This is a genomic window from Streptomyces sp. Y309, from assembly GCF_056712025.1.
Window position 1 is genome coordinate 57,672 of the sequence record NZ_CM160048.1, and the last position, 115,343, is coordinate 173,014.

The following is a 115,343-nucleotide window of genomic DNA, read 5'->3' on the forward strand; positions in this document are numbered from 1 at the left end:
GTAGAAGGGGGCCAGTTCGGGGCGGGCGGTCAGGACGCCTTCGACGACGACCACCCCGCCGGGCGCGAGGTGGCGTGACTCGCCGCGCCGCGTGGCGTCCGCACCGGCCCGGTACGGCGCATAGCGTGCCGCCATGCCGTCCGCGAGCGGTGCGAGGACCTCGTCACGCAGCTCCTGCCAGGCGAAGTAGCTGCCGTACGCCTCCACCGTGTCCATGGACAGGCGCTGTTGGACGGGCCTGGGCAGAAAGAAGTCGTCGCCGTTCACGACGACAGCCCGCCCCGGCCCGCCCAGCTGCTCTGCCAGGGCGGCGGCCAGTGTCGTCTTGCCGGCCCCCGCACGGCCGTCGAGCGCCACCAAGGTGCAGCCGTCGGTCGCGCGGCCCGCGAGCGCCGCGGTGATCTGCTGGGCTTGCTGACGCGACATCTGCTGGAACATCGTCATGCGCAGCCCTCTACCCCGTCGTGCGCCCGATCGGGGGGCGGGAACGCGTCAGGCTGGTTTCTGTGCGGTCTGGGGCCGGCGGTGCCGGGTACCGCTCCCGCATGCAGCACGTGCGCACCGTCACCGGCCCTCTCCCGGCTGCCGCCGTCCGCGGGCCGGTCCTCGCTCACGAGCACCTGGCCCTGGACCTGCGCCGGGCCTCCGATCCGGACGCCGCTCTGCTCACCCACACGTCCCACACTCACGCTGCCGCCGAACTCATGGCTCTGCGGGCCGAGTTCGGGCTCAGTCTCGTCGTCGAGCTGACCTGCCGGGGCATGGGCCGTGACCCGCGTGCTCTGGCCACGATCTCCCGTCGATCAGGAGTAGCGGTGGTCGCCGCCACCGGCTGGTACTACGAGCCCTTCCACCCGCCCGAAGTCAGCGGTGCCGACCCCGACCACCTCACGAAGACGCTGATCCACGAGATTGAGCACGGCATCACGGACACCGCGATCCGCCCCGGGGTCATCGGCGAGATCGGCAGCCACGGCGAACGCCCCAGTCCCGCCGAGAGACGTGTCCTCGTCGCCGCCGCTCACGCGGCCACCGCCACGTGCCTGTCTGTCGCCACGCACACCCACCTCGGTGTCGGCGGACCGGCCCAGCTCGATGTGCTCACCGCTGCCGGACTGCCTGCCCACCGCGTCAGCATCGGTCACCAGGACCTCCTCCACGACCGCGCCGTCCATCGCGAACTGGCCGCCGCCGGCGCCTACGTGGCCTTCGACACCATCGGCAAGGAGCACTACGCCGACGACACCACCCGGCTGCGCCTGCTGCTCGCACTCCTGGAAGCGGGACACGCCGACCGGGTACTGCTCAGCGGTGACATCTCCCGGCACACGTACCTGCGGGCCGAGGGCGGGCAGGGATACGGACACCTCTTCCACTCGTTCCTGCCCCGGCTGCGAGCGGCGGGCGCCGACGACGACCTGATCGACCTGATGACGCGCCGCAACCCTGTCCGTTTCCTCACCGGCTGACACAACGATGTCCGCCCGACCCCTTGGCCGTCGTCCGCGAGATTCGGCCACGGCGTGGGAGCCTGCGCAGCCCGTCAGGCGGCGAATCCCACGTTGGGGACGTACTCGTACTGCCCCCACTGGGACCCCAGGTCGACGATCTGCTCCACCCACGCCTCGTCCAGCGCCCGGTCGTCGTCGGCCGCCCAGGCCTCGACCACCCGGTCCCGGTGGTGGCGCACATTCAGGCTCCGGTACTCCACGACCCGCTGACGCGGCCTGGGAACCTGGGACTGGTTCAGCGGATGGATCTCGACTCGCGTGCCGCGGCCTTCGGCGTTGAGGCGGCCGCCCGAAGTCGCAGTTCCTCTCCGACACCTGTGCCCTCCACTGTTGACGGGACTTCACGGACTTGCACTGCGGCGCCAGTCAAGATCACTGGATTTCGGGGTGGGGACATTCTGTCGTCTCCGGTTCACACCAGACCGGCAGGCGACGCGCCGCCAAACGGGCCCTGAACGGCACATGCATGCTCTGCCACCCCTACAACCAGGGACGGCCCTCCGCGTGTCGAATCCTGCGTCGGCATCGCCGGCAGGACTGATCACGACAGCAACGGAGTTCACGTGCAGATGCGTTTACGTATGCCGATTGCCCGGCTGACCGCGACCGCGGCACTCGCCCTGGCCACCGTCGCGGTCGGCATGGTGCCCGCCCACGGATCGGACAGCGAGGCCGCGCCGGGCGACCCGCCGCCGGCCGACTTCACCGTGACCCTCTCCAGCAGCGCCACGGCCACCGACTTCGACAACCGCACGGTCGACCTCGCCGGCACCGTGACCCGCGCCGACGGCACCCCCGTGGCGGACGCGCCGGTCCGGCTCGGCAAGACCGTGCTCTACAAGACCTGGAACCCCTGGGGCGACCCCATCGACCCGACCGAGCGGGAGCACCTGAGCCTGGGCACCGTCCGCACGGACGGCAAGGGGCAGTTCACGCTGTCGGGCGTCCGGGCGGACCGCTGGCAGGACAAGGGCAGCGACTTCCTGTTCCCCCGCCACCAGGTGGAGTTCCAGGCCTCGTACGACCCGGGCGACCCCGACGACATCCACTTCTTCTTCGCCGACACCAGGGTCGATGTCCGGCCCGTCGCGAGCACCCTCACGTACAAGGTCAACAAGACCAAGGTGCGCGCCGGCGACACCCTCGTCGTGACGGGCAAGGTCGCCTGGCCCGCCGGGCACGGCCCGGTCGCGGGCACCCGGGTCCTGCTGCGCACCTACTTCGAGTCCGCGTACAACGCGCAGACCACCACCGACGCCCGGGGCAACTTCACCGTCCGCGCCAAGATCCGCGACTACGACAACGAGTTCGTGCTCTTCTCCGCGCCGAAGGACTACTACATCGCGGGCGCGAGCAAGGATCTGCCGGTCAAGAACGTCACCACTCCCTGACCCGCCGACCGGGGCCACGGCCACCTGGAGCCCGCCGCCTCCGCACGGCGGCGGGCTCGCGGCCCGCCCTCCCTCACACCTTCCGCCAGCGCGCACTGGCCCAGGAGAAGATGCCGAACGCCACGAGCGCCAGCGCCACCGCGACGAGGAGCCACGGTCCGGCCGGGGTGTCGCGGAAGGAGCGCAGGACGTCGTCCATGCCCTTGGCCTCGCCGGGTTTGTGCCGTACGGCGGCCACGAGGACGAAGGCCCCGGCCACGGCGAAGAGACAGCCGCGGCCGATGCCGCCCACCACCCCGAGCACGTCCACGGTGCGGCGCACCGGGGCGGGCATCTCGCCCATCCGCAGGTGCTCGCGGTACTTGCGCCGCATCGCCCGTCCGGCGATCCAGAGTCCGGCCACCACCACGACCGCGCCCACGGCGCCGACGATCCACTGTCCCGAGGGCCAGTCGAGCGCGGTCGCTGTGACGTCGTCGCTCTTCCGGTCCGAGGAGCCGCTGCCGCTCCCCTTGTCCCCCGCCACGTACGCAAGGACCGTGAAGGCGACCACTCCGTAGAAGACGAACCGGCCCGCCGACGCCAGGCGCTTGCGGGCCTTGCGGCCGTCCGGGCCCGCCTGGCCGAACAGTGCCTCGGAGAGCCGCCACAGGGCCATCCCCGCGAGGGCGATGCCGAGGAGCCACAGCAGGGCGTTCCCGAAGGGCTTGTCGGCGATCTCCGTCAACGCGCCGCCGCGGTCGGCCTGTTGGCCGTCGTCGCCGGACAGCGCGATGCGCAGGGCGAGAACCCCGACGAGCGCGTACAGCACGCCCCGGGCGACGAAGCCCGCTCGTGCCGCCGTCTCGACGACACGTCCCTTGGCCACCCGCCGGGCCTGCCTCGTCCCGCTGCGCATCGCCCCATCAAAACCCATGGGTCCGCGAATGCCCCGATTCCCCTTGGCGATGCGCGTGGCGTGCCCTTTCGCGGCGGGGCCTTGAAGCGCCCCGAGGGGGTAACCGGACTGGACAGCAGGTTCCGCAAAGGCAGCGGGCGGACTACGCACACCATGTGAGAGCGCGTCATGTCGGATCATTCGGTACGGGTGGTACGGGCCGTCGGCTGGGCTCACTCCTTCCCCGTCTCCCGAGGGGTCAGGGCCGGGCGCGAGTGGGCCCGCGCCCACATGGAGAACCTCGGGTGGACGGAGACAGATCCCGACGCCGTCGACTCCGTCGTCCTCGCGGTCTCCGAGCTGGTCACCAATGCCCATCATCACGCGCACACCAGCGCCCAGGTCGTGTTGACCTGGGACGGGCGGGCGCTGCACCTGAGCGTGCACGACTCCGGACCGGGGGCACCGGCGCCGCGGGAATCGGACGACAGCAGCGTCGGCGGCCGCGGCCTCGCCATCGTGGACGCCCTCGCGGACACCTGGAGCATCCACCCCACGCCCGACGGCAAGACCATCACCGCCTGCTTCAAGGCACCCGGTGCCGCTCCTTGCCCGCAGAGCGAACACTGATCCGGCCGACGAACGACGACCAGGGTGTACGTACGTGCGCTCCCCCGCGAGCAGAGGACGGCGGCGGTGGGTCGGCTCAGCCGTGGTGCAGGTCTGGACTTGACCGCACGGTCTCTCTACGTTCTGCCGCACCACTGCTGAGAGCGCTCTCAGCAACAGCAACTCTGGTCCACCACACCCTTGTTGGAACGACGAGAGGTCCCCCTGTGAGACGCAAGACCGGAGCACGTCTCGGCCTGTCCGCTCTGTCCGCCTTACTGCTGACGGCCACCTGTGCCGGCACCGGGCTCGCCCCCACCGCTGCCGCCGCCCCGAGGCCCCAACCGCCCGCCTCCACCGCCCTGTTGGACGCCATGCAGCGCGACCTCGGCCTGACGCCCGCCGAGGCACGCGCGCGGCTCGCCGACGAGCGGCATGCCGTCAAGACCGAGCGCACGGCACGGAAGGCGGCCGGTTCCGCGTACGGCGGCGCCTGGTTCGACGCCGGCCGCGGCCGGCTCACCGTCGCCGTCACGCAGCGGCAGGCCGCCGCGGACGTACGCGGGACCGGCGCCGACGTACGGCTCGTCAAGCACAGCGCCGCCGCACTGGACGCGGCGAAGGCACGCGTCGACAAGCTCGACGCGCCCGCCGATGTGGCCAGTTGGCGCGTCGACCCGAAGGCCAATCGCGTCGTCGTCGACGTCGTCGCCGGACACCTCGCCGACAACGATGTCAGCGCCTTCCTGCGGAGCGCGCGGGCCACCGCGCCCGTGCGCGTGTCGACGGTTCCCGAGGGGCCGCGGACCTTCGCCGCGGGGACCGTGGGCGGCGACCCGTACTACACCGGCAACGTCCGCTGTTCCATCGGCTTCTCGGTGCACGGCGGCTTCGTCACGGCCGGGCACTGCGGGCGCGCGGGCGCGACGGTGCGCGGCTGGGACGGCTCCGCCATGGGCACGTTCCAGGGCTCCTCGTTCCCCGGCGACGACTACGCGTACGTCTCCATCGGGCACGGCTGGTGGACCGTGCCGGTCGTGCTCGGCTGGGGCACCGTTCCCGACCAGTTGGTGCGCGGCTCGGCCGAAGCGCCGGTCGGGGCGTCGATCTGCCGTTCCGGGTCCACCACGAAGTGGCACTGCGGCCGGCTCCTGGCCAAGAACGAGACCGTCAACTACTCGGACGGCACCGTCGTGCACCAGTTGACCAAGACCAGCGTGTGCGCCGAAGGCGGTGACTCGGGCGGCTCGTTCATCAGCGGTGACCAGGCCCAGGGCGTTACCTCCGGCGGCTGGGGGAATTGCGGCAGCGGCGGCGAGACGTGGTACCAGCCGGTGAACGAGATCCTCGGGCGCTACGGGCTGACCTTGCACACCGCCTGATCCGCGCCGCGTGTCGACGACACCCGGGTTCGCGGACCCGCGTCGCGGGGTGCCGGCGGTCTTGCGTCGGCTGCCGGCACCCGTGGCGCGTTCCGGTCAGTCCTCCAAGGCGTCCATGACGTCGTCGAGGCGGAGGAACTTGAAGCCCGTGGCCTCGCGCCCGGACTCCTGCGGGGTCTCCTCGCCGTCCTGGACGACGAGGAGGCCGTGCGGGTACTCGGGGCCGAGCGGGGCGTTGAGCGCGGCGGCCCCGTCGCACTCCTGTGAGCCGTCGAGCGTCGCGGAGGCGGCGGTGACGCGGAAGCCGCCCTCGTACTCGTTGGCGTCCCCGCGTTCGCGGTCGTACGCGGCGAAGGTGTCGTCGCCCTGGCTGGAGGCGAGGACATAGCCGTCGCCGTCGGGCTCGGTGACCAGCGTGAGTCCCTCGACGTCGGCGGCGAGCCGCTTGCCTCCGAAGCCGGGGTCGGCGCCCGGGACGCACTCCTCCGTTTCCTCGTCGTACGTCCCCGGCACCCCGTACTCACGCACCTTGTCGATCAGGGCGGGCGTCCCGGTGAGGTCGGCGTTCAGCCGCCAGATGCCGACGTCCTCCTGACCCGCGTACAGCGTGCCGTCGGCCGGGTCCACGACCATGCCCTCGATCTGGGGCAGTTGGCCCGGTTCCCCGCACGGCGTCCACGAGGAACCGTTGGGCAGCCGGAAGGACGACGGCAGGTCGAGGGTGCGGATCTTGCGGTAGCCGACGGTGCCGGAGCGGCCGGGCAGCAGTTCGAGGAGGGCGATGCGGGTCCGCTCGCGCTGACTGACGACGGCGTACGAGCGGCCGGTTTCCCGGTCGGTCCAGGTGGCCAGGCCGTAGGCGGTGCGCTGGTCGTTGATCTCGTCCTGGCCCGCGGAGAAGACGGGTGCGGCGGACGGTTCGGTGACGTCGGCGAGCGGGCCGCCGGGACGCTCGCGGTCGATGCGGTAGAAGCGCAGCCGGTCGTTCCCGCGGTCACTGGTCACGGCCAGGTCGGCGCGGCCGGCGGACAGCTTGAATCCCTGCACCAGGTCGACGTTGTTGAAGCGGCCCGGGGCATCGCCGGGCGCCGGTCCCGCGGGCGCGGGCAAGGACTGCACCTGACGTGCGGCGAGGTCGTACACCCGCAGTCCGCCCTCCTTGGCGGTGGCGACGACCAGGCTGCGGCCAGGATCGGCGGCGTTACGCCAGATCGCCGGGTCGTCGGCGTCGGCGTTGCCGCCCGCCTCGTCGTCGTACAGCGGCGGCGTCTCGGCCCGGGGCGTGAGCGCGGGCAGCGCGCCGGGCGCCTGCGCCTGTGCGGGGGCCGTCACGGCGAGCACGGCCAGCGCGGCCGCGACGGCGAGGACGCTCGGTCGCCGGATACGGGACTGGGGCACGGAAGGGCTCCTTCGGTTCATGACGGAAGCGGTGCGCGGCCTCCGCGTGACGGGACGCGCGCAGGGTCTTACGTGCTCATGAAGAGTTACGAGCGGGCGTACGCATCCGGAAGGGGGCGCGGCATGTGCATTACATGCGCGGGCGGGGCGGCGCTTCGTACATGCGCCGGCGCGAGTGGGATGTCGCGTTCTACGTGCGCGGGCGGGATGCCGCGCCTGTCTGTGAGCTGAAGCCCCCCAAGTTCGGGACGACGTCGGCACCTCACTCGGCCAGTTGCGTCAACGCTTCCTTGAAGCCGTCCCACGCTGATTGCGTGTCGGGGGTCTCTTCGTGCGGCGCGCGGAACCACTGCACGAATTCGGCCACGTCCAGCAGGCTCCACCGCAGCCGGTAGAGCGCCAGGGCGGCCGCATCCGGGGCCCGGCCGGTCAGCTCGGCGTAGTGGGTCAGGGCCGCCGGATCGTCCGCGAGCAGCGACAAGTCCCGCTCGGGGACGGCGAGTCCGACGGTGTCCCAGTCCACGAGCAGGTAACCGTCCTCGCTGCGGATGAGGTTGCCGGGGTGCGGTTCGCCGTGGGTGACGACGAGCGGCGCACCACGGCGGCGCACCTGTGCGGCGAGCGCGTCGAAGTCTGCCAACCGGGCGCGGAGTGTCGTGGCGTGTTCGGCGAGCAGGTGGTGGGCCGGTTCGGAGTAGGGGCCCCCGAGCCAGGTGTCGGCGAGGTCGTTCAACGCGGCGTGCACGCCGGTCAGTCCGGCGGGTTCCAGGGTGGTCGTCGGCGTGCTGCCGGGCGGGATCCGGCCGTGGAGTCGGGCGAGCAGGCCGAGGACGCGGTCGCGCTCGTCGTCACTCAGCTTCTGGCCGAACTCGCCTGCGCGGCCTTCGACATGGGGGAAGACCGCGAGCGCGTACCGCGCGTCCAGCGGGACGACCGAGCTGCCGTCGGTCGCGACGACGGGGGCGACCACGAACCGCAGCCCGTCGCGCTCCCGCAGCGCCACCGCCGTGTCCATGGCCTGCCGCAGCCCCGTGAGCGCCGCCTGGGCGCCCGCCCCGCAGTACTCCTTGTGGTCCAGGTCGGAGACGGTGACGAACCAGCCGCGCCCGTCGTCGCCGGTGACGTTCCAGTGGTAGTCGCCGAAGCCGACGGGCGCGTACGTCACGGCGGTCGGCGTGATGCCGTATCCCGCCAAACCCCGCAGTAGGGTCTCATCTCGCAGATTGTCGGGAAGTGCCTTCATGCGGTTCACGCTAACAACTGGCTTGGGGTGGTGGTCAGTTGTTTTGGCCGCCGCCGCTCAGGAGTCCAGTGTCCGCCGGAGCACCGCGTCCACCGGGCCGACGGCGTCCTCGGTGGCAAGCCGGGCCGCCAGCGTACCGGCGCGTTCCCGGTACGAGGGGTCGCTCGTGGCGCGGACGAGGGCGTCGGCGAGGCGGGCGGCGGTGAGCCTGCGCAGGGGCAGCGCGCACGGTGCCGTGCCCAGGGCGGTGAGGCGGGCGGCCCAGAACGTCTCGTCGAACTGGACCGGGACCGGCACCGTGGGCACGCCCGCGCGCAGACCGGCGGCGGTCGTGCCCGCTCCGGCGTGGTGGACCACGGCGGCCATACGGGGGAACAGGCGACTGTGGGGCACGTCGCCGATGGTGAGGATGTCGTCTCCGGTGGCCGTGAGGCCGGCCCAGCCCTGCTGGATCACTCCGCGCAGGCCCGCCGTGCGCAGCGCGCGGACGATCTGTTCGCTGAACCGCCCGGGGTCCGGGACGGTGGCGCTGCCCAGGCCGACGAAGACCGGTGCGGGTCCGGCGTCGAGGAAGTCCTCCAGTTGTGCGGGCAGTCCGCCGGTCTCGTGCGGCCACCAGTAGCCCACGACGTCGAGGCCGGGCCGCCAGTCGGCGGGGCGGGGCACGATGTGCGGGCTGAATCCGTGCAGGACCGGCCACCGTTGGCGTTCGCGGGCGCGGCGGGTGGCCGCGAGGCTGCGGGGCGGCAGGCCGAGCTGTGCCCGGATGTCACGGGCGGCGTCGGTGAAGATCTGCTCGATGACCGCGTGGACCGCGTGCCCGGCCAGCCGGTTGCCGGTGGGGCCGAGGGAGCCGAGCCCGGCCATGGGGGGCGCGAACTCCCGGGTGGGGTGGACGGGTTGAAGGTTGACGCCGACGCTCGGCAGCCCGAGGCCCTCGGCGATGGTGCAGCCCAGCGGGGCGACCGCGCCGGACAGCACGAGCACGTCGCTGCCCTGCGCCGCCTCGACGAGACCGGGCGTCAACTGCCCTGCCACCGACTTGGCCAGCGCCATGACGCGCACCAGCTTGCCGATGCCGGTGCCGCTGCGGTGCAGCCCGCGGCCCCGCTCCGAGTGCGACTCCGCCTGCGGGTCGACCGGCAGGGCGTGGAAGCGGACACCGGAGCCGTCCGTCAGGTGGGCGAACAGCCCGTGGGTCACCAGGGTCACGTCGTGCCCGGCGCCCGCGAGAGCGGCGCCCAGGCCGGTGAAGGGAGCCACGTCGCCCCGTGAACCTGCCGTCATGATCGCAACACGCACAGACAGCAGTATGGCCAGCAGAGGGACCTGGTCGGGTGGGAAACGCGCGATGGGCCGGTATCCGTCGCGCAGGTCCCCTCGGTCAGGAACGGGTCTCCGCCCTGACCTGTTCCGGGAGCCGGGCACGGATGACCGTGCCGGTGGCGGCCGCGGGGCCGATGCCGTTCCGGGCCGTACGGCTCGTGATGGTGAGCTCGCCGCCCACCGCCTCGGTGCGGTCGCGCATGCCGGTGAGGCCGGAGCCGTGGGTGGTGGCGGTGGGGAAGCCCACGCCGTCGTCGGCCACTTCCACCTGGAGCCGGCCGCCGTCGCGGGTGATGTGTACGGTGACGTGCTTGGCGTCGGCGTGTTTGAGGACGTTGGTCAGCGCCTCGGAGACCAGGTAGAAGGCGGACTCCTCGATGTCGAGGGCGAAGCGCACCCCGCTCAGCGAAGGCTGGCTCCGCACGGTGACGGGGATGGGCATCCGGCGGGCGCAGGACGTCACCGCGGCGACGAGACCTTGGTCCGTGAGGACGGGCGGGTGGATGCCGTGGGCGAGTTCGCGGAGCTCGTCGATGACGCGGTAGGCGTCGTCCTGCAGGTCGGTCAGCGCGGCGTCGATGTCACCGCCGCGGTGCAGCCGGTTCCGCGCGAGGGCCAGCTGGGCGACGAGGGCGACGAGTTCCTGCTGGATGCCGTCGTGCAGGCGGCGTTCGATGCGGCGCCGCTCGGTGTCCTGGGCGTGCACGATCCGGGCCCGCGACGCGGTCAGCTCGGCGGCCTGCCGCTGCACTTCGTCGACGCGGGCGCTCAGTTCGGCGGCGAGACGGACGTTGTGCACGGCGAGGGCGGCGGACCGGGCGAGGGTCCTGCCGATGTCGTGGTCCTCCGGGGTGCGGCGGCCGTCGGCCTTGGGGCCGTACTCGATGAGGCCGAGGGCGTCCTGCCCGTAGAGCAGCGGGAACTCCTCGCTGGGCCGTGCTCCGGGGGGCGGTTCGCCGGCCTCGGCGACGTACAGGGGCAGGCCGTCGCCGCCGAGCCGGACCCGCACCCAGCGCAGCCGGAGGCCTTCGCGCAGGGCGGTCGCGAGCCGCGGGGCGAGCCGGTCGAGGTCGTAGGCGTGTTCCAGGGTGGTGCTGAACTGCACGAGGAGCTCGAACCTGCTCAGGCGCTTGCCGAAGACGCGCTGCTCGACGAGGGCGTTGAGCCGGTCGCGCAGGGGCCGGAACAGCGCGGTGGCGACGACGGCGATCAGCAGGGACAGGCCGACGGGGAGGTACTGGCCGGCAGTGAGCCCCAGGGTCAGGGCCATGCCCAGATACCAACTGTTGATGATGAGCCAGAGGGAGCCGTAGACCGCGGAGGGGCGGAGCACGATGTCGACGCCGAGGAGCCGGTGGCGGAAGGTGGCGTAGACGAGGGTGACGGCGATCGACACATAGGGCAGGGCGCCGAGGAGAGCCCCGGTGAAGAAGAGGATGCCCTGCTCGCCCTGCCAGGCGCGGAACAGCCGGGAGGAGGCGCGGGCCAGCAGCACGGCGGCGCCGAGGGAGGCGAAGGGCAGCAGGGCCGCGATGTCGGGCCGGCCTGCGGACCGGGCGCGCAGGCAGCGCAGGACCAGGAGGGCGGCCCCGAGACCGGGCAGCCAGGCCTCGGGGTAGTAGAAGAGGACGCGGTCGACGACGACCGTCGGCAGCCCGGTCAGGGGCAGCAGCGGCGGCAGGGCGAGCAGGCCCCACAGGGCACCCAGGACGCGGCGTTCGTAGCGGAAGGCGAAGCGGCCGTCGGGCAGCAGGGCGAGCAGCCGTACGACGAGGATGCTCACCGTCAGATCGCACGTGCGGACGAGGATCCGCAGGCCGACGTCGAGGGGCAGCGGCACGCCCGCGGGTTCGATGCGCAGGTCCCACTCCCAGTCGCGGACCATCAGCGCGGAGGTGTTCCGGACTGCGATGGCGATCGACAGCCAGGTGCCGGTCAGCAGCAGTCGGCGGGCGACGGGGCTCGACGGGGCGTGCCACCAGGTGAACAACCCGGCGAAATAGCACGGGAGTACGGAACCGAGGATCCACGGAAGAATGTAGCCGTCCCGCAGCTGGGTGGTTCCGATAAGCGTTGCCCAAAGCATGCACATTCCGCCGCACACGGCGACGAGGCACATCCCCCTGCTTCTGGCTGCCACGGACGTCATTATCGGAGGTCACTGCGGTCAGCGTCCACAAAATGGTCCGCCGTAGTAAAGAGTTACCCGTCGTGCGCGACGGAAAGGCACTCTGCGGTTTCCCGTCCTTTTTCCGGCCAATTCCCGCCCCAGGCGTGGCTGAATCCCGCCCGGCTCCCGCCCTATTCCGCCGGGGTTCTCTCCCGATTCTCCGGCATTCCTTTCCGACTGGAGGGAACGGTTGAAGGGCGAGCCGAGCGCCATCGTGGGGGCGGCCTTATGGTCGTCATGGGCCCCATGGCCTCGACGACATCGCCTGCGCCCCGCGCCAGGCGCCCGCCCCCGACTCGCCGCCCACGGAAGGGAGTCCGACGACGTGACCGCCCCCGCGCAGCCCGCCCCGGACGAAAGCCCGGCAGCCATGGCCGCCCGCGTCACCGGGCGCGCGGCGGTCGAGGTGCGTCCGCTGTCCGGGGCCCTCACCGAAGTCGTCCTCGACGGCGGGCAGTCGGTCGTCGTCAAGCGTGCCGAGACACCGGGTGCGGCGCGGGCCGAGGCGGCCGGGCTGCGCTGGCTGGCCGACTCCGGCACCGTGCGCGTCCCGGCCGTCCACGGGCAGGACCGGCGCCTTCTGGTGAGCGACCGCGTCCCGCCGGGGCGGCCGAGCGCCCGGGCCGCCGTGCGGTTCGGCCGCGAACTGGCCGCCCTGCACGCCTCCGGCGCCCCCGCGTTCGGCGCCCCGCCGCCCGGCGGCACCGAGGACGCGTACATCGGGCTCGCCCCCATGCGCAACGTCACCGGCGACGACTGGCCCCGCTGGTACGCCGAGCACCGCGTGCTCCCCTACCTGCGGCGTGCCGTCGACGACGGAACGGTGCGTTCCGACGAGGCGTCCGTGATCGAGCGCGTCTGCGAGCGGCTGCCCGAACTCGCGGGGCCCGCGGAGCCGCCCGCCCGGCTGCACGGCGATCTGTGGAACGGCAATGTGCTGTGGGGCGCCGACGGGCACGCGTGGCTCATCGACCCGGCCGCGCACGGCGGCCACCGCGAGACCGACCTGGCGATGCTGCACCTGTTCGGCTGCCCGCACCTCGACGACGTACTGGACGGCTACGAGCAGGCGGCGCCGCTCGCCGACGGCCGGCGGGACCGTGTCGGCGTGCACCAGCTCTTCCCGCTGCTGGTGCACGCCGTGCTGTTCGGCCGGGGTTACGCCGAGCAGGCCGTCACGGCGGCGCGGGCGGCGCTCACGCGGTGACCTCGGGCACCCGCTGTGCCGGGCCCGCCTCGGGGTGGGCTTCGCCGGACCGGGTTCCCGCCCTACCCTCGACGGCATGAGCAAGCCCCTCGTCGCCCTTCTCAGCGGAGCCGGCATCTCCACGGACTCCGGGATCCCGGACTACCGCGGGCCCAACGGGCTGTGGCGGCGCGACCCCGAGGCCGAGAAGCTCGTGACGTACGAGTACTACATGGGCGACCCGGAGATCCGCCGCCGGTCGTGGCAGATGCGGCGCAAGAACCGGACGCTCCAGGCGCAGCCCAACGCGGCACACCACGCGGTGGCCGCGCTGGAACGCTCCGGCGTGCCCGTGCGGGTGATCACGCAGAACGTCGACGGCCTGCACCAACTGGCCGGGATGCCGGACCGCAAGGTCCTCGAACTGCACGGCACCGCCCGGACGGTGGTGTGCACGGCGTGCCACGCGCGGGGTCCGATGACGGACGCGCTGGCCCGCGTCGAGGCGGGCGAGGCGGATCCGCCGTGCCTGGACTGCGGCGGCATCCTGAAGTCGGCGACGGTGATGTTCGGGGAACGTCTCGACCCGGAGGTGCTCGGCGAGGCCATGGCCATCGCCAAGGCCTGCGACGTGTTCATCGCGGTCGGCACCAGCCTCCAGGTCCAGCCCGCGGCCGGTCTCGCGGGCCTCGCCGCCGACCACGGCGCCCGGCTGACCATCGTCAACGCCGAGCCGACTCCGTACGACGACCGGGCCGCCGAACTCGTCCGCGAACCGATCGGGACGGCGCTGCCCGCGCTGCTCGAGCAGTTCGGCGGCGGCCGGGACCTGTCCGGCGGGTCCGAGTCCTGAGGAAGGGGCCGAGCCCTGAGGAAGGGGCCGAGTCCTGAGGGAGGGTCCGGGTCCTGAGGGAGGTGAGGGTTCAGGCCGCCGACGGCTGTGTGTCGGCGCCCAGCAGGGCGAGGAAGGCAGCGGCTGCGGGTGACGGGGTGAACCGGCTCCAGACGAGGCGCTCCACCCGTACCGGCCCGTTGGTGATGGGCACACACCGCAGGCCGTGCAGTTCGGCGGCGAACGTCGCGGGCAGCAGGGCGATGCCGAGGCCGTGGCGGACCATGCGGGCCATGAGCTCGACTCCGGACACCTCGAAGGCGACCTCGCGCCGCACCCCGGCCGCCGCGAACGCCTGGTCCGACTGGGCGCGGGCGGCGCTGCCGTCGGCGAAGTCCACGAACACCTCCTCGGCGAGGAGGCGGAGGTCCACCTCGTGCCGGGTGGCCAGCGGGTGACCCGGATCGACCACGGCGACGTGCTGCCCGTGGGCGAGTTCCCGGTCGTGGACGCCCTGTGGCCGGAATCCGGACGGCACGCCGAGGAACGCCGCGTCCAGCGTGCCCTCGCGCACCAGCTCGACGAGCCGCTCGCTGGAACCGGCCCGCAGGCTGATCCGCACCTGGGGGTAGCGCAGGCGGTAGTCGCGCAGCACCGCCGGGAGATCCACGGCCGCCACGGTGGGGATCGATCCGACGGTCAGCTTGCCCCGTATCTCGCCGGTGGCCGCCGCCACTTCCGCACGGGCCCGCTCGGCCGCTTCCAGGGCCTGGCGGGCGGCGGGCAGGAACGCCTCTCCGGCGGCGGTCAGCCGCACCCGGCGGCTGGTCCGCTCGAACAGCCGGGCGCCCAGTTCCTTCTCGAGGCGGGCCACTTGGTGGCTGAGCGCGGACTGGACGACGTGGCACCGCTCGGCGGCACGCGTGAAGCTCGCCGTCTCGGCCACGGCGACGACGTAGCGCATCTGCTGGAGATCCATTGATTCATCATCAAACGCGATGGATACCGATGACAAGCATGTGTTGGACCGATGGACGCCCGCCGGGTGATGCTGAAGTCAACGGCGGATCCTGGCAGTCGCGGATCCCGGCAGTCGCAGACCCTGGCAGTCGCGGATCCTGGCAGTCGGCGACCAGCCACCGATCCGGACCGGCGAGGTCCGGTCCGGGACCGCCGCACCTGACACACCACCGCCGGCGCCCCGGCGCCCCGACCCCGCGGAGACACCCATGCGCGTGATCGCCTTCGACCACCTCGTCCTGAACGTCGCCGACATCGAGCGTTCGCTCGCCTTCTACACCGGCCCGCTGGGGCTGGACCCGGTGCGGGTGGAGGAGTGGCGGGCCGGCAAGGTCCCCTTCCCGTCCGTGCGGGTGAGCCCCACCACCATCATCGACCTCATCGAGGCGTCCGACGAGCGGCCGCAGGGCTCCAACGTCGACCACATCTGCCTGGTGGTCGAGCCGCTCGACTGGCAGCAGGTCATCGACTCCGGCGTCTTCACGGTCCTCGACGGTCCCGGCGAGCGCTTCGGCGCGCGGGGCACCGCGGTCTCCCTCTATGTGCAGGACCCGGACGGCAACACCGTGGAACTGCGCTGGTACCCGCAGGACGCCTGAGAGCCGTCTTCGCGGCCGATGCCGGGTTCGGTCCCGTCCCATGCGTTCACCGGCGCAGTGTCACGGCCTTGTAGCGGGTGCGGTGGAGAGCACCTCCGGCCTCCGTGTCATGCGCGAGTCTGGTCCGGACGGGGTACGCGTCCGACCGGGAGCACGGCGAGAACGTGCGCCCGGGCGGTCAGCCGAATACGAGGAGTCCGCGATGCCGATCACGTTCCGCAAGTCGTACCGGATCCTTCCGGGGGTCCGGCTCAACATCAGTCGCCGCTCGTGGTCGATCACGCTGGGCGGCAGGCACGGGCCGCGGCACACCGTCAGCTCCACCGGGCGGCGTACGTCGTCGATGGATCTGCCCGGGCCGTTCGGCATGCGGCGGAATCACCGGCGCCGATGACGGCGACGGCTCAGTCGTGGCCGGCGGCGGCGCCCGGCCGCACCCTCACCTCCACCTCGGCTCCGCCGCCCGCCCACACCCGCACCTGTCGCGCCCGCCCGGGCGGCACGCTCCGCGCGCCGGCTCGCGCCGCGCGGCCCGACACCTCGATCCGCCAGCCGGTGGTGCTCGGCGGGAGGGACAGCACGGTGGTGCCGGGGAGGTGCGCCGCGCGATAGGCGAGGCGGTACGTGCCGCGGGCCGCGTCGTGGGTGTCGGCGCGTACGGTTCCCGCGACGGCGGGGGCGTACGGCGTGGCGGTGCGTTCCTTGTTCGTACGGAAGCGGCCGTCGCGGTCGAGGGCGCAGTAGCCGCCTCCGTAGCACCAGACGTAGGCCGCCCACCCCGATGAGTAGCGGGTGAAGGAGGCGAGCGCGTCGTCGTGGAAGCGGCGCATGTTCGGCAGGCCGCTGTTCAGCGGGCCCCACTCCCCCACCACGACCGGGATCCGCTGTTCGCGGGGGTAGGCGGTGACGGCGTTCTCGTACGTCGTGATCCAGCCGTCGGCCGGGTCGTAGTCGGCGCCCGCCTCCATCGCGGTGTTGTAGAAGTGCGGGGCGTACACGACCCGTTGGTCGTCCACGCGGCCGAGGCCGGTGGGCACGCCTTCGCCGACGATCGGGGTCGGCTCGACGAACAGCAGGTTCGAGCGGTCCCGGGTGCGGATCGCGTCCGCCAGACGGTTGTACATCGGGGTGAGCTGCGTCGCCTCGATGCGGCGTGCGGCCGCCGCCAGGTCCTCGCCCGCGCGCAGCTCGCCCATCGGCTCGTTGATCAAGTCGTAGCCGAGAACGGCCGGATGCCGGCCGAAGCGGTCCGCGAGCAGCCGCCAGACGCGGGCCTGGGCGCGCCGCAGGTCCGCGTCCTCGTAGAGGTGGGTGAAGGCGCGCTGGACGGCGGGCTCGAAGTACTCGGCGAACCAGTCGTCGGGGTGCGGTGTGAACGGCAGGCCGTCGGTCCGCGTCGCCCACGCGGGGATTCCGCGATGCCCGAACGCGGGCCCGAACACGTCCTGGTGGGCGTCGATGACGACATGGATGCCGTGCTGGTGCGCCCAGTCGAGGATCCGCCGGATCTTGCGCAGGTACGACGCGCTGTACTGGCCCCGCCGGGGCTCCAGGTCGTCCCAGAAGACCAGCAGCCGGGCGAAGTTGAAGCCGTGGGCGCGCAGGTCGGCGAAGTGCCGCTCGGTGATCGCGCTGAGCGCTTCGGCGCCGTGGTGCGTCTTGTCCTCCACGTTCCAGCCGCGGAGGGTGAGGGTGCGGCCCCGGTCGTCGGTGAGGCGGGGGATGCCGTCGGCGGCGGTCCCGGTCGCCCCCGTCGGCGAGGCCGGAGCCAAGCCCGCGCCCAGCAACGCGGTGACGATCGACGCGATCACGGCTGCCAGGCCGAGGCGGTGCGGACGGCGGGCGCGCATGGCGGACCTCCGGGGCTCGACGGACCGCCCGAGCCTACGTCCCGCACCGCAGCGACGGCCCGCCCCGATCCAGCCGCTCGTACGACACCTCACGGCCGCACGGCAACAAGCTCCACTGGCCCATCCGCGACTGGCCCATCCGGGACGCCCCCGCCACCCGCTCCTCGCTTACCGGGCATGGGGCACCCCGGAGCGTCGATTCACTCATGACACGATATGCCCTTATTGCCACGTTTCGCTCGTTGTGTGAGGCTCGCTCTTGGTACGTCACGCGTACGTCGCGTGAGGACGGCGCGCCCGCGCGTCGGTACGTCGCGTCCGTACGTCGTGTCATTCGCAGGGCCTGAGGAGGCACCAGTCATGGCAGTGCGCACACCGGAGACGAGCACGGCACCAGATACGGCCGAGCGGGGGCCGGGGCCGGTGAAGGTACGGCTCGGCGTCAACGGCGCCGAGCGGCAGGTGGAGATCGAGCCGCGCGTCAGCCTGCTGCAGGCGCTGCGCGAGGAGCTCCACCTGACCGGCGCCAAGCGCGGCTGCGACCAGGGGACCTGCGGGGCGTGCACCGTCCAGGTCGACGGCAGGCGGGTGCTCGCGTGCCTGACGCTCGCCATCACCTGCGAGGACGCCGAGGTCACCACGGTGGAGGGCCTGGCGCGGCCCGACGGCGGCGGGGACGGTCAACTCCACCCGATGCAGGAGGAGTTCATCCGCCACGACGCCTTCCAGTGCGGCTACTGCACGCCGGGGCAGATCGTGTCGGCGGTGGGCTGCGTCCAGGAGGGGCACGCCACGGACGACGCCGAGATCAAGGAGTGGATGAGCGGCAACATCTGCCGCTGCGCCGCGTACCCGAACATCAGGGCCGCCATCCGCGCGGCCCGCGAACGCGTCTGAGGAGCCGACCGGACATGCGACCCATCAGCTATCTGCGCGCCGAGGGCACCGACGGCATCGACAGCGCGCTGCGCGCCGTCGGCGGCGACCCCGGCAGCGACTTCCTCGCGGGCGGCACCACCGAGGTGGACCTGCTGCGCCAGAACGTACTCACCCCCCGCCGCCTGGTGGACATCAACCGGCTGCCGCTGGCCGGCATCGAGGAGACGCCGGACGGCGGCCTGCGGATCGGCGCGCTGGCCCGGATGAGCGACGTGGCCTCCGCACCCGCCGTCCAGGAACGCTTCCCGCTGATCTCGCGGGCACTGGTGCTCGGCGCCTCCGCGCAGCTGCGCCACATGGCGTCCATGGGCGGCAACATGATGCAGAAGGTGCGCTGCGGCTACTACCGGGACGGCGAGTCCCCGTGCAACAAGCGGGAGCCTGGCACGGGCTGCGCCGCGCTGGCCGGAGTCAGCCGCACCCACGCCGTGCTCGGCACCAGCGAGCACTGCATCGCCACCCACCCCTCCGACGTGGCGGTCCCGCTGGTCGCCCTCGACGCCCGGATCCGCACCCGCACCCTCGAGGGCGAGCACACGTACGCCATCGACGACTTCTTCTTGGAGCCCGGCGACACCCCCGAGCGCGAACATCCGCTGATGCACGGTGAGTTGATCACTGCCATCGAGGTGCCCGCGCTGCCGATGGCCCGTCGCTCGCTGTACCTCAAGGTCCGCGACCGCGAGTCGTACGAGTTCGCCCTGGTGTCGGTCGCCGCGGCGATCGAGGTGGACGACGGCAAGATCAGCGGGGTGCGGCTCGCGCTGGGCGGGGTCGGCACCCGGCCTTGGCGGGCCCGCCGCGCGGAGGACGCGCTGGTCGGTGCCCCGGCCACCGCCGAGAGCTTCGACCTCGCCGCGCGCGCGGAGCTCGCCGGCGCCCGCACCACCCCCATGAACGCCTTCAAGCCCGAGCTGGGCCGCCGCACCCTGGTCCGGGCGCTCGACCTCCTCACGCGCGACGGGAGCCGGTGATGAGCACAAGCACCCTGACGGAAGGGCCCATCGGCCGCCCCCTGGACCGTGTCGACGGCCACGCCAAGGTCACCGGCACCGCCCGGTACGCGGCCGAGGTGCCGCTGCCCGGCATGACGTACGCCGTCCTCGTCGGCGCCCGAATCGCCCGCGGCCGCATCACGTCCATCGACAGCACCGAGGCGGAGCTGGCCGACGGGGTGCTGGCCGTGCTGACCCACGGGAACATCGGGAAGATCGCGGCGCAGCCGCCGCTGCTTCCGTCGCTGGCCGGTTCGGTCGCGCCCGGCGAGACGTTCTTCCCGATGCAGAGCGACGAGATCCACTACGCCGGGCAGCATGTGGCGCTGGTCGTCGCCGACACGTACGAGCGCGCGCTGCACGCCTCGCGGCTCGTGCGGATCACGTACGCCGAGGAGCCGTCCGTCACCGTCATCGACCAGGGCCGCGACCAGGCGTACGAGCCCGAGGCGATCTTCGCGGGCTTCATTCCGGGCCGCAGCGAACGCGGTGACGTGGAGGCGGCGCTCGGCGCGGCGGACGTCACGGTGGACCACACCTTCACCTTCGCTGCCAACCACCACAACCCCATCGAGACGTCGGCCGCGACCGCGTACTGGGAGGGCGACCGGCTCACCCTGCACGACACCACGCAGGGCGTCACCGCGACCCAGCACACGGTGGCCGCGCTGCTCGGGATCCCGCACACCCGCATCCGCGTGATCGGCCACTTCACCGGCGGCAGTTTCGGCGCCAAGGCGATGGTCTGGCACCATCCGACGCTCGCCGCGCTCGCGTCCCGCAAGGTCGGGCGCCCGGTGCGGCTCGCCCTCACCCGGGAGCAGATGTTCGTGGCCTGCGGGCACCGCGAGGAGCAGGAGCAGCGGCTCACGCTCGGTGCCGGCAAGGACGGCCGTCTGGTGGCGCTGCGGCACCACAAGCTGTCGCCGACCTCGCCGTTCGACCACTGGGCCGAGCCGTCCCTTGGCGTGGCGGGGCAGATGTACGCGTGCCCGAACTACGAGGGCGTGTACCGGCTGATCCGCGCCAACACGACGACGCCGACGTTCATGCGCTGCCCGGGCGAGGCGACCGGCCTGTTCGCGCTGGAGACGGCCATGGACGAGCTCGCCGAGCGGGTCGACCTCGATCCGCTGGAGCTGCGCCTGCGCAACTGCAGCGAGAACGATCCGGCGTCCGGGCGCCCCTGGAGCAGCAGCGGGCTGCGCGAGTGCCTGGAGCGCGGCGCGGAACGCATCGGCTGGGAGCGCCGGGCCGCGCCCCCGGCCCGTGACGGCGACTGGGTGATCGGTCTCGGCATGGCCGCGTGCGCGTATCCCGTGTACGGGCCGAACAATCCGCAGCGGGCGCGTGCCCGGCTGTACGCGGACGGCACCGCCGTCGTGCAGGCCGCGGTCACGGACATCGGCACCGGCATCCTCACCGTGATGACGCAGGTCGCGGCCGAGGCGCTGGGGCTGCCGGTGGAACGGTGCCGGTTCGAGGGCGGGGACACCGACCTGCCGAACGTGGCCGCCGCCGTCGGGTCCTCCGGCGCGGGCATGGTCAGCGCGACGGTGCACGCCGCCGCGAGCGCGCTGCGCGAGCAACTCGTCGCCCGGGCCGTCGCGGACGAGGGATCGCCGCTGCACGGCGCCGACCCCGCCGACGTCGACGTGCGCGACGGCCGGATGGTGCTGCGCGCCGCGCCCGGCACCGGCGAGGACTACGCCGAGCTGCTGCGGCGCAACTTCCTGCCGGACGTGGAGGCCACCGGATCCTGGGGGCCGCCGCCGCACGACGCGCCGTTCGCGTCGATGACGTTCGGCGCGCAGTTCGCCGAGGTGGCCGTCGACCCGGTGCTCGGTCTTGTCCGTGTGCGCCGCCTGGCCGGGGCGTTCGTGCCCGGTCGCGTCCTCAACGCCAAGACCGCCCGCAGCCAGCTCATGGGCGGCATGATCTGGGGGCTGAGCCAGGCGCTCCTGGAGGCGACCCACATGGAGCCGGGCACCGGCCGCTGGGCGAACGCGAGCCTCGGTGAGTATCTGGTGCCGGTCAACGCCGACGCGCCCGACGTCGACGTGGACTTCGTCGAGGTGCGGGACGCCGTCGTCAATCCGCTGGGCGTGAAGGGTGTCGGCGAGGTCGGCCAGGCGGGGGTGGCTCCGGCCATCGCCAACGCCATCCACCACGCCACCGGACGGCGCCTGCGCAAGCTGCCGATCACCATCGAGGACATCGTCGCCGGCACTGACGGGGCGTCCGGGTAGCGGGACCGGGCCGAGCCGCGCCGGGCCCGCGGGCGTCACGCCCCGCTCCAGGGTGCCGGCTCAGTCGGTCAGGAGCGCGGCCAGCCTGTCCAGGAACACCCGCTGGCCGGCCACGAGCTTGTCGCCCGCTTGGTCCAGCGGGAGCCAGGCCACCCGGTCGAGCTCGGGGAACTCCTGGACGCGGCCCGAGCCGCGCGGCCACTCCATGCGGAAGGTGCCCGGCACGACCGTCCGCGGGTCGAGGTCGGCTTCGACGGCCCAGACGGTCACCGTCTTGCCGCCCGCCTGCCGCACGTCGCCCAACGGCAGGTAGGGGCCCGCGGGGGCCGGTTGTCCGAGTTCCTCCTCGAACTCGCGGAGCGCGGCGGCCAGTGGTTCCTCCTCGTCGCCGTGCTCGCCCTTGGGAATGGACCAGGCCGCCTGGTCACGGCGCGACCAGAACGGTCCGCCCATGTGGCCGATGAGCACTTCGGGCGCCGGGCCGGGGGCGCGGAAGAGGAGCAGTCCGGCGCTGCGGCGGCCGGTCATGACACCGAGGGATGTGAGGGCTGCATGCCGCCGGACCTTACGCCCGTGTCGGCGACGGGGAACGGGACGCGCCCGCAACAGGCGCGTCCCGCCGGGGCCCACAGGGGCCATTCAGAGGCCTACAGCGGCCGTATCGAGATGTTCCGGTACCGGACCGCGTTGGCGTGGTCCTGCAGCCGGATCGCGCCGGCCGTCGGGCCCTCGGCCTCCCCCGCTCCCGTCGGCCCGTCGATCGCCACGTCGTCATGGACCTTGACGCCGTTCCACACCAGCGTGACGCGGGCGTCCTCCGTCTTCGCGCCGCTGTCGTCGAAGCGGGCCGCGCGGAAGGAGATGTCGTACGTCTGCCAAGTTCCGGGCGGTTTCGCCGCGTTGACGTCGGGTGCCTTCTTCTTGTAGATCGCACCGGCCTCGTCGTTCGCCGGGGAGTCGTCGCCGTACGAGTCCAGGATCTGGATCTCGTACCGCTCCTGCAGATACACGCCGCTGTTCGCGCGGTCCTGGCCGGTCACGTCCGGCGGCAGCTTCGGCAGCCAGAACTCGACGTGCAGCGTGAAGTCCTGGAACGCCTGCTTGGTGCGGATGTCGCCGCAACAGACCTCCATCGCGCGGTCGTCGACCAGCGGCCACTGGGGGGTGCGACCATCGGTGTGCTGCCACCGCGAGCGGTCGGCGCCGTCGAAGAGGCTGTTCGTGCTGCCCTGCGGGTGGACGGCGAGCAGGTCTAGGTTCACGTGGCCGGAGTCGCCGTCGTCGTGGCTGTACGTGATGGTGTTGGCGCCCGCCCGCAGCTTCAGCCGCTCGGTGTGCGTGGACCACTTGTCCCAGGTGCCGGTGCTCAACAGCTTTGCCTGCCGCACCTTTTGGCCGTTGACGTGGACGCTCAGCGTCTTGGTCCCGGCGGCCGGATGCGGGCCGTTGGCGTAGCGGAGACCGACGTCATAGGTGCCGGCCTTCTTCGTACGGACGTCGAAGGTGGTGGTGGCGCCCTTGGTGCCGTAGCCGTCGACGAAGCCGCGGCCCGAGTACGCCGAGTGGTTGTCGTTGGTGGTGGCGCCGCCGCCGAGCCGGGCCTCCTCCGCCTCGTGGAGCGACTGCGGGGCGGGCTTCGCGCCGGGGACACGGTTCAGCGTGTACCACGCCTCGGTGCTCCACAGCTCCGTGCCGCCCTCGGCCTTGAAGGGGCGGGGCGAGCGCACGTGGACGACGTGGCCGGGCTTCAGGCCCGGGATCTCCAGAGTGACCTTCGTGCGGTCGGAGGAGAGCGTCGCCGAGCGCACCGGCAGCGTCTCCTCGTCCACCTTGGGACCGCCGTAGGCCGCGGTCGGCACGTAGCGCCACTGCGCGACCTGGTAGCGGGCGGCGAGCTTGTCGGCCGTCGCCTGGGAGACCGGCTGGGTGTACTCCAGCTCGAAACCGGTCCGCGTGGCGCGCATCGTCTTGATGTCGAAGGCGTCGTTGCCCTGCGGCGTCAGCTTCTGGAGGCCGTGCTTCAGCTTGCCCGGCTGGCCCCAGTTGCCGCCCGCGCCCAGTCCCCCGGCGTACAGGGCGCCGTCGGGGCCCGTACTGATCCGGTTGACGCCGGCCTCGAGCCCCTGGGTGAAGCGGAAGACCGCGCCCTGGTACTCGCCGCCGACCTTCTCCAGGGACGCCCGCTGGACGCCGCCGTAGGTCACGTCGCCGATGAGCATCTGGCCGGCGAAGGTTCCTTCCTTCACGAGGATCGGGGTGCTCGGCGAGTTGCCGATCTCGTTCTGCGGCAGCCACAGCACGGGCTGGGTGACGGGCCTGTCGTCGAACGGCCCGTCGGGGTTGGTGTGATGGTTGAAGAAGCGGCCCTGCTTGACGTGCAGGAGTTTCGACGAGGGCAGCCAGCCGCCCTGGTTGTCGGTGGCGAACAGCTCGCCGTCGGGCCCCCAGCCGATGCCGTTGGGGGTGCGCAGGCCGCCCGCGACGTAGGAGACCTCGCCGGTCTCGCGGTTGACCTTGATGCTGGTGCCGCGGTTCTTCGCGGGCTGCGGGTCCGTGGTGGCGCCGCCGTAGTTGATGGCGACGGACAGGTTCAGATAGAAGAAGCCGTCCCGGTACAGCAGGCCGAAGGCGAACTCGTGGAAGTTCTTGCCGAACGGCCACGTGGCGACGGTCTCGTACGCGTCCGTGACGTCGTCCCCGTCGGCGTCCTTCAGCCGGGTCAGCTCGTGCTTCTGGGAGACGTACAGCGAGCCGTCGACGTACTTGAGGCCCATCGGCTCCTTCAGGCCCTCGGCGACCTTCTTGGTGGTCACCTTCTCGGGTCCGGTGCTGCCGGTGACGTGGTCCAGGAGGTAGACCTCGCCCTTGGAGTTGTCGGTGCCGCCCCAGGTGGCCACGGCGAGCCGGCCGTCGGGCAGCCAGTCCATCGCGGAGACCTGCGGCTCGAAGCCCTTCGGCCTGAGGTCGGTGAGCCGGTAGTCGGGGTGGACGCCGTTCAGCGGCAGGCCGTCGCCCGGTGTCTCCGTGGAGTTGGCGCACTCCTTGCGGCCCGGCGCCGTGACGCGCACGACGCCCGCGTCGGTGCTCAGGACCGAGTCCGGTACGACGGCGAAGTCGCTCGCGCCCGGCGGCTTCCAGGCGAGGGTGACCTGCTGCTCTCCGCCCGCCTCGAAGTGCTCGATCAGCAGGGCGTGGTAGCCGGCCGTCAGCTCGACGGTGCCGTCCTTGGGGGTCGGCCCGTGCAGGCCGTCGTGGTCGATGACCCGCTGATTGTCGATCAGCAACCGGGAGCCGTCGTCACTGGTGAGGCGGAAGGTGTACGTGCCGTCCTGGGGGACGTTGAGGTTGGCGATGGTGTGCGAGACGAAATTGTCGGCGAGGCCGCCGAAGTCCCCGGCGTCCTTCCAGTCGACGACCGGCTTCAGCTCGTCGACGTTCGGCGTCTGCCCGGCCTTGAGCTCGCACAGCTTCTGCAGCGGTTGCTGCATGTCGTACACGCGCTGGGTCACGCCGGGCTCCTGGGGCGGGAGTTCGACGAAGGGGCTCGGGTCCTCCTCGGCTGCGGCGGGGGCACCTCCCGCCGCCCAGGCGGCTCCGGCCAGGAGGGACCCGACGACCAAGTGGCTGAGGCGGGTGCGGAATCTTCGGCTTCGGCTTCTTCGGTACGACCGTGCGCTCATTGCTGCTCCCGGCAGGTGATGAGGCGAGGGAATCGGAGCGGGTGCGTCGGAGCGAGTGCATCGGAGCGGGTGAGTTGGGGCGGGACGCTAGTCAGCTTTCCTCTGAGCGGGAAGTCCTTGCGCGACAAAGAACCGGACTTTTTCTCCAGGCAGGACAAAGGGTCGTTCAAGGGGGCGGGGCCGGAGCGTCTCGGACGCGCGGGACCGCCTCTTCACGCTCTTCACCGGGAGGAGCTGCCCCTCGGCCCCGGAACCCTCTAGACCGTCACCAGCGACACGCCCGCCTCGGTGAACCGCGCGGCCATCTCCTCGTCAACGGCCGTGTCCGTCACGAGCGTGTTCACCTGCTTCGTCGCGCAGATGCGTGCGAACGCGCGGCGGCCGAGCTTGGTCGCGTCGGCCGCGACGACGACCCGCGTGGCGCGCTCGCACAGCAGCCGGTTGATCGCCGCCTCGTCCTCGTCGTGCGCGGTCGCCCCGTGCACGACGTCGAACGCGCCGACGCCGAGCACCGCGACGTCCAGCGTGATCTGATCGAGCACCCCGTCCGCGAGCGGCCCCGTGAGCTCGTACGACTGCGGGCGGGCCACCCCGCCGGTCACAACGATCTTGAACTGGGGCCGTACGGCCAGCTCGTTGGCGATGTTGAGGGCGTTGGTCACGATCGTCAACGCCGGTGATCCCGTGGCCAGTTCGGGCCGCACCGCGAGCGCGCGGGCGACCTCGGTGGTCGTGGTGCCGCCGGTCAGACCGACGACTTCGCCCGGGGCGATCAGGTCCGCCACCGCCTTGGCGATCCGCTGCTTCTCCGAGGCCTGCCGGGCGGTCTTGTAGCGCAGCGGCAGTTCGTACGAGACGCCGTGGACGACCGCGCCACCCCGGGTGCGCACGAGCATCTGCTGCTCGGCGAGCTGGTCGAAGTCCCGGCGGATCGTGGCGGCCGAGACGCCCAGCGCCGTGGCCGCTTCCTCGACGTCCAGGCGGCCCCGCTCGACGAGCAGTTCAAGGAGCGCCTGCCAGCGGGCATCGCGCGACATCCGCACCCTCCACTCAGTTCCCGCACTCACGGTCCGTGATGACCCTATCCCACAAGCGAATGCTTGATTGTGATTGAAACACCGCTATAGATTGCAGAAACAAGCACCCGGTGGAGTGGTGCGTCGGACTCACAGGGTGGGAGCCCGCCATGAGCCATGCCGAGAACGAACTGATCAGCCAGCCGGAGTGCTGGGCGCGCGCCGCCGATCTGGCGGCGCGGCACAAGGACGCGCTGCCCTCGCGCGGCGAGCGCGTGGCCGTGGTGGGCTGCGGGACCTCCTTCTTCATGGCGCAGGCCGTCGCCGCCCTCCGCGAGGACGCGGGGCTCGGTGAGACCGACGCCTTCGCCGCCTCCGAGTTCCCCGCTGCACGCTCGTACGACCGGGTCGTCGCCCTGACCCGCTCCGGCACCACGACCGAGGTGCTCGACCTGCTGGCGCTGGTGCGCGGGCGCCTCCGCACCACCGCGATCACGGGCGACCCGGACACCCCGGTGCGGGAGGCTGCGGACGACCTCGTGGTCCTCGACTTCGCCGACGAGCAGTCGGTCGTCCAGACCCGCTTCGCCACCACCGCCCTGACGCTGCTCCGCGCCCACCTCGGTCTGCACACGGAACAGGCCGTCACCGACGCCCGCACCGCGCTCGCCGAGCCGCTGCCCGAAGGGCTCGTGGGGTGCTCCCAGTTCACCTTCCTCGGCCGGGGCTGGACCACCGGGCTCGCCCAAGAGGCCGCGCTGAAGATGCGCGAGGCGTCGCTGTCCTGGACCGAGGCGTACCCGGCCATGGAGTACCGGCACGGCCCCATCAGCATCTCCACCGACACCACCGCGACCTGGATGTTCGGCCCGGCACCCAAGGGACTTGCCGAGGAGGTCCGGGCGACCGGCGCGCTGTGGGTCGAGGGCGCCCTGGACCCGCTGGCCGAGCTGGTGCGCGCCCAGCGCCTGGCCCTCGCGGTCGCCGCGCTGCGGGGCCTCGACCCGGACCGGCCGCGCCATCTGACCCGCTCGGTCGTCCTCGACGCCGACTGACCGGGACGGGAGGAACCTGATGTCGCTCGCACAGACCGGTGCCCTCGTCGCCGAGGCCGCCGCCAAGCGCCGGGCCGTCGCGGCCTTCAACATCATCACCCTGGAACACGCCGAGGCCGTCGTCGCCGGCGCCGAGGCCGCCAAGTCCCCGGTGATCCTCCAGGTCAGCGAGAACGCGGTGACGTACCGCTACGGGCGCGTCCTGCCGATCGCCCGGGCCGCCCTCGCCCTCGCCGAGGCCGCGGCCGTGCCGGTCGCCCTGCACCTCGACCACGTCAAGCAGGACGCCCTGCTGCGGCAGGCCGCCGACGCCGGTTTCAGTTCCGTGATGTACGACGCGTCCCACCTGCCCTACCGGCAGAACTTGGCCGCGACCCGCGCCGCCGCCGACTGGGCGCACACCCAAGGCCTCTGGGTCGAGGCGGAGTTGGGCCAGGTCGGCGGCAAGGACGGCAAGCCGCCGCTGGACGCGCACGCCCCCGGCGCGCGCACCGGCCCCCACGAGGCGTGCCAGTTCGCCGCCGAGACCGACATCGACGCGCTCGCCGTCGCCATCGGCAGCTCACACGCCATGACCACGCGGACGGCGGCCCTCGACCACGCCCTGCTCGCCCGTCTCGCCGAGGCGCTGCGAGTCCCGCTCGTCCTGCACGGCTCCTCCGGCGTCCCGGACGACGAGCTGGCCCGGGCGGTCTCGGGCGGCATCGCCAAGGTCAACATCGGCACGGCCCTGAACATCGCCATGACCAACGCGATCCGCGCCTATCTCGCCGACCACCCGAAAGCCGTGGACACCCGCAGCTATCTGACCGTGGGCCGCCGCGCCATGACCACGACCGTCACTCACATGATCGGGGTCCTCGGCGCGGGGGCGTGACGGCATGACTCACCGTGCGTGCACCGCGTCCAACTCGGCCACGGACGCGAAGGTGTTGGACGAGCCGTGCTCGCTCACGACGCGGAGCGCGACATGCCGGGCGGTCGTGGCCGGGAACGGCACGGTGAACTCGGTGGGGTCGGCCGGGAAGCGGCCCGAGGCGACCGTCCGCCACGTGTCGCCGTCGCCCGAGACCAGCACGGCGTAGTCCTTCACCCGGCCGTTGATCCCACCGTCCTGGCGCGGCATGTACCGCACTCCGGCGATCCGCCGCTCGGCGCCGAGGTCGGTGGAGAGCTGCTGCGGCAGAGCGGCGCCGTAGGCGCTGTGCCAGTGGGTGTAGGGGTCGTTGTCGACGGCCCGTCGGACCTGGCCGGGCTCGGCGGCGGTCTCCTCGCTCGTCGCCGTCGCCGCCCAGCCGTCCTGGCCGAGCATGCCGGGGTTGGCGCCGATCTGCGACTCCAGGTCGGCGGGGTCGGCCTTGCCCAGCGGGAGCGCGTCGCCCACCTGGTCGTAGCGGTCGAGGAAGGGCCCCACCGGTGAGCCGGCGGGCGTCGCCCAGGTGCGGTCGGCGACCACGGCCAGCGGTCGGCGGGCGAAGTAGTCCACCCGGCCGACGGGATCCGTCTGCGTGCGGTCCGACCAACGGGCCATGCGGTAACCGCTGATGCCCGGCCGCGCGGTGAAGGGGTAGTCGCGGTAGGTGGTGCGGACGTCGAAGAAGCCGTAGTCCCCGGGCTTGGTGCTGAGGCCGGGGCTGACGTAGAGCGGGCCGTCCTGGACGCCGACGGTGAGGTACCCCTCGGCCGCCCGGCCTTCCGGGGACGAGAGCCACTCGTTGACGACGACACGCTTGTCCGGGTCGATGCTGGTGGGCTGTTGGAAGTCCCACCACTGCCAGATCTGGGTGGTCTTGCCCTGCGCGCGGATCGTGCGGTCGAGGTCGTTGATGAACTCCACCAGTACGTCGCCGGGGTACGGGTAGCCCTTCTCCTTCTGGTAGGCGACGAGTTCGGGGCACGCTTCCTGCGCGGGCCGCAACGGCACCTCGTCGCTGCCGATGTGGACGTAGGGGCTGTCGAAGATCTCCGCGACCTCGGTGACGAGATCGCGGGCGAACTCCCGGGTGGCGGGCTTGGTGTAGTCGAGTGTCCAGTGGCCGCGGTCGGAGCCCTCCCAGCTGTTGTCGGGCCGGGACATCGACTCGCACGAGAAGGCGAGGTCGGGGCGGGCACTGCCGATGGCGGCCGCGTGGCCCGGCAGGTCGATCTCCGGGACGATGGTGACGCCGTAGCGGGCGGCGTAGCCCTCCAGGTCCCGCAACTCCTTCTTCGTGTAGTGCTGTTCGGAGACGATCTCCGGGTGGCGGTCGCTCTCGATCCGGTAGCCGTTCCAGTCCGACAGATGCAGGTGGAAGGTGTTGAGCTTGTACCAGGCCAACTGCCGTATCTGCCGCTTGAGGTAACGCACCGGGAAGTACTTGCGGCCCACGTCGAGCATCTGCCCGCGCTGGGCCTGCGTGGGGTGATCGCGCACCGTGCCGCGCGCCACCGCGTGCGCCTCGGCGCCGGTGCGCAGCGCCTGCAGCAGCGTACGGGTGCCGTACAGCACCCCCCGGCGATCGGGCGCGGTGATCCGCGCGGCGTCGGCGAGGCGCAGCTCGTATCCCTCCGGCGCGGGGGCGGAGCCGCCGAGGGCGAGCGCGATGTCGCCTCGGGCGGGACTGCCGGTGGTGATACGCGGGCGCGTTCCTTCCTGGGCGGCGAACTCGCCGGCGAGCAGCGCCGCTGTCGGTTCGAGGGCGTCGGCGTCCGCCTCGGGGAGAACGATGCGGCTGCGCCGCGTCAGCTCCCAGGTGCCCTGGCCGCCTTCCCAGGAGCGCACCGAAGGCACGGTGACCGGCGCCGGGTTGGGCTCGGCGGCCTGGGCCGTCGGCACGGTGAGCAGGGTGGAGAGCAGTGTCGCGACGGAGGCCGCGACCCACGGGACCCGTGTCCGGCTGCGGGGCGGGCGGAGGGCGGGCCGCGGGGGCGGGGCCCCTTCCCGCCCGGTGGCGCGGCACGTACGACGGAAACCCCTCATGGGCACCACTCCAGAGTCCGGAAGCCGGAGACGGGCAGAGAGCTCGGATGACGGACAGTGCAGCGCAGCACCCTGCACACGTCAAGATGTGCGCGAAACTCGGCCCAATCGAGCATGTTCATGCACGAGTTCGGGCCCTGACCGCGAGGGGCGGGCTGCTCACCGCACGGCCGTGGCCATCCGGTGGACCGCCTCGGTGATCAGCTCCGGCGAGGTGGCGAGGTTCATGCGGACGAATCCCGCCCCGCCGGTACCGAAGTGCGTGCCGCAGTTCAGGGCGACGCGCCCGCGGTGGAGGAAGACGGCGGCCGGCTCGTCGCCGAGGCCGAGCTCCCGGCAGTCCAGCCAGGCCAGGTAGGTGCCCTCGGCGGGTTCGTAGCGGACGGCGGGCAGGTGCTCGGACAGCAGCCGGGCCAACAGCCTCCGGTTGTCGTCGAGGCCGGACAGCACGGCGTCGAGCCAGTCGCCACCGTCCCGCAGTGCCGCGGTGTGGGCGATGATGCCGACGTGGCTGGGCCCGTGGCTCACCTCTTCCGGCAGGCGGGCCAGGTCGTCGGCCGCGTCCGGCCCGGCGATCGCGAGGGCCGCCTTGAGACCGGCCAGGTTCCATGCCTTCGACGCCGACATCAGCGACAGCCCGTTCTCCCCGCCGGGCACGCCCAGGTACGGCACGAAGGACGCGCCCGCGGCCATGACGGGGGCGTGGATCTCGTCGGCCACGACACGAACGTCGTACGTCCGCGCCAGTCGCGCGATGTCCGTCAGCTCCTCGGCGGTGTGCACGGCCCCGGTCGGGTTGTGCGGGCTGCACAGCAAGTACACCGGCCTTCCCGCGCCTTGAGTCCCGACCTGCCGGAACGCGGCTTCCAGGGCGGTGAGGTCGATCCGTCCGTCGGCGCCCAAGGGGGCCTCGACGATGGGCCGGCCCATGTTCCCGACGAACTGGTAGAAGGGCGGATACACAGGGCAGTTGACGACGACGGGGTCGCCAGGACCGGAGACCAGCTTGAGCATTTCGACGATGCCCAGCATCACATCGGGCACGATCGCCGTGCGCTCCACGGCGATCCCGTCCCAGCCCCACCGTCTGCGCGCGAAGTCGGCCAGCGCCTCGGCGTACGCCGTGCCCGCCGGGTAGCCCGTGTCACCGAGCGCCACCGCGTCGGTGACCGCCCGCGCGACCGGCTCGGCCAGCGGCACGTCCATCTCGGCCACCCACAGCGGCAGCACGTCCTCGGGATACGCGCGCCACTTCATGCTCGTACGCCGCCGCAACTGCTCCAGGGAGAGCTGACGCAACGGGTTGGCGCCGTGGGGTGCGGGAAACTCACGCGTCGTGTCAGTCATGGTCAGAATGTAGTTGTCCGCAACCGGCGATCAGTGGTCTCCCTCGGACACCGGTGGCGGGGAGGAGGGCGTCCGCGTCACGGCCGCGCCCGCTCGGTGCGCGGCACGGGCGAAGGCCGTGGCGTCGTGGACGGCGGCGCCGCCCGGGTCGTTGTTGAAGTACACGAAGACGTCCTCGGCGGACCACGTTCCCGTCACCCGTTGGGCCCAGGAGGCGAGCGCCTTCCTGCCATAGCGGGGCCACGGCCGGGCGCGCCCCGCGTGCAGCCGCACATAGCCCCAGTCGGCGGTGCGCCAGAGCGGCGTGACGGGCCGTGACCCCACGTCCGCCCAGCACAGGGCGGCGCCCCGATCCTCGAGAAGCTCGCGGATCTCGGGGGTCCACCACGACTCGTGGCGCGGTTCGACCGCGACCCGTGTGCCGGTGGGGAAACAGCGCAGGCAGCTGTCGAGCAGGGCCGGATCGGCCTGAAGGGTGGGCGGCAGCTGCAGGAGGACGGGCCCGAGCCGGTCACCGAGGCCAACGGCGTGGTCCATCAGACGCCGCACGGGTTCCTCGGGCTCGCGGAGCCGTTTGATGTGCGTCAGGAACCGGCTCGCCTTGACGGCGACGACAAAGCCCTCCGGGGTGCGGTCGCGCCAGGCGGCGAAATTCTCCCTGGTGGGCAGCCGATAGAAGGCGTTGTTGCTCTCGACGGTCGCGAACGCCTGTGCGTACTCCTCCAGCCAGAGCCGCTGCGGCACCCGCTCGGGGTAGAGCACGCCACGCCAGTCCTTGTACTGCCACCCGGAGGTGCCGACGTAAAGCGTCATACCGCCATCGAAACACGCGGCCTCGCCGGGGATCTGGAGGGACATCCGGCTACCTGGTGTCCGTCAGGGGGCGATGCCCACCCCCGGGACGCGGCTCCACGCCCGCTCCTGTGCCGCCGTCATCACGGGCCAGGTGTGACCGCCCGGCCGCGGGCGCACACGCGAGGCGTACTCCCCCGGTACGAAGCCTGGGTCGTAGAAGCAGCCCGTGCGGTACGTCGCGTCGAAGGCGGGACACGACGCGGCGACGGAAGCCGACGTGGGCTTCTTGCCCTTGCGCACCCATGTGTCCAGTGCGGCAAGGGAGTTGGCGTACTCGGCCGCGCTCAGCCCGCTGTGCTCCTTCTCCCGTGTGAACGTCTGCACCAGGTGCCGGTCCCGGCCCGCTCCGCGCAGCGTGGCGCGGTAGGCCGCCTCGTGCTCCACGAAGGCGGTCGGGTCGTCGATGGCGTGGAGGGTGAGCACGGGGATCGACACCTTGCCGGTGAGGTCGCTGTCGTACGACAGGTCGCGCACCGCGGTGGGGTCGGCCGAGAAGCGTTCCACTCCGGCGTCGAGGGCCTTGTCGTCGTGGGAGCCGGTGTAGCGAACTCCCTGGTTGCTGAAGGGATTACGCCCGCCCAGCCGTTCGTGGACGATGTCGCGGAAGGTGAAGGTCGCGAACTTCAGGTGGGATTCCAGGGTGCGTTCCGGGATCCGGGTGACGGCGAGGATGTCGTCGAGGTTGCGCTGCTGCGGGGCTGTGCGGTCCTGGGGCGCGGAGGCGAGGCCGGTGCACTCCTGGAGCCTGGCTTCGAGGTCGGCGGCGGTCATCGTCGAGCCCTTCGGCAGCCCGCTCCACAGGGGGTAGCGGGGCTCGGCCTGCCTGGGGTGGTTCCGGCAGTAGTACTGGTAGACGACGCGCAGGTCCACGCGGTGGTCGTAGCCGCGCGAGCCGCCGCCGAGCACGCCGTTGGTGAGCAGCGCGCCGTCGTACGGCCGCCCGGAGCCCGCGCCGTACGCCTCGACGGCCTTGGCGGCGACGTCGCCGCCCCAGGACTGGCCGTGCAAGTAGGTCCTCTTCGGCGTGCGGAACTCGCGCGTGAACAGCTTGCGCAGGCTCTCGGTGTCCGCGGCGGCCATGCGTGTTCCGTAGCCGCCGCGGCGGTACGACGAGCCCGCCCACGCGTATCCCTGGTCCACCATCACCGACCAGCGGCCGAGGTCCTCGACGCTGCGCCGCGGATCGGATGCCGCGCCGAGGTCGGGGCCGCCGTGCGCGTGCACGACGAGCGAGCCGTTCCACTTCTTGGGGACAGCGATCGCGTAGTACGCGCCGCTCGCGTCCCGGCCGGTGTAGCAGTCGGCCTTCGTCCCCACGCTCACCGGGCAGTCCGCGGGCGTGGGCCGTGGCCCTTCCCTGTTCGCCGGGGCTGCCGACGCGGGCCCCATGAGCCCTGCCGCGACGGCCATGGCGAGGCCACCCGCGAGCGCGGCGGCGCGGCCGTGCCCGCCGAACGTGCGTGCACGGCGCGGTCGTCGTGCGCTCAGCCGGTCGCCCATGAGTCGTCCTTCCCCGGGCCCTCCAAGCGCGGCCCTCGCGCGGAGGGCTCGATGCTAGGCACCGGGGAAGCGACATTCGACAGCTCGGCGATTGCGTTCATATTGATCAGGACGACGCCCTCTCGTCGCTCAGCGCGCTGCCGTGCCCACCCCTGCCAGGCGCTCCGCCAGATACCGCTGGAACTGCCACAGCGGACGCTCCAGATGGGAGAAGCGGCCGCCCGACGGGGCGGGGTCGGTGGCGAGGCCGCGCTGCACGCCGCGGATCGCGATCAGGTCCTCCGTCTGGATCTCCTTGAACTGCTCCTTCGAGGCCGCCACATACGCGTCGAACCCGGGCCGCTGCCTGGTCGCGGGCGGGACCAGCGACGTGACGAGCACGTCGTGCGTGGCCGGGCCGGTCGGCACCCAGCGCACGAAGGTCACGCTGTCGGGCAGCAGCGCCAGGACCATGTTCGGGAACACGCCGGCGACGGTCAGCCCGGAGAGCTGCCGCATGCCGAGTCCGGGGATGAGGGTGCCGAGCGCGTCCACGCCGTCCGGTCCCTGCGGGATCTCCATGTCCGGGGCGAAGGGGGTGTACATGCTGAACCCGCGCCCCTCGCACTCGTCCACCACGGTGCCCTTGCCGGGCAGGATCTTGTCGAGGGTGTTCGCGTGCGAACCCATGTGGTGGTAGTTCTCCGAGCCGTTCTCGAACGCCACCTTCCAGTTCGCCGGGACACCGTCCCAGCGCTCCGTGTACGCGACGACCAGATCCGCGAGGCCGTAGGGCGCCAGCACGGCGTCCAGGCCCGCCAGCTGCGGGCCGAGCGGCGGCGCGTCGGGGTCGGCGCACACCATGATCAGGCCGTGCCACACCTCGAGCCGGTGCCGCGGCAGACGGCAGGCCGCGCGGTCGAACTCGACCTTGTTCATCAGCGGGGCGCCGGCCAACTGGCCGACGAACTCGCCGTTCAGCCGGTACGTCCAGGTGTGGTAAGGGCAGGTCAGCCGCTTGAGTGAGCCCTGGTCCGGGGTCGTCTCGGGCGGCAGGACGTCCATGAAGCGGTGCCGGCACACCCGGGACAGCGCGTGCAGTTCGCCGTTCTCGTCGCGGGTGATGACGAGGGGGGCGCCGAGGACGTCCGTGCGCAGATAGTCGCCGGGCCGGGCGACCTGGTCGACATGGCCGACGCACACCCAGTCGCTGCCGAAGACGCGGTCCCTTTCCAGCCGATGGAAGTCCTCGCTGGTGTAGGCGCGGGCGGGGAGGGTCTCGCCGCGTTCCAGGGGCAGCGCGGCGATCCGGGCCAGTTCGCCGAGCAGGGAGGCAAGCCCGTCGTCCGGGGAGCGAAACCCGTCGTGCGGGGAGGAGACGCCGTCGCGTGGGGAGGAAAGTCCGTCGTGCAACATCGTGGCACCGCCTTGAGTCCGGGATCTCTTTTCATGCTCGGCCGCGGGCGGCGGCGAAGGATCGACACCCTGGACGACATACGGGTACATCCTTCGGATGAGGCGGCAATCCGGATGGCCGATGCACGGGTTCCGCGTGCGGCGGCCACGACGGAGGACGGACGCGGATCCGGCCAACGACGCCCCCGCCGTCGCCGCGAACACCCTTCTCGTACAGGACAATTGAGTACACATCCCACCACAGTGACTCCTTGACGTCGTTGATTGGTATAGGCCAATATCCACTTCGTTCGCACCGCTTTCGCCGCGGTCGACCGATCCGCCGAACCACACCCCGCTCTACCGGAGGTCCCTCATGGCAAGCGACAGCCACCCGCGCCTCACCCGGCTGGCCAACTCCGTGCTCCAACCGGGGTTCGTGGGCACCACCGCGCCGGACTGGGTGCGCCGCAGGATCGCCGACGGGCTCGCCTCCGTCGTCCTCTTCGGGCGCAACATCGAGAGCCCCGAGCAGGTCGCCGCGCTCACCACGGCCCTGCGCGCCGAGAACCCGGACCTGATCGTCGCCATCGACGAAGAGGCCGGCGACGTGACCCGCATCGGCGCCCGCACCGGCGCCTCCTGGCCGGGCAACCTCGCGCTCGGAGCCATCGACGACACCGACCTCACCGAGCGCGTCGCCCGCGACATCGGCCTCCAGCTGCGGGCCATCGGCGTCTCGTTGGACTTCGCGCCCAGCGCCGACGTGAACTCCAACGCGATGAACCCGGTCATCGGGGTACGTTCCTTCGGGGAGCACACCGACGTCGTCGGGCGCCACACCGCCGCCTGGATCCGCGGGCTGCAGTCCGCCGGGGTCGCGGCCTGCGCCAAGCACTTCCCCGGTCACGGCGACACCGACGTCGACTCCCACCACGGACTGCCCCGGTTCACGGCCGACGCCGCCGAGATCGCCCGCACCGCCCTGCCGCCGTTCGCCGCCGCGATGGACGCGGGCGTCCGCGCCGTCATGACGGCGCACATGCTCGTGCCCGCCCACGACAGCGAGCTGCCCGCGACCCTCAGTCACCCCATCATCAACGGCCTGCTGCGCGAGGAGCTCGGCTTCACCGGCCTGGTCGTCACCGACGGCATCGAGATGGGCGCCGTCAGCGGCCCGTACGGCATCACCGGAGCCACCGTGCGGGCGGTCGCCGCCGGAGTGGACGCGGTGTGCGTCGGGGGCGAGAGCGCCGAGGAGTCCACGACCGTCGACCTCGCCGACGCCCTGGTGCGCGCCGTGCTCGACGGCACGCTGCCCGAGGAGCGCCTCACCGAGGCCGCCGCCCGCGTGGGCGAGTTCGCCGCCTGGTCGGCCGCCCTCGGCCGACAGGCCGGCCCCGACGCGGACCCGTCCGATATCGGCCTGGTCGCGGCCCGGCGCGCCGTCCGCGTCCATCGCGGCGGCAACGGCGCGGACCTCCCGCTCACGGCCGACCCGCACGTCGTCGAGCTCTCCCCCACCATGAGCCTCGCCGTCGACGGTGCGACGCCGTGGGGCGTCGGCGAGCCGCTGCGCGCGCTGCGCCCGGGCACGACGTCCGTGCGCATCTGCGAGGCCGAACTGACCGGCCAGGACGACCTGTTGGACCGCCTCGCCCTCACGCCCGCGACCGGCCGGGACCTGGTCGTCGTCGTGCGCGACGCGGCCCGGCACCCGTGGATGTCCGAGGCGCTCGCGGGCCTGGTGCGGCGCCGCCCGGACGCCCTGGTGGTGGAGATGGGCGTTCCCGCGGGCGAACAGGTCGGCGCGGTCCATCTGACGACGTACGGCGCCACGCGAGTGTCCGGTATCGCCGTCGCCGAGGTGCTGGCCGGCGCGTCCTGAGCGACCGGGCGACGCCTCCCGCACGACCGGGACGGCCCCCTCCGAACGCCCCGGGCGACCCCGTCGGCGGGGCCGCCCGCACCCGCCGGAATCGCCCGGCGACGGACCGTATCCGTGGACGTGGACACCCCAACGCGCCCGCACCGGGCGGGGGTTGACTTCAGTCTTGGTCTAGTCCATCTTGGTTGAAACCGAATCTGGTCTAGTCCACTGAGGATCACGGTCAAGCACCCGAGCACCGCGATCCGTTGCCCCGATCCGCACGTGCCCCGATCCGCACGCCAACCACCCGCACGCACTCCGACCTCGGACAGACCGGGGCACGTCGTACGCGACGCCCCCGCGACCGGACCGACCCGTCCGGCGCGGCGAGTGGCGCCCCGGTCCCCCTGCCGGCCCGGCGGGCAGTGATGCTCCCGGACCGCGACGACGGCAGCGCCCACGCCGTTCTCGTCGCCGCCTCCCCCGCGGAGGCCTCCCCCCACGCGCGGAACGTGCGAAGCCGCGGTCCGTCCTGCCCACACCGCGCCCACCCGTACCCCTGCACCGCGTCACACCAGCCTTTGAGGACCCCGCATGTCCACACCTCACGAGTTTCTGCACCGCGCCGCGTCCGACCGCCCGTACTTCAGCTCGGACGGCGAGACGTACCTGGCACAGTTCCCGCTCAAGGAGATAGCGAAGACGCAGCCGCTGCGTGTCCTGACCGAGGAGCAGTTCGCCTCCTGGCAGACCTACGGCCATGTGGTCGTGGAGGAGGCGATCCCCGCCGCGGCCGCCAAGAAGCTCCTCGACTTCACCTGGGACTTCCAGGGGCTCGACCCGTCCCGCCCCGACACCTGGTACGAGGAGCGGGAGTTCCGCACGGACCTGGAGCGGGACCTGTACATCTACGGCTTCGTGGAGGCGTACCACCACCAGCTCATCTGGGACAGCCGGCAGACGCAGCGGGTCTACGACGCGTTCGTCGACGTGTGGGACTGCGAAGAGCTGTGGGTGACCCTCGACCGGCTCAACCTCAACCCGCCGAACGTCAAGAACCGCGACCGCGCGCTGATCGCGCCCACGGACGAGGGCTTCGACATCGAGCTGCACTGGGACGTCGACTCCACGCGCGAGGTGCTGCCGCAGCGCGTGCAGGGCATCATCGCGCTCCACGACACGCAGCCCGAGCTCGGCGGGTTCCAGTGCTCGCCCGAGCTGTTCCGGCAGTTCGACCGGTGGAAGCTGGACCAGCCCGCCGACCGCGACCCGGTGCGGCCCAACACCGACCGGTCCGAATTCCCCGTGTTGCGGCCCGAGTTGAAGGCGGGCGACCTGCTGATCTGGAACGGCATGCTGGCGCACGGCGTCGCCCCCAACACCTCTGACAACGGTGTCCGAGCGGTGCAGTACCTCTCCATGATGCCCGCCCTCGAATCCCACCACGTGCTGCGCAAGTCCCGCGTCGAGTCCTGGCGCAACCTCTCGACGCCCGACTGGAACGCGACGCTCGTCGGCGACGCCACGCAGCACGAGTCGGAGCGCTACGGCACGGCCACACTCACCGACCTGGGCGAGAAACTCCTCGGCCTCAGCTCCTGGCACGCCGACAACGCCTAGTGGTGAACCGGAGAACCGCCATGCGCAAGATCTGCCTGACCCTGCCCACCAACAGGGCGTGCGCCCCGATGGTTTCCGCCCTCCTCCAGGAGGCGGAGTACGCGGCCCGGACCTTCGACGTCGACGTGCACGTGCTGATCCTGGACTCCTCCGACCCCGCGACCTTCGCCGAGCACGCCCGCGCCGCGCGGGCGGCGCACGGCGCGCCGCGGATCGTGGTGCACCACCTCGGCGAGGACGAACAGCGGTCCTTCCTGCGGGAGGTCGTCCACCACTCCGGCTCCCTCAAGCCGGACCTGCTGCTCGACCTCATGCTGCCCGACGCCGTGTCGTACGGCGCCTGCACCAACCGGGCCTTCCTCATCGCCGCCGCGCTCGGCTGCGCGTCGGTGCACCGCAGGGACTCGGACAGCACCTATCAAGTCCTGGACGGCGAGCCCGTCTTCCCCGTCCACCACGAGCTGATGTCCCTCGGCAAGCGCGCGGCCGACGCCGCCGACGGCGTCACCGACACCGTCCTCGACGCGGCGCACGCCGACAAGCCGGTGGTGCTCGTGGGCTCCTCGTTCATCGGCGAACTGTCCGTGGACATCGGGGAAATGCTCGATCTCGACCGCGAGGTGTACTACGACGTCGTCAGCCTCTGGGCTCCGGCCGACTCGACCGACGACGAGAAGCGCGAGCTGGTCGACGAGTCCTTCCGCGGCGCCGGCCTCGACCCGTTCACGCGGGACGAGGCGCTCCTCACCCTCGTCGACCCCATGCGCGTCGACATGTGCAACGTCAGCTTCCACCGGGTGCACGAACAGGTGCCGCTGCCCCCGGCGACCGACACCATCGGCAGCGACTACTTCCTGCTGCACCTCGTGTACGACGCCACGCTCCCCGGTGTCGTACACAACCGCAACATCGTGAACTTCTACACGGGCGAGCGGCGCACCCCGTCCGGATTCGTCGCCTACCAGAACCGGTTCGTGAAGTTCTTCCTGTCGATGCTGTATCTGAACTTCGTCTACCGCGAGATGACGGAAGCCGGGTCGTCGCTGCTCGACGAGCGGCACGAGGTGCGCGTGTCGCGCGTCGCCGAACTCGTCCGGCGGAGCACCGAGCTGGACACGGCGGAGAACGCGGAGCGGCTGCGCGTCCTCGACCGCTCCTACCGCAAGCTCGGCGGCAAGTACGCGGCGTTCGCCGACACCCTGGTCCCGCGGCGCGAGCGGCTGCTCGACGAGGCGCGGCAGGACATGGAGGACTTCGCGCTGCTCATCGAGCACTGGGCGGCGCTGGTCCGGGCGAGCGGGTCCACGAGCCTCAGCCGGCTGCACGCGTAGCGGAACAGGGCATCCACCATGTACGACACGACCAACCTGCGGGCGGCCCTGGCGGCCGCCACGGAGGACCAGATCGTCTACGACCTCCCCGGCATCGCCGAGCGCCACGACTCGCTGGCGCGTGAACTGCCGGGCGTGTCCGTCCGGTTCGCGATGAAGGCCTGTCCGGTGGACGAGGTGCTGTCCTGCCTGGCGGGGCGGGGCGCCGGCTTCGACGCGGCGAGCCCGCACGAGATCGCGCAGGCCCTCGCGACCGGCACCCCGGCCGACCGGATCCACTACGGGAACACCATCAAGTCCGACCGGCACATCGCCGAGGCCCACCGCATGGGCATCCGGGACTTCGCGACGGACAGCGTGGAGGACGTGCGCGCGATCGCCGAACTCGCCCCCGGCGCCCGGGTGTTCTGCCGTCTCGCCACCGACGGGGAGGGGGCCCTGTGGGGCCTCAGCCACAAGTTCGGCTGCTCCCCCGCCGACGCCCTGCGCGTCCTTTCGACGGCGCGGGCGGCGGGCCTGACGCCGTCGGGCCTGTCCGTGCACGTCGGCTCGCAGCAGATGACGGCCGAGGCCTGGCGGGCCGCGTTCGACCGCATGGCCGACGTGCTGGCGGCCCTGGAGCGGCGCGGGATCCTCCTGGACCACATCAACCTGGGCGGCGGGCTGCCCGCCCTCGGCTACCGCGACCGGCACGGCAGGCCCCTCGACCCGCCCCTGGACAAGATCTTCGCCGTGATCCGGGAGGGCATGCAGCGCCTGCGGGCGGTGGCCGGGGCCCCGCTGGACTTCGTCATCGAGCCCGGCCGCTACCTGGTCGCCGACCACGGCGCCGTGCGCGCCCACGTGTCCCGTCTCTCCGCGCGCCAGCAGATCACGGGGGAACGCCAGCACTGGCTGTACCTGAGCTGCGGCAAGTTCAACGGCCTGTACGAGATGGACGCGCTCCAGTACACGCTGGTCTTCCCCGAGTACCGGGGCAGCGACTACGTACCCGCCGTCGTCGCGGGCCCCACCTGCGACAGCGACGACGCGTACAGCCACGAGGGCAGCCTGGTCCACGTGCCCCGGACGGCCGCGTCGGGCGACCCCGTCTGGATCCTCTCCTCCGGTGCCTACGCGACGAGTTACACCACCCAGGGCTTCAACGGCTTCGGTCCGCTGCCGTACACGTGGATACGCGACGAGCGCGACGCCCGGCCCGCCACCGCCCCGGGAGGGCCGCGCTAGATGACCCACGACGTACGCGTTCCGCACATCGACGTCCGCATACGGCACATCGCCGACGAGGACTGGAGCGGCATCGCGGAGCTGGAGGCCGAGGTCTACACGGAGCTCGGCCTCTCGGAGGGGCGCGCGGCGCTGGAGTCGCGGGCGCGGGCATCGCCGAGCACGTGCTTCGTGCTCGACTCGGCCTCGGCATCCGACTCCGCCTCCGCGGGTCCCGCGGGATACCTGCTCGCGCTGCCCTACCCGTCGTACCAGTCACCGGACTTGGCACGCCCGGAGGTGACCGCCTCCTCCTCGATCCCCTTGGGCCCCTCGGGGAATCTGCACCTGCACGACCTCGTCGTCGCCGAGGGCTTCCGGGGGCGCGGGCTCGCCCGGCGCCTGCTGCGCCATCTGACGACGACCGCGCGGGCGCAGGCGTACGAGCGGATCTCCCTGGTCGCCGTCGCCGGGAGCGAGACCTTCTGGGCGGCGCAGGGCTACCGGGCGCACCGGGAGATCCCCCTCCCGGGCAGTTACGGCACGGACGCGGTGTACATGTCCGCGGCGGTGCCGGAAGGACGAAGAGGCTGAAGAGGCTGATGCACATGTTGCTCGTTCGCGACGAGTTCCGCCGCGCACAACTGGCCATCGCGGCCCTGTTCTGCGTCCTGGGCTTCCAGTACGCCACGTGGGCGGCGCGGCTGCCCGCGCTGAAGTCCCGGCTCGACCTGACCGAGGCCGAGCTGGGGCTGCTCCTGATGGCGTGCGGCGTCGGCGCGGCGGCGTCCTTCCCGCTGGTCGCCGCCCTCAGCAGGCGCTGGGGTTCACGGCGTCTCGCGCTCCTGTCGGCGCTGTTCCTCGGCGTGCTGCTTCTCGCCCTGGCCGCCGCGCCCAACTACCCGGTCGCCCTGGCCGTGATGTGCGCCGACGGCCTGGGCGTCGGGTGCCTGAACGTCGCGATGAACGCGCAGGGCGCCGCGCTGGAGTCCCGGCACGGGCGCACCGCCATGTCACAGTTGCACGCGACGTTCAGCGCCGGGTCGCTGGGCGCCGCGCTCCTCGCCTCCGGCATGAGCGCGCTCAGTTCGTCGGTGGCACTGCACTTCGGCGTCGCCACCGTGCTCATTCTGCTCCTGACGCTGTACGCGCAGCCGACGCTCCTGCCGGACGAACGACCCGCCGGTCGGTCGGCCGACGCCCCGGCGGAGAAGAAGCGGCGCACCTGGACCATCCCGTCTCGGGTGACCCTGTGGATGGGCGGCGCCATGGTGTTCGGCACCGTGGCGGAGGGCGCCATGAACGACTGGTCGGCGCTGTACATGAAGGAGGTCGCCGAGGCCTCGGCACGCCTGGCGCCCCTGGGCATCGCCGTCGTGTCGGTCATGATGGTCCTCGCCCGCCTCTTCGCCGACGGCTGGCGGACCAAGTGGGGCGACGGCCGCGTCGTACGCGTCGGCAGCGTCCTGGCCGCCGCGGGCCTGGCGTTCGCCCTCCTGGCCGGCGGCGTCGTACCGGCCCTGATCGGCTTCGCCTGCATGGGCCTCGGCATCGCGGCGGTGACCCCCTGCGTGTACGTGGCGGCGGCGCGGCAGGGCTCGGACGCCCTGGCCCTGGTGGCCGCCATGGGCACGACGGGCCTCCTCGCGGGACCGCCGGTCATCGGTTTCATCGCGGCCGGCAGCAGCCTGGTCTGGGGCATGGCGGCGGTGGCGGTCTCGGCGTGCCTGGTGTCGGTGTGCGCGGTGCGGATCCGTTGGACGGGGGCCGCGCAGGGGGTGGCGACGGCAGAGGTGTGAGCAATGATGCGGCGATGAGTTCGGGGCGTCCGTCTGGTCTGTCTGTGTAGCCGGTGCTTTCGCGCCGGCACGCAGAGCGAAGGAGCTCCAGATGTTCGACCTCGAACCGCAACAGGCCGCCGGCAAGGTCCTCTTTCACTTCAGCGTGTCGCTGGACGGGTTCGTGGCGGGCCCGCACCATGCCATGGACTGGCTGACCGGGGTCACCGGCCGCGACGGCGTGGAAGAGGAGTACATCGAGACCACCGGCGCGGTCCTGGGCGGGCGGAACGGCTGGGACCGCGCCCCGGGCGCCCGGCCCTACAGCGAGGACTGGAAGGGCCGGATCTTCGTCCTCACCCACCACCCTGAAGACGCCACGCCCGCCGACGGCGTCACGTTCCTGAACTGCGACGTGGCCGAGGCGGTACGCATCGGCCTGGAGGCCGCCGACGGCAAGAACCTCGAAGTCCTCTCCCCAACAATCGGCCGCCAACTGCTCAAGCGCGGCCTGATCGATGAAATCAACCTGCACATTGCCCCCGTCCTGCTTGGTGACGGCATCCGGCTCTTCGACAATCCCGGCGGCCGGCCGATCCGGCTGCGGCATGCCCACGGCTCACAGCCCTTTGCCGAGGTCGATGTGCGCTACCACCCCGCTGCAGAAGCGTAGGAACCGCGACGGCCCCGACCGGGCCGTTCAGGTCACGATCACTCCGCTGATCTGGGGTTTTTGCGCTGGTTGGCGTTGAAGCGCGCCTTCTTCTGACGATTCCCGCACGTGTTCATGTCGCACCATTTGCGGGTGCGGCTTTGACTGGTGTCGAAGAAGGCGGCTCGACAGGTCGGCGATGCACACAGGGCCAGTTTTCCGTCGCGTTGGCCTGCGATGACGCTGATCGCGTCGGCGGCGATCACGCTGAGGGCGTCTTCCACGCTGGAAGCCGAGCTGAGCCGCCATCGCCGCCTGCCCTCGGGCGTCAGGATCGCCGCGGCCCGGCCCTGAGCGCTGCAGTCATTGATGACTTGGACGGCAGAGGCAGGGAGAGCGTCCTGGAGCGCGGCCGCTGTGGCGGCGGCGTGGATCGACTCCCTCAGTTCCCGGGCGAGGTCGAGCTGGGCAGTGGTGCAGGAGTCCACGGCGAGGCCGTTCACTGCCAGCCAGTCGACGAGTCGGTGCGGCGCGGGAATGCGCTCTACAGCGTTGCCGTGACGCTCCGACAGCGTCCCCGTGAAGCTGGTCGCCAGCACGTTGCCGAGGCGGAAGTCCGGGAACCGAGCATGCATAGAACCACCTTAGCCGGTTGCACGTCGGCACGGAGGCCTGCTAGAACCGTCTAAGCCGGTTCGCGATGGGTCGTAGCCGGTTCCACGACGGTCAGGAGGTCTCATGCCCCGTCCAACCAGCGACGTGCAAGCATTTGAAGCCCACGCAACTGACGCCGACCTCGACGATCTGCGCGCGCGACTGGCCGCGGCGCGGCTACCGGAGGCCGAGACGGTCTGTCGCGCCGCGTCCGACCCTCGCCGATGGGAACAGGGCGTTCCGCTCGCCGACCTCGTCGATGTCGTGAACTACTGGCGCACCGGGTACAACTGGCGGTCGTTCGAGGACCGCCTCAATCAAATCGGCCAGTTCCGTACGACCATTGATGATCTGGGAATCCACTTCCTGCACCGCCGATCCGCGCGCGCGGATGCCACTCCTCTGATCTTGACGCACGGCTGGCCGGACAGCGTTGTTCGGTTCATCGATGTAGTGGACGAGCTGGCGGATCCGAAAGACGCGGACGCGCCGGCGTTCCACGTCGTGGTCCCGTCGCTGCCCGGCTTCGGTTACAGCGACAAGCCGGCCACCACCGGGTGGGGAACCGAAAAGATCGCGGCCGCATGGGTGGAGCTGATGGGAAAGCTCGGCTACAGCAAGTTCCTGGCCCACGGCGGCGACTGGGGAGGCAATATCACCACGGTCCTCGGCGGCAGGTTCCCGGCGCACGTTCTCGGGATCCACACCACGTTCGCGGAGGGACCGCCCGGGCTGACAACGGACGGGCTTACGGCTGTCGAGCGCGAGTGGGCCGAGGAAACCCGCGATTTCTGGCGCCACCGCGCGGCGTACGCGAAGCAGCAGGCGACCCGACCGCAGACCATCGGCTACTCGCTCGTCGACTCACCGGTCGGGCTTCTTGCCTGGATCCTTGACAAGTTCGCCGAGTGGTCGGACACGGAAGACAGCCCGTTCGAGACGATTTCCATGGACAGGATTCTTGACGACGTCACCCTGTACTGGCTGACGCGGACGGGCGCATCGGCGGCCCGCATCTACTACGAAAGCCACAACTCGCTTGACCCCGAACTTCGGGTCGACGTCCCGTCAGCACTCACCATGTATCCCCGCGACGTCGAGAAGTGTCCGCGCCCCTGGGCACAGGAGCGGTACCGGCAGATCGTCCGATGGAGGACGCCCGAAAAGGGAGGACATTTCCCGGCGCTGGAGGTTCCCGAGTATTTCGTCAAGGACCTGCAAGAGGGCCTCGCGGCCGTGCTGGCCGCTCATCGGTGAGCTGCCGGGAAGAAGGGCATCAGAGCAGCTGTGATGGCTACGTCGCTGCGTGCGTCATAGCGGCCTTACCGTCTGAGCCTGCGGCCCCTTTTGCCCTCGGCCGATCTCGAACTCGACCCTCTGGTTCTCTTCCAGGGTTCGGTAGCCGTTGCTCTGGATCTCGCTGTAGTGCACGAAGACGTCTGCGCCTCCGTTGTCAGGGGAGATGAATCCGAACCCCTTCTCGGCGTTGTACCACTTCACCGTTCCTTGAACAGCCATCGGCTCGCTCCGTCGCATCCGATGCCCGCTGCCTCGCTCGGCACGTCTTGCGAGCCGAGTACCGCGGACAAGACTGCGATCAGGAATTCCCTGCCTGATTGTCAGGGAATCCGCCTGAATGAGTGAGCTGCGCTGCGGACGTGAGCCAGGGTGTCCTGGTCCTGGTCCTGATGGCGTCCAGGCCCGCGCGCGCCGCGGCTTGGAGCGCACAAGAGGGCGAGGGCCGCGACGCCCGCCGTGAGGAGGAACGCGGCGCGCAGACCATGAAGTTCGGCGTAGGCGCCAAGCAGCGCAGGTCCCGCGATGGTGCCGAGCCCCAGGAAGAAGACGGTGACGCTGAAGCCGGCGGAGGGCCGCTCGGGAAAGACGCGGTAACTCCACACCGCGAGCATCCCGGATCCCGCCATGAAGCACGGGCCGTAGAGCAGGGCGGAGAAGGCGACGGCGGGGAGCGAGCCGGGAGCGAGGCCGAGGAGGGCGACCGCGACGGTGATGCCGACGAAGAGCCCGGTGTGGACGCGGTGCAGCCCGTACCGCGCGATGGCGTGGCCGGTCAGCGCGCCCGCCGTGCCGGCCGCGCCCATCAGGGACCAGAACAGGGGCGCGGTTGCGGAACCGGTACCCGCCGCGTCGGTGATCGCTTCGACGGCGAAGGACCAGTAGACGGCGCCGACGAGGCCGTAGACGGCAGCGGTGAGCAGGAGCGGCAGTGCGCTGCGGCGGTACGTCGGCCGTCCGCCGCTGCGCTGTATCCGTCGGCCCGAACCCCCGGGCAACACACGGGCGTTGTACGCGGCCGATGCCAGCGCCGCCAGTGCGAAGGCCAGCCAGACGTACCGCCATCCCCCGCCATGGGCGAACAGCGCCAGCGGGCCCGCGACCACGACGGCGAAGGCGGTGCCGCTGGCGATGGTGCCCAGGACGTGCTCGCGCCGCCCGGCCGGCACCATCCGGTCGACCGCGTCGGAGTAGGGGGCCCAGGCCCAGCCGGAGCTCGTACCGGCGAGCGTCAGCCCGGTGATCAGCAGCCCCGGCCCCTGAGCGAGCGCCACGAGCCCCATTCCGACGGCGGCGGAGAGCCCGCCGGCGAGGACGAGCGGGCGCGGCCCGAAGCGCGCGACGAGGGCACCGACCATCAGCAGCGCGGCCAGATATCCGACGTAGGTGGCGCTGCCGATCAGCCCGACGAGGGAGACGGAGAGCCCGAACTCCTCGCGCAGCTCGGGGAGGAAGAGCCCGTATCCGTATCGCGCGAAACCGAAGGTCACGCCGATCGCCGAGATCCCGGCGAGGGCCAGCCTGTGGCCGGGCGCGGTCTGTGAGTTCGGCGAGTTCGGTGAGTTCCATGCCATGGGCCCACCATCCGATCAGCGTCTGCACCAAGCCATTGGCGAAAACGTCAGGTTCCCCTAGATTTACGCCATGACGCTTCGTGTCGTGGTGACCCTGTTGGAGGAGACCTCGCTGTTCGAGCTGGCCGTGCCGTGCGCGGTGTTCGCGGGCGAGGGGTACGAGCTGACGCTGTGCGCCACCGCCCCGGGAGGCGCACAGCGCGCCCCTGGCGGTCTGCGCCTGGAGGCCGAGCACGGCCTCGAGTCGCTGCGCGAGGCGGATCTGATCGTGGTCCCGGCCTGCGTGATGGACGGCTACGAACCGCCGGCCGCCCTGCTCGACGCGTTGCGCGAGGCGCATGCCCGCGGGGCGCGGATCGCCTCCCTCTGCTCGGGGGCGTTCGTGCTGGCCGCGGCCGGACTCCTTGACGGGCGTCCGGCGGCGACCCACTGGATGTACGCGGAGGAGTTGCGCCGCCGCCATCCGTACGTACGCGTCGACGACCGTTCTCTGTACGTCGACGACGGCTCGATCCTCACGAGCGCGGGCACGGCCGCGGCCATCGATCTGTGCCTGCACATCGTGCGCGGCGACTACGGCACGGCAGCGGCGGCGGAGGTCGGCCGCCGGATGGTCGTGGCGCCGCACCGGGAGGGCGACCAGACCCAGTACGCACTGCCGCCGGCCCCTGTCCCACCGCAGGCGGAGGGCCTCGGGCCGGTGCTGGACTGGGCGTTGACCCGGCTCCACCGGCCGCTGACGATCGCCGAGTTGGCGTCCCGGGCAGGGATGAGCACGCGGACGTTCGGCCGCCGCTTCGCGGCGGAGGTGGGCGCCACCCCGCTGAAGTGGCTCAACCTGCAGCGTCTTGCGCGTGCGCGGGAGTTGCTGGAGACGACGGACCTGGGAGTGGACACGGTGGCGGAGCGGAGCGGTCTTGGCAGCGCGGACAGCCTGCGCCAGCACTTTCACCGGGCACTGGCGACGACCCCGGCGGCGTACCGGCGCACCTTCCGGGCCGGCACCCCGCAGAGGCTGTCGAGCAGTTGAGCACGAGACGGCCACCTCTGAAACGCCCTACGGCCACGCCTGAAACGCCCTGTGAAGCGCGTGAGGCTAGAACGCCGTGTGGGCCAGCCAGTGGTCCAGCAGCGTGCGGTCGCCCGTCACCGTCACCCAGGCGCCCTCCGGCGGGAGACGGCGGGAGATCACCAGCATGAGGTCCGCCACCGCCCCGGACACCACCACGTCGGCCTCGACCGGCCCGCGCTCCCACTCCAACCCCTCGGGCGTCATGGTGACCACCCAACCCTCCATGGACCTCGGCTGGAACCCGAGCCGCTCCCCCCCGGCCGCGCAGCTCGGCCAGCCCGGCCTGAGCGCCTCCGCGGCCGGCGAGGACATCAAGTCCCTGTTCTCGCTGATCACCTCGGCCGCAAGGTCGTCGGCGATCGCGAACGCGGTGGCCGTGGCGACCGCCGCGTCGTAGTGGTGGACGCACGTGTCGCCCAGCATCCTGCGCAGCCAGAAGACCGCCGGCAGCGGGCCGTTCAAGTGCCTTTGCTCGATGAGACGTTGGGGATCGGGGACCTGGCGCGGCTGACCGGCGTGTCGGTGCGGACCATTCGCTTCTACTGCGACGAGGGCATCCTCGACTCGGTGCGCAGCACGGGCGGGCACCGCAGGTTCGACCCCACGGCCGTGGAGCGGCTCGGCCTGGTCAGACGGCTGCGCCGGCTGGGGCTTGGCTGCCCTCCATCAGACACGTACTCGCGGGCGAGAGTTCCGTGGCCGAGGCCGTTGCCGCCGAGCGGGCCGCGATCGACGTGCAGCTCGCGGGCCTGGCCTGGCGGCGGGCCTCGTTGCGCGCGGTCGAGGAGGCCGGACCGGCTCACCGGGCCGCCCGGCTGGAGCTGCTGGTCGCCCTGGCCGGCGACCGGTCGCTGACGCGCGGCCTCCTCGCCAGGGCGCGCACCAACGTCGAGGCGATCGCCGACGAGGACAAGTTGATGAACGGCATCGTCGAGGCGTGCGTGCTCGCCGAGCCCATGGTGCGGGCGGGCGAGCCGCCCCGCGTGGGCCTCGAGCTCGATCGGTTCGTAGCGGCACACGCCTCGGTGCGCGGCGGCGGCGACACCCCGGAGTTCAGGCGCCGACTGCTGGCCGACGTGGCCCCCGACCGCGACCCCCGGATGCGCCGCTACTGGCGGCTCGTGACCGAGGCCAGCGGCGACCCGGTCAGGCTCGGCGCCTCCCACCTGTGGCTGACCGACGCTCTCGAACGCTCCGTAGTGTCTTGAGGTGCGCTCAGCAGACTGAGGGGCCCGCCCCGCCCGGCAAGCGACGCCGCGGAGACGCACCGCACCTTCCGGCTCCGCCAACAGGCGCTTGAGCAGGGGGACCTCACCCCACCCAACCTCCCGCGAGGTGGATCCAGACCGCCGCTTCCCCATCTTGCTTCCATACCCTCCTGGGGTATGTTAACTTCCTCGTCGTCATACCCCGCGGGGGTATATCGAGAGGGAGGGAAACCTCATGTCAACCGTCAACCCACGGCGCTGGTGGGCGCTGCTCGTGCTCGCCACCGCCCAGTTCATGGTGATCATGGACACGTCGATCATCGGCGTGGCCCTGCCCGAGATGCAGCGCGACCTCGGTTTCTCCCAGGGCGATCTGCAGTGGGTGTTCAACGCGTACGTCATCGCCTTCGGCGGCCTGCTCCTGCTCGGTGGGCGGCTCTCGGACCTGCTCGGCGCCCGGCGGATCTTCGTGAGCGGCTGGGCCGTGCTGATCGGCGGTTCGGTGGTGGCCGCGGCCGCGACGACCGCATGGGTGGAAGTCGTGGGCCGCGCCGTGCAGGGCGTGGGCGGCGCGCTCATCGCGCCTGCCTCCATGACCCTGCTGATGATGCTCTTCAGCCACGACCCGAAGGAACTCGGCAAGGCGCTCGCGCTCTACGGCGCGGCCGCACCGGCCGGCGGCACGGCGGGCGTCTTCCTGGGCGGCGTCTTCACCGAATGGGCCAGCTGGCCCTGGGTGTTCATCATCTACATCCCGATCGGGATCGCCACGCTGCTGGCCACGGGACTGCTGCCGGCGGTCGCGGGCCGGCGCGGCTCGATCGACGTTCTCGGCGCGGCGGCCGTCACCGCCGGTCTCGCCCTCGCGGTGTTCGCCACCGTCCGCGCCCCCGAGGTGGGCTGGGGCACCACGCAGACCGTCCTGGAACTGCTCGGCGCCGCCCTGCTCCTCGGACTCTTCCTGGCCGTCCAGCGCTCGGCCAAGGCGCCGCTCATGCCCCTCGGCGTGTGGCGTACGCCGGGCCTCGCGCCGTCGAACCTGGCGATGACGCTGCTCGGCGCGGCCTGGATCCCGATGTGGTACTTCCTCAACCTCTATCTGCAGCAGGTGCTCGGGTACGGGGCGTTCGCCAGCGGCGCCGCACTGCTGCCGATGACCGGCCTCCTGATGCTGTTCATGACGACCGTCACCGCACGGCTGCTCGGCCGCTTCGGCCCCAAGCCGCTGATCGTGGGCGGCCTGCTCGTCCTCGCCGCGGGCCTGCTGTGGCTGGCGGCCGTGGAACCCACGGGCACGTTCGTGGTCGACGTCCTGCCGGCCTCGCTGGTGGCCGCGGTCGGCATGTCGCTGGCGTACATCCCGGCGATGATGGCCGCCATGTCGGGCGTACCCCAGGAGCAGGCGGGTCTGGCCTCCGGCATCGTCAACACCACCTATCAGGTGGGCTCGGCCCTCGGACTGGCCGCGCTCACCGCGCTCGCCACGTCGCAGGGCGCTGGCGAAATCGGCGACCTGCCCGCCCTCACCGACGGATTCAGCGCGGCGTTCCTGGGTGCGGCTGCCGCCGCGGCCGCCGGTGCCCTGCTGACCGCACTGCTGATGCGCGGCGCCACACCCTCGAACAGCCAGGGCGCCGAAGAGCCCACCTCTCAGCCGCAGGACGAAACCGTCACCACGTAGGAGCCCTATGGAGCGGTGTCATCCCCCCTCGCGAAGAGGCGAGGCGGCGGACACCGCTTCCTCGGGCGTCAGCGCGTGGCCACGCCGGTACGCGGCTCCGTACGTCTCCTCGTCCAGGCGGGCGCGTACGGCCGTGATGATGCGGTCGACGTCCGCGCGCTCGGCGGGTGGGAGCGGCATGCGGACGGACTGCCTGGCGCGGTGCGCCGCTCCGAGGAGGAGGGCGGCGCAGCCGGGGCGGTCCGCGAGGGTGTGGGCTCCGGCCAGGCCTTCCAGGGCGAATGCCTGGGCGCGGGCGTCGCCGGTGTTGCGGGCCGCCGCCCAGCCCTCCTGGTGGAGCCGCATGGCCTCGGCCGCGTCGCCGCGCTGTTCCGCGATGAAGCCGAGTTCGGTCAGGACCAGCGCGCGCCCCGGTTCGAAGGCCATCCGGGAGAGCCACTGGAGCACATGGCGCAAGTGGGTCTCGGCGGCGTCGAGTCGGCCCTCGCGGCGCGCGCCGAGACCGAGGCCGACTTCGGCGCGGATCACGCCCGGCTTGAAGCTGTGTTCCGCGGCGAGGCGCATGGCCCGCTCGTGGAACTCGCGCGCCGCTCCGTGGTCGCCGGTGAGCGTGGCGGTGCTGCCGAGGCCGCTGAGCTGTTCGGCGGCCTCGGGCCACAGCCCCAGTTCCTCCGCCATCCGCAGACCGTCCTCGTGCAGCCGCGCGGCCCGTGCGTAGTCGCCGGTCATCTGGGCGAGCCCGGCGAGGGGTTCGACGGTCAGCAACTGGCCCCAGGCGTCCCCGAGTTCCGCGAAGAGCGCGGCACTCCGGCGCCCGTCGCGTTCGAGCGCGTCGAGGTCGCCGCGTACGTGGGCCTGGTTGGCGCGCACGCAGAGCGCCGCGGCCAGGCCCCACTGGTCGTCGAGGACACGGAAGCCGTCGAGGGCGTGCCGGATCAGTTCCTCGCTCGCCACCTGGTCGCCCACGCCGAACAGGGCGAAGCCGAGGAACCACTGGGCCCGGGCGCCGTCGCGCCGGTCCGTGATGTCCTTGGAGAGTTCGACGGCGCCCCGGTTCCGCTCCGCGGCGTCGGAATCGGCGTGAGCAGAGGCATCGGCATCCGCATCGGCTTGAGCATGAGGGGCTGATGCGCCGTCACCTACGAGCACGGCGAAACCCGCCTGCCAGGCCCGGGCCTGGGCCCGTGCCGAGACGACGGGCTCCGGCATCGCGGCGGTCGACCCTGCCTCGCGTGCCACGGCGAGCGCCGCCTCCAGCGACCTCACGGCTTCCCTGAGCCGGCCGCGCAGGAACCAGTACCAGGCCAGCGCGTTCACCAGCCGCAGCGCGTCATGGGCGGCGCCGTCGCGCACCGCGTCGTCCAGCGCCCGGCGGCAGTTGGCGGCTTCCGCGTCCAGGATGCGCAGATGGCGCCGCTGGTCGTGCCCGCGCAGGTGCGGTGCGACGCGTTCGGCGAGGGCGAGGTAGTGGTCGCGGTGCCGACGGCGCACCCGATGCGTCTCCCCGGCCTCGTGCAGCCGGGACGTACCGTACTCCGCGACCGATTCGAGGAGCCGGTACCGAAGCCCGCCGCCGCGGTCGGCGTTGCCGGTCGCGACGACCAGTGACCGGTCCACCAGGCGTGCGAGCAGCTCCAGGACCTCCTCGCGCCGCAGCCCCTCCCCCGCGCACACCTCCTCTGCCGCGCGCAGCGTGCAGCCGTCGCTGTGCACGGCGAGCCTGCGGAGCACGACCTGCTCGGGCGGGGTCAGCAGCTCCCAGCTCCAGTCGATCATCGCGCGCAGCGTCTGCTGCCGGGGTGGCGCGCCCCGGTACCCGGTGGCGAGCAGCCGGAACCGGTCGTCGAGGCGCGCGACCAACTCCCTTACGCCCAGGGCGCGCACCCGGGTGGCGGCCAGTTCCAGCGCCAGTGGAATCCCGTCGAGCCGACGGCACACCGTCGCGACGTCCCGGGCGTTGTTCGCGTCGAGGACGAAGCCGGGGGCCGCGGCGGCGGCCCGCGCGAGGAACAGCCGCACGGCGCCGGCGCGGGCCACGTCCTCGGGGTCGGCCTCGTCACCCGGGTCGGGGACGTCGAGCGGCGGCACGGGCCGGATCACCTCGCCGGGGATGCCGAGGGGTTCCTGGCTGGTGACCAGGAGGCGCAGGCCCGCGGCGCGGCGCAGCAGCGCGGTGGCCAGCTCGGCGACCGCGTCGATCACGTGCTCGCAGTTGTCGAGCACCAGCAGCATCCGCTTGTCGCTCAGCGCCTCGGCAAGCCGGTCGGCGGGTGTGGGGCCGACTCCAGCGGTGGTGGAGCCGACTCCAGTGGTGGTGGACGGAAAAGAGGGGGTGACGGTCTCGGGGGCGGTCTCCTCGCGGATGGCGGTCTCCTCGCGGATGGCTGTCTCCTCGCGAATGCCGAGCGCCGTCATCACCGCCTCCGCCACCGCGTGCGGCGCGTCCGCCGGTTCCGTACGTCCCCGGGCCGCGAGCTCGACGAGCCAGGCACCGTCGGGGAAGTCGCCCGCGAGCTGCGCGGCCGCCTCCAGCGCGAGCCGCGTCTTGCCCACGCCACCGGCCCCGGTCAGGGTCAGCTCCCGCGCCGTGTCGAACAGCGACTTCACCTCGGCCAACGCGCTTTCCCTGCCGATGAGTTCAGTAAGGGGCGCGGGCAGGTTCGTACGCGGGTGAGGGGAGGGAGGCGGCGGTGTCGCGAGCAGCGGCTCCGGCGGCAACGGGTCGTGTGGCGCCGAGCGGCGGCCCAGGGACACCGGCGGGATCGGTGCGGCGGTGCCGAGACCCGGATCCTGTTCCAGGACCGCCTGGTGCAGAGCGACGAGCTCCGGGCCGGGGTCGAGGCCCAGTTCGTCCGCGAGGCGCCGTCTCAGTTCGCGGTACGAGGCCAGCGCGTCGCTCGCTCTCCCCGCCCCGTAGAGGGCGCGCATGTGCACGGCGCGCAGCCGCTCGCGCAGCGGATGCTCCGCGACGAGCGCGCCCAACTCGCCCGCGACTTCACGGTATGCGCCGAGTTCGACCCGCGTCTCGGCGTGCTCCTCGACTGCGGTGATGCGGTCTTCCTCCAGGCGCCCGGCGACGGGCCGCGCGAAGGGGGCGTCTTCGAAGCCCTCGTACGCCCGGCCCCGCCAGAGCGCCAGGGCGTCGGCCAGGAGCCCGGCGCGGACGCGAGGGTCGCCGGCCGCCCGGGCCCGGGCCGTCAGCGCCCGGAACTGCCCGGCGTCGACGCCCTCCCTCTCCGTACGCAGCACATAGCCGCTCTCCTGGAACGTCACCAGCTCGCGGCCCCCGGGCTCGGCGTCTTCGAACGCGCGCCGCAACTGCCACACCTTGGTCTGCAGAGCCGCCGCGGGCTTGCCGGGAAGCTCCTCCTCGCCCCAGAGGTCGTCGGTCAGCCGGTCCACGGACACGGGACGCCCGTCGCGGGCCAGGAGAGCGGCAAGCAGGGCGCGGGTCTTGGGACCGGGGACGGTGACCGCGCCGCCGTCCGCCGTCCACACGGCCAGTGGCCCGAGCACCCCGAATCGCATGGCGCCACGGTAACTCAGCGCTGTGACCAGCCGGATGTGGGCCGTGAGTGCGCGGAGAGCGGCCTGTGAGCGGAGTACCGCACGCTGGCATCCGCCTGGGGCGCCACGAGATCCCTCACCCCCCGGCGCGGCCCCGAATCACGCCGTCACTCAGTCAATCCGTCACTCCGTCACTCCGTCACTCCGTCACTCCGAAAGGCGCTCTCCATGGCTACGAAGACCGACGCCCGGCCCGAGGCAGGACTACGGGCGGGACCAAGGGAATGGCTCGGCCTCTTCGTGCTGACGCTGCCCACGATTCTGCTGGCCCTCGACGCGACCGTACTGAATCTGGCCGTGCCCGCCATCAGCGCCGATCTGGGGCCCAGCAGCACGGAGTTGCTGTGGGCGGTCGACATCTACGGATTCATGATCGCCGGGTTCCTGGTGACCATGGGCACCTTGGGCGACCGGGTCGGCCGCCGCAGGCTGCTGATGGCCGGGGCCCTGGGGTTCGGCGTCGCGTCGGTCCTGGCCGCGAAGTCCACCAGCCCCGAGATGCTGATCACCGCCCGCGCGCTCCTCGGCATCACGGGCGCCACGCTCATGCCGTCCACGCTGGCCCTGATCAGCAACATGTTCAAGGATCCGCGGCAGCGCGGGGTCGCCATCAGCGTGTGGGTCACCTGCTTCTCGGTGGGGATCGCCGTCGGGCCCGTCCTCGGCGGTGCGCTCCTGGAGTGGTTCTGGTGGGGTTCGGTGTTCCTGCTGGGTGTGCCGGTCATGGTCGTCCTGCTGGTGGCCGCGCCGCTGCTGCTGCCGGAGTACCGGGATCCGGCGGCGGGCCGCATCGACGCGGCGAGCGTCGTGCTGTCCCTGGTCACGGTCCTGCCGGGCATCTACGGCCTCAAACGCCTGGCCGAGCACGGCTTCGACGCCCTGTCGGCCGCGGCGCTGCTGACCGGCGCGGTCTTCGGCGCGCTCTTCGTGCTCCGGCAGCGTGCGCTGGCCGATCCGCTGCTGGACCTGCGGCTGTTCAGGAACCGCGCGTTCAGCGCCGCGCTGCTGGTCCTGCTGCTCGGCCTGGGTGTCATGGGCGGGCTCTATCTGTTCATCACGCAGTACCTGCAACTCGTCGCGGGCCTCTCGCCGTTCGAGGCGGGTCTGTGGCTGCTGCCCGCGGCGGCCGCGCTGATCGTCGCCTCGTCGCTGACGCCCGCGCTCACCCGTCGCGTACGCCCCGGCCGGGTCGTCGGCGGCGCGCTGCTCGTCTCGGTCGCCGGATATGCCCTGATCACGCAGGTGGACAGCGCCGACGGGCTGCCCCTGCTCGTGACCGGCTTCGTACTCGTCTATACGGGCATCAGCCCGATGATGGTCCTCGGCACGGACCTGGTCGTCGGTGCGGCGCCCCCGGAGAAGGCCGGTTCGGCGGCGGCGATGTCGGAGACGGGCATGGAGTTCGGCATCGCCCTGGGCATCGCGGGCCTGGGCAGCGTGGTCACGGCCGTGTACCGCGACGAGACCGCCGACACCCTCCCCCAGGGCCTCCCGGACGACGCCGCGCACGCGGCCCGCGACACCCTCGCCAACGCGGACGCCGCCGCCCGCGAACTCCCCGGCTCCCTGGGCCCGGAGCTCCTGGAGCCCGCGCGGGAGGCGTTCACCGGCGGTCTCAACGTCGCCGCGGGGGTGGCGGGCGCGATCGTGACGGTGCTGGCCGTGGGCGCGATGGTGCTGCTGCGGGAGGTGCGGACGGGCTTCGACGAGGGGGACGGCGCGGCGGCCGAGCGAGAGTAGTCCGCTCGGCCGCCGCCCACGGCACCGTACGCCGACGACTACCGCTCCCCGAGACCGAGGTGGAACCGCGTGTAGTCCGCGAACTCCGCCACCGGCTCGAAGCCCAGGCGTGCGAGCAGCGCCACGCTCCGGTCGTTGCCCCGCGTGACCCCGGCGTAGATGTCCGTCGCTTCGAGCTCGCGGGCCGCGTATGCGTAGAGGGCGGCGCACGCGGCCGTGGCGCGGCCGGCGCCCACGTGGGCCTCGTCCAGCCAGTAGCCGGTGCCGTAGCGCGGCGGGTCCACGGCGATCAGGTCGACCCGGCCGATCAGTCGGCCGCCGAGACGGATGCCGTAGCGCAGGCCGCCGGGGTCCTCGTCCAGGTGCTCGCGCACCCATGCGGGGGTGGCGCGGCTCTCCGCCTGATAGTCGCCCAGGCGGCTCAGATGCTGCCGGTTGCGGTCGAGCAACGCGTAGTACGCGTCGGCGTCTTCGGCCGTCAGCTCCCGCAGGACCAGGTCCGGAAGGTCGGTGGGGAGGTCGGGTGCCGTGCCCGGGGGCGGTGGAGCCTTGTCCCCGGGGGTCGGCGTTTCGTGCGGGGGTGTTGCGGATTCCGTCACGGCCCGAACGTACGGGGGCGCCGTCACCGCGCTCAACACATTTAGCGCGCTCGACACCTTGAGAGGGCCGGGCGGCCGTCCGCTTAGAGGGCCGGGCGGCCGTCCGCGCGCCGCACCCGCCAGATCCAGCCCAGCGGGGCGAGGCCCAAGGCGCGGGCGACCGACTGGGAGGCGTGGTTGGCGGCGGTCGTGCTGTAGAACAGCACGTCCTTGGTGTGGCGTTCGCGTTCGGACCAGGCCGCGACACAGGCGGTGGCGATGCCGCGGCCGCGGAAGTCCGGGCGGGTCCAGACGCCCGCTTCCGCGGCGACGCCGTTGGAGGCGGGGGTGTGGCAGATCGACACCGGCTCCCGGCCGTACACGGCCATGGCCCACTCCCCCAGGGCTCCGCCGATCAGCTCGGCCCACTCGCCGGGCTCCCAGGTGGCGGGACGGTCAAGGCGCCGCGCGACCGCCCGCCCCTCCGTGGTGGAGACCAGGACGGGCAGGGGGCTCGGGACGGAGACCGCGAGGCGAGCCGGGAACAGCCAGCACGGTCCGCCCTCGACGGCCCCCGCCCGGCCCCCGAGGGCCGCGGCGAGGCGGGCGACGGTGCCGGGGACGTGCCCCGGGCGGTACGTCTCCGAGTCGTCGTCGGGGCGGCCCGGGCACACGACGCCCGGGCCGAGCGCGAGGAGCCGCGCCCGCGGTGACCACGCCCAGACGGCCAGCACCGCCTCGTCCCGCAGGGCCGGCGGATCTCCCGAGTCCGGTACGAGCCCGTGGATCGCGTCGACCTCCAGCGCCAGCAGCCGTTCCTCGTCCCAGACAACCATCCCGTGAGGCTAACTCCCCGTCTTCGGACCGTGCGTTCCGCCCCTCGAGGCAAGGATCTTCAGCGCCCGGTCGAACGCCGAGTCCCGGTTCTTCTCGAACTCCTCCTCCGTGAAGACCGGTTCGGTCACGTGCGGCGGAATCCCCGGGCCGTCGAAGGTGGTTCCCGACCGCGTCAGGTACTCCTCGTTCGGCAGCCACGCCGCCATGCCGTTGGGCAGCGCGCGCACCAGGACGTCCGAGAAGACGCCCTGCGTGTGCTGCCCGACGCGCACGGCCCCGCCGGGCCGGTCGATCAGCGCCTGGGTGAACGTCTCGCCCGCGCTCACCGTCGAGCCGCCGGTCAGCAGGGCCACCGGACCGGTGTAGCGGGGCGCGTCGGCGGGCGTGACGCGGATGGGCTGGGGGTGCGTGTGCTGCGTGGGGTCGGCGGGGTCGTTGCGGGCGCGCTTGGAGTACGCGACGTAGCCGGTGTCGGTGAGGCGCCCCGCGATGCGTACCCCGAGCGCGTCCGAACCGCCGCCGTTGATCCGCAGGTCGATGACCAGACCCTTCAGGCTCCGGGTGCGCTCCTTGGTGAAGACGGTGTCGAGCGCCCGGTCGAGCTCGGCGAGGTGCGCGCTGTACGGGGCGCCGTCGCCCGCGTAGCCGCTGAAGCCGGAGACCCGCAGATAGCCCTGCCCGCCGGGCAGATCGGCATACGTGATCCGCCCCTTGGCGAAGTCCTGTACGTTCTGGGCGCCCTTCAGGTCGCGCGCCACGACGAACTTCTTGACCCGGGCGTCCAGTTCCGGGCCCGGCATCACGGTGCCCGGCCGGACACGGAAGAAGAAGCGGTCGCCGTCCTGCACGGCGACATGCGCGTCCCCGAGCGGTTCGACCATCTTCGAGAACAGCGCGAACAGTTCCTTGCGCGTGGTGTCCGCGTGCACCTTGGGCCGGTACTCGTCGCGCACCGCGTGCCAGTCGACGCCCTTGGCGGCGAAGAATGGATAGTTCTCCTCGAACGACTGCCAGAACGTGTCAAAGGCGTCGACCGGGCCTTGGGGCGCGGGCCGGGTGCAGGCGGCGGGCAGCGCCCGGACGCGCCGCAGGTCCTGGTGGCCCACGGAGCTGTCCGCGCTCAGTGACGCGTGGTTGCGGCCGTGCGTCGCCCGCACGGTCAGCACGGTGCCGTCCTTCGTGGTGTACCGGCCGGCGCCCGTCCGCTTCGCGGCGGTGCCCTTCAGGCAGCTCACGGAGGTGGTCTGGTACTCCTGCAGCATTTCGCCACGAATCGACCAGACCGTGCCGTATCCGTCCGCACGCCATAAACCGCGCACGGTCGATTCGGTGGTGGGCCCGGCGGTGGCCGTGCTCGGTGTCGGTGCGGGCTTCGCGGGCGTCACCGCCGTCGCCGCCCCCGCAGTGAGGGCCGTCCCCGCGGTGAGGGTCAGGGCCGTCGCCACGGCCGTCGCCATTCTCATGTGCTTGCCTCCCCTGTCGGCGGTCCGCGCCCACCAGCCGGGTCGTGCGCACCGCACCCCCACGATCCCGGAGGCGGCACCCCACCGCCCATCCGGCTGCCCCGAACCCCGCAGGTGGGGACAGCCCCAGCGGCGGCGCACCTCGCACGCTAGCGGCGCCGCGCGCGGGTGGGCAGGACCGAATCGGCCCCCTCCGGCACCATCAGCCTCTCCCGACTCTCACAGCTCTCCTCACTCTCCCGGCGCTCCCTGCACTCTCCGCTCTCTCAGCCCTCCCGAAAAACGTGACCCGGCTCTCAAACCAATCTCCCGGCTTTCTGTTATCCCGCTCCAGCGCGCAGGATCTCCCAGTCAGCGGGGTCACACAGGAACCAGGACAGGAGAAGCGTTGTGGAGCACGATCAGCGGAAGCGCAAGCAGGTCGACGGCGCCGAGCTGACCGCTCTGGTCACCGCCGCGCGGGCCGGAGACCCGCAGGCACAGCACGAGCTGGCCGCCTCCTGCCTGCCGCTGGTGTACAACATCGTCGGCCGGGCCCTCCGCGGTCACGCCGACGTCGACGACATCGTGCAGGAAGCCATGGTGCGGATGCTCCGCGGCCTTCCCGGCCTGCGCGATCCCGCTTCCTTCCGGTCCTGGCTGGTGGCCATCGCGATGAACGAGACGCGCCGCCACCAGCGCCCCGCCCCCGCCCCCGTCGACAGCGGCCTCCAGGACGCGTACGAGGTGCCCGACCCGGGCAGCGACTTCACCGACGTCACCATCCTGCGGCTCGGCCTGTCCGGCGAGCGCAAGGAGGTCGCGCGGGCGACCCGCTGGATGGACGACGACCACCGCGAGCTGCTGGCCCTGTGGTGGCTGGAAGCGGCCGGTGAGCTGACGCGGACCGAGATCGCCGAGGCCCTCGACCTCTCCGCCGAGCACACCGCCGTACGCGTCCAGCGCATGAAGGCGCAGCTGGAGTCGGCGCGGACAGTGGTGCGCGCCCTGGCGGCCGCGCCGCGCTGCCCCGAACTCACGGTCCTCACCGGGTCCTGGGACGGCAGGCCGTCCGCGCTGTGGCGCAAGCGGTTGGCGCGCCACACCCGCGCGTGCGCCGCGTGCACGGGTCACGGTGCGCGTCTCACTCCTGCGGAGGGGCTGCTTGCGGGCCTCGCGCTCGTACCGCCGCTGACGGCGGGCACCCTCCACGTGACCGATCCCGGCGCGACGGCCCACGCGGCACACATGCAGCACACACAGCACGCCGAGCACCTTGAACACACCGCGCACACCGAGCACATCGATCACGCACAGCACGCTCCGCACTCCGACCACATCGAGGCGAACCCCCACACCATGCACCCACAAGATCCCGTAGACCCGCTGTCCACCCCGCACCCCGCCGACCAGGCGGCCCCGGGCGCCTCCTACCCCCACCACCCCGACCACCCCGCGTACAACACGTACGACGCGGGCAACGGGTACGGAGACCCGCACCGCGCGCATGACGCCGACGCGACCCTGGCCGACGGCGTCACGGCCATCACCCCGCCGCCCGGCACCGGCACGCCCGGCTCGCGCGCCGAGCTGCGCCAGGGGCGGCGCACCACGCGTCGTCGCCGGCAGGCGGTCGCGGCCGGCGCGGGCATCGTGGCGATAGCGACGCTGACCGCGGTCATGCAGTTCAGCACGGACGACTCCGACGGACCCGACAAGAGCACGGCCGCGGCGATGGAGACGGACGAGCCCACTCCGTCCAGCTCGGCACCCTCGCGCACGCCGGAGGCGAAGAAGTCCCCCTCCGCGTCCCCGTCGAAGTCCGCCAAGCCGAAGAAGAAGGAGAAGACGAAGGCGAAGGCGGCGAAGCCCGTGGAGAAGCCGCGGCGCACGGCGTCGCCGAAGCCCACGAAGCCGAGGCCGTCCACGCCGTCGAAGCCGAGCCGCCCGACCGCGGCGCCGACACCGCAGGCGCCTTCGGGGTCGATGGCGCAGCAGGTCCTCAGCCTGGTCAACACCGAACGGCAGAAGGCCGGTTGCCGTCCGCTCACCAGCAACAGCAAGCTCGCCACGGCCGGGCAGCGGCACTCCGCCGACATGCAGGCCCGCGACTACTTCTCCCACACCTCGCCCGACGGCACCGACCCGGGCAAGCGCATCACCGCGGCGGGCTACCAATGGAGCACCTACGGGGAGAACATCGCCCGCGGCCAGCAGACCGCCTCCTCGGTCATGAGCTCCTGGATGAACAGCGAGGGCCACCGGGAGAACATCCTCAACTGCTCGTTCAAGGAGATGGGCGTCGGCATCCAGCAGGGCGACGGCGGGCCGTGGTGGACGCAGGTCTTCGGCGCGCGGTGACAGCGAGGCTCACGAGGCAGCGGCCGCATCTGCATCTGCATCCGCGCCCAGCACACGCAGCAGGCTGACGCGGAGCGCTGCCGCCGCCTCCTCCCTCGACATGCGCCCGGCCGCGGCCTCGTCGCTCGCCGCGTGCCCGAGCCGGATGACGACCACGGCGAGCCAGTCCGGCGAGAGGTGTCCGTCGAATTCGCCCGTTTCCTGGCCGCGCCGGATCACCTCCTTCAGCCGGTCGGTGACGGGTTCGTGCCGCTCGCGGTCAGCTGTCGGGTCGGCGGGCAGGGCTTGGGCCTGCCGCAGCAGTACGGGGTACCTCCCCGCCGTCCGGTCTGCGGCGTCGAGCAGCCGCGACAGGGCGTCGGCGGCCGGGCCCGCGTCGAGGTCGGCGGCGTCCATCGCGGCGACGGCCTCCTCGGTGACCCGGCCGAGCGCTGCCGCCAACAGGTGCTCCCGCGAGGGGAAATGGGCGTAGACCGTCTGTCGCGTCACGCCCGCGGCGGCGGCGACGGCTTCCACACTGGCCTCGGGCCGGGAGTTCAGCAGCCGGACCGCCGCGTCCAGGATGGACACCCGGCTGCGCAGGGCGTCAGCGCGTCGACGGGGCGCGTCGGCGCGACCACGGGGCGCGCCTGAGGGGGTAGTCCGAGTCATCCCTCATCTCTTACACCTTGTAAAGGTTACCGACAGCTCATATCGTACAACTCTTACAGCGTGTAAGAGATCGCGCGTACACGCCACAGCCAGCAGGTCAGGAGCGTGCCATGACCCCGTTCGCGGACACCGACCCGAAGCAGTTCATCGCCGACTTCTACGCGCGCTTCACCGACGACCTGCTGTCCGGCGACGAGGACGCGGGACTCGTCGTCGACCGCTACCACACACCCGACATCGTCCAGTTCGCAGACGGCAACCGCATCGACAGGGACAGACTCGTCGCGCACACACGCCCCGTACGCAAGAACCGGCCCACGAGCCGCATGGAGGTGCACGAGGCCCACGCGACGGGCGACCGGCTCGCCGCGCGGTACACGCTGCACGTGCGGAACCGCGGCAAGGACCTCTCCATAGAGGTCTGCTTCTTCGGCCAGTTCACCCCCGAAGGCCGCATGCGCCGAGCCAACATGCTGACGCGTACGCTGCCCGCCTCCCCTGCCGAGGGCCAACCCGCCCCCAGCGAGTAGTCCTTCTCGTAAAACCTGATCCAGCCCCCCGAAGGCCCCGTCGAACCCCGGCAGTTCGGGCACACCGACATCGGAAGTCGGCCAATCCACAAGTTCACCCGATGGGGTGAGATGCGGTGCACCCCGTAGACGTGCGCCCAGAGTTGTCCGGGAGCCTGGGATCGAGGAGTGGTCGGGGATTCTCGGGGAGGGGGCAGGCATGTGGCAAGCGGTTGCCGACGACGGCGCGGCACGGCTCGTACGAGACGCGCGCCCGGCGCCTGATGCCCCGGTGCCCGGGTCCGATGCCCCGGTGCCGGGGTCCATGACGCTCCCGTTCACGCCCCGGCCGCCTCGCGCGAATCGGCCGAAACCGGCGGAGACGATAGACCCGCGCATGCTGTAGAAAGCGTGTTGCAGCACAGGGAATCAGCCGCAGAAGAGGGAACCAAGGGAACCAGCCGTCAGGGGGCCGGTCCCCGCTCACATGGCTCGCCTCACCTCATTTCCGCGCCGGTGCCCGCCACTCGGCGTCGCCGAGTGCAGGTGTCACCCGGCCCGGCCCCCCATCGCCGCCTCGCCACGTGGCTTGTCGCCTCGCCACGTCGCCACTCGGCGCCTCATCGACGCCGCTTCGTCGACGCCCTTGCCTCCGCCGTCGCTCCGGGACACGCCGTCTCGGACCCTGCATCGCTGCCGGCCCGACACACGGTTCACGTGGGGCCCGGCCCGCCCGACGTCCCGCCTCCACGTCCCACGGGGGAATCGCATGACCGTGCCACCACCACCCCAGCCGTACCGCCTCCTGCGGGCCACCGACCTGCTCGACCTGCACTTCCTCTTCCAAGGGCTCCGCCTGGACCGGCCCCTCCTCGGCGCCCGGCGGCTCGTCCGCAAGGACCCCGCCCAACCCGCCTACGTCATCGTCACGTTCGGCCCGCAGCACGTCGCCGAACGGGCCTTCTTCGAGGTGAGCCCCGGCATCCCGGACACGACAACGGCGGCGACAGCGGCGACCGCGGCAGTGGGCGACAGTGAGCCCCACAAGCCACCCCCCGTCGCCTCCCGCATCGGCGGCCGCAGCGTCCTCGTCTTCGCCGTCGGCGCCGATGACGTCATCACGTACACCGACTCCGGACTGCTCACCGCCATGCGGACGCTTCCCCTGCGCGTCGTGGACGCCGCGCGCGAACCGGCCACGGCGGCGGGGCTCCGCCAGGCCATGACCGGCGAGCCCGCCCACGTCTTCGAGGCGCTGCGCCTGGCCCGCACGACGGCCGAACTCACCGCGCGCCACGGGCCGGACGGCCCCCTGGCCGCAGGCCTGTACACCGCGCCCGCCCAGCCCGCCCCCGAGGCCACGTCCGCCGGCGCGGGCCCCGGCCCCGAGAACCCCCTCGCCGACCCCGCGAACCCCCGTACCGGCATCGAACTCCCCTACCGCCTGCTCCTCTCCCCGCCCCAGACCGCCTCCTGGACGCACGCCACCGAACTCCCCGACCCCGACGGCCGGATCGAGCTCTGGCACACCCGGATGCCCGCGGGCGGCGCCCGCGCCGTATGGACGCGCGACCCCGGTTTCGACCCGGCCGTGCCGCGCCCGCTGGATCCGGTCGGGGACCCCTTCACGATGGCTCTGAACCCCGGCGACCGGTCCTCCGTCGTGCATCTGAGCTCCAACACCAACCTGCCCGGCGCCTTCACGCCAGCCCCGCTGAAGGTCGACAACCTGGTGCTCTCGTCCCTCGGCGGGTGGCTCGACTCCCTGGGTGTGTGGGAGAAGCCGCCCGAGGGCTTCGACGTCACCCAGTGGCGGCACCGCGCCTCCATGGGGCGCGACCACTACGTACGCGTCATGTACCGGGGGCGCCTCTTCCCCTTCGGGCACCTCGCCGACCTGGTCAAGGTCACCGAGCGCAAGTTCGACCCCCAGCGTCCGGACAACGCCGCCTATCTCAACCAGCGGTTCTTCGTGATGGTCCGCGAGCCGGTGCGGCGCTACGGATCACAGGACGACATCGCCGACCAGAAGCGGCTGCGCCGGCTGTTCCCCTTCCGCAGCGTCCGGCTGCTCACGCTGGTCACTCCGGATCTGCTCCCGCCGCAGCCGATTCCGGGGCTCTCCGACATCGGCGGCGACCCCAACTTCAAGTTCGCCTTCTTTCCCGTGACGCCCGAGGAGAACCCGTTCGCGTTCCAGGTCAGCATGGTCGACCTCGACGGGCGCATTCTCGAGTTCCGTACGCCCATGGCCTTCGTGGGCAAGCGGGTGCACGAGATCCCGACCGACCTCGTGAAGATCGTCGAGCACTACCGCGGGCTGATCTCCGACGCGACACCCGAACCGCCGGACCCCGAGGACCTCAACGCCCGGCGGGTCGTCGCCGACCTGCGCGGGCAGTCCCTCGCCTACGCGCCGAGCCTGAAGCCCGACGACACCACCCTGTGCACGGGACAACTCGTCTGGGGCGCCCTCACCACACCGGACATCCTGGCCCTGGACCCCGACGACCACCCGCGGTTCCTGCCGACCCTGCGCTGGGCGCGGGCCGTGGTCCCGGCGCTGAGCCGCTTCGGCACCGGCCCCGGCGGCGACCGGACGCAGTCGGTGCTCTACCCCGAGCCGTACGTGAACAACGCATTCGGGGAGGCCAACAAGGGGCAGGTGTTCATCGAGCTGGTCCAGCCCGTCGACCTGACCTTCAGCAGCGGCAGCCAGACGGCCGGAGCGCTCGCCCAGCCCAACTTCCCGGTCGCCGGACTCTCCCGGCTCACCGGGCCGGTCGCCGCGCCCCCCGCCGACCTCCTCGCCGCCCGGGCAGCCGCCTCGGGTGACGCCGTAGCCGACGACAAATGGACCAAGCTCGCCCAGGGCAAGTTCAACCCCCTTGACTACTTCGGGCAGTTGTCGGGGGCGAAGCTGTTCGGGATGTTCCCGCTCACCGAGATCCTCAAGGAGATCGGCCTGGACAACCTCAAGGCCCCGAACTTCTTCACGGCGACGGTCAACGCGGTCACGGGCTTCCTGAACGACCTCCGCGGCCTGCGCGATCTGCTCTTCTCGGCTCAGCAGCAGTTCCCGCAGATCGCCGACAAGGTCACCCGCGTGACCGACACCGCGACCGCCTTCGCGGACCTGGTCGTCAAGTTCATCACCAGCCGCCTGGAACAGGCACCGGACCCCGTCCCCATCCGGGACGTGGAGAACGCCTTCACCGCGTTCTCCGACGCGCTCGCCGCGCTGCGCCTCGCCCTGCCGGCCGCGGTGGACGACGGCGTACGGCAGTTGCTCACCCGCGTCGCCGAACTGGCCGCCACCTGGGAGCACGGCGTCGGTCAAGCACTCGCGCTGAAGAAGGCGGTCGAACTCGCCGCGCTCGGCGCGAAGTTGCCCGACGTCGTCAACTCGCGGCTGCAGTGGCAGCCCGACATCAAGGCGTGGGCACCGGGCAAGCCGGAACCGCAACGCCCCGAAGACGCCGTGTTCTGGCCGATCGGCAAGCTGACGCTGGTCACCGACCTGCGCGGGTCACTGCGCCCGGACGTCCCCCAGGCCGCGGACGTCACCTGCACCCTGGACAAGTTCGAGCTGCGCATGGTCCCCGGCTTCGAGGCGCTCGTGCTGCGCTTCGACCGGATCAAGTTCAGCATGCGCGCCGGGCAGAAGCCCGACGTCGAGGTGAAGTTCGGCGGCGTCGACTTCGTGGGGAACCTGGCGTTCATCCAGACCCTGCGCAACATCATCCCGCTCGACGGCTTCAGCGATCCGCCCGCGCTCACCGTCGACAGTTCCGGAATCCACGCCAACTACTCGATGCAGCTTCCCAACGCGGCCGTCGGCGTGTTCAGCCTGGAGAACCTCTCGCTGAACGCCGGGTTCTCGGTCCCGTTCATCGGGGACACCCCGCTGCAGGCCGGATTCGCCTTCTGCCGGCGCGAGGCGCCGTTCCGGCTGACCGTGTCGATGCTGGGCGGCGGCGGCTACTTCGGGATCGTGGTGACCCCCAAGGAGGTCGCCGTCCTGGACGCCGCCCTGGAGTTCGGGGCCGCCGTGTCCATGAACTTCGGCGTGGCCAGCGGCAGCCTGTCCGTGATGGCCGGGATCTACTTCCGGCTCGAACTGACCGGCGGCCCCGGCTCCTCACGCAACAAGGTCACCCTGGTCGGCTATCTGCGGGCACGCGGTGAGGTCGACGTCCTCGGCATCGTCTCGGCGTCCATCGAGCTCTATCTGGAGCTGGGGTACGTCGACGGCTACGCGGTCGGCCGGGCCAGGCTCACCATCAGCATCGAGATCGGTTTCTTCGAGAAGTCGGTGACGATCCGCTGCGAGAAGAAGTTCGCCGGGAGCGGCGCGAGCCTGGCGTTCGCGGGTGCGGCGGCCGCCCCGGAGATCGCCCCGCCGTCGTTCACCGACCTCATGTCGCCGTACGACGATCCGGTGACCGGCGCCCGCATCGACCCCGTCTTCGACTACTGCACGGCCTTCGCGGAGGTGGACTGATCCATGGACAGCATCCGGTGGACAGTGCTCCCCGACGGCGTCGTCGAGGGCGACACGGTGCGCGTGTCCGTCCTCGTCAGCCCCACCCTGACCGGCATCGACACCCTCGGCGGCTCCACCTACTTCGTCGACTGGCCGGACAAGCTCACGACAACTCTGCTGCCCGCCCTGTGGCTGGAGTTCGACACCCCGGCGGACACGTTCGTCAAGCAGTGGCAGCCGACCGGCCGCCATCCCGCACACAACTCGGCGCTGTGGAAGGCCCTGTTCACGAGGGACACCTATGTCCGGCGGCCCGAGGACCCGGCCGCGCTCGCCGCGGCGGAGCGCCGCACCCTGCGGTCGTACCCGGGCAAGCTGGTGCACGACGAGGTGACCGGGGTGTACGAGGCCGTCGCGGTGTACACCACCCGGAGCAGGCTGAACACGGAGGCGGCGCGCGAGGAGCGGATGCTCTGCGAGGAGCCGCCCACCGACCACCGCGGCTGGGAAATGCCCGCGCTGTTCCGGATGACCGACATCATCTCGTTCGAGGTGCTGGCCCTCGGCAGCAATGTGCACAGCGGGTTCGCGGCGGTGGAGAGCGCCCTCGAACCGCACGGCGACGCCCCGGACGCCGCCGCGGTCCCCGAGCACACGCCCCGCTACATGGACCGCACCAGCGACGTGTACAACCGCGCGGAGAACAAGCGGATGCTGCCGCTCGCGGAGGCGGCGCGGTTCTACGAACGCGGCGAGGAACCCGCCGGGCTCGCCGAAGAACCGGCGCACCGGGTCGACTTCCACGAGGCGTGCGGCCTCCTCGGCGACTATCCGGAGCTGCAGCGCCGCTTCGGCCTCGTCGTCGACCTGAAGTTCACGATGCCCGCCGGAGTGACCGACGGTGCCAGGGTCCGGGTGCACCTCGACGACCGCGTCACCGGCGACGCGGAACTCAACGCCCCGGCCAGGCGCCCCTGGACGAAGATCCGGTTCACCCGGGGCAGCGTCTTCGAGGCCGCCACCGGACCCGGCGAGGTCCACCTCTCCGGCCGGGTGCTGAACCTCGGCGCCCCCGAGTCCTGGCACCTCACCGAACTCGACGTGGACGGCGCCGCCCTCAAGCACATCGACTACGCCCGCTCCATCGACACCCAGAGCGACCGTGACGTACCGGCCGGCCAGGGCTCGGTCGCCGAGCTGGTGACCGGCACCGGCACCCCGGCCGCCCGGGGCGCCGGGATCACGCTGCTGCACACCGACCGCGACAAGCACCTGGCCGGGCGGATCGGCGCCGACGTCGGCCGCACGGTCTCGGCCACGGACGTCGACCTGACCGCCGAGGACCTGGTGCGCGGCTACCGCGTGGACATCGGCGTCGTCGATCCGGCCACCGGCCGGGTGACGCAGTGGCGGTCGCTGCTGCGCCGCCGGGGCCGCTACACGATCCGCAGGCCGGGCGGGCAGCCCGTAGAGATCCAGGTCCGCCCGGACGAGGGCATGGTGCGGGCCAGCACCGTGACCACGGACGCGGCCGACCAGCAGCAGCTCTACGGCCACCAGGCCGTGTTCGGCTGGCACGGCTGGAGCCTCGCCGCGCCCCGGCCGGGGCGGACCATCGGCCTGGACGACACGCCGGAGGAGCCCGATCCGCCCGTCTCGCCGGACGTGCCGCTGGACACCAAGTTCACCGCCGAGCCGGGCTCCCTGCCCGCGCTGCGCTTCGGCCGGACGTACCGCATGCGGGCCAGGATCGTCGACCTCGCGGGCAACAGCCTGGAGCACACGGCGAGCACCCCGGAGGCCGTGCAGTCGGAACCGATCACGTACGGCCGCTGGGAGCCCGTCCCGCAGCCGGTGGTCGTCCCGCTCCTGCCGTTCAACGAGGGCGAGTCCACCGAACGGCTCGTCATCCGCAGCACGGTGACCGACGACGGCCGGGAGATCTCCACCGACGAGTACGCCCTGCGGCGCTCGGACGTGCCCGACCACGAGGCGGACTCGCCGGTGGACCATCTGGACCGGCGGTACAAGCCCATCGCGGAGCGCCATCTCGCGCCGCCGAAGACGGCCCTGCAGATGGCCGAGGAACACGGCGTGTTCGACGCCGCCTTCGGCGCGGACAAGCCCGAGCGGCTGCGCGCGGAGTACTTCGCCGTCGCCTCCCGCGAGGCCGGGTCGTTCCTGGACACCAAGGTGCGCGATCCCGAGTGGCCGTTCCGGGAGCACGATCTGCTGCGCGAGGACACCATCCACATCGCCAAGCACGACGTGCACGACCCGGTGCCGCTCACCGAGCTGCCCCTGCCCCGGCGCGGCTTCCCGCTGGCGCAGGGCGAGTTCGTGGTGCACGACGCGGACCAGTTGATCCTGCCGTATCTCCCGGATGTGCTCGCCGAGGGCGTCATGCTGCGCGGCCTGCCCGGCGACCGGGAGAACCGCAAGATTCCGTTCCCCGGTCCGTGGCCGCAGGCCAAGCCGTTCAAGCTGCGCATCAGGGAGGGCACGGACGAGCCGCGCTTCCGGGACGGCCTGATCGAGCGGGTCCTCGAGGTGTTCCTGCCCAAGGGCGAGATCGCCACCGTCAGGCTGAGCTGCTACCTCGACCCGGAGAACCTGCCGCTGCTGCGCCAGTGGGGTGTGCTGACCGGCTCCCGGTTCTGGGCCGAACTGCCCGAGCGGGACCGGGTCTTCGTGACCCGGGCCAGCGCCGACGGCGAGAACTGGATGCTCACCCCCTGGGTCGAGCTCACCCTGGTGCACGCGGTGGAGAAGCCCGTGCGGCCGCCGGAGCTCGGCGAGCTCGCCGCCGGCCGCGACGCCGAGCAGACCGCGGCCTTGCTGACGGGGCGGCTGAGCAGCCACTCCGAGAGCAGCGGCCACGTCGAGCTGGACGGGCACTGGAGCGAGTGGCTGGACGACGTCACTCAGCCCGCGCCCAGCCGCGTCGACGGCCACACGCACCTGGAGGACATCACCCTCGCGTACACCGAGGACGAGACGTCGGTCCACCGCACGCACGAGTTCGGCGACACCCGGCACCGCAACGTCCGCTACACGCCGACGGCCGTCACCCGCTTCCGCGAGTACTTCCACCCGAGCATCACGCAGGACCGGACCAACGTCATCCGTGTCGGCCCGGCGAGCGCCCCGTTGGCGGTGCCCAGTTCGCGCCGGCCGGAGCCGCCGGTGGTGGCGTACGTCGTGCCGACGTTCCGCCGCGAGCGGACCGTCGACCATCAGCGGCGCACCGTCACCCAGCGCCGCGCGTCGGCGGGCCTGCGGGTCTATGTGAACCGTCCGTGGTTCTCCTCCGGCGACGACGAGATGCTCGCCGTCGTCCTGGATCCGGGCACGGGCGTGCCGGAGATCCTCGCCACCCGCTGGGGCGTGGACCCCGTCTGGGCCGCGACCCCGCCCCTGCCGAAGCCGTCGGCCGCGCACTTCCCGAACGCGGAGAACCGGCCGACCGGGCTGCGCCTGGCCGAATCACCGGACAGCGCGCCGGTCCTCGCCGACGCGGTGGCCTTCACTCCGCAGTACCACCCCGAGCGGCGGCTCTGGTACGTCGACATCGACGTGGACTTCGGCGCGGGCGCCGGGGACGCGGCGTACTTCCCGTACCTGCGGCTCGCCCTGGCCCGCTACCAGCCGTACGCGGTCGACCCGCTGCACCTGTCGAAGGTGGAGCGCGCGGAGTTCGCCCAGGTGCTCCCGCCGCGCACGCTCACCGGCCGCCGCGAGGGCGACCGCCTCGGCATCCGCCTGACCGGCCCGGCGACGTACAACGAACTCGGCGAGATCAGCGGCACCGGCGCGGTGGCGGCCGCCGCGAGCCGCAGGGTCGTGGTGACCCTGCAGACCCGGGCGAGCCTGGGCGAGGACGACATGGACTGGAAGCAGGCCGGGGCCCCGGTGGAACTGTCCTGCGCGGCCGAGGGCGGCGGCTTCGTCTGGAGCGGCGGCATCACGGCGCCGAGCGGGCAGTTGCTGACCCTGTACCGCCTGCTCGTGCAGGAGTACGAGCTGTACCGCACCGACGCGGACACGGCCACCGACACGGTCACCGCAAACGGCCAGCCGGTGCCCGCCGCCCGGCGCCTCGTCCACGCCGACTACTTCGCCCTGACCGTCGGCCTGCTCGGCCGGCTCGACTTCGAGATGTAGGGGGCAGGGGTATCGAAGGGGTGTCAGGGCCCCGTCGGACGATCGGGGCGCCCCGTTCGGCGCTTCGGCTCAGCGCTTCGTGAGCGCGCTGAGGCACCGGTCCAGGGCCCTGTCCGGCAGGAGGCGGGAGAGGGCCGCGGCCGCCTGTGCGTCGGTGCCGATGCGGTAGCGGGTCTTGGGGCGGGCGGCGGTGAGGGCGTGGTGGACGCCGCGGGCGAAGTCTTCCGGGCGCGTGCGGCTGGCCTGCGCGCGGGCCTCGTTCGCCTGCAGGAACCGTTCGAAGGTGGGGCGGTACAGGTCGGCCAGCGGGCGGGGGACGTGGTCGAAGACCTCGTTGCCGGTTTCTCGTACCTTGTTCCAGATCGGTGTGTTGATGGCGCCCGGCTGGATGAGGCAGACCGTGACGCCGTGGGGACGCACTTCGCGGCGCAGGGCGTCGGTCATGCCTTCCTTGGCGAACTGGCCCGTCGCGTAGGCGCCGAGATACGGGCTCGCGATGCTGCCAAGGCCAGAGGTGACGTTCACGATCCGCCCGCGGGTGCGGCGCAGGTGGGGCAGGAACGCCTGGGTGACCGCGAGGGGGCCCACGACGTTGGTGTCGAGCTGCTGGCGCAGTTGGTCCGGTGGCACGCATTCCAAGGGTGCCGATACGCAGGTGCCCGCGTTGTTCACGACGGCCCATATCCCCTGGGCGCCCGCCTCCTCGGCGACCGTGGTCGCGGCGTCGCGGATGGAGTTCTCGTCGGTGACGTCGAGGATGACGGGCTGGAGGCGGGACGAGGTGGCCTGCTCGCGCAGTCGTTGTCCGTCCTCGGTCCTGCGTACACCGGCGAAGACGCGGAAGCCGTGTCGTTCGAGGTGCAGGGCGCAGTGTTCGCCAAGGCCGGAGGAGGCTCCTGTGATCACGACGGCGCGGCGGCCTGCCTCATGCTGCCGAGCGGATCGACTGGTGGTCATGTTCTGTCTTCCTTGGGTGAGTCGGTGTTCTTACGGGGCGGTGATGGCTGCCAGGAGGGTCTGCACGGAGGTGTTGGCGACGTTCTGTGCGCGCGACGGAGACAGGGAACCGTCGATGTAGCTGAAGTTCCAGGCGAGTTGGCCGTGGCTGGTGTTGGCCGTGGCGATGAGGGCTCCCGTCACGGAGATGCCGGCGACGAGTTGGGCGTCGGTGAGGTGCCAGGGGCCGACGCGGTCGGGGAAGTCGTGGCGGCCGAGGTTGGACAGGCACAGGTTGAGGGGACCCTTGGTTTCCATGTACTCCATGAACGAGCCGCTCGTGGAGGGGGATTTGGGGCCCGCCCAGCGCAGCAGGTTGACGGTGGACAGGTGCTCCTCGCGCCTGGTGCGGCGGGCCAGGTCCTCGCTGATGACGCGGGCCATCGGCCAGAGTGTGGTGCCGGGCTCATAGGGGACGTACGTGGGCAGGGTGGCGGCGTAGGTGCCGGCCTCGTCGTAGGTGACGGTGCGGGCGAGCGCTCCGCGGAAGTCGACCGGGGACCCGATCGCGAAATGGGCCGAGGACGGCGTGCCGGCGTCCTCGGCGACGGCTGCGACCATGGCGGCGGCCAGGGCTCCGTGCACCGTGGTGCCGTGGCGTCTGCAGGCTGCGCGCAGGAGCTCGACCTGCTCGGAGGTCAGGGCGCGGTGCAGCATGCGGGTGCGGCGCCGGGTGAAGGGGAGGGTGCGCTGAGGCGTGACGCGCTGGGGGCGGTGGCGGCGTATCGCCTGCTGTTCGCGCAGCAACTGGGCACCGAGCGCGGTGGCTGCCTGGAGGCCGCGGTGGCGGCGTGGCAGCAGGTCCTCGGCCGCCGGCAGGGCACGGTACGAGGTCGCGGGCGGGTGTTCGCCGGTGCTCAAGTGTCCGGCGCATTCGATCCATTGGCGCAGCAGGGACAAGGCCGTCATGCCGTCGGCGACGCAGTGTGATCCGGTCAGGAGCAGGTCGTGGGTGTCGTTCTGGGGTTCGTTTCCCTGGTGGGTGATGACGGCGGCGCGCAGCAGGGGGCCGGTGCGCCAGTCGATGCTCTCGTTGAGTTCGTGCTCGTTGACCTCGTGTTCCCAGTGGCTGTCGCTGTGCTCCGCTGAGGGTGGGAGCGTGACGTGGCGCAGGGGGATGGGCCGGTCCTCGATCGGGCGGAACGCGGGTCGCTGATCGTCGTCACCGGTGATCGCGACGCGCAGGAGGGGGTGGCGGGCCTGCAGGGCGTCCAGTGCCTGGCGCAGCAGGTCGATGGGGAGGACGCCGTGGACGCGGACGCGGGCGATGCCGTTGAGGGGTGAGGTCTGGTCCGCGATCCAGTACCAGCGCTCCAGGGGGCTCAGCTCACGCTCGAGGCGGGGGGCCTGGCTGGGGAGTGGGGGGAAGGTGAGGGCCTGGGTGGCGTCGCGTCGCAGGACGTGGCGTGGGGCGAGCCGGACGTAGGTGTCGCGGGCCAGGCGGCGCGCGGGGGTGGCGGCCTGTTCGAGGTCGCTCATCCTGCGGGACGCGCTGACCATGGTGCGGGTGCGTTCGCGTCGCCGGCCTTCGTACGTGCGCAGGGCGCGGGGCAGGTCGTCGGCGGCATGGGGCTCGGCGAGGGTGTGGGCGAGGACGACGGCGTCCTCGATCGCCATGGCCGCGCCTTGGCCGAGGGTGGTGAGCATGGGATGGGCCGCGTCGCCGAGCAGGGTGACGGGCCCCTCGCCCCAGCGTTCGCGGAAGGCGCGGTCGTGGGAGGGGATGGTGATGATGTCTTCCTGTGGGGTGGCGTCGATGACCTCGCGGATCTCGGCGGCCCAGTCGGCGTAGGCCCGTTCGATGACGTGCTTGGCGGCGTACCGGTCCGGGGAGACGGTGGTGGGTTTGTTTTTCGTGCCCCACCAGTAGGCGTGGCCGTGGCCGATGTCGATCAGGCCGAAGCGCTGGCCGCTGCCCCAGTAGTGGCGCACGCTGCCGGGGGTGAAGGCCGGGTGTTCGAAGGGCACGATGCCCAGCCAGCACAGGTAGCCGCTGTCCCGGGAGGGTTCGGATCCGGCGAGGTGGCGGCGTACGGCGGAGTGGAAGCCGTCGGCGCCGATGACGATGTCTGCGCGGGCGGTGTGTCCGTCGGCGAAGTGGACGGTGACGCCCGTGTGGTCGCTCGTGAGCTCGGTCGCGGCCTTGCCCAGGTGCAGGGGGCAGTCGGCGGCCTGTTCGAGGAGTGCCTCGTGCAGGGCGGTGCGGCTGACGCACACGCTAGGGGTGCCCACGGCCTGGCACGCGTCGGTGAACGGCAGGGCGCGCAGCAGGCGGCCGCGGTGGTCGAAGACGCTGAACGACTCGACGATCCGGCCGCGCTTTTCCAGGCCGAGGTCGATGTCGAGCGTGTCGAGGGCGGTGATCGCGTTGCTCATGACGGAGAGCCCGGATCCCGCGGCTCGCAGGTGCGCGGCCTGTTCGTAGACCTCGACGTCGATGCCGACGCGGCGCAGCGTGGCGGCGGTGGCGAGACCGCCGATGCCGGCACCGATGACCATGGCCTTGACGGGGCGGCTTGTAGACATCGTTCAGCCCGCCTCGGGGGTGAAGCGGCCCGTGAGCAGCTCGGTGACGGTCTGCGCCAGATGTTTCACGTGGGGTTCCTCCATGATCGTCAAGTGGTCTCCGGGTACGTCGATGACGCGGAGCAGGCCGTCGGTGAGTCCGCCCCATCCGTTGGCGCGGTCCTGGTGGCGGCTGCCGGCGGTGCGGTGCATGGCGGCGAGGACCGGGGGCAGCGGCTCCGTGGCGCGGATCAGGGTGAGGTCGCAGCGCAGGCCGCGGGGGCGGTAGTCGAGTGCCGCCTGCCAGTTGGCGCGGTAGAGGTCGAAGAGGCGGCGCACGGTGGCCCGGGAGCTGCCGGCGGGCAGGACGCCCGCGTCACTCGCGGCACCGGCGATGAATGCGAGCTTCTGGGTGAGCGTGGTGAGGTGGGGCGGGAACTCGGGCTGCGGGCAGTCACTGCCGCGCTCCAGCCAGAGCAGTTCCCAGAAGAACCAGTGGAGCAGCGCGTCGTCGTCGTGACGGGGGCGTGGGCCGCGCCGCAGGGCCGTGGTGTCCAGGAGGAGGATCTGGCTGATCTCCTCCCCCGCTTCCTGCAGTTGGCGGGCCATCTCGTACGCGACGAATCCTCCGAAGGACCAGCCGGCGACGTGGTACGGCCCGTGGGGCCGCACGGCGCGCAACGCACTGATGTAGCCGCGGGCCATTTCCTTCACGCTGTTCACGGGGGTGGTGCCGGCCTCGATGCCGGCTGCCTGCAGCGCGTAGAGGGGCTGGTCGTCGGACAGGTGCCGGGCGAAGGGCAGGTAGCAGAGCACGTTTCCGCCCATGGGGTGCACGACGAACAGCGGCGGGCGGGCACAGGTCTTTCCGGCTTCCCGGGCTTCCCCGGCTCCATCGATCTCCCGGATCGGCACCAACGGGTCGAAGGGTGTGGTTGCCGGGCGGGAGCGCAGCCGGGCGGCGAGCGCGGCCGCGGTCGGTTCGGCCACGAGGGTGGCCAGGGGAATGTTCACCCGGTAGCGCTGCTCGATCTTGACGACGAGTCGCATCGCGGTCAGTGAGGTGCCGCCCATTTCGAAGAGGCTGTCGTGCACGCCGACGGCGGGCAGTCCGAGCAGGTCGGCGAGGAGTTCCGTGAGCTCTTGCTCGCGGATGTCGCGTGGGGCGGTCCGGGTGGCTGCGGGCGGGGTGAGGGGTATGCGACGCAGGGCTGCGTCATCCCGCTTGCCGCTGGGTGTCAGGGGCAGTCGGGGCAGGCGGTGCAGATGGGTGGGCACCATGTGGTCGGGCAGCACGGCCCGTAGCCGGCTGCGTAAGGCATCCAGGTCCACCCGTTCGGTGTCGCAGACCAGGAACGCCGCCAGGAAGCAGTCGCCGCTCTCGTGGCGCCTGGCGACCACCGCGACCTGCCGCAGGTTGTGGTCGTCTCCGGCGGCTTCGTCGATGGCCAGTTCCACTTCGGCGGGCTCGACGCGGAAGCCGCGTATTTTGACCTGGTCGTCGGTGCGTCCGGCACAGACGATGTTCCCGTCGGGCAGGACCAGGCCGAGGTCGCCGGTCCGGTACAGGCGTGGGCTCGCCGTGCCGACGGGCTCCTGGGCGGACGGCTCCTGGACGGAGGCCTCCCGGGTGAAGGGGTCGGGGATGAACCGCTCCTTGGTCAGGTCGGGTCGGCCCTCATAGCCCTCGGCCAGACAAGCGCCCCCGAGGTGGATCTCCCCGAGTGCCCCCACGGGCACCGGGCGCAGCCGGTCGTCAAGGACATGCGCCTCGGCTCCGTCGATGGGGCCACCGATCGGCGGCAGCACGGGGAAGGCCGCGGGATCGCCGCTCATGGTGAAGGCGGTGGCCACGTGGGTCTCGGTCGGCCCGTACTGGTTTTCCAAGAGGGCGCCCGGCAGGGCGGCGCACAGTCGGCGGATCTCTGGTGTGACGCGCAGTTGCTCGCCCGACGAGATCAGGACGCGCAGCGCGCGCGGGACGATGCCCAGGGCGTCGGACGTCTCGGCGAGGTGCTGCAGCGCGACGTACGGCAGGAAGACTCGCTCGACGCTCCCGCGGTCGATCTGGCGCAACAGTGCGGGCATGTCGTGCCGTTCGGCCTCGCCGACCAGGTGCAGGGTGCCGCCGCCGCACAGAGTGGAGAAGATCTCCTGGAAGGAGACGTCGAAGCTCATCGGCGCGTACTGCAGGGTCGTGCCGCCGGCCGCGCCGCTGGGTACGTTCAGTTGCCAGGCCACCAGGTTGGCCAGGGAGCGGTGCGGCATCGCCACCCCCTTGGGCGTTCCGGTGGAGCCGGAGGTGAACAGGACGTACGCGGTGTGCTCGGGGTCGGCCCTCCAGGATGCGGCGGCGCCCGACCGCGGGTTCGCGGCGCCCGACTCCGGGTGCGGGGCGGTGAGTTGCTCGGCGGGCAGCAGGGTCGGGCCCGGGGCGAGATGGGCGTGCGGGGCGGTGGCGATGACGCGGAAGGGCCGGGTCTGATCGAGCATCGCGGCGAGCCGCTGGGCGGGGTAGCCGGTGTCGAGAGGTACGACGGCGCCGCCTGCCCGCAGCACTCCCAGGAGGACGGCGATGGTGTGGGGTGAGCGGTCCATCGCGATGGCGACGCGGGCCTGCGCCGGCATGCCGAGAGCGCGCAGGTGTCCGGCCACCAGGCCGGCTTCCCGGTCCAGGCGGGCGTAGCTCCACCGCTCCCGGCCCATCGTCAGGGCGATGGCCTCGGGGACGCGGGCCGCCTGGGCGGCGAAGCGGTCCACGACGGTGGCGTGCGCGGTGGCACCGGCGGTGAGCTGCTTGGCGGCCCGAGCGGATGGAGGTGCGAGGTGGGTGAAGTCCGGCTCGCCGTGCACATCGTCGACCATGCGGGCGAGGATCTTCAGGAAGTGAGCCGCGTACAGCTCGGCCTGTTCCGAGCCGACCGTGGTGCCGTCGGCGTCGATCCGCAGCCACATGCGCGCGCCGTCGGGTTCGGTGACCGCGTTCACCAGCAGGGGGAAGTTCGTCTCCTCCCAGGTGCGGATGGCGCGCAGCGCAAGCCCGGGGATGCGCGTCACGTCGGCGAGTTGGTGGAAGTGCACGTAGTTGAAGGCACTGTTGAGCACCGGCCCGCCCCGCTCTTCCTCGATGGCGCTCAGCGGGTGGCGGCGGTGAGGGTGGCTCTCCCTCTCTTGGCCGAGGGCCTCGCGCGCCACCTCAAGCCAGCTGGCGCGGGCGGTGTCCAGGCGCAGGGGGACGGTGTTGAGGAAGAGCCCCGCGGTGCGTTCGGCGTGGGCCCGCTCCACCCGGCCGTGGGTGAGCAGTCCGGTGGTCACGTCGTGGGTACCGGACAGGGCGGCGAGGGTGAGGCAGTGCGCCGCGAAGAGCACGGACTTGACGGGCAGGGCGTGTTCGGCAGCGAGAGTCCGCAGGCGTGTGTGGAGCGCCTCGGGCACGTCGGCGCGGTGGACCGCCGGGTCACCGTGGAGGCCCGCGGTGCGGTCGCGGGGAGGCTGGTGCGGCCCGAGGGCCTGGATGACCGGGGGCTCGCAGCCCGCCAGTCGCTCCTGGAAGTGGCGCCGCGACTCGTCATCCGCCAGGGCGCGCTGTTCGGCGCGCACATAGGCGGCGGGCGAGGGCGCGGTCACGGCAGGAACCGGGTCGGTGTCCAGGCCGATCTCGTGTGCGTAGTCCTGGAGCAGTTCCTGAAGGAGGTTGGCGACGCTGCCGCCGTCCAGCAGCGCGTGGTGGAAGCTCAGGACGAGTTCGACGCCGGTCGGGCGGACGTGAACGCGCAGCAGATACAGGGGGCTGCCATCGAGTGGGTAGGGGTGGCGGCGGCGGGATTCGACGTGTCGCCGTATCTCCGTCTCGGCGTCCTGGGCACTGAGCGCGCGCAGGTCCGCGATGTCCGGGCCGCCGGGCAGGTCCGGGTGGATGATCTGCAGGGGTTCGGTGTACGTGGACAGGTCGACGGAGGAGCGCAGCACCGGATGCCGGGTGAGGAGGCGCTCGTATGCCTCGCCGAAGGCCTCCTCATTCCACGGCAGTTCGAGGGTGTACTGGAAGACGTCCTTGTACCGGGCCGTCCTCTCGTGTTCGCGGCTGTGGTAGATCAGGCCGAGCTGGAGCCGGGTCAGCGGGAAGGCGTCGACGGCGGACGCCAGGCGCGCCCGGTCCTCTTCCTGTACGAGCGCGAACGGCGCGGGCTCCGGCTCACCGTCGCCGCCCTCGTGGTGCTCCGCGCGGGCGGCGAGCTCGGCCACCGTCGGGTGCTGGAACAGGTCGGTGAGGGAGAACCTCAGGCCCGCCTTCTCGGCCTGGGCTCGGACCTTCAGCATCAGGATGGAATCGCCGCCGAGGGCGAAGTAGTCGTCGTGGACGCCGACGCGCTCCCGGCCGAGCACGCGCGCCCAGATCTCCGCCAGGGTCGCCTCCGTGGCATCGCGCGGCAGCTCTCCGGCCCGCTCGGGCGGCTCGTCTTCAGCGGTGTCGGGGGCGGGCAGGGCGCGACGGTCGGCCTTGCCGTTGGGAGTCAGCGGGATCCGGTCGATCCGCACGAACTGGGCGGGAATCATGTAGGCGGGCAGCGTTCCGGCGAGGTGCTGCCGCAGAGTGGTGGCCGGGATGGCGGTGGGGGCGGTGTAGTAGCCGATGAGGTGGGTGCCCCGCTCGGGTGTCGTGTGGTCCACGACCAGCGCGTCACCCACAGCGTCGATCCCGGCGAGGGCGCCGGCGACCTCGCCCGGCTCCACCCGATTGCCGCGGATCTTCACTTGGGCGTCGATGCGCCCGAGGTACTCCACGTTGCCGTCGGCCAGCAAGCGCGCGAGGTCGCCGGTGCGGTAGAGCCGCCCGCCCGGGGTGAAGGGGTCGTCGGTGAACTTCTCGGCGGTCAGCTCGGCGCGGCCCAGATACCCACGGGCCACCCCGACGCCGCCGACGCACAATTCGCCCGGCGCGCCCACCGGTTGCGGACGGCCCGCACTGTCCACCACGTACAACTGGGTGTTGTCGATCGGCCGCCCGATCGGCACCCGTGTGACGGGCCGACCGGGATCGGCCGGGCAGGCGTGGTGCGAGACGTCGACGGTCGCCTCGGTGGGGCCGTACAGGTTCACCAGGCGTACGGCCGCCTCGCCGCCGAAGACACGGTGGAACTGTCGGACGCGCGCGGCCGGCAGCGCCTCGCCGCTGCAGAAGACGTGCCGCAGCGAGCCCAAGCCGTCGACCAGGTGCGGGGATTCCTCCAGCAGGTCCAGGAACGGACCGAGCATCGAGGGCACGAAGTGCACCTTGCTCACCCGCTGTTGCCGGACCGTCCGCAGGATCTCCCGCGGGTCCTGCTCGCCGCCGGGCGGCAGCAGCGCCACGGACGCGCCCTCGATCGCCCACCAGAACAGCTCCCAGACCGACACGTCGAAGGAGATGGGAGTCTTCTGCAGCAGCACGTCCCCGGTGGCGAGCGGGTAGCACCGCTGCATCCACGCCAGCCGGTTGACGACACTGCGATGCTCGACCATCACCCCCTTGGGCCGCCCGGTCGAGCCGGAGGTGTAGATGACGTACGCGAGGTCACGCGAACCGGCCACCGGCGCGAGCGCGGCGCCGCTCCCCTGCAGCAGGTCCTCGACACTGCACACCCGTGAGTCGTCGGGGGCACCGGCAACCGACGTCCCGCCGTCCACGACGACGGCCTTCGCGCCGCTGTCGCTCAGCAGGAACCGCACGCGCTCGGCCGGGTGGCGCGGATCCACCGGAACGTACGCCCCTCCGGCCTTCAACACGCCGAGGAGCGCCACGAACAGCTCCGGGCTGCGCTCCATCACCACAGCGACCCGGTCATCGGGCCCCACGCCTTTGGCGCGCAGACCGCGTGCGAGCCGGTTTGCTCGCGCGTTGAGCTCGGCGTACGTCACTGTCTGCCCCGACGCGCCGGTCACGGCGATCTGTTCGCCCCGGCGGGCGGCCTGCGCCTCGAACAACCCGTGCAGCGTGGCCTGTTCGTCGAAGGCCACCCGCGGCCCGCGGCCTCGTACGCGAACGAGGTCGTCGCGCTCGGCGGGCGACAGCATCTCCACCGCCGCGACCGGACCGTCCAGGGCCTCCAGTCCGTTCCGCACGAGGGTCTGCAGGTGCCCGGCGGCCGCCTCCAGCGGGAAATCGCCGTCGAAGACGTCGCCCGCGCCGTCCAGATCCACCCGCAGGCCGGGGACATCGTCGAAGTCCTGCACCGACACGGCCAGGGCATCCGCGTCGTGCCCCGGGGCCAGCATCGCCGTGTGCCGCAGCAGACCGGGCAGGGGTGCCGGGCGGGCGTAGCGCAGATAGGACAGCGTGACGTCGAAGAGCTTCCGGGGGCCGGAGGCCGCGGCCGGGGCGGGAAGTCCGCGCAGGATGTCACCGAGCGCGAGGCGCGAGTGGGGGCGCAGTGCGCGCACCGAGTCCTGCACGGCGGTCACCCGGTCTCGCACCGAGTGTCCGCCGTCCGACGGGACACGCAGGGGAAGCGTGTTGGCGAACTGCCCGGCGATGTCCCGGTGGTGCGCGTCCGGCCGGTTCAGGAACGGGACACCGATGACGGCCTCCCCGTCGCGGTGCACACGCGAGAGATAGAGCCCCAGCATGGCGGTGACGTACGCGAACGGCGAGAAACCAGCGTCCCGCATGCGCTCGACCAGGGCTGCCTCGACCATGAAGGACCGGCGCACACGGCGCCTTTCGCCGGCCAAGGCGGCCGGGGTCCGAGTGAACAGCGCGGGCATCACCCCGTCCAGCACCTCGCGGTGAAAGGCGGCGTCCCGCCCGTGATCCGCGCCGCCCCGGTAGCGCGCCTCTTCCGCTCGTGCCCAGCCCAGGTACGAAGACTGAGTCGCCCCCACGTGCCCTTCGCCGCCTCCGTGCGCCCGCCGCCCGTAGTCCGCGAGGATCTGACGGCTGAGCTGGTTGACCGTCCAGCCGTCGGTGACGAGATGGTGCGCCTTGACGTGCAGGTGCACCACGGCGGCCGCCGGGGTGGAGGCCTCCACCAAGAGCGTGGCCTCCACCAGCGGGCCCTCCACGCCCAGGGGGCGCTCCAGCGAACGCTCCATCCACGCGGCGCACTCCCCCGCCGGATCGGCCACGCCGGAGAAGTCCCGCACGCGCACCCAGCCGGGATCCTGGTCCGCCCGCTGAAACGGCACCCCGTCGCGCTCGTCGAAACTCAGCCGGAACGCGTCGTGGCCGCGTAAGGCACGCTCTGTACTCGCGATCAGGGCCTCACGATCGACGCGCCCCTCAAGGCGCTCGTGCAACACGCAGTTGAACTGCGGCGAGCGCGGCGAACGCCGGGCCCCGACCCAAATGTCCCGCTGATATGCCGTCAGGGGTGTCCGTGCTGCATCGCTCACGCGAGTGTGCCCTCCGTGCTCCGACTGTGCGCCGCGATCACTCATCCATGATCACTACTGGAGAGTAGACACGCGTGCGGCCTGGTCAGAGCCGGTTGGTCCAAAATGCGCCACGTGAGAGCACGCACCCACGGAAAGACCTGACGAAGCCCTACTAGTGTGCTGACATGCGCGACGACACGCCTGACGAAGAGCGCCGTGTGCACCTGGGCCAGACCTTCGACGAGGACGCGGAGCTGTACGACCGGGCCCGGCCGGGGTATCCGCCCGAGCTGTTCGCCGACCTCGCCGAGGTGGCCGGCACCGGCCCCGGCTGTCGTGTCCTTGAGGTAGGGGCGGGCACCGGCAAGGCGACCTTGCCGCTCGCCGAGCGCGGCTGCCGGATCACCGCCGTCGAGCTGGGCGCGGACATGGCCGCGGTCGCCCGGCGCAATCTGGCCGGGTTCGCGACGGTGGAGATCGTGACCGCGGATTTCGAGACCTGGCCCCTGCCGGAGGAGCCGTTCGACGCGGTCGTCTCGGCGACGGCGTTCCACTGGATCGATCCGGCGGTGCGGATGACGAAGGCCGCCGACGCGCTGCGGCCCGGTGGCGCCCTCGCCGTGGTCGCCACGCAGCATGTGGCGGGTGGCAGCGAGGAGTTCTTCGTCGAGGTCCAAGACTGCTACGAGCGTTTCGATCCGGCCACGCCTGCGGGACTGCGGCCTCCTGCCGCAGCAGACGTCGACACCTCGGATCACGCGGACGAGGTCGCACGCAGCGGCCGGTTCGGCCCTGTCGTCCGCCGGCGCTACGAGTGGGACCTGACGTACACCACGGCGCAGTACCTGGAGGTGCTGCGGACCTACTCCGGCCACCGTGCGCTGCCGCCGGAGGCCAGGGAGGGACTGCTGGGATGCATCGCCGGGCTGATCGACGGGCGGTACGGAGGCCGGGTCACCAAGCGGTATCTCACGGAACTGCGGGTGTCACGAACGGCCCCCGCGCTTCGGTAGGCGGGGCCGCAGCCGTGCCCACCGCACATCTGAGAGTTCGCCCGCCTCGGGAGCCTCATGAGTCACGCATTGTCCCGTCTGGGGACCCATCGGACAGTCCCTAGAGCGCTCGGGCTCCCTACGACGCGACGCGGGCGCTCTGGAGTTCGGCGAGCAGCCGCCTCAGCTCGTCACGGGCATGAGGGTCGAGGCTCTCGTCCGACGCCAGTTCAGCGCAGAGCGCGGTTCCTTGCCGGGTCGACCGGTACGCCAGCGCACGGGCCGCCGCGGCGCGGTGCCCGTCCCTCAGCGTGGCGTCGGTGATGATCGCCGTGGCCAGTGCGACGGCGCGTGCGTCCGGGCATCGGGACAGCAGGGCGTCGGCGGCAACCCGCACCTGTCCGGTGTGTGAGCTGTCCGTGGCCAGTTCGGCACACAAGTCGGCCGCGCGGGCGAACGGGAGTCGGCCCAGCGTCTTGATGAGCCGTCGGCGGCGCGCGAGGTCGAGCCGGGCGTCCGCGGCGAGCAGGGCGTACTGGTCGGCTCCGCGCGGGTCTCCGAGCGAGACCAGGAGGATGGCCATCCAGGTGCGATGAGTCGCGCTGAGCGTGGGCTCCGAGCCGAGGTCCGCGCACAGGTCGGCGGCGCGTTGGTCGCGAGATCCGCGCAGATCCGATGGCGTCGCGATGCCCCACGCCGAGCACGACGCCGATGAACTCGTCACCCTCCTCATGACGCTCCTCGAAAGAGAAGCGGGAGGGACGGAACCTGAGCAGCCGAAGAGCCCTGTCCGCGACGGCGGTGACGACCTGCTGAGGCACCACGGCACCGAACCGTACGAGTTGGACGATGAACTGGCAGGCGTGCAGCGAGCCTTCGTAGGCCTCGACCAGACGGCACAAGCGCCCGCCGATCTGCTCCATGGCCTCTTGATCGCCGGTCTCCGAAGCGGCGTCCAGGAGGAAGGCGATGTAGGAGAGGTACTCGCTCGGGATGCGGATACGTCTGTACTCAATGCGCCACGGCGTGGTCTCGCGGCGGTCTTCGGGTTCGAAGACACGCTTGAGTGCACGCCCCAGCGAGTGGGCGGCGGCCATGGCGTGTTGTGCGGCCAGGAAGCCGAGCAACGTCTGGTGCCAGAACTCCAATCGGCCGGCACCGGCCTCCGCTGCGGGCAGCGTCTCCAGGACCTCGATCGCGGACAGGCGGTTGTCGCCGTGCAGTACGTCCGCCACGTGGGCGATCAGAGTGGGCAGGTGATCCAAGGTGTGTTCGACAGCTGCCAGGGCGTGGGCGCCGCGCCCTTGGAGGGCGGCGCGGCTCTGGGCCCGGACGCGCACGAGACCAGCGGGGTTGCGACCGCTGTCGAGCAGCTCGATGTAGCTGCGGTAGACCGCGCCCGGCTGCCCGGCAACGCCCCGTCCGGCCCCGCCGCGTAGAGGCGGCACAACATGGTGGCCATCAGCGGACTGCCGGCCATTTCCGCCAGGTTCGCCCGCTCCAGGACGCCCAGGAAGCGGTCGGTCGCCCGCTGCGGATCCGGCACGCCGAGGTAGCGGAACCACCCCTGGGCGAGCCAGCGCACATCATGCTCCTGGAGAGCGTCTCCAGGAGTCCGAAGGGCGCCAACTCCGCGGTCACGGCCGCCGCGAGAGCCTCCGCGAGCGGCCGACCGGCCAGCGACGCCGCGGGAACGAGCACAGGGACACTGACATCATCGGCGTTACCGCGCCGACTGGCCTCGATGCCCAAGGCGAGACAGCGGCGCAACAGACTCGTCTTGCCCCCACCGGCTCCGGCCATCACGACGCACGGTTCATCGCTGGTGAACACCTCTTCGGCAGAGACCTCTTCAAACAGCCGCGCGGAGAGCCTCTCCCGGCTGCCTCTGCTCCCTGCTCCCTCGCTTCCCTCGCTCTCTTTCGGGTTCTCGATCAGACGCCTCCTGACACACCGGCGGAGGTAGACGTCGGCGAGCGGCGGCGTGCGACCGAGCGACACGTCGTCGTAGGGATGCGTTCCGGCGTAGCGCTCAGCCGCCGCCAGGTAGCGGTCCAGCTGACCATCCGGCGCGTGCGGCGACGCCCGCCGCACCCGTGCACGTACGTCCTCCAGGCCGTCGAGCGTCAGCCGGCACCCCAGGAGTTCCTCCAACTGCCCCCGTTGATCCGCTGACAGCATCTCGGCCCAACGGTCCACCCGGGAAGCACCAAGCCGGCCGGGCCCGTCGCTGAGGTGATGGCGCGAGACGATGCCGACGATCCGGCCGTCACTGAACACCACGGCGCCGGACATGCCCTCCCAGGGCGAGGCGGAGCAAGACCCGGCTTCTGTGGGGCAGGCTGGGTGACGCGCAGATCCAGCATCCCCTCACGGCGGTTGGCCAGCACCGAACAGGTGGCGTGGACGTGCTCGCAGTCCCGGAAGCGCGAACCGTCCCTTCTCTCCCGCAACTTGAAGCGGGGGAACCCCGCCGCGCTGCACCGCAGCAGTACGTCTTCCTCGGGGACGCGGCCGAAGCGCGCCGTGCTGACCTTCAGCCGCTCCCGCGACGGCACGCCGAGAACGGCGACATCAACACCCTCGCGCCGCCACCGCACTTCAGCGACCACGCTGTATTCGCCGGGCCGGTCGGCATCGAACCGCACGCGCACGCGGAGGGCCCCGCGACGACGTGCGCGGCGGTCAGGACGGTGCCGGGCCCAATCAGGTAGCCGGACCCGTGGCGCTCGCCCGCGCCGTGCGCCACGAGGACCTCAGCCACCTGACCGGCCCGCAGCCCGAACGCGTTCTCCACCTGTTCCACCCAAGCCGCCGGATAGCTGGGCTCCACCCGATCAACAGCATCGCGGCATCCGCCACTTGGACGAGGTTACGACGGACCCGTACGCCAAGGAGACACGTAGTGGAACTCGCCGAGATGATTCGCGCCCTGCGCGGGGAGTTGAACGATGCCTTGGCCGACGGCACCGATCAGCCGGTCCAGTTCGAACTCGGCCCGGTCGAGATCGAGACGACCGTGGCGGCCGAGCGCACGGCAGGCGGGCAGGGAAAGATCCGGTTCTGGGTGGTGGAGGGCTCGGCGGACACCGCGCACTCCTCGTCCCGGACCCAGCGGATCACACTGACCCTCCGGCCCAAGATCCGCACGCGGAACGGGACGTTCACGACCGCGTACATCGACGGTGAGGCGGTGGACGGAGAGCGGTGAGGTCGGCTGGGTTGGCCAACCTCTCGGCCACTCGGGTGACACCCGCGTACGGGCCGTGGTTCGGGGCAGGCGATCGGTGTCCAAGAGCCGCGGAGCGACGGGAGGTTGCCGTGGTGCACTCCCCGGAGGAGCAGCGGGTGTGCCGGGAGTGGAAACACGAAGGGCCGACGTCGGCGGCGCAGGCCCGCGCGATGGCGCGGGACTTCATGGCATCCGTCGGGTGCGACGACGCCGGGCAGCGGGACGCGGTTCTCCTCGTCGTGTCGGAGCTGGTCACCAACGCCCTGCGGCACGGGTGCGGGGTGACCGGGTTCCGGCTCAGCCACCACGAACGCGGACTCACCGTGTCGGTGCGTGACGCCGGGGACCGGCCGCCGCGGACGCGGACGCTGGACTCGGGGCGGCCCGGTGGCTTCGGCCTGCATCTGGTGCGGGACCTCACCGGGGGCGTGGAGGTGGAGTGGCGCCCGGAAGGCAAGAGCGTACGGGCGACCGTTCCACGGTCGTGCGCCCCCATGCGGCGAGCACGCGCCAGGAGTCGGTGAGACGCCGAGCCGCTCCGTCGAGACCGGATGCACAGGAGGCGCGGGAAAGGTTGTACGCGACTCACGTGTTGATCAACACGATGATGGAGATGTGGTGAAGAACGTAAAGTCATCGCGTTCACATCTCTCGCCGGGGAGCACTTCTGACCCGGCATCATCCCGTGGGGGGATTCATGCGACACCGCATCCGCGTTGCCGTGCTCGGCTCGGCCCTGGCCGTGGCCGCGACGGGCTTCGCCGCGCCCGGCGCCTTCGCCGCCGCGCCCGGTGAGGTCACCATCGACAAGGTCACCGTGAACGGCGGCAAGTCGATCGCGCTCGGCACCACCGCCGCGAAGAGCTTCACCGTCACCGTGACGGCGTCGGACGACTCGGGCATCGACAGCGCCGACATCACGCTGTACGGCCCGGACTCGGCGTACGCCGTCCCGAACGGCAACGTGAAGTGCGTGACGTCGCCCACGTCCGCGACGACTTCGACGTGCACGGCGAAGTTCACGATCGACCCGGACACGGACTTCTTCGACAACACCCCGGCCGGCGCGTGGTACGTCGACGCCATGGTGACGGCGAAGGACATCGACACCATCCGCGTGGAGAAGGCCGCCGCCTTCAAGGTGCAGCGCTTCTCCAAGCTCACGGTGAACGCCTCGCCGGAGCCGATCAAGAAGGGCAGGACGCTCACCGTCACGGGCGCCCTGACCCGCGCCAACTGGGAGACCGGCAAGTACGCGGGCTACACGAACCAGCCCGTGAAGCTGGAGTTCAAGAAGAAGGGCACCACGACCTACACGGCCGTGAAGACCGTGAAGACCGACAACAAGGGCAACCTCAAGACCACGGTCAAGGCCGGCACCGACGGCTACTACCGCTGGAGCTTCGCCGAGAACTCGACGACCTCCTCGGTCAAGGCGACGGGCGACTACGTCGACGTGCGCTAGCCAACTTCCAGCAGTTCGCTTGTAGTTCCCTTCCCCTCGGCAGGCGCGAAGTGTCGTCTTCGCGCCTGCCGACGGGTGTTCGTTCAACATCTTGACGCGAACACGGCTATCGGTATGGTCTAGTCCAACGAAGCGGAATCCCGTTGGCCGGCGGGCACTTGTACGCCCACACCCACCGCCCGGCCCGCGACGGCCTGCGCTCCGGCACGCCGGCCGACCCCCACCACCGCGCCTTCACGCCGCCGGTCTCCGGCGTCCCCCCATGGAGTGAGCCATGCGATCACGCATACTCGGACTACTGACCGCGACCGCGTCCGCCGCCGCGCTGCTGACGTTCGCCTGGCCGGCGTCGGCCGACAAGACCGACAAGTCCGCGCCGGACAAGGCGGACAGGACGGCCGCGGCGTTCATCGTCAGCGAGTCCCAGTTCAACCAGATGTTCCCGAACCGGAATCCGTTCTACACGTACAGCGGCCTCACGGCGTCACTCAGCGCGTACCCCGGATTCACGCAGACGGGCAGCGACACCGTGCGCAAGCAGGAGGCCGCGGCCTTCCTCGCCAACGTGAGTCACGAGACCGGCGGCCTGGTCCACATCGTGGAACAGAACCAGGCGAACTATCCGCACTACTGCGACCGGACCCAGCCCTACGGCTGCCCGGCCGGCCACGACAAGTACTACGGCCGCGGCCCGATCCAGCTGAGCTGGAACTTCAACTACAAGGCCGCGGGCGACGCGTTGGGCATCGACCTGCTCCACAACCCCGACCTGGTGCAGAAGGACCCGGCCGTCGCCTGGAAGACCGGACTCTGGTACTGGAACACCCAGAACGGCCCGGGCACCATGACGCCGCACAACGCCATGGTCAACGGCGCCGGCTTCGGCGAGACCATCCGCGCCATCAACGGCAGCCTGGAGTGCAACGGCGGCAACCCGGGCCAGGTGCAGAGCCGCATCGACAAGTACAAGCAGTTCAGCCAGGTCCTCGGCGTGGACCCCGGCGGCAACCTGAGCTGCTGACCGCCTCGGACGACCGCACGCGATCAGCGCGTGTGATCACCGCGTGCGGCCGTCCGCCGGTTCCGCGGCCCCGTAAGTGCGCTTGCCGCGCCGGTAGGCAATCTCGCCGAGCACGATGTCCACGGCGAGGAACGCCACCAGTGGAATCCCGAGGAGCGGCACGAAGTAGCCGAGCACCGCGACCGCCGCCATCAGCGGCACCAGGACGTACGCCGGCACGTGCTGCCAGGCGCCGCGCGGCAGCGGACGCCCGAACACGGCGCCGCGCCCGCGCTGCCACCACATGCGGTACCCCCACACGATCAGCAGGATCAGCCCGACCGCGACACCCGCGAGCACCACCTGGTTGGCCAGGCCGAACAGGATGCCGCTGTGCGCGTCGATCCCCCACCGCGTCAGCTTGGCGAGCACCGGGTAGTCCTCGAACTTCAGTACGTCGACGACCTTGCCGGTCGCCGGGTCGACGGCGGCGGCGTCCTGCCGCACGGGCCAGCTCCGCTGGATCTCCTTGACGACGTACGCGGACGAGGCGTCGGCCGGCGGGACCACCTCCACCGGATCTGAGACCCCCCGCGCACGGGCCGACGCGAGCACCGCGTCGAGGCCGACGTCGCCCGCCCCGCTCTCGCGGTCCGCGCCGCCGGCCGCGCCCCCGCCGTGTCCGTCGTGCTCGCCGGCGGCCGGGGTGCCGGACTCCCCCGCGGGCACGAGGCTCGTCGAGACCGTCGGCGTCGTCTGGCCGAACGCCTCACGCAGATCGCCGATGCTCTGGCCCGCGTAGGCGGACCAGGTGAGGCCCGTCGCCGACAGGAAGAACAGCCCGGCGGCCGTCCACACGCCCACCGTGCCGTGCAGGGACAGCGTCCGGCGGCGTCCGGCCGTGCCCCGCACCTTGCGCCGCGCCCGCCGCCGGCCGAACCACAGCACGAGGCCGCCACCGGCGATCACCCACAGCCAGCTCGCGGCGAGTTCGCTGTACAGGCGACCCGTCTCGCCCAGGTGCAGATCCCGGTGCAGTTCGGAGACCCAGGTGCGCAGCGGCAGGGCGCCGCTGGAGCCGTACTGCTCCAGCGCGCCCCGTACGTCACCGGTGTACGGGTTCACGAAGACGGCGAGAGTGCGGTCGGGGTGCACGCCCGGCACCCCCGACATCAGGACACGTGTGGTCGCCCCGTCCTCGGGGGCGGGCCGGACCGCGCTCACGGTGCCTTCGGGGTGGGCCTTGCGGGCCGCGGCGACCTGCCGCGCGACGGGCAGCTCCCGTGCGCCGACGGGGACCTTGAGCTCGTCGGCGTACACCATCTTCTCGACCGAGTACGAACCCGCGTACAGCAGCCCCGTCACCGCGGCGACCAGCAGGAAGGGCGCGATGAGCACGCCCGCGTAGAAGTGCAGCCGCAGCACGAGCGGACGGAGCGAGCCCCATGCGGAGCGCCGTGGAGAGGGCCCCGGCTGCGGGGTCTGCCGCCCGTCGACGGGGACGGGTGCGGTGGGTGCGGCGGGCATGAGGTGCTCTCCTGGGTGCCGGGCGGTGGTGCGGGCCCGGTCGGCGGCGACCTGGCCGGTCCAAGGGTCGGGAGGGCGGTGGGAAGAGTTCCCGGCGGGCTCTGTAACCTGCGTCACGTCGCCGGTGGAGCAGCAGGTCGTCCTCACGGCGTCACCGCACGCGGTGGGGTGCCCGTTACCAGAAGGGCGCGCCGGATGCGTGATGCGGCGCAGCCTCGTAGATCTTCATCTGAGATGGAGTGGCCGAGATGCGCGTTCGTAACCAAGCGACGCGTGAACAGGGGTGGTTGGCAGAGTGAAATCCGCGCGACGATGGGCCCCATGACCGCGGCACAACGCGCCATGACCGAGCTGGAGTCGTGGCCGAACCTGGTAAGTGGCGCCCCACGGTGCGCTGTCGGACGTTCCCTCAACATCGCGGAGGCGCCCGGAGCGGTGGGCTACGAACTGGTCCACTTCCACTCGGACGACGCGGCCGACGTGTGCCTGACCCGCGCGGCAGTCGACCGGCTGCGCCCGCAGCTCGCGCACAGCTCCGCGATCCGGCTGCGGCCCGGCGCGTCCTGGATCACCGTCCTCCTCGACTGCGACATCGATGTCGCACTCCTGCTCACCCTCGTCAGCGTCGGGCTCAAGGCACACGACGACGACCGCGCCGCGGCACACCGCGCGGGCCGGGGCATCGCCTTCGCCGACTGCCCCGCCCCGCCGTGCGACTGGGAACCCGTCGCCTTCCGCGAGCTCGCCCCGAAGATCCCCGCGCCGGCCGGCCCGCCCGCCGTGGAGCGCCGCGGCCTCCTCGCCACCTGGAAGGCGGTCGGACGGCTGATGCCGCACGGCCACTGAACGACCGCGTCACGCCGAGCGGGCCCACGCCCCCTCACCCGTTACTTCCGCACCCTGGCCCCGTCACGCCCTCCCCCGGCCACGGACGGAGCAGCAACTTCGCGCCAACCGCCCGTCACCGCCACGCCACCCCGGCCGGGCCGCTTGTCGGACAGACACGTTCGTATGATCGTCGGTGACTTCTTGATCAGTCCCGCGGTTGAGCACCGCGAGGCGGCCGGATCGGCCGTGTTCCCGCGAAGGATCAAGGAGCAGGCAGTGAAGAGCAGTTGGATGCGGAAGGCCTCCCGTGGGGCGCTGGTGGCGGCGGTGTGCGCCGTGCCGTTCGCCCTGTCGACCGGCGTCGCACACGCCGACGAGACCCACCACAGCGGCTCCCACACCGCGCCGGTCGTGGCGCTGATCAACACCGGCCAGATCGACGACCCCATGGAGGACGTGCTGGAGCACACCTTGAACTTCGGCGACGGGTACGCCTGGGACTGACCGGAAGCACAGCGCCCGGTCCGCGCCGGTCCTCCCCACCGGCCCGCGTCGCGCCCCGCCGCGCCGTTCGAGCGATTCCGCTCGGGCGGCGCGGCGGACGTGTTTCCGTCACTTCCAGCCGTACGCGTACGCCGTCACCCACGTGACCTCCAGCTCCGCGCTGCTCCCCGGTGCCGCCGTCGGGCCTTCGAGGGCGCTCTCGTTCTGGAGCACCCAGGACAGGGGGCGGTCCGGCACGTTCCTGGTGTCGCGCCCGACCTGGCGGCCGTCGACGAAGAAGCGGACCTGGCCGGGGGTCCATTCCGTCGACACGGTGTGCCACTCGGTCCAGTCGTCGGCGCCGTGGTACGAGCCCTGTTCGCCTCCGCCGCACGGATGGTGGAAGGCGCTGAGGGAGCCCGTCCACTCGCCCTCGGGGTGGTCCATCTCGCAGCCGCCGCCGTAGTGCAGCCAGGCCGACTTGTATCCGGGGGCGAGCCTGGTGACCTTGATGCGTGCGCTGTACTTGCCGTACTTCATCTGCATCACGGCACGTGGTACGACCGCGGCGGCATGCACGGGCCCGCCGTCGTCGGGCCGCCACATGCGGATGCGCAGACGGCCGTCGCCGTTCTCCGCAGGGCCGACGCTCACCGTGTCCTCCGGGTGGTAGACGCCCACGACGCCGCGCCTGCGGTCGTTGGCCGTGTCGCGCCAACCGGTGGGATACGCCCACCAGTTGTCCCGGTAGGTGCCGCGCAGCCCGCCGCAGTACGCGGCGGAGGTGTCGACGTGGTGGTCGCAGTCGCTGAACGACCCGAGCGGCACGCGGTCGCCGTCGAAGTCCTCGGCGAGGACCTGCCAGAACGGGCCGCAGTCGCCGCGCGGCATGGCGGGACCCCCGGTGCGGCAGGCGTCGGCGGAGCGCGGGGCGCCGTCGGCGCGCGGAAGGCCGAGCAGGGCGGCCAGCAGGATGGCGACCAAGGCGGCGAACAGTGTGGGTCTGCGGTTGCGCTGCGCTGCGTGTGTGCCCATCGCGGTGCGCTTCCTCCCGTCCGTCCGTGGTGCGGCGAGGTGCTCTGGGGGCTAGGCATCCTTGCCGTACAGGAGGGGAGATCGCCATACCGCGGGGCGGCCTCGGGGCGGCGCACCGGCGTGCGCGTGGGCGCGACCGTCGGGGGCGCGGGTGGACGCGGCCGCCGGCGCCGGGTGAGGCCGCCCGGGGCGTCGTCCGGCGGCCCGCCTATCCTGGGACACGTGATCGATCTGCCGCTCTCCGCCCTAGAGGTGTCCATCGTCGAAGCCGGCGCCACTCCCGCCGACGCGCTGGCCAACTGCCATCGCGCGGCGCAGGAGTTGAGCCGCCTCGGCTACCACCGGCTGTGGTTCGCCGAGCACCACCACTCCCCCGCCATCGGCGCCTTCCCTCCCGTGCTCCTCACCGCGCACACCGCCGCGACCACGCCCGGCATCAGGCTCGGCTCGGGCGGCGTCCTCGCCCCGAACCACGCCCCGATCACCCTCGCCGAACAGTTCGCCACCCTCGCCGCCCTGCACCCCGGCCGCATCGACCTCGGCATCGGGCGCGGCCCCGGCACCTTCCACGAGCCCACGGCCCGCGCCCTGCGCCGCGGCGCCGACCCCACCACCGACGACGAGTACCGCCGCGACGTCGTCGCGACCCTCGACTTCCTCCTCGAGGTCGGCATCGGCGAACTCCCCGAGCCCTGGCTGCTCGCCTCCAGTGACGCGGGCGCCGAACTGGCCGCCGAGCTGGGGCTGCCCGTGGCGTTCGCCCACCACATCCGCCCGGCCAACACCCTCGCGGCGCTGGAGCGTTACCGGAAGGCCTTCAAGCCCTCCCGCTGGAGCGAGAGCCCGCGCGTCCTGGTGTGCGTCGAGACGGTGTGCGCGGAGACCGAGGAGCGGGCCGCCGAGCTCACCAAGCCCATGGACGTCATCAAGGCGGGCCTGCTCAACGGCCGCGGCGAGACGGCGTTCCCCACGCCCGCCACCGCCGCGGCCCACCGCTTCACGGAGCACGAGGAGGCGGCCGTCGCGGCCTTCACCGGCGAGCAGGCCCGCGGCACGCGCGACGACGTCGCGGCCGCGCTCACCCGGATCGCCGAGTCCACCGGCGCCGACGAACTCATGCTCGTCACGCCCGTCTACGACATCGCCGACCGCATCCGCTCCTTCGAACTCGTACGGGACCTCGCGGGCCCACAAGCCCTGCGGCACACCCCCGCCGCATGAGGGACGTTTTCAGACAACGGGGTGGTTTCGGACAACGTGGCTGAGTGATCCTCCCTCCGGTGCCGCGCCGGGTAGTGATGCCGCCATGGAAACGATGGTGCCGGTCGACGGCGGCGACGTGTGGGCGCGGGAAGAGGGCGACCCGGAAGGGCCGGGGCTGCCGCTCGTGCTGCTGCATCCCGGCGTCGGCGACTCCCGGGTCTGGGACGACGTGGTGCCCGCCGTCTCGGGGCGGCGCCGCGTCATCCGCTACGACGCGCGCGGCTTCGGGCGCTCTCCCCGGCCGACCACGCGCTACTCCCAACTGCGCGACGCGCTGGCGGTCCTCGGCCACTTCGGGGTCGACCGGGCCGTCGTCGCGGCTTCCAGCATGGGCGGCGCCACCGCCTTCAGCCTCGCGGTGGCCGCGCCGGACCGCGTCGCCGGTCTCGCCCTGTTCGCCCCCGGCGCCACCGGCGCGACCGGCCTGGAGTCGCCCGAGGTCAACGCCGAGATCGAGCGGCTGGCGAAGGCGGGCGACATGGACGGCCTGGTGGCGCTGGGGCTGCGCCTGTGGGGTGCGACGGACCCCGCGCCGGACGGCGACGCGGCACGGCACTTGCGGGCCGCGATCCCGGCGTGGTTCACGACGTACGGACAGGACGTCGCGGACCCGCCCACCTTCGACCGTCTCGGCGAGATCACGGCGCCGTGCGTCCTGGCGATCGGGGAGCGGGACCAGCGCGAAGTGATCGCCTGCAACGAGGACATGGCCGCCCGCATCCCGGGCTGCCGACTGGTGCGGCTGCCCGAGTGCGACCACTTCCCCACGCTCCGGGAGCCCGGGACGGTGGCGCGGCTGATCCTGGAGCTGTGCGAACGGGTGGACCCCTGAGAGAGCGAGTGGGCCGGCGAGGACGCGGTGGTCCGGACGTGCGGGGCCACCGCGTCCTCGCGCCCGGTCAGGCCATGGGGCCGGTGCGTGCGGGCGACTGGGGCACATTGAGGACGAAGTCGAACTCCGCCTGCTTCGTGTTGCCCACGTCCCGTACGTTCATGAGCAGCCGGGCGTCGAAGATCGGGTCGGTGTCGTTGCGGGGCTCGCCGGGGAAGTAGAGCTGGGTCGTGAGGACCGGGCGGCCGGGCGCCTGCAGCTTGACGTGCAGGTGCCGGGTGCGGCCGGGGTAGAGGCCGGGGAAGACCGTGGTGAGGGTGAACGCGCCCTGGGCGTCGGTGAACTGGTGTCCGCGCAGCCGGTAGCCGACGTTGTCGTAGGCGCCGCGGGCGTCGGCCTGCCAGAAGTCGAGGAGCACCTGCGACAGCGGCAGGCAGGCGAGGCCGAAGACATAGCCGGTCACGGTGAGCCGGATGCCCTGGGTGCCGGGCTCCAGGAGCGAGGTGCGCCGCGGGGAGTTGGGTTTGAAGTAGGGGCCCTCCGTCTGCGGTGGCGTGGGGTCGTCTCCGTCGTCGCAGGACGGGGTGACCTCGAGGACCTTGCCGCTGCCCGCTTCGGTACGGGCCAGGGCCGGTGCGCCCATCATCGCCACCGGCACGGCGACGCCCGCGGCCAGGGCGGCGCGCAGCACCGTCTTGCGGCTCGGGCCCTTGTGCGCCGCGGGTGCGGCGGGGTCGAGGGGCTCACCGGCCGGCGGGCCGGGAGGCTGTTCGCTCATGCCGTGGCCGTTGGTGTGCGTCTCGCCGTCCATCGCTCCTCCTGGGTGGGGGGTCGGGATCGGCTAAGAAGCTATGCGGAGGGCCCGGGCGGGGCGATGGACGCAATGCGGTGGTCGTGGTGAATATCGCCATCGCCGCGGCGGAAGTCGCCGGGCGTGGCGCCGGTCTCGCGGCGGAAGAAGCGGCAGAAGTACGCGGGGTCGCCGAACCCCACCCGGTCCGCGACCTGGCGCACCGTCAACTCGGTGCAGGCGAGCAGGCGTTTGGCCTCGTGCACGCGGGCCTGGCGGAGGAGCTCGCCGGGGGTGCGGCCCATGGCGCTCTTCACCGCCTCGTTGAGGTGGCTCACCGAGACGCCGAGATGCCCGGCGCACTCCTGCACCGACCACGGCAGCGCGTGCGGCGCGTTCACCAGGGCGACGAACCGGCCCGCCACCGGCGGGGTGCGGGCGGGGACGGCGGCCGGGGCGGGTTCCTTGGGGGGCCGCCCGGGAGCGGGGAGGCGCCCGGCGCGGACCACGAGGATGTGGAGCAGGGCCCGCAGGACGCCGCCGAACCCCTCGGCGCCCGTCCGGTACTCGTGGTCCATCTCGGCGACGAGACGCGCCGCCCAGGCCGCGTCCCGCTCCGGCAGTTCCAGCCAGGGACGGCGGCCGAGCCGGCGCAGCAGGGCGCGGTCGGCGGGGCGCTCAAGGAGGAAGTCGTCGGTGAACACCACGACGCGGCCCTCCAGACCCCGGACGCCGTCCCAGTAGTGCACCTGTCCGGGGGCGATGAAGCACAGGTGGGGCGGCCGCAGCGTGAAGCGGGTCAGGTCGACGACGTGGCTGCCGGTGCCCCCGGTGACGTACACGATCTCGTGGAACGTGTGCCGGTGCGGGAAGGAGGCCCGGGACATCGGGCCGATGGTGTCGAAGGTGCCGATCGCAAAGGGCAGCGCGTTGGGCATCGGCACTTCGAGCCGGTGGACCGGCAGCCCTCCCGCACCCGCGTCGCTGCCGTTCCCCGGACTCGTACCGGGCAGAACCGTTGGCCCACGCATGCGTACGCTCCCCTCCCGGCGCCGCCCACGACCCGGCCCGCCAGGGCGGTACCGCATAGGGACAGCCTTGTCAGGTCCATACCATTCGGCAACTCCACGATGGCACGGAGACGGAGGTGTACCAACGGGTGCTCAGGCCAAGTTGGGGAACGGCGGGCATCCGCGCCGCGAGAGGGCTCCGGCTTCGGTTCACACGCCCAGGTCGAGGGAGACCAGTCGCTGGTCGTGGTGGGCCGTGAGCACGGCCTCCCACAGCGGCAGGGTGAAGGGCGGGACCAGTGACGTGTCGATCCGCTCGGGCGGCACGAAGCGGCATGCGGCCCGCCCGCGCCCGCCCCGGGTGAGGGCGCGCCGCTGCTGGGAGCTCACGCGCCCGGCGTCGAAGACGTGGTGCACGCCCGGCATGAGTCCGCCGGTGTCGAGCCAGGCGACCACCAGCAGCGGGCCGACCGGCAGGTCGAGCCCCAGCGTCTCGCGCAGCTCGCGGGCGCACGCGGCGGCCGGCCGCTCGCCCTCGTCGACGTGCCCGCCGGGGAGGGTCCAGTACACGGTGTAGGCGGGGTTCACCAGCAGCACGTCGCCGTGCTCGTCGGTGAGGAACGCGCCGGCCGAGACACCCCGGGACGCGGCGGCCGCCTCCATGCCGTCCGCCCGGCCGTGCCACGTCATCACCTGCGCACCGCCCGTTCAGTCGTCCCCGGCGTCGGACCGGCACCGGAGCCTGCGGCGAGCGGAACCGGCAAGGGCCACGCCCGTCGCGGCCGCACCCCCGTGACAGCCGCGACGAACGGTCTTGTGCGGGCCCCCTCACGGGCCCGTGCGTCGTGGCGGTATCGGCGGCCGCCACGACGGTGCGCGCGAGGGCGCGCGTTTCCTCAGTGGCCCATGCCCGCGCCGCCGTCGACCGGAATGACGGCTCCGGTGATGTAGCCGGCCTCGGGCGACGCGACGAAGGCGACCGTGGCGGCCACCTCTTCGGGCGTGGCGAGGCGGCCCAGCGGGATCTGCCGGACCAGGGCCTCGCGCTGTTCGTCGGTGAGGTCCTCGCTCATCGACGTCTCGGTCAGGCCGGGCGCGACGACGTTGACGGTGATGCCGCGCGAGCCCAGCTCGCGGGCGAGCGACCGGGCGAAGCCGACCAGGCCCGCCTTCGACGCGGCGTAGTTGGCCTGGCCCGCCTCGCCGCGCAGGCCCACGGCCGAGGAGATCACCACGATGCGACCGGAGCGCGCGCGGAGCATGCCGCGCGTCGCCCGCTTGGCGACGCGGAAGGCCCCCGTGAGGTTCGTGTCGAGGACGGAGGTGAAGTCGTCCTCGGTCATGCGCATGAGCAGCTTGTCGTTGGTGACGCCCGCGCAGGCCACCAGGACCTCCACCGGCCCCTGCTCCTCCTCCACCTGCTTGAAGGCGAGGTCGACCTGGTCCGTGTCCGTCACGTCGCAGCGCACCCCGAACAGGCCCTCGGGAGGCTCACCCGTGCGGTAGGTGACGGCGACACGGTCACCGGCCGCCTGCAGCGCGCGGGCGATGGCGAGGCCGATGCCTCGGCTGCCTCCGGTGATCAGAACTGAGCGGGGCACTGGGGACCTTTCTGGTCGGGAGTGGTTCGTCTCTGGCGGTGGTGCGTGTGCCTCGTACGAGGCCGGTGGGCGCGTGCCTCTAGGAGGCGGCGCGCGCGGAGGAGCTCGGGTCAGCAGACACGCCGGGCCCCCGAGCGCGTGAGCCGGCCGCTCATCAGCGCGGCGGTGTCCATCAGGGCGTGCACGCAGCGCGAGCGGGCCACGGCGCTGCGCATCCGGCTCCGCGGGGCGAGGAGCGCCACGGACCCGGCGACCACGGACCCCCGCCACAGCGGAGCCGCCACGGAGTCCCACCCCTGGAGAGGCGAGGGGCCGATGGCGTAGCCCTGCTCACGGACGCGGTCGAGCGTGGTCCCGGGCGTCGACGAGCCTTCGAGACAGGCGAGAATGGCCAGGCCGGCGGCGTCGTGGTCGAGCGGCGCGCTCCACACGAGACGCAGCTCCGCGGGCGCGGCCGCCTGCAGTGCCGCCGCGTGGGCGCCGACGGCGCGTTCCGTGCAGAACCGCAGCGAGGCGCCCACCAGCAGGGGTGCGTACAGCAGCGACACCTGACCAGTGCGTGACTGTAGAGTGACGAGCTCAGCACGCAATGCAGGCGAGGTCTGACCAACTTTTGTATCCGTGACCTCATCAACGAGGTGGGTGGAACGGTGCGGTGTCTCCGTCAGGGCGTAGTGGCCGCGCGGACCGCGCTGCTCGACGGCCGCCTCCCGGGTGAGGGCCCGCAGGTACCGGTACGTGGTCGGCGCGGGCAGATCCGCCTGTGCGGCGATGACCGCCAGGGGGTGGGCGCCCGGCCCGAGCTCACGCAGGGCCCGCAGTACCGCCAGCGTCCGGGCCACCGCACTGCCGGCATGTTCTCGCGCCGGTGTGGCGACCACCGGTTGCAGCAAAGCGAACTCCCCCTCGCGGGCACGATGAACCGCCGTGCCGTCCACGGGCGTGTTCAGATCCGGCACCCGATTCTCGTCGCCGGGTCACGGGGAACACCAGGCCATCAATTTTCCGGTCCGCGTTTTACAGGAAGTTCGACTTCCGGTCCGGGCCGCTCGACCGTTCGCTTCGGCGCGGGGAAAGGTTAGACATTGAACAACAAGGAGGCTCTGCAGCAGCTGCTGCAGTACAAGCGCGGCCAGATAAGCCCCACCGAACTCGGCTCGCCCCGCCCCACCGGGCGCGGTCGCCGGTCGCGGGGGCTTTCGCAGGCGCGCGTGGCGCAGGAGCTGTTCGTGTCCGAGCGGACGTACGCGCTCCTGGAACGCGGGGAGATGGCGCAGCCTTCGGCGGACTTTCTCGACAACGTGGCCAGGGTGCTGCGGATGCGGGAGCCCGAGCGGACCGCCCTGTACGTCTACGCCCTCGGGTACGAGCCCCCCTTCCCCATGGACCCGATGGCGGGCACGCATGTGGGTCCGGCGTGGCTGACGGCCGTGCACCGGGTCAAGGGGCAGCCCTGCTACATCAATGACGTCGCGTGGAATGTTCTCGCGTGCAATGACGATTTCGTCCGTATGTTTCCGCAAGTTCCAGGAACCACGCCCCAGTTGCCGGAACGCAACCTGATGCGCTGGATGCTGCTCCGCGAAGAAGCGCGGGAATGCCATTTGGTCGACTGGGAGTCGAACTGGGCCGTGAAAGTGGCCGCGCAATTGCGCACCGCGTTCGCCGCCCATCCGCACAACAAGGACCTGCAGATGCTGGACGAGGAGGTCAACGACGATCCGGTGGCGGGCCCCATCTACCGTCGGCACGACGTCGCCTACGTCCACCCCGACGGCGACGGGCGGCCCATGCGGCACGCGGGGACGGCCTCGCTCGGCGTCGACCAGGACTGCGCCACGCGGTGCTGCGCACGGCATCTGCCGTCCGTGCTCGGGACGGTGACGATGTGTACGGCCCAGCCGCTTCAGTCGCCCGGGTCGCGCTTCTTCTTCCTCGTCTTCGCTCCCACATCGGCGCAGGCCGGCGAGGCGGGGCAGCACGCGTCGGACACCGCCGAGCCGGCGGGCGCTGTGCCGCCGGGGGCGCGCGCGGGTGAGAATGCATGACCATGAACTCTGCTCCGACGCTGCTCCCCATAGTTCCCGGTGTCCACGTCTGGTCCCCCGGCTCGACCGGAAGCTGGGGCCTCGCCAACTGCGGCCTGCTGACCGCGGGCGGCCAGGCGGTCCTCATCGACACGCCGTACACCCTGAGCCTGACCGACGACTTCCTCACCGCGGCCCGCGAAGTCGCCGGGCCCGGCGTCGACATCACCGCCGTCCTGACGACGCACGGCAACGGCGACCACGGCTGGGGCAACCAGCGGGTGACCGGAGCCGAGATCGTGGCCACGCACCGCACGCTGGAGCACCAGTGCTTCGAGCCGACGCCGGAGCAGTTGCGCCACCTCGTCGAGGACACCGACCCGGAACAGCCCCTCGGCTGGTACTTCCGCCGGTACTTCGGCCGGTTCGACTTCGGCGGGATCACCGTCCAGGAGCCGACGAAGACCTTCCAGGGCCGCATGGATCTCGTGGTGGGCGACATGCCCGTGGAGCTGTACGAGGTGGGGCCCGCGCACACCGTCGGCGACATGGTCGTGCGGCTGCCCGAGCAGCGGGTCGTGTTCGCCGGTGACGTCGTCTTCGCCGGCGACCACGTGTGCCACTGGGCGGGGCCGCTGGCCCAGGTGGTCGGTGCCTGCGAGCGCATTCTCGACTGGGAGCCCGAACTCGTCGTGCCGGGCCACGGCCCGGTGCTCGACCCGGACGGGCTGCGGGCCCACATCCGGTATCTGCGGGACCTCTCCGAACAGGCGCGCACACTGCACGCGCGCGGCCTCTCGCCGACGGCGGCCGCGCGGCACCTGATCGAGGAGGACCGCTACCCGGAGCTGCACCTCCCGGAGCGTCTGGTCATCACCCTGGCGTCCGAGTTCCGGTACCTCGACCGCGACGACTCCGCCCCCGACATCCTGGCCCTGATGGACGCGTGCTCGCGCATCGCCTGGCACCGCGACGGCGCGGCGCCGGTGGCCGCCCAGGCCGGCTGACAGCCGTCGCGTCGACACCCCCGGATCGGGCGCGGACCGGGCGCGGACCGGCCGTGGACCCCGCCGGGGCGCACCGGCCGCCATTCCGGCGGCCGGAATCCGGGCACCGCGAATTCCACCGGTCGAAACGCCACCGGCCGTGCGCGGCCCGCGAGTTGCGCCTAGGTGCGCGCACAGGATGAGGTGCTCACGTCGGCGTGCCGAACGCAGTTCGGGGGAAGCGCCGACCGGCACCGAGCACGGTTCTCCCCATGGCTTGGTGAAACGCCGGCGAGGCAGGGAACTGCCGATCCGGCACCGAATGCCGTCGCCACCCCCCGGCGGCGGCATTCGTCTGCGCGCCCGCACTCGGGATCGGACGGGCAGGGCGCTCGGCGACAGTCACCCCGAGCGCTCAGGAGCCGCCGCCCCGGGCGGGGCGGCGGCTCCTGGTCGTTGGCGCGAGGTCGGGGCTTCGGGACAGGGACCGGTCGGCTCGGATCTCTCCCGTGCTTCTCGTTCGTACGTCTGTCGTCCCCTCGCTCGCGCCGAGGCTCACCTGGCGTGAGTGGTCGGGCTGTTCACACCTCCACTTCCAGGCACACCAGCCGCTTGTCCTTGCGGGCGGTGAGGGCGGCTTCCCACATGGGCTTGACGAACGGCGGGATCAGCGAAGCGTCGATCCGTTCGGGGGACGCGAAGCGGTACTCCCCGGGGCCGTCCTCCCGCAGCGTGATGGCACGCCGCTGTTCGGCGCTGATCTCCCCGGCGTCGAAGATGTAGCACACCCTCGGCATCCAGCCCTCGGAGTCGACCCAGGCGACCACGAGCAGGTCGCCCATCTCGACGTCCAGGCCGAGTTCCGAGCGGATCTCCCGGGCGCAGGCGGCGCTCGGGCTCTCTCCCTCCTCGACATGGCCTCCGGGAAGATTCCAGTAGGCCGTGTACAACGGGTTCACCATCAGCACATCGCCGTGCTCATCGGCGATGATCGCCCCTGCCGAAGCGGCTAGGGACGTAGCAGTAGCATCCATGGCATCTTCCTGAATTAGCCCCGTCATGACGTGAGCACGGCTCATCAGGATCGGGCGGCTCGGCGAGCGGGGTCCCCAACCCCACCCAGTGGGAGCGAGGACGGGCATCGCTCGCTCCCGGCAGTGTCACGGCCCCTCGGGCATGGGCGCCCCCGCGCCCCGAGGAGAACCGCGACCGCTGACCTTCCATGGGCCGCACCACCAAGGAGCTCATGGTGCAAAGACGTGTCGCCACCTCTTCGTCGCTCCTCCCACCTCACCGTGGCCCGACTCGGGCCACGGCAGTCCTGGCATCACCTGACGAAACGCTCGTTCCATTCGCAGGGGCCGACCAGTCCCCGGGAACGCCACCGCAGTTGGGCGGGCGAGCCCATCTGTGATGCGGCGCGGCATCATCGCCGACCGGGGCATGAGCAGGACCGATGACTGCCTGCCGGGTGTCCCCCGCCCCCACGCGGGATTCCCGGAAGCAGCTCATGCGGACGAATGGAACATCCGGGCAGGATTCGCTCCCCGTCAGAGCCAGCCTGCCCCCGGCTCCGGCGTGAGACAGATCCTGATGCACTATCACAGGTGGTGTCAACGATTGAGAACGACGCATGTCATGGGCGTGCGCCTCCGTTGCACTCACGGAGCCGCCCCGGCAGGGTCTTTGATGCACCGCAACGCGCGTAGCGCGACCCCGCTACGGGCGTTCGCGACCGCCCTCGGAACCACCGTCCGCCTTACGCGCCTGAACCACCTTGACCAGCTCGTCCAGGGCCGGGAGCAGGTCCCGCAGGGTGTCGATCTGCGCCCCGTCGGCCGTGCTGCGCAGGGCGACCGACCGCGCGCCCAGCTCCTGGAGCACCGCCCGCGTGGCCAGCTTCGGCAGGTCCTCGTTGACCATCCGGCGCAAGTACGTGATGAGCGCGGCGCCTTCGGTGCGGGAGCAGAAGCCTTCCGGCGCTCCGTAGAAGAGCTCCAGGCGGGCCGCGTGGTCGTGGTTCGCGCCGCGCTCGCCGTTGAGGAGGTTCGAGACGTGCTGAGCGGAGATTCCGGTGGCCCTCGAGATTTCCCTGAGTCCGTAGGGCTCCTTGCCCCCGGGTGTGTCCTTGAGGCGCGTCCGCTGCAGGAAGCGCAGTCGCTGCTGGAACAGGGCCTTGCGGAAGATCTCGCGCGCGTTCTTCTCCCGCGGCTCCTCCTCGGGGAGTTCACCGGCCAGCAGGGCCCGCACCCGCTCCGGCTCGATGCCGGTGGCGCGGGAGATGAGCACGGCGTCCAGGAGGCGGCAGCGCGAAGTGCCGAGCCGCTGGGCGTAGGCATCGACGTCGCCCAGCAGTCGGGCGATCTCGTGTCCGGGCGCCGGTTGGTGGTCGGCTGCGTTCACCTGAAGGTCTCCATGGGCCACGGAACTCGTTGGGCGCCCTGAGAGTATCCGCCTCAACCGTCCCCGGCCAGCGCCGTCTTCAATTGTTGACACGCCGCTCGCCGTACAGTGTTCGACTTCCGGGCGTTTCCGGCGCCCGACCAGCGCTCCGGCCCAATTCAAGGGCTCTCTTTGACCGTTGATCGACGGCGGCGCCGCCGAGCCCTCGCGTCAACGGCCTGATAATGTCCCTGCCCAGGTCAGCGGGTGCACACGCCCGCCACGTAGGGGACGGGGAGCGTGAACGGCCTATGAGAGGCGCCAGCGCACGGGGACAGGTCCCGGGTCTCGCGGATCCGGCACGAAGAGGGGGGCCGGGGCACCGGGCGCGAGCGGCACGAAGAGCCCTGCTGCCGCCGCCTGTTGAGTGCGCCGGCGACGCCGGGCCCATCGCCGGTCCGAGCCGGGAGCGCTGACCCGTGCCGACGGTCGGCGCCCCCGCCGCGTGGCACCCCACCGGCCGGGGGCGCGTCGCCGACGCCTCGACCCGCATCCGCTCCGCCGTGCGCAAGCGCCGCGCCTGGACCAGGGCGCGCCGCCAGGCCGTCCGCATCATCCACGACGACCTCGGAATGCGGCCCGGCCAGGGGCTCCAGGAGCTCGTCGACGCCGTCGCCCGCGAGCGCGGCAGGACCATCACCGTCCTCAAACTGTCCCTGCCCTCACACGTCAGCGGGTTCTGTGTGCAGGGGGAGACGGAGGACACCATCGTCATCACCGCCCACACCAGCGAACGGCAAGGGCTGCACGTCCTGTTGCACGAGCTGTACCACCTCCTCAGCGGCCACACGCCGGACACGGACGCGGACGCCGTCACCGCCTGCGACCTCCTCGACGGGCACGCCCTCGCCGAGCAGATGCCCTCCCTCCCCGCCGACGCCGTACGGGAGGTGCTGACCCGGCCCGCCCAACTTCGCAACGGCTACGAGGAGGACGAGGAGTGGGCGGCCGAAGTCTTCGCCACCGTCGGCCTGATGACGCTCTCGCTCGACGAGGCGGCGGCCGACAGCCACACCGGATCGCTCACCTCCTCCTTCACGAACCGGCACGCCGGCATCTGATGTGGCACGCGCTGCTGACCGCGGTCGGCCTGACCGCCGCCGCGATCGCCCTCACCTTGGCCGTCGGCAAGGCGCTCGCCGCCCGCCGCGAACCGGCGCTCACCCTCAAGCTCACCGCCTCGTCCCTGTTCCACGCGAGCGCCGTGTTCCTGCTGGGCACGCCCGCCGTGTACGGCGCCGTCGGCACCGCCTTCGGCGCACCCCATCTGGCGGCCCTGCTCATCAACACCACGTCCCTGCTCTGCGTCGGCCACGCCCATCTCATGGCCGTCCTGTGGCATCCCGCGCACCGCGACAGGCGCGCGCTGCGCCGCACCGTCCGCGCCTGGGCTCCGCTCTACGCGGGCACCATCCTCGCCATGGCGGTCCTCTACACGCTGGCCGGTCCCGCCGACGAGACACGACCGCTGCTGTTCGCGCCCGACTATGTGGACACCCCGCAGGTCCTCGCGTTCCATCTCGTCTACTTCGCGGCACTGACCGCCGTCGTCACGGCCACGGTGCTGCGGTGCCGGGGACTCCTCGCGTTGCCGGGGCCACGCCTCGCACCCGAACTGCGCCGCTGCATCCAGGAGTTCGCGCTCGCCGTCGCCCTGGACCTCGCCCACGTCGGCTGCATCGCGGCGGCGATGATCGGCGCGGCGGGCGGCCTGCGGCTCGACGGGCTCGCGGAGGCCGCCTGGCTGACGACCGCCGCGAGCGGGCTCGTCGCCAACTACAGCCTCGTACGCCTGTCGCTCGCCGCCCGCCGGCAGGAGCGGCGCGACCATCAGATTCTGCGCCCCCTGTGGCAGACCGTCGTGCGCTCCGACCCGCGGCTCGTCCTCGCCCCCGGTCTCCTGTGGGGCGGCTGGGACACCCGCTTCGCCCTCTCCCGCAGACTCGTCGAGATCCGCGACGGCGCCCGCAGTCTGAGCCCCTGGATGAGCAGCGCGCCGGCCCGGGCCGTGGAACAGCTCGCCCGGCGCGGCTTCGTCGGGTTCGATCTCGTGGCGGCGCAGGCGGCGGCGACTCTGCTGTACGCCGCCGACGCACGCGACAAGGGCCGGCCGCCGGCCGACTCCGCCATGCTGCTCGCCGCGCTGCCCGGCGAGGACGTGCCCGCGGCGGCGGAGCGCGCCCACCTGGTCCTGGTGGCCCGCCATCTCGACCACCCGGTCGTGCTGGAGGCCCTGGTCCTCGCCCGGCGGGAGCGGTCGGCCTCGGGGGCGGGGCGGAGGTAGGCGGTGGACGGGGCGGCGGTCCGCCCCGCGACCAGGGGCGGGCTCATGGCCGTACGCCGACGTGACGGCTCACCGCCTGTCGGCCGCCCCGACCGCCCCGTCCAGAAGTGGCCCCAACTCCCGTGTCGCCACGGTCAGCGCGCGTACGTCCCCCTCGGCGCGGGCCATCAGCAGCGCCCCCTCCACGGTGCTGATCATCAGCGTGGCGAGCGCCTCGGCGCGGGCCGCGGGTACGTTCATGTCCGTGAGCGCCCGGGCCACCGGCCCGGTCCAGGCGGCGAACGCCGCGGCCGCGGCCGTCCGCGTCGGCTCACTCGCGTCCGCGCGGTCCACGACCGCCGCCGCGACCGGGCAGCCGGACGCGGCGCCCACCGCCTCCAGTTCGTCCGTCCACTGTCGCACCATCGCGGCGAACAGCCCGCTCGGCGTCGGCTCGGCCATCCCCGCGACGAACCGTGCGACGCGCCCCGCCGCGTACCGGCCCGCCCACTCCACCGCCTCGTTGACCAACTGCTCCTTGCCGCCGGGAAAGTAGTGCTGGAGGGAGCCGCGCGGCGCCCCCGCGTGCGCGACCACGTCCCGCATGCCGGTGGCGCCGACACCGCCCCGGCGCATCAACTGGGCCGCGCTGAACACCATGCGCTCGCGCGGGCCCCGCCCGGACACCTCACCTGCCGCCACGTCGCCGCCTCCACCTCGTTCACCGCGCTCACCCACCGCGCTCCGTACGAAATCGTGTGGGCCGCACCGTACTTCGCCCGCTACTATGACAGCTGTCATAGTAGGCCGGATCGACGGCCCCGCAGACCGGAGACGGGAGTGCGCGATGGCGATGGACGTGGGGTTCATGGGCCTGGGCGTCATGGGACAGCCCATGGCGCTCCGACTGGCCCGCTCCGGCGCCCGGTTGATCGTCTGGAACCGCTCCCCCGCCAGGTGCGCCCCGCTGCGCGCGGCCGGGGCCCGGGTGGCGGTGAGCGTCGACGAGCTGTTCGAGGAGGCGCCCGTCGTCATCCTCATGCTGGCCGACAGCGCCGCGATCGACTCGGCGCTCGGCCGGGACACCCGGGCGTTCGGTCCGCGGGTCGCGGGGCGCACGGTCGTGCACATGGGGACGACGTCACCCGAGTACTCTCGCGGACTCGCGGCCGACGTGCGCGCGGCGGGCGGGCGGTACGTGGAGGCTCCCGTGTCCGGGTCGCGCGAACCGGCCGAGGCGGGGCGGCTTGTGGCGATGCTCGCGGGTGAGCCGCGGGACGTGACGGCGGTGCGGCCGTTCCTCGAGCCCATGTGCCGGGAGATGTTCCTGTGCGGCCAGGTGCCGGGCGCGCTGCTGATGAAGCTGGCGGTGAACCTCTTCCTGATCACCACGGTCACGGGCCTCGCCGAGTCGTTCCACTTCGCGGAGCGGCAGGGCCTGGACACGAAGCTGTTCCTGGACGTGCTCGACGCCGGGCCGATGGCGAGCGGCGTCTCCCGCATGAAGTCGCCCAAGCTGCTGGCCGGGGACTTCGGCGTGCAGGCGGCCGCGCTGGACGTCCTCACGAACAACCGGCTCGTCGCCGAGGCCGCGCGGTCGTCCGGCGTGGCCTCTCCGCTGCTCGACGTCTGCCACGCGCTGTTCGCCGACACCGTGGCGCTGGGGCACGGCGGCCTGGACATGGTGGCGGTGCTGCGGGCGATCGAGGCCCGGACGGACGCGCTCGGTACCGACGGCTCCTGACCGCCGGCTCCGCCGGCCGGCCCGGTGAGCGCTGCCCGCGAAGAACGCGAAGCGGCCCGGCCACCTCACGGGTGACCGGGCCGCATGCCGTTGCTGCTTCAGCAGCCGCTTCTGGTTCAGATGCAGAAGCCGCTGCTGGTTCAGACCCCGACGCGCTCAGGGGTCTCCGACTCCGTCGACTCCGCCACCTTCTTCAGTACGGGCGTACGAGGCGCGTGCGCGGCCTTGAGTCCGAGCAGAGCGACGGCTACGACCAGCACGAAGGCCGCCCCGGCGATGGCGAAGCTGAGGGTGAACTGGCTCTCCTCGGGCAGCGCAGGCATCCCGGCCGGAAGCTCGATGGTCTTGGACGCGAGCAGCGAGGTGATCATCGCGCTGGCGACGGCGCTGCCGACCGAGCGGGAGATGGAGTTGATGCCGTTGGCGATGCCGGTCTGGTGGGCCGGGACGCTGGCGACGATCAGCGCCGGCATGGAGGCATAGCCGAAACTGATCGCCAGACCGACGACCATGCCCGCGCCGATCACCGAGGGGGTGGTGTCGTGCGCCAGGGTCAGCCAGGCGAAGCCGAGGACGCCGAAGACGGCCCCGATGGCCAGCGTCACGCGCGCCCCGATCCGGCGGACCAGCACACCGCCGAACTGGGCGCCCACCAGCGAGACGAGCGTGGTCGGCAGCAGGTAGACGACGGAGGCGTCGAGCACGGAGGCACCGAAGCCGTAACCGGCCACGGGCTCGGGCATCTGCACGAGGTACGAGACGCCGATGAACTGGGCGAACATCGCGAAGCCGAGCAGCAGGCCGGCCAAGTTGGTGAAGAGCACGGGACGGTGCGTGAACATCTTCATGTCCACCATCGGCTCGGCCACCCGCGTCTCGGTGAAGACCCACACTCCCGCCATGACGACCGCGGCGGCGAAGCTGCCGAGCGTGCGGCCGGACGTCCAGCCCCACTCGTGCCCCTGCGAGATCGGCAGAAGCAGCAGGACGAGGAGCAGCGCCAGGGTGAGGGCGCCCAGCCAGTCGGTGCGTCCACCCGTCTTCGTACGCGACGCGGGCACGACGAACAGCACGCCGACGAGGGCCACCACGGCGAGGACGACCGCGAGCCAGAAGACCCGGTGGTAGTCCGGGTCGGAGCCCTGGGTGAGGAGCCCCGCGCCGACGAGGGCGAGCCCGCTGCCGAACGCGAGCGTGCCGCTGACCAGGGCCATCGCGCCGTGGAGCTTCTCCGGCCTGATCTCCTCGCGCAGTACGGACAGGGCCAGCGGGAAGATCGCGGTCGCCGCGCCCTGCATCACTCGGCCGACGATGAGCCAGGTCAGCGAGGTCGTGGTGGCGGCGAGCACCGAGCCCGCGATCATCACGAGCAGCACGCCGACGAGGGTCGGCTTCTTGCCGTGCTGGTCACCGAAGCGGCCGAGGAGGGGCGTGAAGACGGCGGCGGACAGCAGCGTGGCCGTGGTCACCCAGCTCACGTTGGCGGTGGTGGCGTCCAGCTCGCTCTGGATGATCCCGAGGATCGGGACGACCAGCGTCTGCATCATCGAGACGACCATGGCGGCGAGCCCGAGCACCAGGACGACCGCGGTCTGTCCGGAGGGCCGAGCGGTCGCCGTGTGCTGTGCGTGAGACACGGAAACTCTTTCCCAACTACTTAAGAACCTAGAAGCTTGAGAACTTCAAGTAATGGCTTTACCGTAGACGTCGATACTTGAGATGGTCAAGTTTCTGGGCGTAAGGTGGATCACATGGCAGGACACCCGCGCGTCGGCACGGCCCAGCTCATGGAGCTGCTCTCGGTGTCGCTCGGCGCCTACTACGGCGACTTCACGGCCGCGGCCGCCCGCGAGAACCTCACGGCCAGCCAGGGCAAGACGCTCAGCGTGCTGCGCCGCGGCCCCGCCGCGATGCGCGTGCTCGCCGAGACCCTGGCCTGTGACGCCTCCAACATGACGGGCATCGTCGACCGCCTGGAGAAGCGCGGCCTGGTCCGCCGCGAGCCCAGCCCCGGCGACCGCCGCGTCAAGAACGTCGTCCTCACCCCCGAGGGCGAGCACGCCATCGACACCATCCGCGCCCACATGCACACCACGCTGGCGGGCCTGGCCACACTCGACGCCGAGGACCGGGCGACTCTGTACGCCCTGCTGGACCGCGTCTTCACGCCCCGCCTCGCGTCCCCCTGACGGCCCCTCCCCCGGCGGGACCAGCGTCGGTCGTCCCCACGGAGGATCTGGCGGGCTCCGGCTACTGAGATTTCAGTACCCCGATTGTCAGCAGCCGCACGACTACAGGACGGCCACCTCTCCAGGAGCCTTTCGGAGTACCCGAAGAACAGATCTGGAGGCCTCCGTTCCGTGGCCACTTTCCTCTATCGACTCGGCCGGCTGGCCTTCCGACGACGCTGGTACGTCACCCTGGTGTGGGTGGCGGTCCTCGCCGCCGTCGGATTCGGCGCCGCCACCGCATCCGAGGCCCCCGACGACAAGTCCTCGATGCAGGGCATCGAGGCCCAGCAGGCGTACGACCTGATGGGGCAGCGGTTCCCGGGGGCGGCGGCGGACGGGGCGAACGCCCGCATCGTGTTCGTCGCCCCCGAAGGGCAGAAGGTCACCGCGGCCGAGAACCGCGCGGCCGTCGAGAAGCTCGTCACCGAGGCGTCCGAGGGCAGCCAGGTCGCGCGCGCCGTCGGCCCGTTCCAGGCCCGGGCGGTGAGCAAGGACGGCTCCACGGCGTACGCCACCGTCACGTACAAGGTGAAGGCCGACGAGCTCACCGACGCCACGAAGGAGCACCTGGAACGCGCCGTCGACCAGGCCCGGGATGCGGGTCTGACCGTGGACGTCGGCGGGAACGCGCTCGCCGAGCAGCCCGCCGCGGGCGGGGCGGGCGAGCAGATCGGCATCGTGATCGCGGCGCTCGTGCTGATCGTCACCTTCGGCTCCCTGGCCGCGGCCGGCCTTCCGCTGCTCACCGCCGTGCTCGGCGTCGGGATCAGCATGGCCTCGATCATGGCCCTGGGCGGTCTGCTCGGCCTCTCCTCGACGACCGGCACCCTGGCCGCCATGCTCGGGCTCGCGGTCGGCATCGACTACGCCCTGTTCGTCGTCTCGCGCTACCGGGAGGAGCGGGGCAAGGGGCACGCGCCTCAGGAGGCGGCAGGGCTCGCCGCCGGCACGGCAGGTTCGGCCGTGGTCTTTGCCGGGCTCACCGTCGTCATCGCCCTGGCCGGGCTCTCCGTGGTCGGTGTCCCGATGCTGACCAAGATGGGGCTGACGGCCGCGGGGGCGGTCATGATCGCCGTACTCATCGCGCTGACCCTCGTCCCGGCACTGCTCGGCTTCTGGCCGAACGCCGTCCTCGCACGCCGCGTCCGCAAGGGCCGGGTGCGCGGGGCCGCGGCGGAGGGCGCCGGCACGCGGTGGGCACGCTTCGTGCTGCGCCGCCCCGTGCCCGTGCTGCTCGCCTCGGTCGTCGGACTCGGCGTCCTCGCTATACCGGTGATGGATCTCCAGCTCGGCATGCCCGGCGCCGAGGCCAAGTCCACGGCGACCAGCGAACGGCGCGCCTACGACGCGCTGGCCGACGGCTTCGGTCCCGGCTTCAACGGGCCGCTGACCGTGGTCGTGGACGCGCAGCACGCCGACGCGCCGAAGGGCGCCGTCTCCGACATCTCCCGGGAGATCGCCGGTACCGACGGGGTCGTGAACGTCTCGTCCGCACGGTTCAACAGCGCCGGTGACACCGCCGTCCTCTCCGTCACCCCCGCCACCTCGCCCACCAGCGAGCAGACCAAGGGCCTGGTGCACACCATCCGCGGCGAGCGGCCCGCGACGGAGTCCGCCACCGGCGCGACCTTCGAGGTCACCGGCACCACCGCGATGGACATCGACGTGGCACAGAAGATGCAGGACGCGCTGATCCCGTACCTCACGGTCGTGGTCGGACTCGCCTTCCTGCTCCTGCTCGTGGTCTTCCGGTCCGTGCTCGTCCCGCTCAAGGCGGCCCTGGGCTTTCTCCTGTCGGTGCTGGCCTCGCTCGGCGCGGTCGTGGCCGTGTTCCAGTGGGGCTGGGGTGCCGAGCTGCTCGGCGTCGAGCAGACCGGCCCGATCATGAGCATGATGCCGATCTTCCTCGTGGGCATCGTCTTCGGCCTCGCCATGGACTACGAGGTCTTCCTCGTGTCCCGGATGCGGGAGGCGTACGTCCACGGGGACCGGCCGGGGCAGGCGGTGGTCACCGGGTTCCGGTACAGCGCGCGGGTCGTGGTGGCGGCCGCGCTGATCATGATGGCCGTGTTCTCCGGGTTCATCGGCGCCGGCGAATCGATGATCAAGATGATCGGGTTCGGCCTCGCCGTCGCCGTCCTGTTCGACGCCTTCGTCGTCCGCATGGCGCTGGTGCCCGCCGTCCTCGCCCTGCTGGGCGAGCGGGCGTGGTGGCTGCCGTCCTGGTTGGACCGGCTGCTGCCGCGCGTCGACGTGGAGGGCGAGGCGCTCGGCGGTGCTGTGCCTGCCGGTTCTCCGTCCGCGACGCAGGGGCCCGGCCGGGAGACCGTGCGCGTCTGACACGGAGTTACCCGCCCGCGGGCGCCCGTATCTCACCACCCGAGGGGCGCCCGTGTCTCACCGCCCAAGGGGCGCCCGTACAAGACACGGGCGCCCCTTGCCGTCCCGCCACCGGGCGCGTCACCCACCATGGGACTCCAGATCACCAGACCGGAGCACCGATGATCACCAAGATCGCCGAACTGCGGCGGTACGCCGACCAGCACCCCCGTGTCGTCGACACGACGCTCATCGCGCTGCTCGTCGTCGCCTCCGGCCCCGCGGCGCTCTACAGCAGCCTGCCGTACGGCGGCGACCGGCTCGGCTGGTGGCCCGTCGTCCCGACCTCGGCCCTCGCGTCCCTGGCCCTGCTGTGGCGGCGGGGCCATCCGCGTACCGTCGTCGTGTTCACCGCGGTCTGTGCCAGCGCCGCCGGAGGCATCGGTTACCTGATCACGCCCCTCCTGCTCGCCCCGGTCATGACCGCGCTCTACGAACTGGCCGTGCAGACGCCCCGGAGGACCTCGCACCTCTACTGCCTCGGCGTCATCACGCTGATCGTCATGACCGCGCTGCTCGCCGAGGGGCACTCCTACTACCCGTGGCCCCTCACCACGATCAATCCCACGTTCTGTCTCATGCTGCCGGTCGCCCTGGGCTCGGGGGCCCGCCTCCGGCAGGCCTATCTGGAGGCGGTGCAGGCCCGCGCCGAGCACGCCGAACGCACCCGCGAGGAAGAGGCCCGCCACCGGGTCTCCGAGGAACGGGTCCGCATCGCCCGCGAGTTGCACGACGTCGTCGCCCACCACCTGGCCCTGGCCAACGCCCAGGCCGGCACCGCCGCGTATCTCGCGCGCGCCGACCCGCAGGTCCGGCCCATCCTCGACGAACTGACCGGCACCACCTCCGCCGCGCTGCGCGAGATGAAGGCGACGGTCGGTCTGCTGCGCAGGCCGGACGAACCGGGCACTCCGCTGGAACCGGCCCCCGGGCTGCGTCAACTCCCGGACCTGAAGGATGCGTTCGCCGGCGCGGGGCTCGCCGTCGACGTCACCGTCGAGGGCGAGGAGCGCCCCCTGTCCCCAGGGGTGGATCTGACCGCCTACCGGATCGTGCAGGAGTCGCTGACCAACGTGACCAAGCACGCCACCGCCGGCACGGCCCACGTGCGGCTCGTCTACTCCGGCGACCGGCTGACGATCACGGTCACCGACGAAGGCGGCCCGCCGCGGTCCTCCCCACCGCCCACCGGCGACGGCTTCGGCCTCATCGGCATGCGGGAACGCGCCCGGTCCGCCGGTGGCCACCTGGAGGCGGGAAGTCGCCCCGGTGGCGGCTTCACCGTCACCACCGAACTGCCGATCCTGCCCTGACCTCGCTGACCCGGACCCCGCTGCCCCGCTGCCCCGCTGACCCCGAGATGTCCCCCCCCCGGTGCCCCGCCGGTACCTATAGAAGACGGCCCTCATGACCATCCGTGTGCTGCTTGCCGACGACCAGACCCTGCTGCGCGCCACCTTCCGCATCCTGATCGACGCCGCTCCCGGTATGACGGTGGTCGGCGAGGCCGCCGACGGCGCGGAGGCGGTCGCGCTCGCCCGCGTCCACCGCCCCGACCTCGTCCTCATGGACATCCGCATGCCCGGCACCGACGGCCTCGCCGCCACCACGGCCATCTGCGCCGACCCCGACCTGGCGGCCACCCGCGTGCTCATCCTCACCACCTTCGAGACCGACGACTACGTGGCCCACGCGCTGCGCGCGGGTGCGAGTGGTTTCCTCGGCAAGGACGTCTCCGCCGACGTGCTGCTCGACGGCATCCGCACGGTGGCCGCGGGCGAGGCGCTGTTGTCGCCGACGGCCACCCGTTCCCTCATCGCCCGCTTCCTCACGGCACCCGAGTCGGCCGCGCGCTCGACACCACCCGAGCGTCTTGCCGCGCTCACCACCCGGGAACGCGAGGTCATGGCCCTGGCCGCCGAGGGCCTGTCCAACACCGAGATCGCCGACCATCTGGTCCTCAGCCCGCTGACCGTACGCACCCACGTCCAGCGCGCCATGACCAAACTCAACGCCCGCGACCGGGCCCAACTGGTCGTCATCGCCTACCAGTCGGGCCTGCTGCGGCCCGGCACCGGCTGACGCGCAGCCGCGGCCGGGTCAATCCGTGCGGCGGGGGCGGGTGGCCCGGATCAGCCAGAGCGTGGCACTCAGGCACAGCGCCGAGATGCCGCACAGCAGCAGCGGAACCGCGCGGATCCCGGACCACTCGATGGCCTTGCCGAGTGCGGGCCCCGCGGCGACACCGCCGACCATGGACGCGGCGATGACGACGGCCCCGGCCCGCCGGGCCCGGGGAGCCGCCCTGTTCAGCCAGGGCAGCCCCGTGGGGAAGATCGGCGCGATGAACAGGCCGACACCCGCGTACGCGTAGGGGGCGAGGCCCGGCACCGCGGCCAGCAGCAGGCAGACCGTCATGCCGGCGCACGAGACCGTGATGATGGCCTGGGCCGAGAAGCGCAGCGCGATCGGCGCGACCAGGAAGCGGCCGATGGTCATCATCAGCCAGTACACGGAAGTGGCGGTGGCGGCGGCGCCCGCGCTGTAGCCGACCGTCTCCAGGTGCGTGGGTTCCCAACCGCCCACCCCGGCCTCGATGCCCACGTGGAGGACGTACAGCGTGACGAACGCGCAGAGCACGGAGCCCAGGCTGCGGCCGAGGACCTGCCCACGACCGGGCTCCGCCCGTCGCCCTGTGTCGCCGTCCGCGTCGGTGCCC

At 72.0% G+C, this 115,343-nt stretch carries 90 protein-coding genes and 3 pseudogenes (2 of these 93 cut by a window edge); 49 read left to right on the plus strand and 44 right to left on the minus strand.

The window, feature by feature from the left end; translation table 11 throughout:
• On the minus strand, positions 1-444 hold the 5' portion of the coding sequence (locus AC0KTA_RS00305) for a uridine kinase family protein (RefSeq protein WP_481053038.1). The gene continues 174 nt to the left of window position 1, outside the view; only the first 444 of its 618 coding nucleotides appear in the window; it begins with the start codon at positions 442-444; its stop codon lies beyond the left edge, outside the window.
• Positions 445-545: 101 nt separating this feature from the next.
• Here AC0KTA_RS00305 and AC0KTA_RS00310 point away from each other — a divergent pair, with 101 nt between their 5' ends.
• Entirely contained in the window at positions 546-1,469 is a 924-nt protein-coding gene (locus tag AC0KTA_RS00310) for a phosphotriesterase family protein (RefSeq protein ID WP_481053039.1), read from the plus strand.
• 74 nt (positions 1,470-1,543) lie between these two features.
• On the opposite strand, the pseudogene AC0KTA_RS00315 reads toward AC0KTA_RS00310, so the two are convergent.
• Positions 1,544-1,795 (minus strand): annotated as a pseudogene (locus AC0KTA_RS00315) (transcriptional regulator); the annotation flags it as partial.
• A gap of 297 nt (positions 1,796-2,092) precedes the next feature.
• Between AC0KTA_RS00315 and AC0KTA_RS00320 the strand changes: the two are divergent.
• Positions 2,093-2,902, plus strand: a complete 810-nt coding sequence (locus tag AC0KTA_RS00320) for an acyl carrier protein (protein WP_481053040.1) — start codon at positions 2,093-2,095, stop codon at positions 2,900-2,902.
• A gap of 73 nt (positions 2,903-2,975) precedes the next feature.
• Here AC0KTA_RS00320 and AC0KTA_RS00325 read toward each other — a convergent pair whose 3' ends face one another.
• A complete protein-coding gene (locus tag AC0KTA_RS00325) occupies positions 2,976-3,800 on the minus strand; it encodes a DUF1206 domain-containing protein (protein ID WP_481053041.1) in 825 nt (274 codons plus the stop codon).
• A 168-nt stretch (positions 3,801-3,968) separates the two neighbouring features.
• Here AC0KTA_RS00325 and AC0KTA_RS00330 point away from each other — a divergent pair, with 168 nt between their 5' ends.
• Entirely contained in the window at positions 3,969-4,409 is a 441-nt protein-coding gene (locus AC0KTA_RS00330) for an ATP-binding protein (RefSeq protein ID WP_481053042.1), read from the plus strand.
• Positions 4,410-4,615: 206 nt separating this feature from the next.
• Positions 4,616-5,770, plus strand: coding sequence for a S1 family peptidase (locus AC0KTA_RS00335; protein WP_481053043.1), 1,155 nt, complete (start codon positions 4,616-4,618; stop codon positions 5,768-5,770).
• Between the two features lie 96 nt (positions 5,771-5,866).
• Here the strand turns inward: AC0KTA_RS00335 and AC0KTA_RS00340 are convergent, their stop codons facing one another.
• The 4 genes from AC0KTA_RS00340 to AC0KTA_RS00355 all read right to left on the minus strand — a co-directional run bounded on the left by AC0KTA_RS00340 (position 5,867) and on the right by AC0KTA_RS00355 (position 11,823).
• Complete coding sequence (locus tag AC0KTA_RS00340; protein ID WP_481053044.1) at positions 5,867-7,168, minus strand: phytase; 1,302 nt, start codon at positions 7,166-7,168, stop codon at positions 5,867-5,869.
• A gap of 262 nt (positions 7,169-7,430) precedes the next feature.
• Positions 7,431-8,411: a phosphotransferase gene (locus tag AC0KTA_RS00345; RefSeq protein WP_481053045.1), complete on the minus strand. Its 981-nt coding sequence runs from the start codon at positions 8,409-8,411 to the stop codon at positions 7,431-7,433.
• Between the two features lie 57 nt (positions 8,412-8,468).
• Positions 8,469-9,698: a glycosyltransferase gene (locus tag AC0KTA_RS00350; protein ID WP_481053046.1), complete on the minus strand. Its 1,230-nt coding sequence runs from the start codon at positions 9,696-9,698 to the stop codon at positions 8,469-8,471.
• A gap of 97 nt (positions 9,699-9,795) precedes the next feature.
• Positions 9,796-11,823: a sensor histidine kinase gene (locus AC0KTA_RS00355; RefSeq protein WP_481053047.1), complete on the minus strand. Its 2,028-nt coding sequence runs from the start codon at positions 11,821-11,823 to the stop codon at positions 9,796-9,798.
• A 454-nt stretch (positions 11,824-12,277) separates the two neighbouring features.
• Here AC0KTA_RS00355 and AC0KTA_RS00360 point away from each other — a divergent pair, with 454 nt between their 5' ends.
• Both AC0KTA_RS00360 and AC0KTA_RS00365 read left to right on the plus strand, forming a co-directional pair.
• Positions 12,278-13,114: a fructosamine kinase family protein gene (locus tag AC0KTA_RS00360; protein ID WP_481056718.1), complete on the plus strand. Its 837-nt coding sequence runs from the start codon at positions 12,278-12,280 to the stop codon at positions 13,112-13,114.
• A gap of 76 nt (positions 13,115-13,190) precedes the next feature.
• Positions 13,191-13,946 (plus strand): SIR2 family NAD-dependent protein deacylase, encoded by a 756-nt coding sequence (locus AC0KTA_RS00365; RefSeq protein WP_481053048.1) that lies wholly within the window; start codon positions 13,191-13,193, stop codon positions 13,944-13,946.
• A 70-nt stretch (positions 13,947-14,016) separates the two neighbouring features.
• Here AC0KTA_RS00365 and AC0KTA_RS00370 read toward each other — a convergent pair whose 3' ends face one another.
• Positions 14,017-14,904: a LysR family transcriptional regulator gene (locus tag AC0KTA_RS00370; protein WP_481053049.1), complete on the minus strand. Its 888-nt coding sequence runs from the start codon at positions 14,902-14,904 to the stop codon at positions 14,017-14,019.
• 250 nt (positions 14,905-15,154) lie between these two features.
• On the opposite strand from AC0KTA_RS00370, the gene AC0KTA_RS00375 reads away from it, so the two are divergent.
• Both AC0KTA_RS00375 and AC0KTA_RS00380 read left to right on the plus strand, forming a co-directional pair.
• The gene (locus AC0KTA_RS00375; protein ID WP_481053050.1) at positions 15,155-15,544 is read left to right on the plus strand and encodes a VOC family protein; all 390 of its coding nucleotides are present in this window, start codon (positions 15,155-15,157) and stop codon (positions 15,542-15,544) included.
• A 202-nt stretch (positions 15,545-15,746) separates the two neighbouring features.
• Positions 15,747-15,938 carry a DUF4236 domain-containing protein gene (locus AC0KTA_RS00380; protein WP_481053051.1) on the plus strand — a complete coding sequence of 64 codons (192 nt, stop codon included), beginning with the start codon at positions 15,747-15,749 and terminating at the stop codon, positions 15,936-15,938.
• A gap of 10 nt (positions 15,939-15,948) precedes the next feature.
• Here the strand turns inward: AC0KTA_RS00380 and AC0KTA_RS00385 are convergent, their stop codons facing one another.
• On the minus strand, positions 15,949-17,394 hold the full coding sequence (locus AC0KTA_RS00385) for a cellulase family glycosylhydrolase (RefSeq protein WP_481053052.1): 1,446 nt from the start codon (positions 17,392-17,394) through the stop codon (positions 15,949-15,951).
• Positions 17,395-17,754: 360 nt separating this feature from the next.
• Here AC0KTA_RS00385 and AC0KTA_RS00390 point away from each other — a divergent pair, with 360 nt between their 5' ends.
• From AC0KTA_RS00390 to AC0KTA_RS00400, 3 genes are read left to right on the plus strand one after another with little or no spacing between them, the layout of a single operon-like run.
• A complete protein-coding gene (locus tag AC0KTA_RS00390; RefSeq protein ID WP_481053053.1) occupies positions 17,755-18,291 on the plus strand; it encodes a (2Fe-2S)-binding protein in 537 nt (178 codons plus the stop codon).
• A 14-nt stretch (positions 18,292-18,305) separates the two neighbouring features.
• Entirely contained in the window at positions 18,306-19,307 is a 1,002-nt protein-coding gene (locus tag AC0KTA_RS00395) for an FAD binding domain-containing protein (RefSeq protein WP_481053054.1), read from the plus strand.
• Positions 19,307-21,577, plus strand: a complete 2,271-nt coding sequence (locus tag AC0KTA_RS00400) for a xanthine dehydrogenase family protein molybdopterin-binding subunit (RefSeq protein ID WP_481053055.1) — start codon at positions 19,307-19,309, stop codon at positions 21,575-21,577. The genes AC0KTA_RS00395 and AC0KTA_RS00400 overlap by 1 nt, the downstream gene beginning before the upstream one ends.
• A 60-nt stretch (positions 21,578-21,637) precedes the next feature.
• On the opposite strand, the gene AC0KTA_RS00405 is transcribed toward AC0KTA_RS00400, so the two are convergent.
• The 3 genes from AC0KTA_RS00405 to AC0KTA_RS00415 form a co-directional block, all read right to left on the minus strand.
• Entirely contained in the window at positions 21,638-22,105 is a 468-nt protein-coding gene (locus tag AC0KTA_RS00405) for an NUDIX hydrolase (protein ID WP_481053056.1), read from the minus strand.
• 119 nt (positions 22,106-22,224) lie between these two features.
• Entirely contained in the window at positions 22,225-25,257 is a 3,033-nt protein-coding gene (locus tag AC0KTA_RS00410; protein WP_481053057.1) for a 3-keto-alpha-glucoside-1,2-lyase-like domain-containing protein, read from the minus strand.
• A 257-nt stretch (positions 25,258-25,514) separates the two neighbouring features.
• The gene (locus tag AC0KTA_RS00415; protein ID WP_481053058.1) at positions 25,515-26,294 is read right to left on the minus strand and encodes a DeoR/GlpR family DNA-binding transcription regulator; all 780 of its coding nucleotides are present in this window, start codon (positions 26,292-26,294) and stop codon (positions 25,515-25,517) included.
• 149 nt (positions 26,295-26,443) lie between these two features.
• On the opposite strand from AC0KTA_RS00415, the gene AC0KTA_RS00420 reads away from it, so the two are divergent.
• Positions 26,444-27,328 carry an SIS domain-containing protein gene (locus tag AC0KTA_RS00420; RefSeq protein ID WP_481053059.1) on the plus strand — a complete coding sequence of 295 codons (885 nt, stop codon included), beginning with the start codon at positions 26,444-26,446 and terminating at the stop codon, positions 27,326-27,328.
• A 19-nt stretch (positions 27,329-27,347) separates the two neighbouring features.
• Complete coding sequence (locus tag AC0KTA_RS00425) at positions 27,348-28,205, plus strand: ketose-bisphosphate aldolase (RefSeq protein ID WP_481053060.1); 858 nt, start codon at positions 27,348-27,350, stop codon at positions 28,203-28,205.
• A gap of 9 nt (positions 28,206-28,214) precedes the next feature.
• Here the strand turns inward: AC0KTA_RS00425 and AC0KTA_RS00430 are convergent, their stop codons facing one another.
• From AC0KTA_RS00430 to AC0KTA_RS00450, 5 genes are all read right to left on the minus strand, one after another.
• A complete protein-coding gene (locus tag AC0KTA_RS00430; protein WP_481053061.1) occupies positions 28,215-30,143 on the minus strand; it encodes a family 20 glycosylhydrolase in 1,929 nt (642 codons plus the stop codon).
• A gap of 303 nt (positions 30,144-30,446) precedes the next feature.
• Positions 30,447-31,634: a MalY/PatB family protein gene (locus AC0KTA_RS00435; RefSeq protein WP_481053062.1), complete on the minus strand. Its 1,188-nt coding sequence runs from the start codon at positions 31,632-31,634 to the stop codon at positions 30,447-30,449.
• Positions 31,635-31,664: 30 nt separating this feature from the next.
• On the minus strand, positions 31,665-32,447 hold the full coding sequence (locus AC0KTA_RS00440) for a DUF72 domain-containing protein (protein WP_481053063.1): 783 nt from the start codon (positions 32,445-32,447) through the stop codon (positions 31,665-31,667).
• A 63-nt stretch (positions 32,448-32,510) separates the two neighbouring features.
• Positions 32,511-33,989, minus strand: a complete 1,479-nt coding sequence (locus AC0KTA_RS00445) for a hypothetical protein (RefSeq protein ID WP_481053064.1) — start codon at positions 33,987-33,989, stop codon at positions 32,511-32,513.
• Positions 33,990-34,118: 129 nt separating this feature from the next.
• Positions 34,119-35,384, minus strand: coding sequence for an aromatic ring-hydroxylating oxygenase subunit alpha (locus tag AC0KTA_RS00450; RefSeq protein ID WP_481053065.1), 1,266 nt, complete (start codon positions 35,382-35,384; stop codon positions 34,119-34,121).
• Positions 35,385-35,739: 355 nt separating this feature from the next.
• Here AC0KTA_RS00450 and AC0KTA_RS00455 point away from each other — a divergent pair, with 355 nt between their 5' ends.
• The 7 genes from AC0KTA_RS00455 to AC0KTA_RS00485 all read left to right on the plus strand — a co-directional run bounded on the left by AC0KTA_RS00455 (position 35,740) and on the right by AC0KTA_RS00485 (position 43,841).
• Positions 35,740-37,251, plus strand: coding sequence for a glycoside hydrolase family 3 protein (locus AC0KTA_RS00455; RefSeq protein WP_481053066.1), 1,512 nt, complete (start codon positions 35,740-35,742; stop codon positions 37,249-37,251).
• Positions 37,252-37,827: 576 nt separating this feature from the next.
• Positions 37,828-38,853 (plus strand): phytanoyl-CoA dioxygenase family protein, encoded by a 1,026-nt coding sequence (locus tag AC0KTA_RS00460; RefSeq protein WP_481053067.1) that lies wholly within the window; start codon positions 37,828-37,830, stop codon positions 38,851-38,853.
• 20 nt (positions 38,854-38,873) lie between these two features.
• A complete protein-coding gene (locus tag AC0KTA_RS00465) occupies positions 38,874-40,184 on the plus strand; it encodes a DUF6271 family protein (protein ID WP_481053068.1) in 1,311 nt (436 codons plus the stop codon).
• Positions 40,185-40,202: 18 nt separating this feature from the next.
• A complete protein-coding gene (locus AC0KTA_RS00470) occupies positions 40,203-41,411 on the plus strand; it encodes a type III PLP-dependent enzyme (protein ID WP_481053069.1) in 1,209 nt (402 codons plus the stop codon).
• Positions 41,412-41,984, plus strand: a complete 573-nt coding sequence (locus AC0KTA_RS00475) for a GNAT family N-acetyltransferase (protein ID WP_481053070.1) — start codon at positions 41,412-41,414, stop codon at positions 41,982-41,984.
• A 14-nt stretch (positions 41,985-41,998) separates the two neighbouring features.
• On the plus strand, positions 41,999-43,189 hold the full coding sequence (locus AC0KTA_RS00480; RefSeq protein ID WP_481053071.1) for an MFS transporter: 1,191 nt from the start codon (positions 41,999-42,001) through the stop codon (positions 43,187-43,189).
• A 91-nt stretch (positions 43,190-43,280) separates the two neighbouring features.
• On the plus strand, positions 43,281-43,841 hold the full coding sequence (locus AC0KTA_RS00485) for a dihydrofolate reductase family protein (protein WP_481053072.1): 561 nt from the start codon (positions 43,281-43,283) through the stop codon (positions 43,839-43,841).
• A gap of 38 nt (positions 43,842-43,879) precedes the next feature.
• Here the strand turns inward: AC0KTA_RS00485 and AC0KTA_RS00490 are convergent, their stop codons facing one another.
• Positions 43,880-44,455, minus strand: a complete 576-nt coding sequence (locus tag AC0KTA_RS00490; protein ID WP_481053073.1) for a CGNR zinc finger domain-containing protein — start codon at positions 44,453-44,455, stop codon at positions 43,880-43,882.
• Between the two features lie 103 nt (positions 44,456-44,558).
• Between AC0KTA_RS00490 and AC0KTA_RS00495 the strand changes: the two genes are divergently transcribed.
• Entirely contained in the window at positions 44,559-45,731 is a 1,173-nt protein-coding gene (locus AC0KTA_RS00495; RefSeq protein WP_481053074.1) for an epoxide hydrolase family protein, read from the plus strand.
• Positions 45,732-45,785: 54 nt separating this feature from the next.
• On the opposite strand, the gene AC0KTA_RS00500 is transcribed toward AC0KTA_RS00495, so the two are convergent.
• Entirely contained in the window at positions 45,786-45,992 is a 207-nt protein-coding gene (locus AC0KTA_RS00500) for a cold-shock protein (RefSeq protein WP_481053075.1), read from the minus strand.
• Positions 45,993-46,093: 101 nt separating this feature from the next.
• On the minus strand, positions 46,094-47,344 hold the full coding sequence (locus AC0KTA_RS00505; RefSeq protein WP_481053076.1) for an MFS transporter: 1,251 nt from the start codon (positions 47,342-47,344) through the stop codon (positions 46,094-46,096).
• Positions 47,345-47,414: 70 nt separating this feature from the next.
• On the opposite strand from AC0KTA_RS00505, the gene AC0KTA_RS00510 reads away from it, so the two are divergent.
• Positions 47,415-48,374: a helix-turn-helix domain-containing protein gene (locus AC0KTA_RS00510; protein ID WP_481053077.1), complete on the plus strand. Its 960-nt coding sequence runs from the start codon at positions 47,415-47,417 to the stop codon at positions 48,372-48,374.
• A gap of 66 nt (positions 48,375-48,440) precedes the next feature.
• Here AC0KTA_RS00510 and AC0KTA_RS00515 read toward each other — a convergent pair whose 3' ends face one another.
• Entirely contained in the window at positions 48,441-48,878 is a 438-nt protein-coding gene (locus AC0KTA_RS00515) for a hypothetical protein (RefSeq protein ID WP_481053078.1), read from the minus strand.
• Between the two features lie 60 nt (positions 48,879-48,938).
• Here AC0KTA_RS00515 and AC0KTA_RS00520 point away from each other — a divergent pair.
• The 3 genes and pseudogenes from AC0KTA_RS00520 to AC0KTA_RS00530 all read left to right on the plus strand — a co-directional run.
• A pseudogene (locus AC0KTA_RS00520) lies at positions 48,939-49,013 on the plus strand (MerR family transcriptional regulator); the annotation flags it as partial.
• Positions 49,014-49,111: 98 nt separating this feature from the next.
• Positions 49,112-49,624: a hypothetical protein gene (locus tag AC0KTA_RS00525; protein ID WP_481053079.1), complete on the plus strand. Its 513-nt coding sequence runs from the start codon at positions 49,112-49,114 to the stop codon at positions 49,622-49,624.
• 235 nt (positions 49,625-49,859) lie between these two features.
• Positions 49,860-51,305: an MFS transporter gene (locus tag AC0KTA_RS00530; protein WP_481053080.1), complete on the plus strand. Its 1,446-nt coding sequence runs from the start codon at positions 49,860-49,862 to the stop codon at positions 51,303-51,305.
• Positions 51,306-51,323: 18 nt separating this feature from the next.
• Here the strand turns inward: AC0KTA_RS00530 and AC0KTA_RS00535 are convergent, their stop codons facing one another.
• Complete coding sequence (locus tag AC0KTA_RS00535; RefSeq protein ID WP_481053081.1) at positions 51,324-54,833, minus strand: AfsR/SARP family transcriptional regulator; 3,510 nt, start codon at positions 54,831-54,833, stop codon at positions 51,324-51,326.
• A 207-nt stretch (positions 54,834-55,040) separates the two neighbouring features.
• Here AC0KTA_RS00535 and AC0KTA_RS00540 point away from each other — a divergent pair, with 207 nt between their 5' ends.
• Positions 55,041-56,612: an MFS transporter gene (locus AC0KTA_RS00540; RefSeq protein ID WP_481053082.1), complete on the plus strand. Its 1,572-nt coding sequence runs from the start codon at positions 55,041-55,043 to the stop codon at positions 56,610-56,612.
• A gap of 38 nt (positions 56,613-56,650) precedes the next feature.
• Here the strand turns inward: AC0KTA_RS00540 and AC0KTA_RS00545 are convergent, their stop codons facing one another.
• The 3 genes from AC0KTA_RS00545 to AC0KTA_RS00555 all read right to left on the minus strand — a co-directional run bounded on the left by AC0KTA_RS00545 (position 56,651) and on the right by AC0KTA_RS00555 (position 59,490).
• Complete coding sequence (locus AC0KTA_RS00545) at positions 56,651-57,211, minus strand: GNAT family N-acetyltransferase (protein WP_481053083.1); 561 nt, start codon at positions 57,209-57,211, stop codon at positions 56,651-56,653.
• Between the two features lie 83 nt (positions 57,212-57,294).
• Complete coding sequence (locus AC0KTA_RS00550) at positions 57,295-58,026, minus strand: GNAT family N-acetyltransferase (RefSeq protein ID WP_481053084.1); 732 nt, start codon at positions 58,024-58,026, stop codon at positions 57,295-57,297.
• 9 nt (positions 58,027-58,035) lie between these two features.
• Positions 58,036-59,490 (minus strand): S41 family peptidase, encoded by a 1,455-nt coding sequence (locus AC0KTA_RS00555; protein ID WP_481053085.1) that lies wholly within the window; start codon positions 59,488-59,490, stop codon positions 58,036-58,038.
• A 390-nt stretch (positions 59,491-59,880) separates the two neighbouring features.
• On the opposite strand from AC0KTA_RS00555, the gene AC0KTA_RS00560 reads away from it, so the two are divergent.
• A complete protein-coding gene (locus AC0KTA_RS00560) occupies positions 59,881-61,830 on the plus strand; it encodes a sigma-70 family RNA polymerase sigma factor (RefSeq protein ID WP_481053086.1) in 1,950 nt (649 codons plus the stop codon).
• Between the two features lie 9 nt (positions 61,831-61,839).
• Here AC0KTA_RS00560 and AC0KTA_RS00565 read toward each other — a convergent pair whose 3' ends face one another.
• Positions 61,840-62,481, minus strand: a complete 642-nt coding sequence (locus AC0KTA_RS00565) for a TetR/AcrR family transcriptional regulator (RefSeq protein WP_481053087.1) — start codon at positions 62,479-62,481, stop codon at positions 61,840-61,842.
• Between the two features lie 110 nt (positions 62,482-62,591).
• On the opposite strand from AC0KTA_RS00565, the gene AC0KTA_RS00570 reads away from it, so the two are divergent.
• From AC0KTA_RS00570 to AC0KTA_RS00580, 3 genes are all read left to right on the plus strand, one after another.
• Positions 62,592-63,011: a nuclear transport factor 2 family protein gene (locus tag AC0KTA_RS00570; RefSeq protein WP_481053088.1), complete on the plus strand. Its 420-nt coding sequence runs from the start codon at positions 62,592-62,594 to the stop codon at positions 63,009-63,011.
• Between the two features lie 748 nt (positions 63,012-63,759).
• Positions 63,760-67,494: a hypothetical protein gene (locus AC0KTA_RS00575; RefSeq protein ID WP_481053089.1), complete on the plus strand. Its 3,735-nt coding sequence runs from the start codon at positions 63,760-63,762 to the stop codon at positions 67,492-67,494.
• Positions 67,495-67,497: 3 nt separating this feature from the next.
• Positions 67,498-71,640 (plus strand): hypothetical protein, encoded by a 4,143-nt coding sequence (locus tag AC0KTA_RS00580; protein ID WP_481053090.1) that lies wholly within the window; start codon positions 67,498-67,500, stop codon positions 71,638-71,640.
• Between the two features lie 69 nt (positions 71,641-71,709).
• Here the strand turns inward: AC0KTA_RS00580 and AC0KTA_RS00585 are convergent, their stop codons facing one another.
• From AC0KTA_RS00585 to AC0KTA_RS00595, 3 genes are read right to left on the minus strand one after another with little or no spacing between them, the layout of a single operon-like run.
• Entirely contained in the window at positions 71,710-72,597 is an 888-nt protein-coding gene (locus AC0KTA_RS00585) for an SDR family oxidoreductase (protein WP_481053091.1), read from the minus strand.
• Positions 72,598-72,627: 30 nt separating this feature from the next.
• Positions 72,628-75,162 carry an FAD-dependent monooxygenase gene (locus AC0KTA_RS00590; RefSeq protein WP_481053092.1) on the minus strand — a complete coding sequence of 845 codons (2,535 nt, stop codon included), beginning with the start codon at positions 75,160-75,162 and terminating at the stop codon, positions 72,628-72,630.
• Between the two features lie 3 nt (positions 75,163-75,165).
• The gene (locus AC0KTA_RS00595) at positions 75,166-82,512 is read right to left on the minus strand and encodes an amino acid adenylation domain-containing protein (RefSeq protein WP_481053093.1); all 7,347 of its coding nucleotides are present in this window, start codon (positions 82,510-82,512) and stop codon (positions 75,166-75,168) included.
• A 167-nt stretch (positions 82,513-82,679) separates the two neighbouring features.
• On the opposite strand from AC0KTA_RS00595, the gene AC0KTA_RS00600 reads away from it, so the two are divergent.
• Complete coding sequence (locus AC0KTA_RS00600; RefSeq protein WP_481053094.1) at positions 82,680-83,507, plus strand: class I SAM-dependent methyltransferase; 828 nt, start codon at positions 82,680-82,682, stop codon at positions 83,505-83,507.
• Between the two features lie 118 nt (positions 83,508-83,625).
• On the opposite strand, the gene AC0KTA_RS00605 is transcribed toward AC0KTA_RS00600, so the two are convergent.
• Positions 83,626-84,069: a hypothetical protein gene (locus AC0KTA_RS00605; protein WP_481053095.1), complete on the minus strand. Its 444-nt coding sequence runs from the start codon at positions 84,067-84,069 to the stop codon at positions 83,626-83,628.
• Between the two features lie 103 nt (positions 84,070-84,172).
• On the opposite strand from AC0KTA_RS00605, the gene AC0KTA_RS00610 reads away from it, so the two are divergent.
• Positions 84,173-84,925, plus strand: coding sequence for a hypothetical protein (locus AC0KTA_RS00610; protein ID WP_481053096.1), 753 nt, complete (start codon positions 84,173-84,175; stop codon positions 84,923-84,925).
• Positions 84,926-84,947: 22 nt separating this feature from the next.
• Here AC0KTA_RS00610 and AC0KTA_RS00615 read toward each other — a convergent pair whose 3' ends face one another.
• Positions 84,948-85,781: a hypothetical protein gene (locus AC0KTA_RS00615; RefSeq protein ID WP_481053097.1), complete on the minus strand. Its 834-nt coding sequence runs from the start codon at positions 85,779-85,781 to the stop codon at positions 84,948-84,950.
• 241 nt (positions 85,782-86,022) lie between these two features.
• Positions 86,023-86,319, minus strand: coding sequence for a hypothetical protein (locus AC0KTA_RS00620; RefSeq protein WP_481053098.1), 297 nt, complete (start codon positions 86,317-86,319; stop codon positions 86,023-86,025).
• 72 nt (positions 86,320-86,391) lie between these two features.
• On the opposite strand from AC0KTA_RS00620, the gene AC0KTA_RS00625 reads away from it, so the two are divergent.
• From AC0KTA_RS00625 to AC0KTA_RS00640, 4 genes are all read left to right on the plus strand, one after another.
• Entirely contained in the window at positions 86,392-86,697 is a 306-nt protein-coding gene (locus AC0KTA_RS00625; protein WP_481053099.1) for a trypco2 family protein, read from the plus strand.
• Between the two features lie 110 nt (positions 86,698-86,807).
• On the plus strand, positions 86,808-87,242 hold the full coding sequence (locus tag AC0KTA_RS00630) for an ATP-binding protein (protein WP_481053100.1): 435 nt from the start codon (positions 86,808-86,810) through the stop codon (positions 87,240-87,242).
• Positions 87,243-87,415: 173 nt separating this feature from the next.
• Positions 87,416-88,183: a DUF5707 domain-containing protein gene (locus AC0KTA_RS00635; protein ID WP_481053101.1), complete on the plus strand. Its 768-nt coding sequence runs from the start codon at positions 87,416-87,418 to the stop codon at positions 88,181-88,183.
• A 274-nt stretch (positions 88,184-88,457) separates the two neighbouring features.
• On the plus strand, positions 88,458-89,204 hold the full coding sequence (locus tag AC0KTA_RS00640) for a chitinase (RefSeq protein ID WP_481053102.1): 747 nt from the start codon (positions 88,458-88,460) through the stop codon (positions 89,202-89,204).
• 36 nt (positions 89,205-89,240) lie between these two features.
• Here AC0KTA_RS00640 and AC0KTA_RS00645 read toward each other — a convergent pair whose 3' ends face one another.
• Positions 89,241-90,710, minus strand: coding sequence for a PepSY-associated TM helix domain-containing protein (locus tag AC0KTA_RS00645; protein WP_481053103.1), 1,470 nt, complete (start codon positions 90,708-90,710; stop codon positions 89,241-89,243).
• Positions 90,711-91,031: 321 nt separating this feature from the next.
• Between AC0KTA_RS00645 and AC0KTA_RS00650 the strand changes: the two genes are divergently transcribed.
• Both AC0KTA_RS00650 and AC0KTA_RS00655 read left to right on the plus strand, forming a co-directional pair.
• Positions 91,032-91,556 carry a luciferase domain-containing protein gene (locus AC0KTA_RS00650; protein ID WP_481053104.1) on the plus strand — a complete coding sequence of 175 codons (525 nt, stop codon included), beginning with the start codon at positions 91,032-91,034 and terminating at the stop codon, positions 91,554-91,556.
• Positions 91,557-91,829: 273 nt separating this feature from the next.
• A complete protein-coding gene (locus AC0KTA_RS00655) occupies positions 91,830-92,042 on the plus strand; it encodes a hypothetical protein (RefSeq protein WP_481056719.1) in 213 nt (70 codons plus the stop codon).
• A 108-nt stretch (positions 92,043-92,150) separates the two neighbouring features.
• Here the strand turns inward: AC0KTA_RS00655 and AC0KTA_RS00660 are convergent, their stop codons facing one another.
• Complete coding sequence (locus AC0KTA_RS00660) at positions 92,151-93,056, minus strand: glycoside hydrolase family 16 protein (protein WP_481053105.1); 906 nt, start codon at positions 93,054-93,056, stop codon at positions 92,151-92,153.
• A 222-nt stretch (positions 93,057-93,278) separates the two neighbouring features.
• On the opposite strand from AC0KTA_RS00660, the gene AC0KTA_RS00665 reads away from it, so the two are divergent.
• Complete coding sequence (locus AC0KTA_RS00665) at positions 93,279-94,277, plus strand: LLM class flavin-dependent oxidoreductase (protein WP_481053106.1); 999 nt, start codon at positions 93,279-93,281, stop codon at positions 94,275-94,277.
• Between the two features lie 85 nt (positions 94,278-94,362).
• Positions 94,363-95,151 (plus strand): alpha/beta fold hydrolase, encoded by a 789-nt coding sequence (locus tag AC0KTA_RS00670; protein ID WP_481053107.1) that lies wholly within the window; start codon positions 94,363-94,365, stop codon positions 95,149-95,151.
• A 91-nt stretch (positions 95,152-95,242) separates the two neighbouring features.
• On the opposite strand, the pseudogene AC0KTA_RS00675 reads toward AC0KTA_RS00670, so the two are convergent.
• The 5 genes and pseudogenes from AC0KTA_RS00675 to AC0KTA_RS00695 form a co-directional block, all read right to left on the minus strand.
• Positions 95,243-95,962 (minus strand): annotated as a pseudogene (locus tag AC0KTA_RS00675) (dioxygenase family protein); the annotation flags it as partial.
• Between the two features lie 38 nt (positions 95,963-96,000).
• Positions 96,001-96,972 (minus strand): helix-turn-helix transcriptional regulator, encoded by a 972-nt coding sequence (locus AC0KTA_RS00680; RefSeq protein WP_481053108.1) that lies wholly within the window; start codon positions 96,970-96,972, stop codon positions 96,001-96,003.
• 189 nt (positions 96,973-97,161) lie between these two features.
• Positions 97,162-97,641 carry an NUDIX domain-containing protein gene (locus tag AC0KTA_RS00685; protein WP_481053109.1) on the minus strand — a complete coding sequence of 160 codons (480 nt, stop codon included), beginning with the start codon at positions 97,639-97,641 and terminating at the stop codon, positions 97,162-97,164.
• Between the two features lie 206 nt (positions 97,642-97,847).
• Positions 97,848-98,552: a 3-oxoacyl-ACP reductase FabG gene (gene fabG, locus AC0KTA_RS00690; protein ID WP_481053110.1), complete on the minus strand. Its 705-nt coding sequence runs from the start codon at positions 98,550-98,552 to the stop codon at positions 97,848-97,850.
• A 110-nt stretch (positions 98,553-98,662) separates the two neighbouring features.
• Positions 98,663-99,511: a helix-turn-helix domain-containing protein gene (locus AC0KTA_RS00695; protein WP_481053111.1), complete on the minus strand. Its 849-nt coding sequence runs from the start codon at positions 99,509-99,511 to the stop codon at positions 98,663-98,665.
• A gap of 126 nt (positions 99,512-99,637) precedes the next feature.
• Here AC0KTA_RS00695 and AC0KTA_RS00700 point away from each other — a divergent pair, with 126 nt between their 5' ends.
• The gene (locus AC0KTA_RS00700) at positions 99,638-100,600 is read left to right on the plus strand and encodes a helix-turn-helix domain-containing protein (RefSeq protein WP_481053112.1); all 963 of its coding nucleotides are present in this window, start codon (positions 99,638-99,640) and stop codon (positions 100,598-100,600) included.
• 2 nt (positions 100,601-100,602) lie between these two features.
• Positions 100,603-101,586 (plus strand): MBL fold metallo-hydrolase, encoded by a 984-nt coding sequence (locus tag AC0KTA_RS00705; protein WP_481053113.1) that lies wholly within the window; start codon positions 100,603-100,605, stop codon positions 101,584-101,586.
• A 560-nt stretch (positions 101,587-102,146) separates the two neighbouring features.
• Here the strand turns inward: AC0KTA_RS00705 and AC0KTA_RS00710 are convergent.
• Positions 102,147-102,599 (minus strand): NUDIX domain-containing protein, encoded by a 453-nt coding sequence (locus AC0KTA_RS00710; RefSeq protein WP_481053114.1) that lies wholly within the window; start codon positions 102,597-102,599, stop codon positions 102,147-102,149.
• A gap of 685 nt (positions 102,600-103,284) precedes the next feature.
• Positions 103,285-103,968: a hypothetical protein gene (locus AC0KTA_RS00715; protein WP_481053115.1), complete on the minus strand. Its 684-nt coding sequence runs from the start codon at positions 103,966-103,968 to the stop codon at positions 103,285-103,287.
• A 458-nt stretch (positions 103,969-104,426) separates the two neighbouring features.
• Between AC0KTA_RS00715 and AC0KTA_RS00720 the strand changes: the two genes are divergently transcribed.
• Both AC0KTA_RS00720 and AC0KTA_RS00725 read left to right on the plus strand, forming a co-directional pair.
• Positions 104,427-105,068, plus strand: a complete 642-nt coding sequence (locus tag AC0KTA_RS00720; protein ID WP_481053116.1) for a hypothetical protein — start codon at positions 104,427-104,429, stop codon at positions 105,066-105,068.
• Entirely contained in the window at positions 105,068-106,291 is a 1,224-nt protein-coding gene (locus AC0KTA_RS00725) for an MAB_1171c family putative transporter (RefSeq protein ID WP_481053117.1), read from the plus strand. The genes AC0KTA_RS00720 and AC0KTA_RS00725 overlap by 1 nt, the downstream gene beginning before the upstream one ends.
• Positions 106,292-106,360: 69 nt before the next feature.
• Here the strand turns inward: AC0KTA_RS00725 and AC0KTA_RS00730 are convergent, their stop codons facing one another.
• Complete coding sequence (locus AC0KTA_RS00730) at positions 106,361-106,930, minus strand: TetR/AcrR family transcriptional regulator (RefSeq protein ID WP_481056720.1); 570 nt, start codon at positions 106,928-106,930, stop codon at positions 106,361-106,363.
• A gap of 193 nt (positions 106,931-107,123) precedes the next feature.
• Between AC0KTA_RS00730 and AC0KTA_RS00735 the strand changes: the two genes are divergently transcribed.
• The gene (locus tag AC0KTA_RS00735) at positions 107,124-108,014 is read left to right on the plus strand and encodes an NAD(P)-dependent oxidoreductase (protein ID WP_481056721.1); all 891 of its coding nucleotides are present in this window, start codon (positions 107,124-107,126) and stop codon (positions 108,012-108,014) included.
• 140 nt (positions 108,015-108,154) lie between these two features.
• On the opposite strand, the gene AC0KTA_RS00740 is transcribed toward AC0KTA_RS00735, so the two are convergent.
• Entirely contained in the window at positions 108,155-109,651 is a 1,497-nt protein-coding gene (locus tag AC0KTA_RS00740) for an MFS transporter (protein WP_481053118.1), read from the minus strand.
• A gap of 114 nt (positions 109,652-109,765) precedes the next feature.
• Here AC0KTA_RS00740 and AC0KTA_RS00745 point away from each other — a divergent pair, with 114 nt between their 5' ends.
• The 4 genes from AC0KTA_RS00745 to AC0KTA_RS00760 all read left to right on the plus strand — a co-directional run bounded on the left by AC0KTA_RS00745 (position 109,766) and on the right by AC0KTA_RS00760 (position 114,706).
• The gene (locus AC0KTA_RS00745; RefSeq protein ID WP_481053119.1) at positions 109,766-110,203 is read left to right on the plus strand and encodes a MarR family winged helix-turn-helix transcriptional regulator; all 438 of its coding nucleotides are present in this window, start codon (positions 109,766-109,768) and stop codon (positions 110,201-110,203) included.
• 171 nt (positions 110,204-110,374) lie between these two features.
• On the plus strand, positions 110,375-112,585 hold the full coding sequence (locus AC0KTA_RS00750; RefSeq protein ID WP_481053120.1) for an MMPL family transporter: 2,211 nt from the start codon (positions 110,375-110,377) through the stop codon (positions 112,583-112,585).
• 161 nt (positions 112,586-112,746) lie between these two features.
• Positions 112,747-113,937, plus strand: coding sequence for a sensor histidine kinase (locus tag AC0KTA_RS00755; RefSeq protein ID WP_481053121.1), 1,191 nt, complete (start codon positions 112,747-112,749; stop codon positions 113,935-113,937).
• Between the two features lie 94 nt (positions 113,938-114,031).
• The gene (locus AC0KTA_RS00760; protein WP_481053122.1) at positions 114,032-114,706 is read left to right on the plus strand and encodes a response regulator; all 675 of its coding nucleotides are present in this window, start codon (positions 114,032-114,034) and stop codon (positions 114,704-114,706) included.
• A gap of 18 nt (positions 114,707-114,724) precedes the next feature.
• Here AC0KTA_RS00760 and AC0KTA_RS00765 read toward each other — a convergent pair whose 3' ends face one another.
• Positions 114,725-115,343, minus strand: the 3' portion of a protein-coding gene (locus tag AC0KTA_RS00765) for an MFS transporter (protein WP_481053123.1). The gene runs 602 nt beyond the window's last position; 619 of the gene's 1,221 nt are visible here — the last part of the coding sequence; the start codon falls outside the window, past its right edge; it ends in the stop codon at positions 114,725-114,727.

Coding starts and splice junctions, on each gene's coding strand:
- AC0KTA_RS00310 (WP_481053039.1), top strand. CDS start 546: ATGCAGCACGTGCGCACCGTCACCGGCCCTCTCCCGGCTGCCGCCGTC.
- AC0KTA_RS00320 (WP_481053040.1), top strand. CDS start 2,093: ATGCCGATTGCCCGGCTGACCGCGACCGCGGCACTCGCCCTGGCCACC.
- AC0KTA_RS00325 (WP_481053041.1), bottom strand. CDS start 3,800: ATGCGCAGCGGGACGAGGCAGGCCCGGCGGGTGGCCAAGGGACGTGTC.
- AC0KTA_RS00330 (WP_481053042.1), top strand. CDS start 3,969: ATGTCGGATCATTCGGTACGGGTGGTACGGGCCGTCGGCTGGGCTCAC.
- AC0KTA_RS00345 (WP_481053045.1), bottom strand. CDS start 8,411: ATGAAGGCACTTCCCGACAATCTGCGAGATGAGACCCTACTGCGGGGT.
- AC0KTA_RS00350 (WP_481053046.1), bottom strand. CDS start 9,698: ATGACGGCAGGTTCACGGGGCGACGTGGCTCCCTTCACCGGCCTGGGC.
- AC0KTA_RS00355 (WP_481053047.1), bottom strand. CDS start 11,823: ATGCTTTGGGCAACGCTTATCGGAACCACCCAGCTGCGGGACGGCTAC.
- AC0KTA_RS00360 (WP_481056718.1), top strand. CDS start 12,278: ATGGCCGCCCGCGTCACCGGGCGCGCGGCGGTCGAGGTGCGTCCGCTG.
- AC0KTA_RS00365 (WP_481053048.1), top strand. CDS start 13,191: ATGAGCAAGCCCCTCGTCGCCCTTCTCAGCGGAGCCGGCATCTCCACG.
- AC0KTA_RS00370 (WP_481053049.1), bottom strand. CDS start 14,904: ATGGATCTCCAGCAGATGCGCTACGTCGTCGCCGTGGCCGAGACGGCG.
- AC0KTA_RS00375 (WP_481053050.1), top strand. CDS start 15,155: ATGCGCGTGATCGCCTTCGACCACCTCGTCCTGAACGTCGCCGACATC.
- AC0KTA_RS00380 (WP_481053051.1), top strand. CDS start 15,747: ATGCCGATCACGTTCCGCAAGTCGTACCGGATCCTTCCGGGGGTCCGG.
- AC0KTA_RS00385 (WP_481053052.1), bottom strand. CDS start 17,394: ATGCGCGCCCGCCGTCCGCACCGCCTCGGCCTGGCAGCCGTGATCGCG.
- AC0KTA_RS00390 (WP_481053053.1), top strand. CDS start 17,755: ATGGCAGTGCGCACACCGGAGACGAGCACGGCACCAGATACGGCCGAG.
- AC0KTA_RS00395 (WP_481053054.1), top strand. CDS start 18,306: ATGCGACCCATCAGCTATCTGCGCGCCGAGGGCACCGACGGCATCGAC.
- AC0KTA_RS00400 (WP_481053055.1), top strand. CDS start 19,307: ATGAGCACAAGCACCCTGACGGAAGGGCCCATCGGCCGCCCCCTGGAC.
- AC0KTA_RS00405 (WP_481053056.1), bottom strand. CDS start 22,105: ATGACCGGCCGCCGCAGCGCCGGACTGCTCCTCTTCCGCGCCCCCGGC.
- AC0KTA_RS00410 (WP_481053057.1), bottom strand. CDS start 25,257: ATGAGCGCACGGTCGTACCGAAGAAGCCGAAGCCGAAGATTCCGCACC.
- AC0KTA_RS00415 (WP_481053058.1), bottom strand. CDS start 26,294: ATGTCGCGCGATGCCCGCTGGCAGGCGCTCCTTGAACTGCTCGTCGAG.
- AC0KTA_RS00420 (WP_481053059.1), top strand. CDS start 26,444: ATGAGCCATGCCGAGAACGAACTGATCAGCCAGCCGGAGTGCTGGGCG.
- AC0KTA_RS00425 (WP_481053060.1), top strand. CDS start 27,348: ATGTCGCTCGCACAGACCGGTGCCCTCGTCGCCGAGGCCGCCGCCAAG.
- AC0KTA_RS00435 (WP_481053062.1), bottom strand. CDS start 31,634: ATGACTGACACGACGCGTGAGTTTCCCGCACCCCACGGCGCCAACCCG.
- AC0KTA_RS00440 (WP_481053063.1), bottom strand. CDS start 32,447: ATGACGCTTTACGTCGGCACCTCCGGGTGGCAGTACAAGGACTGGCGT.
- AC0KTA_RS00445 (WP_481053064.1), bottom strand. CDS start 33,989: ATGGGCGACCGGCTGAGCGCACGACGACCGCGCCGTGCACGCACGTTC.
- AC0KTA_RS00450 (WP_481053065.1), bottom strand. CDS start 35,384: ATGTTGCACGACGGACTTTCCTCCCCACGCGACGGCGTCTCCTCCCCG.
- AC0KTA_RS00455 (WP_481053066.1), top strand. CDS start 35,740: ATGGCAAGCGACAGCCACCCGCGCCTCACCCGGCTGGCCAACTCCGTG.
- AC0KTA_RS00460 (WP_481053067.1), top strand. CDS start 37,828: ATGTCCACACCTCACGAGTTTCTGCACCGCGCCGCGTCCGACCGCCCG.
- AC0KTA_RS00465 (WP_481053068.1), top strand. CDS start 38,874: ATGCGCAAGATCTGCCTGACCCTGCCCACCAACAGGGCGTGCGCCCCG.
- AC0KTA_RS00470 (WP_481053069.1), top strand. CDS start 40,203: ATGTACGACACGACCAACCTGCGGGCGGCCCTGGCGGCCGCCACGGAG.
- AC0KTA_RS00475 (WP_481053070.1), top strand. CDS start 41,412: ATGACCCACGACGTACGCGTTCCGCACATCGACGTCCGCATACGGCAC.
- AC0KTA_RS00480 (WP_481053071.1), top strand. CDS start 41,999: ATGTTGCTCGTTCGCGACGAGTTCCGCCGCGCACAACTGGCCATCGCG.
- AC0KTA_RS00485 (WP_481053072.1), top strand. CDS start 43,281: ATGTTCGACCTCGAACCGCAACAGGCCGCCGGCAAGGTCCTCTTTCAC.
- AC0KTA_RS00490 (WP_481053073.1), bottom strand. CDS start 44,455: ATGCATGCTCGGTTCCCGGACTTCCGCCTCGGCAACGTGCTGGCGACC.
- AC0KTA_RS00495 (WP_481053074.1), top strand. CDS start 44,559: ATGCCCCGTCCAACCAGCGACGTGCAAGCATTTGAAGCCCACGCAACT.
- AC0KTA_RS00500 (WP_481053075.1), bottom strand. CDS start 45,992: ATGGCTGTTCAAGGAACGGTGAAGTGGTACAACGCCGAGAAGGGGTTC.
- AC0KTA_RS00505 (WP_481053076.1), bottom strand. CDS start 47,344: ATGGCATGGAACTCACCGAACTCGCCGAACTCACAGACCGCGCCCGGC.
- AC0KTA_RS00510 (WP_481053077.1), top strand. CDS start 47,415: ATGACGCTTCGTGTCGTGGTGACCCTGTTGGAGGAGACCTCGCTGTTC.
- AC0KTA_RS00530 (WP_481053080.1), top strand. CDS start 49,860: ATGTCAACCGTCAACCCACGGCGCTGGTGGGCGCTGCTCGTGCTCGCC.
- AC0KTA_RS00535 (WP_481053081.1), bottom strand. CDS start 54,833: ATGCGATTCGGGGTGCTCGGGCCACTGGCCGTGTGGACGGCGGACGGC.
- AC0KTA_RS00540 (WP_481053082.1), top strand. CDS start 55,041: ATGGCTACGAAGACCGACGCCCGGCCCGAGGCAGGACTACGGGCGGGA.
- AC0KTA_RS00550 (WP_481053084.1), bottom strand. CDS start 58,026: ATGGTTGTCTGGGACGAGGAACGGCTGCTGGCGCTGGAGGTCGACGCG.
- AC0KTA_RS00555 (WP_481053085.1), bottom strand. CDS start 59,490: ATGAGAATGGCGACGGCCGTGGCGACGGCCCTGACCCTCACCGCGGGG.
- AC0KTA_RS00565 (WP_481053087.1), bottom strand. CDS start 62,481: ATGACTCGGACTACCCCCTCAGGCGCGCCCCGTGGTCGCGCCGACGCG.
- AC0KTA_RS00570 (WP_481053088.1), top strand. CDS start 62,592: ATGACCCCGTTCGCGGACACCGACCCGAAGCAGTTCATCGCCGACTTC.
- AC0KTA_RS00575 (WP_481053089.1), top strand. CDS start 63,760: ATGACCGTGCCACCACCACCCCAGCCGTACCGCCTCCTGCGGGCCACC.
- AC0KTA_RS00580 (WP_481053090.1), top strand. CDS start 67,498: ATGGACAGCATCCGGTGGACAGTGCTCCCCGACGGCGTCGTCGAGGGC.
- AC0KTA_RS00585 (WP_481053091.1), bottom strand. CDS start 72,597: ATGACCACCAGTCGATCCGCTCGGCAGCATGAGGCAGGCCGCCGCGCC.
- AC0KTA_RS00590 (WP_481053092.1), bottom strand. CDS start 75,162: ATGTCTACAAGCCGCCCCGTCAAGGCCATGGTCATCGGTGCCGGCATC.
- AC0KTA_RS00600 (WP_481053094.1), top strand. CDS start 82,680: ATGCGCGACGACACGCCTGACGAAGAGCGCCGTGTGCACCTGGGCCAG.
- AC0KTA_RS00605 (WP_481053095.1), bottom strand. CDS start 84,069: ATGGCCATCCTCCTGGTCTCGCTCGGAGACCCGCGCGGAGCCGACCAG.
- AC0KTA_RS00610 (WP_481053096.1), top strand. CDS start 84,173: ATGCCCCACGCCGAGCACGACGCCGATGAACTCGTCACCCTCCTCATG.
- AC0KTA_RS00615 (WP_481053097.1), bottom strand. CDS start 85,781: ATGTCCGGCGCCGTGGTGTTCAGTGACGGCCGGATCGTCGGCATCGTC.
- AC0KTA_RS00635 (WP_481053101.1), top strand. CDS start 87,416: ATGCGACACCGCATCCGCGTTGCCGTGCTCGGCTCGGCCCTGGCCGTG.
- AC0KTA_RS00640 (WP_481053102.1), top strand. CDS start 88,458: ATGCGATCACGCATACTCGGACTACTGACCGCGACCGCGTCCGCCGCC.
- AC0KTA_RS00645 (WP_481053103.1), bottom strand. CDS start 90,710: ATGCCCGCCGCACCCACCGCACCCGTCCCCGTCGACGGGCGGCAGACC.
- AC0KTA_RS00650 (WP_481053104.1), top strand. CDS start 91,032: ATGACCGCGGCACAACGCGCCATGACCGAGCTGGAGTCGTGGCCGAAC.
- AC0KTA_RS00655 (WP_481056719.1), top strand. CDS start 91,830: ATGCGGAAGGCCTCCCGTGGGGCGCTGGTGGCGGCGGTGTGCGCCGTG.
- AC0KTA_RS00660 (WP_481053105.1), bottom strand. CDS start 93,056: ATGGGCACACACGCAGCGCAGCGCAACCGCAGACCCACACTGTTCGCC.
- AC0KTA_RS00670 (WP_481053107.1), top strand. CDS start 94,363: ATGGAAACGATGGTGCCGGTCGACGGCGGCGACGTGTGGGCGCGGGAA.
- AC0KTA_RS00680 (WP_481053108.1), bottom strand. CDS start 96,972: ATGCGTGGGCCAACGGTTCTGCCCGGTACGAGTCCGGGGAACGGCAGC.
- AC0KTA_RS00685 (WP_481053109.1), bottom strand. CDS start 97,641: ATGACGTGGCACGGCCGGGCGGACGGCATGGAGGCGGCCGCCGCGTCC.
- AC0KTA_RS00705 (WP_481053113.1), top strand. CDS start 100,603: ATGAACTCTGCTCCGACGCTGCTCCCCATAGTTCCCGGTGTCCACGTC.
- AC0KTA_RS00710 (WP_481053114.1), bottom strand. CDS start 102,599: ATGGATGCTACTGCTACGTCCCTAGCCGCTTCGGCAGGGGCGATCATC.
- AC0KTA_RS00725 (WP_481053117.1), top strand. CDS start 105,068: ATGTGGCACGCGCTGCTGACCGCGGTCGGCCTGACCGCCGCCGCGATC.
- AC0KTA_RS00730 (WP_481056720.1), bottom strand. CDS start 106,930: ATGGTGTTCAGCGCGGCCCAGTTGATGCGCCGGGGCGGTGTCGGCGCC.
- AC0KTA_RS00735 (WP_481056721.1), top strand. CDS start 107,124: ATGGACGTGGGGTTCATGGGCCTGGGCGTCATGGGACAGCCCATGGCG.
- AC0KTA_RS00745 (WP_481053119.1), top strand. CDS start 109,766: ATGGCAGGACACCCGCGCGTCGGCACGGCCCAGCTCATGGAGCTGCTC.
- AC0KTA_RS00755 (WP_481053121.1), top strand. CDS start 112,747: ATGATCACCAAGATCGCCGAACTGCGGCGGTACGCCGACCAGCACCCC.
- AC0KTA_RS00760 (WP_481053122.1), top strand. CDS start 114,032: ATGACCATCCGTGTGCTGCTTGCCGACGACCAGACCCTGCTGCGCGCC.